We start from the raw sequence: 114795 nt of genomic DNA, 5'->3' as shown, positions 1-114795 counted from the left end.
CAACCTTTCCGCGAGTCGGGACGCCTGGGGCGCGGCGCTGGCCGGGGCCACCCCGACCGTCCTGTTCGATCCGGCCCGGTCCGGCGGCGACACGCCGATGGAGGAGTCGGAACTAACCCTGCCGGCGGAGCTGACCGACGCCCTCCTCTCCCGGCTGCGGGCGGAAGGGCTGACCCTGAACGCGCTGATGCAGGCGGTGTGGGGATTGGTTCTCGGCAATCTGGCGGGGCGCGACGACGTGCTGTTCGGCACGCCGGTCTCCGGACGCTCCGCCGCCGTTCCCGGCCTGGAGGAGCAGGTGGGCCTGTTCCTGAACACTGTGCCGGTGCGGGTGGCGCTGGACCCGGCGCGACCGCTGTGGGAGCAGCTTCCCGCCATCCAGGAGCGCCACATCGCCCTGATGGAGCATGACGGGCTGGGCCTGTCGGAGCTTCAGGCGATGGCCGGTGGCGCGGCTCTGTTCGACACGTTGCTGGTCGTGGAGAACTACCCGAACAGCGGTTGCGAGTCCCTCGACCTCGGCGGCGTCCGCGTCGCCGGCGTCCACAACCGCGGCTACAGCCACTACCCGCTGGCCCTTCTGGTCCTGCCGGGCCGGGAACTGACCCTGCTGGTGGAGAACCGCGGCGCGGTCCCCGACGCGAGGGCGCTGGCGGAGCGGGTCCGCGGCTTGCTGGCCACGCTGGTCCGCCATCCCGGCACGCTCGTGGCCGCCCTGCCGACCCTGACGGAGGGGGAGCGGCGGCACCTCGCCGTGGTGAACGCCACCACGCGGGCCGTGCCCCGGACCACGCTGCGCGACCTCCTCGTCGCGCAGGCGGTGCGCACGCCGGACGCCCTCGCCCTGGTCGACGAGCGGGAGAGCCTGACCTTCCGCGCGGTGCGGCGGCGGGTGACCGCCCTGGCCGGGCGGCTGCGCGCCCTGGGCGTGCGCCCCGGCGACGTGGTGGCGGTGGGCGTGCCGCGCTCGGCGTCCCTCAGCCTGTCGATCCTGGCGGTCATCGAGGCGGGAGCGGCCTATCTGCCGCTCGACCTCGGCTATCCCGTTGAGAGGCTGGCCTTCATGCTGTCCGACGCCAGCCCGCGGGTGCTGATGACCGACGCGGCCTCGCAGCCGCTGTTCGGTGACGCGGTGCCGGTGCTGTCCATCGATGAGAACGGCGGGGCGGGGGATGAAACGCCTGCTCTTGCGGACGCGCTGACGCCGGAACACCCGGCCTACGTCATCTACACCAGCGGCACCACCGGACGGCCCAAGGGCGTGGCGGTGTCGCACGGCGCCATCGTCAACCGCATCCTGTGGATGCAGAACGAGTATCCCCTGGGGCCGGACGACGCGATCCTGCAAAAGACGCCCTGCGGCTTCGACGTGTCGGTGTGGGAATTCTTCTGGTCCTTCCTGGTCGGGGCCCGGCTGGTCATGGCGCCGCCCGAGGCCCACCGCGACCCGGCGACCCTGGTCCAGCTGGTCGAGGATCACCGCATCACCACGATCCACTTCGTGCCGTCGATGCTCGCCCTCTTCACCGCCAGCGTGATCGAAAGCCATGGGCCCGAAGCCGCGGTCTGCACCAGCCTGACCCGCGTCTTCTGCAGCGGCGAGGCGCTGGGGCGGGGCCTGTCGCGGGCCTTCGCCGACCGCTTCGGCGCGGAGTTGCACAACCTTTACGGGCCGACCGAGGCGGCGGTGGACGTCACCTGCTGCCCGGCCTCGGGCGCCTGGATCGAGGGGGACGGCGGCGTTCCCATCGGCCGGCCGGTGTGGAACACGCAGCTCCGCATCCTCGACCACGCCCTGCGCCCGGTCCCGCCGGGCGCGGTGGGGGAGCTGTATCTGTGCGGCGACCAGCTCGCCATCGGCTATCTCGGACGGCCCGGCCTGACCGCGTCGCGCTTCGTCGCCGATCCCTTCGATCCGGGTCGACGCATGTACCGCACGGGCGACCTCGCCCGCTGGCTGCCGGATGGCGCGGTCGAGTATCTGGGGCGCACCGACCATCAGGTGAAGATCCGCGGCCAGCGCATCGAGCTGGGCGAGATCGAAAGCGCGCTGGCCGCCCTGCCCGGCGTGGCCCAGGCGGTGGTGACCGCTGCGGAGCTGGGCGGTGGCGCATCCGAACCCGGCATGGACCGGCGGCAACTCGTCGCCTATCTCGTCCCGGCGGTGGACCATGCGCTGGACGAGGCGGCCCTCCGCGCCGCCTTGCGGGACACGCTGCCGCCGCACATGCTGCCCGCCGCCTATGTGACGCTGGCCGCCCTGCCCCTGTCGCCGAACGGCAAGCTGGACCGCAAGGCCCTGCCCCTGCCCGTGGTGGGCGCCCAGGCGACCGCCCCGGGGGCCGCCGCGGGCCGTCCACCGGCGCCGGGGCTGGAAAGCCGTCTGGCCGCCATTTTCACCGAACTGCTGGACCTGGAGCGGATCGGCGCGGACGACGATTTCTTCGCCATCGGCGGCCATTCGCTGCTGGCGATGCGGCTGGCGGCGCGCATCCGCCGCGACCTGGGCCAGCCGGTGGCGGTCAGCCAGATCATGGTCGCCCCCACCGTCGCCCGTCTGGCCACCCTGTTGGCCGAAACGGGCGAGCGGGACGAGCCGGAGAATCTCGGTTTCGCGCCGGTGATCCGCCTGCGCGACGGGTCGGGGCCGCCGTTGATCTGCCTCTATCCCGGGTCCGGCCTGTCCTGGCAGTACAGCGTGCTGTCCCGTTACGTGAGCGGCGACCGGCCCATCGTCGGCCTGCAATCGCCCCGCCCCAACGGCCCGCTGGCGCTCAGTGCCGACCTCGACGAGCTGTGCGACCGCCAACTCGCCATCCTGCGCGAGGTGCAGCCGCAAGGGCCCTACCATCTCCTGGGTTATTCGCTGGGCGGCACGGTCGCCTACGGCTTGGCGGTGCGGCTGCGGCGGATGGGGGAGCGGGTGGAATTCCTCGGCCTGCTCGACACCTATCCTGCGGAGGCCCACGACTGGAGCGGGCTTGGCCGCACCGACGCCGATCAGGCGGCCGAGCGGGAGCAGGAACAGTTCCTCAACGACGCCCTGGCCGACGTGATGGACGAGGATCTGCGGCGGGAAAAGGTGGAGATGTTCGGCCACATCTTCGGCAACTACAAGGATGCCGTCCGGGTTCTCTCGAAGGCCCGCACCCCCTTATACGACGGCGAACTGACGCTGTTCGTGGCGGAGAAGTCGATCCCGCCGGAGATCGACCCCGAGGGAAGCTGGACCGGCCGCGTGGGGCGCCTGTCCGTCCACCGCCTGTCCCACTGCTCGCACGAGGACATCATCGCCCCGGCGTCCCTGCGGATCGTCGGCCCGCTGCTCGACCGGGTGATCGCGACGGCGATGGCTGACGCGGAACCGGTCCGTGCCGCGGTGGGTGGATGACGGTGCGGCCCTTCCCTCCCCTCTTCCCCTTGGGGCGTGGGGCGAACGGCGGAAAGGAAGGGCGATTGAGGCGCCTGATGCTCATAGGAATGGTGATGACGGCTCTGAACGCCTGCGCCGGCATGCCGGACGGTGCCCCCCTGCTCCTCGACGTTCCCGTGTCCGGCACGGAGCGCAATGCCGTCCATCCCTTTGACCTTGGCGACGGCGATTATGTGGAAGGCGTGCTCGATTCCGGAACGGACGCGGCGGAGCTGCGGCTGATCGACCGGGACGGACGCCCTGTCCGGCTGCTGCTGAACGGCACGGCGGGACGGGAGGTCTTCCGTTTCGTCGCCGGACCCGGCATGGCGGCGTTGCGGGTCACGCTGCGCGGGGCCGGTGGCTATCGGCTGGCGCTGACCCGCCGCATCGCCGTGGCCGATCAGCACCCCGTCCTTCAGGGGCATCTGAGCCCGACCATCGCCGCCTTGGCGGAAACGGTGAAAAACGGTGGCGGAACCGAGGCCTTCTGGCAGGACATCGCCCGCCGCGGCACGCCCTTGGTCGAGCCGTTGATGGGCGCGCCGGGAACGGACCGGGTCGTGATGACCTTCCTGGCGCGGGGCGCCCGCCGCAATGTGCGCCTGCTCGGCGGTCCGACCTCCAACCATGAAAATCTCGAACGGCTGGGCCGGAGCGACGTCTGGTACAAGAGCTTCGTCGTCCCCTCCTCCACCCGCCTGTCCTACCAGATCGCACCGGACGTGCCTGACTTCCCCGGAACCTGCCGCGAATGCCGGATGGCGATCCTGGCGCAGCTTCAGGCCGATCCGCTGAACCGTCATCCCTGGCCGGCGGACGCACCCGACCCCTACAATCAGGTTTCCCTGGTGGAACTGTCTGGCGCTCCGCTCCAGCCCGGACTGGAAGGCGTTTGGGCCGAACCGGCGGGACGGCTCATCACCGAACGGTTCGCCAGCCGCACCCTCGGGAACACGCGTGACGTCGCGGTCTACGCGCCGCCCGGCGTCGATCCGAAGGGGAAGGACACCGTGCTGCTGCTGCTGTTCGACGGGCCGGACTATCTCGACCGGCACGCACCGGTTCCGATGATGCTCGACCGGTTGACCGGCGATGGCCGTCTGCCGCCGACCGTCGCCGTCTTCATCGCCAACCCCACGGCCGAAGCGCGGGAACGCGAACTGCCGGCCAATCCCGCTTTCGCCGCGATGCTCGCCGATGAGCTTCTCCCCTGGTTGAGAGAGCGGATGGGCATCCATTCCCACCCCGACCGCACGGTTCTGGCCGGGTCCAGCTATGGTGGACTGGCGGCGGTGTCCGCGGCGCTGGCCCATCCGGAGCGGTTCGGAAACGCGCTCTCCATGTCCGGCTCCTTCTGGTGGCATCCGGCCGACGCGTTGGCGGACCGTCCGGAGCATATGGCCGGTCTGGTGGCATTGCGCGATCGCCGTCCGGTGCGCTTTTTCCTCAGCGCCGGCTTGTTTGAAACCGGAAGCGACGGTGAGATCGGCATCCTTGAAAGCTCCCGCCATCTGCGGGACGTGCTGGAGGCCAAAGGCTACAAGGTCGCCTACCGCGACTATGCCGCCGGTCACGATCGGTTTGCATGGCGCGGCGCCCTTGGCGACGGTTTGTTGGCATTGTTCGGGCGCTGAAGCAACGGTTCCGGCGCGGCCGATTTTGCGCGGCCCATACATTGCCTGAGCGGCGCTTGGGTCCCGGGCGCCTTCATGACGCTCTCGAAATGCTCCCTGGATGCCCATTGGCGTGGTTCACGACTCTCCGGCCGTCGAGGCGGTTGTGGATGGAGAGCGATAGGGGCGGCGTCATCGTTCCGGAGGACTCGCTGCCGATCAACACCACCGAGAACCGCTTCGGGATCGTCGGGCCAAGCTCGCTCCCTCGATCATGAGCAACAACACCAGCAATGTCGGGGCAGCGGCGGACGATGCCGTGCCAAGGAGCACTCCACCGTGATCAGCGCGGCGCTTGTCCAAACCGGCTAAAGCGAACTTGCGTTCGCTTTAGACTCATATCGCCTCATTCGCCGGCGGGCTCCGGTCGCATGTGCGATCGGGACCGCCGGCGCGGTCCAAAGCGGATTGCAATCCGCTTTAGGGCGAGCGCGACGGGCAGGCGCCGTGGGCGCTCGGCGTGGAGGATACCATCGGCACCCAGGTCGGAGGAGCGGCAAAGCACGCCGTCGTCGGCACCTGGATGCTCCAGCACACACGGGTGTTGTCGGTCACGAAGTCCCCGAAGCTCTGTCCACGATGACAATGCTCGGCTCCCAGCAGCAGGTTGCCGCTGCCTACCTGACCGAGTTGCGCGGCACTTCGCGTGATGGCCAGCCGGCAACCGAGCCGGCTGGAAGCATGTGCGCCGGCGGCGTCATGCACCAAGCGGTCGACACTCCACTTGCCAAGACGGAGAACTCTGCGGAGCGCATGCCTGACGGATCATGGGCGGCATGCCGACCAGCCTCCACCTGCGCTCGTTCCGGCGGGTGCAGGCCAACCACCGGCCACCCGACGCTGGGGTGACTGCCCGTGAGATGGAAGAGTGGGGTAGGCGACGGGGCATCGCCCGGACTCGTGACCTGGAGTTTCCAGCCGGTACGGCGGTGGAATGGCTGTTCGACCGCTCGGCCGGGGAGGGGAGGGCGCCGGAGGAGTGGCCACGGCATTCCGGCGGCGCCCGGCTGGTCGGCCATGCCGGCGGGATCGGCCCCGGCAATGTGGTCGAGGTGTTGAAGCCAATCGCCGCCACAGGGCCTGACCGGCTCGACATGGAAAGCGGGGGCCGCACCGATGACTGGCTGGACCTGGATAAGGTCGAGGCGGTGTGTCGGACGGTGTTTTGATAGTGCCGGCGGGAAGGGGAGGGCCGCAGCCTACTCGGCTGCCGCCTCCCCAAGCTCGGCGCGGAGGCGGGCTTCCTCATCCGCCAGAGCCTTCATCACCATGGCGTGGCGTGATTCTTCCCTCTTTCGCTCCGTTTGGAGACGCCGAAGCCGGGCACGGATGGCTGATTTCGTTGCCAGAACGCTCTGGATATTGCGGGGACGGATTGACGCTCGGAAGGCTTTAACGTCGGCCGTCCTTACCTCCCGGTGAACCAATCCCGCGCTCTCCGCCTGCTTGATTTCATCCGGCTTCAGAGATGACAAAAGGTAAGCAGCTTCGGCCTCCCTCGGCATCGCTTCCGATGGGATGAGGCGATCACGCACCGCCTGGGCCATGACCATGAGGCGGTTGGCCATCTGATAGCTGTTGATGCGAAGAGCGCCGGCCGAAATGCGCTCCTCGATCAGCGTCATGAACTGCCCATGGGGGGTTTGCTCTTTCCACTCCAGAAGGAGGTCGCCAACAAGGACGGCCCGCTCCCGGCTTTCTTCCATGAGGCGGTTGATGGCTTGCTCAAAATTCTCGTCGTCTAGAATTTTGACCGGCTCAGAAGCGCGGGGAGGCGTGATGTCACCGTGCAGCACCTGCTGACTCGGAACGCTCGCCACCAGCGGCGCGACTTGCTGCTTGATCGCCTCGACGTTGATCGGCGGCAGGCCGCGCTTGGCCGTGCTCTTGGGTTTCGGCTTCGCTTCCACAGGGTGATCCTTCCCTTGAGCCTTAGGCCCCATGGTTGCTCTCCACAAGCGCCATAACCTCCGCCGCGATGGCAGAGATGTCATCCAGGACAGAAGCATCCGCCAGCGGATCACCGGTATAGCTGGCCTGCTGATACGCTGTGCGGAGCGGAACGTCGGCATTCAGCACCGGCACGCCGAGAGCCTGGAGCTGGGCCCGGCTGTGCGCCGTGACTTGGGCGCGCCGATTGACCTGAACCAGAGTTGCCGCATAAGGGATTGCGCGACGGACCATCTTGCGTGCGGTTTCAATATGCTGCTGCGTACGCGCCGCTTCGGCCACGTCCTTGGCATCCGGTCGAACCGGGATGACCACCGCTCCTGCAACACTCACCGCGTAGACCAGAGCCTTGGCAAGCGCGCCGGCAACATCGATGATCACGACATCAGCACGTTCATCAGCAGCAGCAGCAGCGTCCACGACATCGTCTTCGGCAATTGCGGTGCAAGGCACCGGGCAGCCTGCGGTCGCGAGCCACGTGGTCAGATTGCGGTTGGGGTCCGTGTCCAGACATTCAACGTTGAGGCCAGAGCGAGCCCAATAGCGGGCAAGGCTCATGGCAAGCGTCGTCTTGCCTGGACCACCCTTGGTGGTCGCTATGGCGATGATGGGCATTTCCGATCCACCGGATTGCTGTGGTCGGCAGAAGGTGCGCGATAGGGGAGGGTGGCGTCAAGGAGCGATGGGTGAGGGGGTAGGCGACCGGTCGCATTACCCCTCACTTTGCGACGCCGATAGGCTCATGCCGACGTATCGCAGCCGATCCGTTCTGGTTTTCGGGAAAGGGTTCGCTTTGGTCGCGCATCAATCCAGAGGAGCATGAAACCACCGCTGGCCTTGGATGTTGGCGAAGGGAAGGCTGCCTCAGGTCCTGTCGGTTCACCAGAGCGACCTGGGGCATGCATGGCTCTCAACCGTCACAGATTCATCTGAAAGAGGCGAAACGTCATGGTCGATCAAAAGACAGCCCCCATTCGGACCGCCACGCAAGCCCGGCAGGGCAGTACCAAACACGTCGGTCGGTATGTTCTTGGGATAAGTCTACCGCTTGCGATTATCGCGATGATCGCCGTTTACATGCTCGTGTTCTGAGCAGAGCGGATAATCACTTCCCATATTCATACTACATTAGAGGATGCTTGTGAGCATTCAATGCCGTTGCCTCCTCATCCGTGAAGGAGAGGCATCCATCTGGAGCGAGAAAATGTTCCGCTTGCCACCGAGCCGGGGCGATGGCGTGCAGTTTGAGGAAAATGGAACGCCATTCACCTTCCAGGTCACGGAGATACTGCACACGCTATCTCTGGACGGCGTGGATTTTGCGCTGATCCTCACGGAGGTGCCTGGGTCACGCGGCAAGCCGTTCAGGGTGCTGTTCGAAGATCAAGCCCGGACCACCGGCACGTCGCCCAGCTCTGTCGTGTAGGAGGGTAACCGGCTGTCCTGGCGCATCCGCCACGCCCGGCCATGGTGGCCGCGGGCACCAGCGTGTCCCTGCCCATCCTGCTGTTGATCGCGTCCATCGCCGCCATGAGCCGGGCACCACGGGTCCGATCGGCGGCGATCCGCGCGAAGGTTTCGTCGGTCGCCGGTCACAGTTCGACCGTTGCGGCGTTGCTGTAGGCCGGACCCGACCGGAAGGGCGACGTGTGCATGAAGACCACGGTCGCTTAGGCGGCCAGCCCCTCGGCGTGCAGCTTCTCCCCGGCTCCAGTCTCATAGGCCGCCCCGGCTTCCCGCATCGGCTCCCACTCGGTGACCAACTGGCCGAAGCTGCGCGTGACCGCCGTCGTCTTGCGCGGGGGCAGCGAAACCGGGGAGCGCCTCTCCGATGGGGAAGTGCGGCACCTCCGCTTGGCGCCGCACTCCGTCTGCCCGATGTGGTACTACACCCTGTCGCAACGAACCGATTGGGATGACGAATGACCAGGCAGTTCCCTGCCTTGCCTTAGAGTGCGTAACAAAACCGGCGTGGAGCGGTTGGGAGGGGTATGGCAGCCCCTCTTGTTTGCGACGCCCTATGGGCGATCATCGAGCCTCTGATCCCGCCGGAGCCGCCCAAGCCGAAAGGCGGCAGGCCACGCCTGGACGACCGCGCGGCGCTGACCGGCATCCTGTTTGTGCTGCGCACAGGCATTCCTTGGGAACTGCTGCCGGTGGAGATGGGGTGCGGCTCGGGCATGACCTGCTGGCGGCGGCTGCACGAGTGGCATCAGGCCGGCGTCTGGGAGCGGTTGCACCGTGTGCTGCTCGACCGGCTTGGCTACGCCAACGCCATCAACTGGGATCGCGCGGCAGTGGACAGCGCCAGCGTCCCGGCAAAAAGGGGGGCGAGGAGACCGGCCCGAACCCGACGGATCGCGGCAAGCCGGGCTCCAAGCGCCACATCCTTGTCGATGCCAACGGCATCCCCCTCGCCCTGAGGATCTCGCCGGCCAACCGGCACGACAGCAAACTCTTGGAGGCGCTGGTCGATGCCGTGCCGGCGATCCGCCAATGTGCGGGCCGGCCACGGCGCCGCCCGGCCAAGCTACACGCCGACAAGGGCTACGACTTCGCCCACTGTCGGCAGGCGCTGCGCCGGCGGGCGATCATCCCGCGCATCGCCCGGCGTGGCATCGAGAGCAGTGAGCGCCTCGGCCGACACCGATGGGTGGTCGAGCGTACGCTCGCCTGGTTCGCTCGCTTCCGTCGCCTCGCCCTACGCTACGAACGGCGCGCCGACATCTTCACAGCCTTCCACAACATCGCCGCCAGCCTCATCTGCTGGCGCTTCGTCCAGAGATGGTTCTGTTAGGCACTCTTAGAAGGTGGGCGGAGAGTTGAGCCACAGGACCGCGGCCGGAACGGTCCCCGGATTGGCGTAGCCGTGAGGAATCTCGGACGCGAAGAACGCAGCATCCCCCGCGCTCATCCGGGTGGTTTCGTCGCCCAGGATCAGGTCAATCTCACCCGACAGCACATAGACGAACTCTTCGCCCGGATGGGTGATGCAGCCGTCGGAACGTCCCCCGACGGCCACATGATGGATGTTCACCTGGAAGGAACTGCCCGGGGCGAGCACGGACAGGGCTTCGAGCTGCACACCGTCCCGCCCGCGCAGCAAGCCGTCGGACAGGATGGGACGATCCCCATTCCGAACGATGATCGCCGGCTGGGCCCGCTCGGTCGGCAGCAGGTTCCCGATGTTGGTGTCGAGCGCCGTGGCGATCCTGTGCAGCGTGTTGAGCGATGGCCGGGCCTTGCCCTTCTCGATCTTCGACAGCAGTGCCACCGAGCAGTCGCAGCTTTTCGCCAAGCTCGACAGGGTCATCTTGCGCGCCACGCGAAGCTCATGGAGCCGTCTGCCAAAATTTTCGGACAGAAATTCGTCCTGCATCATCCCTGACTTTCACGCTCCGCGCTCTTTTTCCCGAAAACCGTGCCGAAACACACCGGCGCAATCTCCGAAGGCCGCCATCCTATCGTCCCGGACCAACCTCCGCCACAGCGATGCAGTGCCGGGAGGGTCCGTTCACAGGCTCTCCGCGCAGGTGAAAACGGCCTGAGCGAGCACATGGGCGCCCAGAACGATGTCGTCCGCCCGCGTGTCCTCCACCGGCGTGTGGCTCCGCCCACCGATGCTCGGCACGAACAGCATGGCGGTCGGGACGCTCCGCGCCAGCACCATCGCGTCGTGGATCGCCCCGCTCGGCAATGGCATCGACCCGGCGCCCCGGGCGTCGGCGGCGTCGGCAACCAACCCCTGAAGCGTGGCGTCCAGCGACACCGGCGCCAGACGCCCGGCCTCCTCCAGCGAAACCCGCACCCCTTCCTGGCCGTCGAACTCGTCGACCAGCATCGCCAGCGCGGCGCTCAAGCTGTCCAGCGCCACCGGGTCGAGGTCGCGGAATTCGAGCAGAAGCTCGCCCCGCTCGACGACGACGTTCACAGCGCCGGGCTGGAGTGACACCTTGCCCAGGTTCCACACGCTGTCCGTCGAGCCGGCTTGGCGGAAACGGTGGTGGCAGGCGTCGGCGAAGCGGTAAAGCAGGCGGGCAGCATCGCGGCGCAGCGCGATCGGCGTCGTGCCCGCATGGTCGGCGCGGCCGTCGAACCGCACGGCGTAGCGGCGCATGCCGAAGATTCCGGTGACCACGCCGATGGGGAGGCCAGCGGCCTCCAGCCGCGGCCCCTGCTCGATGTGGGCCTCGAAGAAGGCGCGGTGCCGTTGCGGGTCGAGACGGATCGGCGGGGCGCTGCCCAGACCGGTGGTGGCCGCGTCCTCGGCGAATCCGGCCGGCAGGCCGGGCAGGTCGCCGCAGAAGGAGCGGCTGCCCAGGCAGCTCAGGAACCGGCCCTCCTCGTCGGAGAAGTCGATCAGGTCGATGCCGACTGGCGCGCCGGGGTGGGCCTCCATCCAGGCGCGGGCGATCTCCAGCCCGTAGGCGAGGCCGAGCGTGCCGTCCAGCCAGCCGCCGGTCGGCACGCTGTCGGAATGGGAACCGATCAGCACCGACCGGTCGGCGCCGGGGGCCGCGCCATACAGGTTGCCCACCGCGTCGATGGTCGCCCTGAGACCGATCTTTTCCATTTCGCCGGCCAGCCAGCGGCGGGCCGCCAAGTCCGCCGGTGAGAGCGCGGGCCGGCAGACGCCGGACCCCACCGCTCCGAATCCCGCCAGGGTCCGCAGGGTCGTCAGAACGGCGTCGCCATTGACGTTGAGCATCGATCGGTATTCCCAGCGCCTCCGCCGCCGACGGACGGGACGCTTCGCAAGGTTCGTAGGAAGGGAAACGGAGGAGAAGGGGCGGGGAGCGCGCGGGCGCGGCTCCCCGCCGCCAAGCTCGTCAGGTCCCGGTCTGGCCGGCCTTGCGCATGGCGAGGCCCGCCAGGAAGTAGGTCACCGCGTAGACAATGACCCGGTACATGATCGCCGAACCGGGCGGGATGCACAGGAAGGACAGCCCGTCGCAGCCGCGCTTGCCGACCTCGTGCGCGATGCGGATCGCCTCGTAGTCGGTCATGCCGATGGGCTCGGCCAGTTCGCCCAGGATGTCGCCCTCGGTCGGGCCGGCGCCGCCCAGAACGTCCATGTCGAAATGGGCGTAGACGCCGGCGGTGCCGTCGTAGGCGTGGCGCAGGTTGTCGATCACACCCTGGATGCCCAGCTCCGTCCGGATCTTCCACATCGGCATGAAGCACGCGCCGTTGCGCAGGTAGTGGCGGACGATCTCCGGATTCTCCAACATGCCGCGCTCGCCGATCTCCACCAGATTGCGGATGGCGTAGCTGGGGCAGTCACGGAACAGCTTGTCCTTCCAGTTGGTCGACCCGGCGACGTGGTCGTTCATGGTGGCCCAGTCGTAGGGCCAGCAGTCCCAGTGGGTGTCGAGGCTGATCATGCCGACCGGCCCCTTCACATGCTCGGCCACCGGCCGGCCGATCGCGTAGGAGGCGCAGGGTGAGTTCTGGCCGATGACGATCGGCACGGCGCCGGCGGCCAGCGCCGCCTTCACCTTGCGCTCGACGCCCTCCTGGGCCTCCAGGATGCGTTCGACCGTGCCCTCGTAGCTGGCTTCGAGGGGGATGTCGACGTCGCCATAATCGACGACCTTCAGATGCTCGAAGATGTCGAGGTCGAAGTCCTGCACGTAGCCGCCGCGGTAGCGGATCGACTGCTGGCGGACGCGGACGGTGGCGGCCAGCCATTCGGCCTTGTCGACGCCGCTGTATTTGGTTCCCCAGCCGGCGGCGAAGGGTGCGCCGATGATGACGGCGTCGGCGCCGGCCAGATCCTCGTCCCGGATGGCGTAGGGGACGCCGAGGAAGGTCGGCATGTCCGCCTTGATGCGGGGAAAGTGGGTCGTGCGCCAGGTTTTGCCGGCCAGGGTATCCTGCCAGCTCGGGTAATGCGGCATGGACGCAGATGTCCTCTTCGGGGGGCTTCGGGCGGCCGCGGCGGGGGAGGGGCGGCCGCGACGGATGCGCGGGGGTGGAGGGCCGGACGGGCGGGGCCATCCGGCCGCGGGCGATCAGGGGGCCTGCTTGGGGAATTCACGCAGGGCGGGCTCGTTCACGTAGCGGCCGCCGGTGATGTACTTGGCGGCGATCACGTCCCACTGGCCGGAAGTCAGCAGGTTGTCGAGCCCGACGTTGAGGACCGACTGCAGCTCGCTGTTGCCCTTGCGGACGGTCCAGGCGATCGGCAGGAAGTTCACCGGCCGGTCGTTGAACAGCATCTTCACGCCCGGCTGCTGCTCGGTGAAGCGGGTGGCCGTGAACAGATCCTCGAAGCTGGCGTCGGCGCGGCCGGCCGCCACCTCCATGAAGCCCGCGGTCAGGTTGCCGCCGGCCAGCGAGGTCATCTTGGCGTTGGGGATGGTGCGGCGCACGAAGTCCTCGGCGGCCGTGCCCTGGACCACGGCGATCCGCACGTCCGGCTTGTTCATGTCGGCCAGCGAGGCGAAGCGCGCCTCGTCGTTCTTTACCACGGCGACGCTGCCGAGATAGAAGATCGGCTTGGTGAAGTCGACGACGGTGGCGCGCTTCACGGTGGCGAAGGTCGCGCCGATGGACATGTCGAACTGGCCGGCCTGCAGCCCGGCGACGAAGTTCGCCCAGGTCGTCTCGATGAAGACCGGGCGGACGCCCATCTGCTCGGCGATGGCGCGCGCCGCGTCCACGTAGAAACCGGTCAGTTCGCCCGTCTTGGGGTCCTTGGCGGTGCCGGGCGGGGAGGGGATGTAGCCGATCTTCAGCTCGCCCTGCCGGACGATCTTCTCGACCTCGCCGGCGGCCTGCGCCTTGACGGCGCCGAAGGTCACCAGGGCGCCAACCACCAGCGACGAGATCAGCGTGCGGAATGCGGACATGTTCAGCCTCTTCAATGCAGGACGCGGGCAAGGAACGCGCGGGTCCTCGCGTTGTCCGGGTTGGTGAAAATCTTGCCTGGTGGCCCCTCTTCGACGATTCGGCCGCCTTCCATGAAGACGACCCGGCTCGCGACGTCGCGCGCGAAGCTCATTTCGTGGGTGACGATCACCATGGTCATGCCTTCGGCGGCGAGTTCGCGCATGGCGGTCAGCACCTCGCCGACCAGTTCGGGGTCGAGCGCCGAGGTCGGCTCGTCGAACAGCATCAGGCGCGGGCGCATCGCCAGGGCGCGGGCGATCGCGGCGCGCTGCTGCTGCCCGCCCGACAGCTTGGTCGGGCGGACGTCGCGTTTGTCGGCCAGCCCGACCTTGGCGAGAAGCTGCTCGGCGTGGCGGACCGCCTCGTCGCGCGCGACGCCCTTGACCTGGATCGGCCCCTCGATGACGTTCTGGAGCGTCGTCATGTGGGGGAACAGGTTGAAGTTCTGGAAGACCATGCCCATTTCGGCGCGCAGCCGGTTGGTCTGGCGCTCGGTGGCCAGCCGCCGCTGGCCGTTGGCCTCGACGTAGCCGACCAGCTCGTCGCCGAAGCGGACCTCGCCTTCGTCGTAGCGTTCCAGAAAGTTGATGCACTTCAGAAGCGTGCTCTTGCCGGAGCCGCTGGGTCCGATGATCGCCACGACGTCGTGGGGCTGCACGTCGAGATCGATGCCGCTCAGGACGCGCGCGCTGCCGTAGCTCTTCCCGAGGTTGGTGATGCGCAGCATAGGGGAAACTCCACCGGAGGATCGTGCGAGGATCGGTCAGGCCCGCATCTTCAGGCGCCGTTCCAGGCGCTGCGACAACCAGATCCAGGGGTAGGTGATGATGAAGAAGAAGATCGCCAGGAAGGTGTAGACCTCAAGCGGACGATAGGTCGTGGCGATGAGGTTGTTCGATTCCTGAAGAAGTTCGTAGACCGCGATCATCGAGCCGAGCGTCGTCAGCTTCATCAGGTTGGCGAATTCGTTGATCAGCGGCGGGATCATCTTCTGTCCGGCTTGGGGCAGGATGATGCGGCGGAGCGCCGTGAAGTGATTCATGCCGATGGACTTGGCGGCGAGAAACTGGCCGGTGTCCACTGCGTTGATGCCGGCCCGCACGATCTCCGACACATAGGCTCCGGAATGGATGCCGAGGGCGATGATGATCGAGGTCATCGCGCTGAGCTGGTAGCCGAAGATGATCGGGAAGCAGTAGTAGAGCCAGACAATCTGCACGAGCGCCGGAGTCGCGCGAATCATCTCGACATAGACGGATGTAACGGATCTTAAGAAGACACCGGACGACTCTCGGCTCACACCGACCAAGAGGCCGATGAACAGACCAATGGCGGATGACAGTAACGTTATCTGAAGCGTCGTAATGGCGCCGCGTGCGAAAATCGGCCAATACTCAAGTATTATGGCAAACTGCCATTCGTACCCCATCGCCGATGCCCCTGTTCATGGTCTGGCTTTGTCGCCAGACCTAATTTTGAATGGCATTCAAAATGCTCGATTGATTTGGCACTGTCAATGGGGTTTCGCGATGCGCAGGGCATCGGTTTCTGTCTTTTGAATGTTCAATCAGGGGTGGTGGAGGAGGCCGAGGCTGCGGCGGTCACATCTGCCGTCATGCCAATCCCAACTCCGGGGTAGCAACGCTGGCTGGGCTATAGTTGGTGGTCCAGGAATAGGAGACGGGTTTCCCGGAGATGAAAGAAGACCTCGATGAACCGCCCCTGATACCGCCGAGCTGGGTCTGTTGAAAAAGCGGTGAGTGACTGATTCGATGGCGGTGTGAGGGAGAACACCGCCATGATGGGTCAGCGGGATCGGCGCCAGCCCGAGCTGTTCGTTGCCGGATCGCGCAGGGATCTGGTGCTGGAGGACCATGTGCTGGTCCGGGTTGACAAGGTGCTCGACCTGAGCTGGCTGGAGGCGGAGGTGGCCGGGCTCTACCACGCGGGCATCGGCCGCCCCGGCATTGCGCCCGAGGTGGCGGTGCGCCTGATGCTGGCCGGGATGCTGCTGGGGATCGTGCATGACCGGCGCCTGATGCGCGAGGCCCAGGTCAACTTGGCCATCTGTTGGTTCATCGGCTATGGGCTGCACGAGCCGCTGCCGGATCATTCCAGCCTCACCTGGATCCGGCAACGCTGGGGAGCCGAGCGCTTTGAACGGATCTTCCGGCGCACCGTCCAGGCCTGCGTTGCGGCGCGGATCGCCACCGGCGAGGTCGCCCACCTCGACAGCTCCTTGATCCGCGCCAACGTCAGTTGGGATGCCATCGCCCGGCGCCATGTCGCGGCGGTGGAGAGCGCCAACACCGAGGACGGGGAGAGCGGCGCACCTGACGGCGGAACATCCCGGCGACGCGCTGCGCTGCCATCCGCGTGCACCACCGATCCCGACGCCAGCTTGGCGACCAACCGCAAGGGGCGGCGCAGCGAGCCGTCGTACAAGCATCACACCGCCGTCGATGCCGGATGCGGCGTGGTTCTCGATGTGGCGGTGACGACCGGCGCCGTCCATGACACCCAGACGGTCGGCGGGCAACTGGACGCCATCTCGGCGACCACTGGTGCCGCCATCCGGACGGCGAGCATGGATGCCAGCTACGCCATCACCCGCGTGCTCGCCGAACTGGAGGCGCGCCGCATCGAGGCGATTATCCCGACCAAGGCCGAGCACCCACCAAAACGCGGCGTAATCCCGGTGCGCCGGTTCAAGCTCGACGCCAAGAACCGGGTGGTCTGGTGCCCGGCCAAGCGGCTGTTGCGGCTGCACGGCAAGCCCGACAGCGATGGCTTTCAGGCGTACCGGGGGCGGGTTCCGGTGTGCCAAGCTTGCCGCCTGCGTCCGAAGTGTTTTGGCGCGACGATGAAGCGGCGGGCCATTCGGGAGTGTCCGGAATTTCGTGCTCGGCGGGGTTATCCTGAAGCGAAAGGAGCCCCTGCATGGCACGACGCAAAGAGCCGGTCATCCCGGACGCAATCCTCGACCAGCTGTTGGCCGGTGCTGACGCCAAGACGGCGTTCGATCCGAACGGCCTGCTCGACCAATTGAAGAAGGCGCTGACGGAGCGGGCGCTGAAGGCGGAGTTGGATCATCACCTGGCCGGTGACGAGAGTGGCAACCGGCGCAACGGCTACGGCCGCAAGACGGTGCTGACCGAGCGTGGGTCGATGGACCTGTCCATTCCACGCGACCGGACGGGCACGTTCGACCCGGCGCTGATCGCCAAGTACCAACGGCGCTTCCCCGGCTTCGACGAGAAGATCATCTCGATGTACGCGCGAGGCATGTCGACGCGGGAGATCACCGGGCATCTGCGGGAACTCTATGGCATCGAGGTCTCGGCCGACCTGATCTCCACGGTGACGGACGCGGTGATCGAGGAGGTGACGACGTGGCAGAACCGGCCCCTGGAGGCGATCTACCCGCTGGTGTTCCTGGATGCCATCCGGGTCAAGATCCGGGACGAAGGCCTGGTGCGCAACAAGGCCATCCATGTGGCCATCGGCGTGCGCGCCGACGGCGCCAAGGAGGTGCTGGGCCTGTGGATCGAGCAGAACGAAGGCGCCAAGTTCTGGCTGCGCGTGCTGAACGAGCTGAGGAACCGGGGCGTCGAGGACATCCTGCTGGCCGTGGTCGACGGGCTGAAGGGCTTTCCCGAGGCGATCGCCGCCGCCTATCCCGAAACCATCGTCCAGACCTGCATCGTCCACCTGTTGCGCCACAGCATGGAGTTCGCGTCCTGGAAGGAGCGCAAGACCATCGCCGCCGCGCTGAAGACGGTCTACGACGCCGTCGACGACAAGGCCGCCGAGGCGGCCCTGACCGCCTTCGAGGACGGACCCTGGGGTGAAAAGTACGCGGCCATCGGCAAGGCGTGGCGACGGGCGTGGCAGGAGGTCATTCCCTTCTTCGCCTTCCCCCGCGAGGTCCGGCGCATCCTCTACACCACCAATGCCATCGAGGCTTTGAACTCGAAGCTGCGCCGGGCGGTGCGCGCCAGGGGCCACTTCCCCAATGACGAGGCGGCCCTGAAGCTCCTGTTTCTCGTCTTGAACCGCGCCGAGAAAGACTGGAAGATGCCGCCGCGCGAATGGACGGCCGCCAAGGCGCAGATGGCCGTCATCTTCGGCGAGCGGTTCGCAAAGGCGATGAACGCCTGATACTCAACCCGCCCCGCCGAGCACGAAATTCCGGACACTCCCGGCCATTCTGCTGCATCAGGATCACCCGGCCCTGCTGCGTGCTCGGCGCAAATACGCCCGCTGGCAGGAGCGCGAACGGGGCGTCTACCGCAGCCACCGCATCCGTGTCGAAGGCTATCATGGCGAGGCCAAGACGTGGCATGGCCTGGGTCGCGCCGTCCGGCGCGGCCTCGACAACATGCGCATCCAGGCCTACCTCGCCGCCGCGGCCGTCAACCTCAAGCGGCTGGCCGCAGTCCTTCGCCTGATCCTGGATTGCGCCCGACAGCGTTCAACTGGATTGCAGCAGAAAGCCGCATAACGGCGAGCCGCCTCACCCAACTTGCCGGCACCTCCGCCAAGCCGCCTTTTTCAACAGACCCAGCTCGGCGGTATCAGGTCAGCAGCAATACGGTTTTTCGGGGTGCCCATTTTTATACGAACTATAAGGTTCTCGAATTGCCGCACCAACAACTATGAGGCAAGGCCAAATAAGATATGTTAATATTTCCAAATTCTCCGCAAATGTATAGAATCCTATAATTAGAATAAGGCATAGAGCTACCCTGCATAACGACGATGTCTGAGATTTAACCAAGAACTCGACCAGAGAGAAAAGTAGTGGAATGGCGAGCGCAGCAAATCCAATTATGCCCTTGACGTAGAGAAGTCCGTACCAACTGTGATGAGAGCCAATTGGCATAAACTCAACCAAATGAGGGCCTCGCTCAACTATTCCATGGCCCCATATTGGCGCTTCTGTTTGCCATCGATTAACGGCAATCCGTCCAAGTGTAGCGCGAACCCGACTCGATTCCGGCCGTGCGGCAGTGAACGTTTCCAACGCAGCGAAGTAAGCGTCCATAAGGAAATTTGCAACCAAGCCAGCAAAGGCAATCGCACCTGCACCAGAAAAAGCAACAATAGGCCGACGCATATTCGAGAAGAATATAGTGAGGGGCCAGGAAAAAACTATGACAATCAGCGCCAAGCGCGATTTGCTGAGAATCGCAACCATAGTCCACCCGATGATCCCAATCCACCGCCAACGTCTGCTTTTTTCCTGTATTGCGAATATAAAATAAACATTAGCAATGAACCCTGCCGCAGGTGCCCAAGGTGTAAAAAATCTCCAGCGCGGCGCACCTGTAGTTGCATCGATGTTGTAGAGCGTTACCGAGAAAAATTCTGGCCCTGGCCCTCCTACGATTTGCAAAGGTGAAACATAGAGCTGCGATGGTAAATTGACGATATAAGAAAAAAATAAAATTGGCATTAGGAGAAGGGCATGAAGAGCAATTATGCAGGTTGCGCGATAAATAACAGATGGCCTGATTTGCAATCCAGCTCCAATTGCAGGGAAAACAGCAAGAAGTGCCCAACCCTTTGCCCAGCCAATGCTGGATTTAATCATTTGTGGAATCCCAAGTCCAAAATCAACATGGGCTACGATCAATGCCAACTCCATTGCCAGCATTCCAGCAATCCAAACCCATACACCAATCGGAATCAAAGCCTGCTGATGCTGTGGCCGATCAGGTGTCTGCATGTACATGCGTGCAATCATAAAGAAAAATAAGGACCACCCAACCACAGGCGCTAAAATGTATAATGCGCCAATAAAGTAGAACGGCCATGTCCAAATCAAGGAAAATCGAACCAGTTTTTCTTCTGGAGTAAAAATATAATCTTCCAAACAATCTTGATATTTTTCTTTCATCAGAGAATACTCATTAACTTCTGTAGCATCGGCATACGAATCCAAAGCAAAGCTAAAGCAAAAGCCAGCATCACTGAACCGCCGAAGGCCCCTGCCAAGGCAAGGAGTTTGGGCAGTCGATCCGCCTTTAATGGTTCTACCGGATCTACCAAAATTTGAACCAGAGGATACGAAACGTAAAGATCCGATTTCCCAACATCGAGCCGAGCCATAGCTGAACTGAACACCGCCTCCGTGACTTGGTGGCTGCGTGTCAATTCGTCGAGCTTGGAAATCTTTTGACCAGCTGCATCGAGGCGTCGTTCATAGTCTAGTATGGTGCGTTCAACCGCTTCCGCCTGGGCACGGATTCCCTTCTCTTCTGCGAGTGCCGAGAGCATCGACTGGAACAGAGTAGTCCGCGGATCCGAAGGAGCCAGTGAAATCAGGCGCAAGATTCCTTCATCGGTGACTCCCGCAACCTCCTTGGCACGAAGGTGAAGTTGCTTCCGGATATTTTTTTCCTGTTCAGCTATTGTCATTACATCGGGGTGCTTCCACCCCATCGTGGCTGTCAGCCGCGCCAATTCTGCCGCCACGTCAGCCCATTGTGTCCGTAATTTGGCAAACAGAGGATCGCTTTGCAGTACCATGGCCATGGCAGCGGCATTAGGAGACACACCAAGATCGCTTGCCAAATTTCCGGCAAACCCAGCCCGTCTTTCCTGTTCAGCGACCAACATGGAGCGCTGTTGGCGCAATCGTTCGACCGTGACGGCAAGTTCCTTGAACTGCTCCATCGTCAAGAAGCCATGCTCCATCTGATGCGACAACAGAGCTTGGCTGGCTGCGTCCAACTTGTCCTTGAAGGAGCGTAAGTTCTGGATCATACCCAGCTCACGGCGCTGGGCCTCGTCGTTGCGCAGGCGGCTAAGCTGGTCCTGAAATGCATCCAGAAAGGCCCGAGCTTTGGCAAGGGCCAATTGCGGATTATCGGCTTTCACGGCGAAATCAATGAGTGATGTCTGATCAGTCAGAGTAATTTTGGGAACGCCGAACTGGGCCGGCTCAATATTCAACCGCTCGGCCGCTGCGGTGATCACGCCATCACTCATGGCGATGGCCTTGTAATTGACGGTTGGGCTGAGCGACGATCCGCCATAAGGCGAGGGAGTGTTGGACGAGGCGTTGCCGATGCTTTCCAAGCTGACATTGGCCATGCCTCCGGCTCCTGGCAGGATGAGAGTCCATCGGCAGGTAAAACTGGGCGGCGCCAAGAGCACAAAGGCCAAGGCTGGTCCCCACAACAAAAACAATCCCACCAACGCCAGCCTGAGGTATCGAGGCCCGCGGTGTCCACCAAAGCCCTTAAAGACACCATCCCGCAGGCGGCGCTTGCCACTGCGGCGCCGATGGTTTTCTTGTGGGGTTGCCCCGTCCATCACATCATCGCTCATCGTCGTCACCAGCGCGTGATGGAACGGACGACCGGAATCGGTACGACCGTTTCGAGCAGGGAGCGCATCACGTCGCGACCGTTGGTCACAGCCGAATCATAACAAGCGATTCCATCGCCCGGCAGCAGATATGGGTTGATCGTATCCCGGTCTTTGCTTCGCACCAGTTCTTCCACAGAACGCTCAATCACTTCGGTTTGCCGGGTGACCGGGTTTGTTGTCGCCAACACAACGCTGCGAGACGCATTGGTCAAACGAATGCCGCCGACACAGTTTGCCGAAATGGCGCCATGCAGAAGACGGGTGCCGTAGGGCACATTGGTTGCCTGGGTGGAGATCGCCGATTGGGCATTGCTGGCAGCTGGTTGTGTCAGGTTCGAAAGGAATACCCGGATGCCTGGCGGAGTGATTTGGGACGGGCGTACCAAATCACTGTGGATGCAGCCGGAACTTGGTACAAAGACCTGATCGCCATGCATGATGGGCGGATCTTCCATCCCGCTGCCGGTGAAGATGCCTGTGAGGTCAAGCACCCTGGTCGCTCCCCCCCGCGTCAATTGAACCCTGCTGAGGTCGGCATCGGGGCGGACGCCGCCAGCTCCCTTGATCGCGTAGCTGAGGTACCGGCCGGGTGTGCTGTCTCCCAGATCCTGATCCACCGCGCCATCGGGCTTCCGGTCACCAACGAGGGCTCGGCCAGGCTGAAACACTGCGCCGGCGACGCTGACCTGAATCGTCGCCCAATGCTTCAGTTTTGTGCTCACCCGAACCGTGGAGGCGTGGTAAAGACCAGCGGATATCAGGGCCCGCGCTACCTTTGCTTCAACCTGTTCGGCAGTCAGTCCAACAACGCGAACATCCTTCAGAAATGGAATGGTCAGCGTACCGTCCATGTTAACCGAGAAGGTCCCGGAAAGCGCCGTGTCGTTGTGGATGCGGACGTCCAACTGATCTCCCGGCGACAGCGGCACTGGAAGCTCTTCGGACACCGGGTTGTAATGCAAAGGCACGGCACTGTCGGGAAGCAATTTCTCAGGACAAGCGTTGGACGTGGCCCAACTGGGTCGGTTCTGCGGCATGTACGCCTCCTCAAGCGCCTCCCCGGGATCGTCTCTTGGGCCCGTCGCGGTGCATGCCGAAAGAACCAACATGGTTGAAACCAGCGCAAGCCAACGCATGAACATTCCAATCTTTTGCCTATGCATCCAATCAGTCTTGAGCTGCAAGCAATCTTCCTGCCAACGCCTTTGGGGGACGGATACGCGACTCTATCCCTTAGAATTAGATTGATTATATCGATCTTCTCTCGTTTTGCGAATCTTTGAGAAATGAGAATCGCAAATAGCGACGACATGCCATCAAATGCGGAACGTGGTGATGGTCAATCGGTGACCTCGATCGCTTTAAGCTGCCAAATCCACCGCTCATTGTAGCTTTTCTGCATCAATTCAGAATGCTGGTCACGGGGGTAAACGATCCAAAGATATCCCTTGTCCCTGGGATTGAGGCGAACTCCATCCATTTCGAAGGCTGCAATCACGCCGAAGCGGCGGAAATCCTCGACCGGAATGCGAACACGATAATCATTGGCCGCTACCGCATTCACGAAGTTACCTTGAGCGCCGACAGCATCAAGAATTCGGTAAATCTCTACTCCGTGAAACTTTCGAACTCCGTCGGTCCATGGGGTGGAGGTCGCAATCTCCACCGATCCGAGGGCCTGCAATCCAGCCAGATCAAAACGAACAGACTGGTTACCTGCATTCGATGCCAGCACGCCGCTCACCGTCAATGACAGCGGGTCAGTTTTCTTGGTTTCTTCAGGTTCGGCGGCATTGGCAATACTGAACAGAAGCATGCTGATACCCAGAAATAATGTGAAAGAGCGCATGATCATAAACTCCTGGTGAATGATGGAATGGTGGAAAGCAATTGTCAGGCCAGTGGCGGGGTTATCGCCGCTTTTCACCATCCTGATCCAAAGCCCGGCCTGAATCCGGCATGAATCTTGTAGGTTGAGAACCCGCCCGCGACTTCCACGCACATGACGAAAGTTCCTTCCGATGAGCATAAGAGTGCGTAACAAAACCGGCCAGGAACGGTTGGTAGGGGCATGGCAGCCCCTCTTGTTTCCGACGCCTTGTGGGCGATCATCGAACCGCTGATCCCGCCGGAGCCGCCCAAGCCAAAAGGCGGACGGCCCCGGTTGGACGATCGTGCGGCGCTGACCGGCATCCTGTTCGTGCTGCGCACGGGCATCCCTTGGGAGCTTCTGCCGGTGGAGATGGGCTGCGGCTCGGGGATGACCTGCTGGCGGCGTCTGCACGAGTGGCATCGGGCCGGGGTATGGGAGCGACTGCATCGCGTGCTGCTCGACCGGCTCGGCTATGCCAACGCCATCAACTGGGATCGGGCGGCGGTGGACAGCGCCAGCGTTCCAGCAAAAAGGGGGGCGAGGAGACTGGCCCGAACCCGACGGATCGCGGCAAGCCGGGCTCCAAGCGTCACATCCTCGTCGATGCCAATGGCATCCCACTCGCCCTGAAGATTTCGCCGGCCAACCGGCACGATAGCAAGCTGCTGGAGACGCTGGTCGATGCCGTGCCGGCGATCCGCCAGTGTGCGGGCCGGCCACGGCGCCGCCCGGCCAAGTTGCACGCCGACAAGGGCTACGACTTTGCACACTGCCGGCGGGCGCTGCGCCAACGAGCGATCATTCCGCGGATCGCCCGGCGTGGCGTCGAGAGCAGCGAGCGTCTTGGCCGACACCGATGGGTGGTCGAGCGGACGCTCGCATGGTTCGCCCGCTTCCGCCGCATCGCCGTCCGATACGAACGGCGCGCCGACATCTTCACCGCCTTTCACCACATCGCCGCCAGCCTCATCTGCTGGCGCTTCGTCCAAAGATGGTTCTGTTAGGCGCTCTAAGTCCAACCGCAATCGCCAGACTGCAGGCCCTGTTTGGGGCATCACGATGGCAGGATAGGCGTTTGGCCAATTGGGGGTTGGTTGCGCTGGTGGTCGTGTTCTTCCTGGTTCTGACGGCCGGGTTGGCCATGATCGTGATTCAGCAGAACCAGCGTGATGTCCTGTGGGTGGAAGGTGGATACTGGGGAGCGGCGCAGTTGGAGATCGAGACGCTCCGCACCATAGACGCCCTGGACGCCGTATCCATCGGTGTCGGCGATGGAGACGATGCCCGCCAGCGTTTCGACATCCTATGGAGCCGCGTCACTTATTTTGATGGGGGCGAGGCGGCGCGCAGCGTGTCCGGCATTGCCGGTGCGGCAGCAATTCTCAACGCATTCCGCACTGAACTCGCAAAGCTGGATCCGGCCATCCTCTCCCTCGGATCGCGGCCTGAGGAGGCGTTTCGGGTGGCCCAGACGCTACGGCACCAAATCGTCTCTTTGCATGAATTTGGCGTGCTGGTCAGGGGACAGGAAACCAGGACGTTGTTGGCGCTGCTTGATGATGGAGGCACCATCGCGGCCGTCATGCTGTCCTTCGCAGCGGTTGTATACATCATAGGATCGCTGATCGTCGGCCTCCTTCTTCGCAGCATGACCCGTACCCAGTCCCTGCTGTCCCAAGTCGAAGCCGCGCGGCGCGATGCCGATCGAGCGCATTCGCGCCTAATGCAGGCCGTCGAAGCTTTGCCGCAAGCTTTTGTTCTGTTCGACGAGCAGGACCGCTTGAGCGTCTGCAACACGAGGTATCGAGAAACCTATGCCAACGTCGCAGATCTAATTGTGCCGGGCGTCCGCTTCGAAACCCTGTTGCGCGCCGGTATTTCCCGGTATCGAAAAGGTCTGAGTTCCGCCGATCAGCTGGAGCGTATCCGCCACCGTATGCGGTTGCATCGTTCCAACCCCGGGCCGATTGAGGTGTTGCTGGATGACGGGCGCTGGATCCTGGTCGAGGATCGTCTGACAAGTGATGGCTATGTCGTCGGCTTGCGCACCGACATCACGAATCTGCGACTTCGCGAGGAAGAGCTTCGCCGCAGTCGCCGCAGTCTGGCGGATGCTCAACGACTGGCTCGGATCGGAAGTTGGGAATGGTGTCCAGAAGACGGACACATTGACTGTTCCGACGAGACTGAGCGCCTGCTGGGCACGCACCCAAACGAGGATATCAAAAGCAACTGGATTGGCGAGGCTGTCCGGTCCTGTCAGGAGACCGACCATGACTATCGCAAGGAATGTTTGTTCCAGGCGCCTGATGGAGAGAACCGCCAGTTGGTTATTTCCGCGCATAGAGAATCCGGGACGGATGGCAATGCCTGTCGTATCATTGGGACGGTACAGGACGTTACGGTTCAACGCGCAGCCGAAGCCGCGCTGATAGTCGCCAAGCAGGCGGCGGAACGTGCAAGCTTGGCCAAATCCGAGTTCCTGGCAATGATGAGCCACGAAATCCGGACGCCTATCAATGGCGTCATCGGCACTCTCGGGTTGATTATGGATCATCAGATGGGCGCCGAACAGAAGCGCTTGGTCTCGATTGCTCGGCGAAGTGCAGAAGACTTGCTCGAAATCCTGAACGACATTCTCGATCTCAGCAAGATGGAGGCAGGGCGACTGGAGTTTGAGGATTCTGCGGTTCACCTCCATGATCTGGTCGAGAGCGTTGTCGATCTGATTACCCCTGCAGCTCAGGAAAAGGGGATTGACATCCATGTATCAGTCGATCCTGAGCTGCCGCAATATGTCCGCGGAGATGAAGGTCGCACCCGACAAATTTTGCTGAATCTGGCTGGAAATGCCGTGAAGTTCACGGAAAAGGGCCATATTCGCATCCATTTGGACGCTGCACGCACAGATGCAGCCGGGAAGCAGGTTCGCGTATCGGTACTCGACACGGGCATAGGCATTCCCTTCGACCGGCAGCATGAGGTTTTTGCCGAGTTCAATCAACTCGATCGGTCTTATGCCCGTCGATTTGGAGGAACCGGGCTTGGGCTTGCGATCTGCAAGCGGCTGGTATCGCTGATGGGAGGGACAATCGGCTTTTCCAGTGAGCCGGCGCAAGGTTCAACATTCTGGTTTACGTGGCCGTTGGCGGCTGCGGAACACCCTGCCGATTCTGTTTTGACACAATCGGGACCGGAACTGGACTGGGGGGAGGAGTTGTCGCGTCTCGGCCGCTGCCCCAGAGTGCTTGTCGCCGAAGACAACGCTACCAACCAGTTGATTATCCGCACACTGTTGGAACGAGTGGGCTGCCGGGTCGATACGGTTGCCAACGGTGTCGAAGCTGTTCAGGCGGCGCCGTTGGGATTCGATATCATTTTTATGGATCTTCAGATGCCGGAAATGGATGGCTTTGAAGCGACATTGCGAATCCGGTCGTCATCGTTCGATCGACGTTGTCCCATCGTGGCTTTGACCGCCAACGCTTTGGAAGACGCACGGCAACGCTGTGAGGAAGCCGGCATGGATGGGTTCCTGTTGAAGCCGGTCAAACCACAAGCGCTCCAACATGCGATCATGGCGGCGTTGCGCCTGGATATGGTAGCCACGCCGTCGCTCCTCATCCCCAATGCACGTATGGATCAGCCCAACATCGATTTGGATACACTTGATGCGCTGGCAAAGGAACTCGATGATGCATCGCTGGAATCAATTCTTGCCTTTTTCATAAGCGACTCACAGGTTCGGGCGGACCATCTCGTCAATGCGGTCGAATGCCGAAACTTGGACGGCGTGAAGCGGGAGGCCCATAGCCTCGCCGGCAGCGCACAGACGTTTGGGGCTATTCGTCTGGCATCCCTATGCCGACAGGCGGAAGAAGCTTGCATTCTCAACGACAGTGGAATGGCATTGGCCTTGGCCCAATCCATTGGTGGGGTACTGGACGGTGATTTGAACGAACTGGTTGTGACGGCACGGGCAAGATACTCCACCACAGCGTCTTCTGGCGGTTAACGTGCTTCAGTCAAACACCCTCCCTTTGCAGGAACCGGCGGTGAAGTGCATTCATCGCCGCCTGCGCCGTCTCCAGCAAAGGCTCCACAGCGGTCAACACGGCCTCGTCATCACCAGATTTCTGCAGACGTTCGAGGCGCGTAGCCTTCTCCGACAACTTCAACAGACCGAAGCTGGCACACGTGCTGGATAGGTCATGCATCTCCCGGGCAAGACGAGGGGCATCTCTCCGCCCAGCGAGGTCGGCGATGCGCTCCATGCGCTCTTGCATGTCGCTGTAAAAGCAACGCATCAGAAACAAGAAGTCGTTGACTGGAACCGAGGCCACCAGATCGACCAAGATCGGCTCGTGGATGCAGGAATCGTTATCGCTCCGTGCTTGGCCAGTCCGGTGGTCGTCGACAGCCAGCCGCAAGTGTTGTCCTGCTCCACGTCCCATATCCAGCCAGCGGTTGATCACACCAAGAAGGGCCGACCGTTCGAAGGGTTTGGTTACGACATCGTTCATGCCGGCCCGAAGGCACCGTTCACGGGTTTCGATCATGGCGTCCGCCGTCAAGGCAATAACCGGCACGGTTGCCCGAGGTCCCCTCAAAGCGCGAATGTGCTCGGTCGCCTCGAAGCCGGTCAGGTTGGGCATTTGGACATCCATCAGGACAAGGTCGTACGGTCGGAGCGACATGGCTTCCAGCGCCTGCACGCCGTCGTCGACAATGTCCACGGTGAATCCGGCGCGGCGCAGCAAGGTCGCGGCGATCAACTGATTGGTGGCGTTGTCTTCGGCGATCAGAATATGCGCTGAGCGTGCCGGGGGGCGGTTGATTTCACGTTCAGGCGGATGGTGCGACCGTGCCGGTGTGGCCAGCGGAGCATCCAAGCCATCGGAAAACAGGCGACCCAGGATGCTGGACAGGGCGGCCATGCGGATCGGCCGGGCCAGACAGGCAAAAGGCACAAGCTTGTCATTTCCGGTCGACGCCAGCGGTGCCCCATAGGAGCACACCAGTATGATCCTTGGCGCATAGTCGGAACGGTCCAAACCGAATTGCAGCAGCGTGTCCGAGACAGTGTCGAACAGGGATTGGCTGACAAAAACCACGTCGAAAGGATGGCCGCTCGTCACCGCTTTAGCCAATGCTGCGCGCGCGGTTTGGGCATCGGAAGCCTCCTGCACATCCAAGGTCAACGAACGCAATTGTGCGGTTAGGATGCGGCGATTGAACCCAGGCGGCTTGATCACCAGCGCGTGCCGCCCCGTGAAGCTCATCCACTCGGATTGCTGGGAGGACCCGTTCGCGATGCGTATGGGAACCTCGACGGTGAACTGACTGCCGGTGGCTTGATCGCTTTTGACGGTAATTCTGCCCTGCATGAGTTCGGTGAGCTGCTTGCAAATCGCAAGGCCTAACCCGGTCCCCCCATAGCGGCGAGCAATGGTGCGGTCGACTTGCTCGAAGCGGCTGAACAAACGGCTGATCGCCTCGGAGGGAATCCCGATGCCGGTGTCGATGACGTCGAAGCGCAGCGTATGAATTGTTTCGGAGTTGCCGTCGGTCTGCGTCTGAATACCAGTCTCAATGACGACATTGCCGGTCTCGGTGTATTTAACCGCGTTTCCAACCAGATTAACGAGTATTTGCCGCAGCCGGGTCGCATCGCCCAGAACGGTGTGGCGTGCCTCCGGGGACAGGAGGATTCCGAGATCGATCCCTTTCTCATGCGCTTTCGGCCAAAGCAATTCGACAACCCCTTCCAGCAGGTCGGCGGGATTGAAAGGAAGCGTCTCCAACTCCACCCGCCCTGCCTCCAGCTTGGACATGTCCAGGATGTCGTTGATGATGGTGAGAAGCGCGTTTGCGGAGGAGCGCACGGCTTGGGCAAACTGCAGTTGTTCGCCGATCAGGCCGGTTTCGAGCAGCAGGTCCGTCATCCCGATGACACCGTTCATAGGTGTGCGGATCTCGTGGCTCATCGCAGCCAGAAAGTCGGATTTTGCGTGGGTTGCCGCTTCCGCTTCGTCCCGGGCCAGCCGGAGAGCGTCGGTGACCTCTTCCAGCGCTTCCGTTCGCTCTCGCAACATCGCTTGAGTCTGTTCCAAATCCGCAATCTTGCGTTTCAGCTCCTCTTCGGTGCTTTTCAGGCGGCTGATGTCGGTCCGAATTCCAACCATGCCGCCATCGCTGGTCCGCCGATCGCTGATAAGCAACCAGGAGCCGTTCCCCAACGCTTGCTCGAATGGCTCCTTCCCATGGCTTTTCCGATAGCTCAAACGCTCCTGCACCCAATCGTCGACGCGGCCGATGGCCTCGGCGTACTGTCCCCTCTCGGCACCTTGACGGATGATGTTCTCGAAGCGGGCACCAGGGACAATCAGGTCGGCGCTGAGGGAATAGAGCTGCCGGTAAGTCTCGTTGCATATGACAAGACGATCGTCGGCATCGTAAAGGACGAACGCCTCGGAGATCGATTCGATCGCGTCGCGCAAGACCCGCTCGGTTTGGCGCAAAGCCCGCTCGACCCGATGCCGTTCGGTTATGTCGATGGCGAAGCCGATGAATCCCATCGCCTGCTCGTGATGGTCATATTGCGGGGTGATGAACGCTGTCACCCAAACCGGTGGGGCATTGTCACCGCCAAGCAAGTGGAACTCGGTCTGGAACGGCGTCAGCGCGCCCTGCGGAGTTGCCCAAGCGGTCAAGGCTTCGGCATGATCATCGGGATGGATCACGTTGGTCCAATGCATACTGAGAACCTTCTCGGCGCTCTCCTGGCTGAGACGCGACCACGCATTGTTGATGTAAGTGAGGCGGCCATCCAACGTCGTGCGAAAGATGATCACCGGCGACAGTTGCGCCAGTGCCTGGAAACTCCGCTCGCCTTCAAGCTTGGCCGCTTCCGCGATCAGCCGGTCGGTGATGTCGAGCATCATGCCGCGCAATCGGGTCAGTGTGCCGTACCCGTCACGGACAAACAGTCCCCTGACGTCGACGTGCCGAAGGTCACCGGCTTGGCCGACGATACGCGCCTCGACGGTGAAGGTTTCGCCATCATGGAAAGCGCGTTGCAGTTGCGTCAGCACCGCCAAGCGGTCCGACTCGTGAAAGCAATCGGCGAAGCCGGCCAATCCGGTATGCCGTGTCCGGATGACCGGCTGGGCGGCCATGGCCGCCCCTCCGCCGCTCCAGCTGAAGGCACCTGCGGTCGGATCGAAGGTCCAGTACCCAACATCCGTGCTGAGGGCGAGGAGCCGGTTGCGCTCCATCGCCTCGGCTTCCGATTGGCGGCAGTGTTCGATTTCCAGCCGTATGTCCATTTGATCAACGACCAGCTGTGCCATCCGTTGCAGGCTTACCCGTTGACTGGAGGACAGCGAGGCGCGTGGCTTGACGTCGATGAGGCACAGAGTTCCGAGCCGAAATCCATCCTTCGTGATGAGCGGGGCGCCGGCGTAGAAACGAATGCCAGGCGCCCCCGTCACCAGGGGGTTGCAGGAGAACCGCTTGTCCTGTGTGGCGTCGGGAACCACCAGCGGCTCGTCCTGAAGGATGGCGTGCGCGCAGAACGCCACGTCACGCGGCGTCTGGACAATGTCCAGCCCCTGACGGCTCTTGAACCATTGCCGGCCGGCGTCGACCAGCGAAACCAACACGATGGGCGTGTCGAAGACTCCGGCCGCCAGTTTGGTGATCGTGTCGAACTCGGGTTCCGGGTCGGTGTCGAGGATACGGTAGGCTTTGAGCACCTCGAGGCGCGCCAACTCCTCCCTCGGCAGCGGAGCCACGGATTGCGCAGGAGGTTCGATCATGCGGCTTGCCTTTCCACGTCGTCGCTCTTCAAGCCACAGGCATTTCCGTCTTCCAAATCTGGAGCTTGCGGTAGATGGTCGACGGGCTGATTTCAAGACGGGTGGCCGCCTTCGGCACGTCGTTGTCATAAAGCGCCAAGGCGCGCAGGATCAGATCCTTCTCCACTTGCCAGAGGGGACGCAGGCCATCGTCGCGATCCATCTCGGACACCGATTCCCGTAGCGCCGCGCCCTCGTTCCGCCTCGGCGGAAGGGGCGGGGGAGTGGGCGACGGTCGAACGCTGCTCAAAGGCGGCGGCAGCATGTCCGGCGTCATCGTCTCACCATCATGGAGAACCACGACGTTGCGCAGGACATTGATCAATTGGCGCACGTTGCCAGGCCAGTCATAAGACCGAAACACCGCTTCAACCTCCGGCGACAGGGTTGAAAAGCGTCGCCCCTCCTCCGCAGACAGGTCGGCCATGACACGCCGCGCGATGAGCAGGACATCATCGCCCCGTTCTCTCAAGGCCGGTAAATGGATGGGGACGACATACAGGCGGTAATACAGATCCTCGCGGAACCGACCGGCCTGGACTTCCACCAAGGGATCGCGGTTGGTGGCGGCGACGAAACGGACATCGATTTTTTCCGTGCGCGCCGAGCCAACAGGCTGGACCACTCCAGTCTGCAGGAAGCGAAGCAGCTTGGCTTGAAGATCATAAGGCATCTCGCCGATTTCATCGAGAAACAGGGTTCCGCCATTGGCCTGTTGTGCCGCCCCGGCCCGGTCTGAGGTGGCGCCGGTGAAAGCGCCCTTCACATGGCCGAAGATTTCGCTTTCCAGCAAATCCTTGGGGATTGCCGCGCAGTTCAGGGTCACAAAGGGCCCCGACCGTCTCGGGCCCGAGCGATGGATCGCTTCGGCCGCCAGTTCCTTGCCTGTACCGCTCTCGCCCGTGACGAACACGCTGGCTTTGCTGGACGCCACGGTTTCAATCACCCGGTAGACCGCCTGCATCTCGTCACAAGCGCCGACGAAGCCCTGAAAATGATCGCGACCAAGGTCACGGCGGTAGTTCCGGACGATCCGTCCCAGCACATTGCGTTCGGCTGCGTTGCGCAGGGTGACCGACAGACGGTCTGCACTGAACGGCTTGACCAGAAAATCGAAGGCTCCGGCACGCATGGCTTGGACAGCGGTGCCGACGGAACCATTCGCCGTGATGATAACCATGGCGATGGACGGATCATGATCGCGGAATGCTTTGAGAACCTCCAGCCCATCCATGTCGGGCAAGTTCAGATCCAGCAAAACCACATCGGGTGGATGGTCGTGCAGCGTCGCCGTGGCGGCAGCGCCGGTTTCGACATGCCGAACATCAAAAGGAAGCGCTGACATGTACTGCTCATAGAGGCGGGCGAGAGGAATTGTATCCTCGACCAGCAAAACTCGCTGACGCGACGCTGTGGTCAACGCTTCGGTCATGGTGCTTTTCCTGTCCCACCGAAAACCCGATCATGGCTCATTGGGCGAGATCGAGGTAGAAAAATAGTAAAACCTCCAAGCGACTCTACCCGGAAGGTGCTTCGCAGGGCGCATGGATGGCGGGATTCTCATGCCAGTTGTTCCAGATCGCTTCGATCTGTCCCGGAAGGGACAGTGGATTGATGGGTTTGCCGATCACGCCGCAGCCGCCGAGTCGGGTGAACCGCTCCTGATTCGCTTGATCGCACCTGCCAGAGAGGAAGACAATGGGGACGGCCCCCAACTGTGGTTCGCGCCGGAGCGCTGCGAACACTTCGGTGCCGTCAATGTCGGGCAGCATCACGTCCAACAGGATCAGCTGCGGCGCCTTCTCCAATGCTGATGCAACCGCTTGCCCCCCGGTCAGGCAGGCGTGCACGCTCCATCCACGCGCTTTCTGGAGACTGAGGCCGACCAACATCTGAAGCATAGGCTCGTCATCGATGTATAGGATGCGCTCAAGAGTAGGCGGGTTCTGCATTGTGCGCCTCCAATTCCCAGTCGGTTTTATGAACGGCAACCCAATTGGCGAGGGCGTGCTGCGTTGCCTCGCAGATTTCCAAAAACTCTGGCATGCGCTGCTGAAGACTACGAAGACCGTCCGGCTCATTTTCGAGTTCAACGCACAGGGCATGGAGACGTACGGTGCCAAAGGTGCCGACCAGCCCCGCCAACGCATGCAAAGCCCGGCGGGCATCGGCTTCGGACCCTGCTTCAAGCGCGGAGCGAATTGACACGAGGTAGGGGCGCATTGATGCCGGAAGATCCTTGACCATCGCCTGCGTCAAATCGAGACCGACGCCTTCGATCAAATTGTCCAGGTATGCGTCGTCAAAGACCGCCCTTTCCATGGTGCGCGACGCGACGATGACCGACCGCATCGGCACCGTCTCGTGGTGGCGTTCCGCATGGCGCCGGATTGCCGAGCCCAGGTCCGACCAATCCACCGGCTTTGTAAGCACCTCCTGGGCACCGGCCATCAAGTACCCGTCATGGTGATCGGGCACCGTGTCCGCGGTCAGGGCGATGATGGGAAGCGAACACAGTGGCGCAGAGGACGAGCGGATACGGCGGGTGGCTTCACAGCCGTCCATGACGGGCATCTGCATATCCATCACAACAACGTCGAAATCGTCGCTGGAAGCCGCTTCCACCGCCTCCTCGCCATTGGTGACGGAGGTGACGCGAAAGCCGAAGCGGGAACGCAGGACCGAGCCGATGACCATCCGGTTGAGGTCATTGTCGTCGGCCAGAAGCACCCGCAGGTTCCGTCGCTCCTCCGGAACGTGCGGACTGACGGCCCGCACCGTGCAGCCCCCGCTTCCCAACGGTTCCAGCAGAGGAATCCGGGCTTGGAAGGTCGATCCCGTCTCGTCTGAGCGCAGCAAAGCGATGCTTCCATGCATGGCTTCGACCAGCCGCTTGCAAATGGCAAGGCCAAGTCCGGTGCCACCGAAGCGACGCGTTGTCGATAAATCAACCTGATGGAAGGGAACGAACAAGTTGGCATGCTGGTCGGCGGGGATGCCGATCCCGCTGTCGCTCACCTCCAAAACCGCGACCCCGCCACCGTCGCGGCTCCGTTCGAGGTCGACGCTGACGGCGACAGCGCCCGATGTCGTGTACTTCACCGCATTGCCGATCAAATTCGACAGCACCTGCTGCAGCCGCGCCGCGTCGCCGCGCAAACGCTCCGGCGGTGAGGATGCGAAGGATACGCTGAGGCCAAGCCCCTTTTCCGCCGCCGCGGCTTTGTGAAGCCGCAGAGTGTCGAGCGTTGCATCGCGGAGGGAGAAGTCGTTGATTTCCAATGTCAGTTCGTTGGCGTCGATCCTCGCCAGATCGAAGACATTGTCGAGTTGATGCACCAACTCGACGGCCGAGCCTTTCAATGTTCTCAGCATCGCTCTCTGCTCGGCGCTCACACGGGAGTCCATCAAGAGATCCACCATGCCCATGACACCGGCCAAGGGCGTGCGCAGTTCGTGGCTCATGATGGCGAGGAACCGTGACTTTGCTGCGCTCGCCTCTTCCGCCCGGCGGCGCGCGGCCTCAGCCTCGGTGTGCGCGACGCCGATGTCGTCCACGAGGATGGACATGGCGTCCGCCTTGGCGCGCAGTTCCTGTTCCAGAGCAACCTGATCCGACACGTCGACATAGGTTCCCTGAATTGCCGGTTTCCCCTGCCAGTCGACCACACGGTGGATGACATCCACCCAAACCGGCGAACCGTCCTTGCGCCGCTTGCAGATGCGCTCGATAGCGGAACCGCTTGGCGCCTTCATCAGGGACCGATACCGCTCTATGGCGGGTTCGCGTTCATTCTCCCCGATCATGACCAGCGTGGAGCCGAGAGCGAGGATCTCGGCGCGCGAGGAGTAGCCGAACATCCGGGCAAAAGCGTCGTTGGCGAACAGCGGAGTGAAGCCGCTGTGAACGCACACACCTTGGATCGATCCCTCGATCAGATCGCGGAATCGGGCCTCGCTCTCATGGATGCACGCACTGGAGCGCGCGAGCTTGTCGTAGCTGCCAAGCAACGCCCGCTCCAGGTCGTGCCGACGGTTTTCAAGGATCAGCAGGCTGCCGATCAGCAGAATTCCGAAAAAATCGATCAGGAACAGCGGTAAAGCGGCGGATCGGTAGATGAAACCGAATGAATCGGTCGAAATCAGGAGGCCAGACAATGGCGTGACGATACCGGCCAGCAAACCATGAGCCACAAGATGGCGGAAGGACAGGTTCCGACCGGTCAGCCAAGTCGCCGCGACGCCGCAGGCGGCGGCCAGCCCGATTTGCACCACGCCGGCCGTGGCACCGATGCCGCCCACATGCCACCGGTACACGGCGGCGAACGCCGTGGTGACCGCACAGGCCCAGGCTCCGCCAAACGGTAGGGACAGCACGATCATGATGGCCCGACCGTCGATCAACACACCGTCCATGGGCCGGAGCGGTGTCAGCATGCCGATAATGGTGACCAGGCCGAACATGGCGCCAAGCAGGCATTCCGCCCATACCGGCATTGGGTGCGCAAAACGTTGACGTAGGGCGCAACAGCCGAGCACCGCCAGGGTGTAGACGCAGCCGTTCTGAATCAGATCGATGACCGCCCAATCGGAAAGAAAAGTCATGACGGCTCCTAGAAGGCGGACTCGTCGAGCGCGGATTTCTGCACGGCAGTTTCCACCCGATCCCGTCCCAGTGCCTTTGCGCGATACAGGGCTTCATCCGCTGCCAGGATCTGGCCATCACCGGGCATCGTGGCGTCGAACAGGGCGAGACCGCAGCTCAACGTCACATGGAACTCGCCGTCGTTGCCGTGGTGGCGTATGCGCTTGAACGTGCTGCGTATGTCGTCGAGCACCGCCCGCGCTTCGGTCAGGTCGGTGTCCGGCAACACGATCGCGAACTCTTCCCCGCCATAGCGCCCAACGATGTCGGTTCGGCGCAGGCGGCTGGACAGCAGGCGGGCAAGGGACCGGATCACCTGGTCTCCCGCCAGATGCCCCTGCCGGTCGTTGACTTGCTTGAAATGATCAAGATCCACCAGTGCGAAAGCCAACGGCGATGGGGTGCGCTCCACCCGGGACTGTTCAAACCACAAGCGATTCTTGATGTGGGCGTGGTTCAGCAGCCCAGTCAGGCTGTCGGTTTCCATGACTTGACGCAGATTGCGGGCTCGGACCGCTCGGGCTCGCACCGACTGGACCAGATGCTCCGGCCGGATGGGCTTCGTCAGAAAATCGTCGGCACCCGGCGAGAGTGCCGCAAACTGGCGCGACAGGTCGCTTTCCACCGAAAGGAAAACGATCGGCATTCCCAAATATTGACGGTTCTGGCGAACGATCCGTGCCATCTCGATGCCGGTGCAACCCGGCATGTACATATCCATAAGAACCAAATCCGGTGCGAAGTGGTCCAATGCCTGCAACAGCGCCGTCGGTTCGGCCAGAACTTCGACCTTCATGCCGGCGGCCCGCAAAATCGCGCCATGATGCTCGGCCACAAGTCGGTCGTCGTCCAGCACAAGGACCCGCAGATCGGGACCCGGCTTCAGTCCGGTCAGCTCATCGATCCAATTCACGACGTCGAGCGTTTCAATCGGCTTGGGGAGATAAGCCGTGCATCCACTGCGGGCGACCGCCAGACGGGCTGCAAAATCCGTCCGTTCGGACATGATGATCACGGGGATCGTACCCGCCAGCCGCGACGCCAGCTTCGTGCCATCGAGCAGGCCGGAGGGAAACTCCAGTTCGGTAACAATCGCGCAGGGCAGAGCCTCGGAAACCGCCAAGAGAGCCTCCTCGACGGTATGAAACAACCGGGTCTCATATCCGAAAGGAGCAATTTGCGATGCAGTTTGCAACGCCCGCTCGCAATGGGGGTCGACGATAAACAGCGGTTTCCGTGCGCTCGCCGTCAAGGTTCCGGAATGGCCTTGGCTGGGAAGGATTGCATCCGCATGGTCGTGAGCGGTTTGCGGCGCCTCAAGCAAGGCGATGATCAAACCGGCCAGTTCAGCTTTCCCCGCATCGCTGTGCCCTGGACCCTCGATCATTGGCCGCAACTGACGCTCCAAGCGCAATGCGGCGTCCGAGACCAGTTCGAAGCCGAAACTGCCAGCGGAGCCCGCGATTCGATGAGCTAAATGTGTAAGTGCGTCAAGGTGCGGGGTGGCCTCGTGGGCAGTTGCGCTGTTCTCGAAACGCTTCCAGTGGTTGGCGACGTCGTCAAGCAGCTCGCCCAGCATGACACGATATTCCGTCACCAGATCCGAGAGGTCATTCAACGCGCTGATCATCGTCGAATTCATTCCATCCTCCGTGGATGCTGCTTCTGGAAGAGTGGCTCGACCCTGAGCAACCGTATATGGAGTTTTCATGAGCAAGACTCGTGCCAGCGCTCTCCGAATCGCCGCCATGTCTCTCCAGGTTGCATTGCCGTCATCGATGACGGAGCGCCGCATGCTTGAAGGTCCAAACAACGAAGAGGGGCGATGCGATGAGATGGATGGCCAGGACAGCCCAGGCCGCACCGATCAATCCCCACCGAGCCCCGAGGACCATCGCAATGGCCAGGGATGCGGTGAGCACGGCGTTCCAGACAAGATCCGCGCCAGGGCGACCGAGAGCGCGCTGAATTTGTGAACAGACATCGGCGAACGGACGCGGAATCGCAGACAGGCAGAGCACCAGAACCACCGGCACCGCGGGCGTCCACGCCTCGCCGAAGATCAATGGCACATAAAGGGGACACAACAGGGCTTGCGTCAGGATCAGGGGCGGAACGATCAAACCGACCGACCGTAGGGTGGCCTTGGCGTGCGCGTGAAATTGCCCGCCATTGTCGCGGCCGTCGCGCAAATGCGGGAGCAACACCGTCGACAACGCGGAAAGCAACGATTGAGAGATCCCCAACCCGGCGCTGAATGCAAAGTAGTACATTCCAAGGACGTCCATGCCAAACAGCGCGCCGATCAACGGCTTGTCCAGCGTCACGCGAAGGGTTTTGAGAACCTCGGTTCCCAGAACTTGCCCGCCATGAGCGAGCACCCGTCGCCAGCCGTGCCAACCACAATCGGGCGAGGGCCGCCAGGGCCGGGCCCGCCGATGCAACACCACCCAGGTGATGGTCGAGACGAAGCGCGGCCACACCACCGACCAGATTCCAAAACCGCCCAGGGCCAGGGCCGCGGTCAGCAGGTTTTCCGTCAGCAGGGTCAATCCGCCGATCAAGCCGGTCACTTTCATGCGGTTTTCCCGCTGGACCAGGAAGACGGCCACCATCGACCATGGGAAGATCAGATGGACGACGGCGAGGGCAGCGATCATCAAAGCCAGACGGGGTTCTCCCGCGATAAGCGAGATCGGGAACGCAAGAAGGCTTTGCATCACGAAGAGTGCGGTGGCGGCCAGCCAGTTCAGGCGGTTGGCGACGGTGCACACCTCAGTCAGCTCGTCGGGTCGGGCCTGGATGATCATGACACCCAGTCCCATCGATCCGAACACCCGGATCAGTTCATGCATGGTCAGCGCGCTGGCGACGATGCCGAAATCCTCCGGAGAAAAAATTCGTGCCAAGGCGACCGCCGTGACGAGACGCGAGGCACGGCCCATGATCTCGGAAAGCCCGATCCAGCCCATGTTGCGAAACAGACGCAGTGTGGGGCCGCTGAAGAGGCGGGTGACGGGCACGGCGGCTGCGCTCATGACGGTGGATATCCCTGATCGCTAGGCGTGACGGACGATTGGAACGCTGGCCGTTCAGGCCGCCATGTCCAGTTCGGGAGCTTTAAGCGTCAATTGACCGCTTCCCTCGAGGCGAAAGAAGCTGCGCACCTGGACCAGATCGAAAAAGGCGATCACCGCGGGCGATGCGTCGAGAAGGCACAACGACACCCCCGCGCCGGCGCAGGCGCGCCGGGCGTCCAGCAATGCCGACAACTGCCGGGCGCTTATCGTGGAAAGTTCCGAAAGATCGACAAGAATATTGCAACCCGCCGCGGCGATCAGGTTGCTGAGCGCCCATGAGCCATGAAACAGGGCTGTCACGGGAACGATGCGCCACGCGGAACCGACATTGATATGGGGCTGGTTCATGGCTGACCTCGTGAGTGGAAGAGCAATGCCAGAGGACGACGCAACCTCCGTGCCAGCTCTCGGCGAGGCTGAGGCTCAAGTAGGATTTGTGATGTCGAGTGGATCGCGATCAGGAGAAAGCGGGGGGCCAGGAGCGGATTTGAGCCCACAGAGACGACAAAGTCCGGCCATATCGGAGCATCCCGTGCAGAAGCCGAGGGACGCCGCGATTTGCAATTGACGCCGGTCCCCACCCGCAAACTGCGTCCAAGAAACGGGCGACGCTCGCAAAGCTTGGCGCGGCGCTCCCACTCCATGGCCTCGCGGCCGAACCAAGGCATGGCACGCGCTTTGCGAAAGGGCGCGGGTCCAACGAGGACCGCCCCATCCGGGCTCATGGTCCGGAATCATGCAAAGGGATAAGGCCATGACAACGCGCATCCTCATTTCGGATCAGGCCGTGCGATCAGCCACCGCCATGGGACGCTCGGCGCGTCTGCGTGCGTTCGATCTCACTCTGGCGGTGCTGTTGCTGGTGGCCTTGTCGCCGGTGCTGTTGCTGCGGGGCCTCGTCGCATTGATCGCCCATGGGCGCTTGTTCACCCTGCTCCCCCGCCTCGGTCGCGGCCACCGGCTGTACCGGCAGATTGGCTTCGCCGGAACCGGCGTCGGAAGCGGGCTGCCGGTACTCTTCAACGTCATCGCCGGTGATCTGGGTTTCGTCGGTCCACGGGCCCGTCTGCCCGAAGAGATGGATGGCCGAACGCCGCAAGGGGCCAATGTGGTTCCGCGTCCCGGTCTGGTGTCGACACATGCGGTTCGCCGTCAGGCTGGAATTGCTTTTGAGGACGAACGTTTCCACGATCGTCTTGATATCTATCGCCTGTCGGTATCGCACAGTGTGGCGTTGCTGGTCCGCTTCGCGTTGGTTCGCCTGATCGGCGGCGCCTCCGCAGTTGGGGAAATGGCTGCCACGGTTTCGCTGTTCGGGGTCCCGGTCGCCAACGCGTCCATGGAGGAAACCGTCGGCTGGCTGCTGGCCCGCCTGCGCTCGCGTCATGCGACCAATTGCTTTTTTGTCAACGCCGACTGCTTCAACATTGCGGCGCGTGACACCGCCTACCGGGCTTGCCTGCTCGAGGCCGATCGTGTGCTTCCCGATGGCCTGGGCGTCGCCATTGCGGGGCGGATGCTGGGCACCCCCTTCGCCGAGAACGTCAACGGGACCGACCTGTTGCCGCATCTGTGTCGCGCCTTGGCGGCGTCTGGTGATGGCCTGTTCCTGCTCGGTGCGCGCCCCGGAGTGGCCGAGGATGCGGCGCGGACCCTCGCCGTTCTAGCGCCTGGGCTCCGAATTGCCGGAACGTGCAACGGCTACTTCACCGCCGCGGACGAAGAAGACGTCGTCGCGCACATCAACGGTTCCGGTGCGAAGGTCCTGGTGGTGGCGATGGGCGCTCCGAGGCAAGAGGTGTGGCTGCAGCGCAACCGTCACCGGTTGATCCCTCCGGTGTGCCTCGGTGTCGGGGGGTGTCTCGACTTCCACGCTCATCGGGTGTCACGGGCGCCGCAATGGCTGCGCGAGATGCGGATGGAGTGGGTGTGGCGGTTGCTGCAGGAGCCGGGGCGCATGTGGCGGCGCTATCTGATCGGCAACGGCGTGTTTCTGATGCGGCTTGCCGTCCATGTTCGCTCGGTCCGCCGCGCGCGCAAGGGCGATGCGGCATGAACGGGGCTTTGGGCTTCCATTCTCTGGCCGGCAACCGGGTCGTGCTGGTGGTGTGGCCGATCGCGATTCTTTGCGTCGCTGCGCTGGCTTTGCAGCCCGCCGGAGGACCGCCGGAGGCCTTCGGCATCGACAAGGGCGCTCACGCCGTCGTTTTTCTGGCTGTCGCGTCGCTGCCGGCGATCGGCTTCCGCCGATCGCGGGTCGGCATTGCTGCCGCCCTCGCGATGATCCCGCACGGCATCTTTATCGACGTCACGCAGTCCTTCGTTCCCGACCGAACGGCGCCCGCCGCCGACGCAATGGCCGACGTGATGGGCGTGATCTTGGGGCTGGCGGTGGGATTGGCGGCAAGGTGGTTGGCAATTCCCCATGCCTGCGTGCCCCGATGGGTCACGCCACTCTTCGCACGGTGAGCTGTCGCATGAGAGCGCAGCGGATCGGCCGTCGTGCCGTGCTGTCGGGCTTGGGCGCCGGGCTGGTCCTGGCCAGCCCGGGCAATGGGACGACCGCCGGGTCCAAGCCGATCGGACTGCGTGCCATCGCGGCATCGCGCGGATTGGCCTACGGCGCCGCGTTAGGGCTTCGGTCCGTGGACGAGGATCAGGCCTTGGCCGATGCCTACACGCGCGAATGCGCCGTTTTGGTCCCGGAAGGCGACGCGAAATGGGCGGGCTTGCGTCCGGCCGCCGGCGTCTTTCGTTTCGACGGCCTCGATCGCCTGCTTGGGATCGCGGACCGTCATGGACAGAGCGTGCGCGGACACACGCTGCTGTGGCACGAGGCTCTGCCGGCCTGGGTCCCGGAAGCGCTTCGGGCGGGACAAGGCTACGACATTTTATCCGACCATATCTTCACGGTGGTGGGCAGATACCGGGGGCGCATTCCGGTTTGGGACGTGGTGAACGAAGCGGTCGCACCAGACGAGGGGCGCGAGGATGGGCTTCGCCCGACCCCCTGGCTGCGCGCGCTGGGACCGCGTTGCCTCGATCTGGCGTTCAAGGCGGCGCGGGCGGCGGATCCGGGCGCCGTGTTGATGCTCAACGACCATGATCTGGAGTATGCGTCACCCTTGCAGGATCGGCGCCGGAGGGCCGTCCTGCGGCTTCTTGAGACGCTGTTGGCGCGCGGTGTGCCGGTCGATGGGCTGGGGCTTCAATCGCATCTTCGGATAGGCCGCCCCTTCGACCCTCGCATCCTGCATCGCTTCATCGGAGAGGTTGGCGGGCTGGGGCTGATGGTGATGATCACTGAATTGGACGTCGGCGATGCCGCCGTGACCGGCGACATCCCGACGCGGGACCAAGCCGTCGCGGACCATGCCAGCGCCTTTCTCGACACCGTGTTGGACCATGCCTGCGTCAAGGCCGTGACCTGCTGGGGCCTGTCCGACCGCCAAAGCTGGCTTCACCACCACCCGGCGGGTTGGCGGCCCGATGGGCAGCCCATGCGCCCGCTGCCGCTGGATGTGGAATTGCGGCCCAAGCCGCTCTGGCAAGCGTTGGGGGACGCCTTCCGCAACGCTCCGAAACGGTCGTCGGCGGCATGGATGCCCGGCTGATCAACAGGCATGGTTCTTGCGGCTAGCGGCTGAACCACCTCCAGCTGACGGACACCGAACCATGACCGACACGTTCCTTGCCGGCTATTACGGCATGCGCAATTCCGGCGATGACGCATTGCTCGCGGTTACCATCTGGGGTGCCCGCCATTTCCTGGGGGCCGAAAAGCTCGTCGCGTCCGGCGCTCGCCTGCCGGTACTCCCAGGATTGGACGGCGTGCGTGGCCTGTACCGCTGCGGTGACGAAACCCGTGACCACGGCCGCTTGGTGCGAATGGAGCGGCGGCTGCGCAGCTTTCTCGGAGGCTTGGCGTCCCGCCGTGTCATTTTTGGAGGCGGATCGGTGTTCCACACGCACGGTGACTTGCGCGACAAGATCATGCTGATGCGGGGCGCCGGCGCCCAGGGGCATCTCGCCCTTGGCGTGGGGATCGGACCGTTCCGCGATTCACGTGCCGAGAAAACCTGCGGGGAACTGCTCAAGCGCCTGAGCTTCGTCGGAGTTCGCGACGAGGAAAGTCTGCGGATCGCCCGTTCCATCGCCCCCGAGGCCAATGTCAAAAAGACATTTGATCTCGCTCCGCTGCTGGGGAGTGCTCTGGACATCGCCCCGCCAGATCCCGCTTCGGAGCGGCGGGGCATCGGAATTGCGCTGTGCAAGGACGAATTGGGATCCGACCGTGACCAGCGCATCGTCGAGCGTGTGGCTCAAGCGATCCTGCGCCTGCCGGACGGGATCACGGATGAGGTGGTTTTGATCGACTTCAATGGCCATGGCTTGCATGGCGACGCGCCGCTGCATTCTCGGCTCGCAGAACGCCTCCAGAATTTGGTGCCGATCCGTCATCTGCCCTATGATCCGAACCCGTCCAACGTCATGCGCACGATCGGCGGCTTGAAAGCGATCGTTGCCATGCGGCTGCATGCGGCGGTCTTCGGCTTTCTCGCCGACACCCCGACCACATTGCTGTCCTACCATCCCAAATGCGACGGCTGGGCGCGCGACATCGGGCTGCCCGCAAAAATGGTCCATGATTGCGAGGATCTGGCCCCCGCGTCCTTGGCCTTGTCCATCGAAGGCGCCGTCCAGGGCGGAGCCCGTCCCCGTCTGTCCCGCGAGATGGCGCGGGATGCGGCCATGCTGAACTGGCACCACGCCACATGCTCCGCGGGCTGAGCGTAGGGAATCCAAGGATTTTTAGCGAACTGACGCCTTCCACCAAATCTGGCACACGGCTTGCTTCGCTCTGAGCAAATCCACAAACGGCGCCAGATGCGCCAACCAGAGAGGAAACGCCCGATGTTGAGCCTCAATGACCGTGTCACGCCTGGTTCGGCCGCCGCCTCCGCCACGATCGAGAACCGCTTCAGCGTGTCGGCTCTGGGGCTCCAGGAGCTTCGCTCCCGCGCTGTCCGGCGTTCTTGGCGCTGGAGCGGTGCCTTGGGCGACACCCTCAAGCGCGCGCTCGACATCGTCGTGTCGGCCAGCCTGCTCACCGTCGCGGCGCCGATGTTTGGTATCGTCGCACTGGCAATCAAGCTCGACTCCCCCGGGGCCGTCCTCTTCCCGCAGACTCGTGTTGGCCGCCATGGCCATCATTTTTCGATGTGGAAGTTTCGCTCGATGCATGTGGACGCCGAACGTCACAAGGCGGGGCTGCTGGCTCAGAACCGCTTTGACGGAAACGTCCTGTTCAAGATGCGCCACGATCCCCGCATCACCACCGTGGGCCGCTTCCTTCGTCGCGCCTCGATCGACGAGCTGCCGCAGCTGTGGAACGTTCTGAAGGGCGACATGTCGCTGGTTGGCCCGCGCCCGCCACTGCCGGCCGAAGTCGCACGCTACAGCCACCACGATATGCATCGGTTGGACGCTGCGCCGGGAATCACCTGCCTCTGGCAGATTTCCGGCCGTTCGGAACTGCCGTTCCCCGAGCAGATCCGCCTCGACCTCGAGTACATCCACACCCGCTCGCTGGCCAAGGATCTCTCAATCCTCGCCCGGACCATCCCCGCCGTCGTCAGCGCGAAGGGTGCCTATTGACATCGCCACGCCAATCCGCGGGAGCCGCCATCATGAAAGCCATCATCTACTGGGATCGCCGTGGTCATTCTTTGGCACCCCTGACGGATCGCCTGCCTCCTTGCCTGATGCCGGTCGCCGGACGCCCGCTGATCGAGCGCACGCTGGACCTGTTGGTCGACGCAGGCGTCCGTCAGGTGGCGTTGGTGTCCTGGACCGATCACGATTGTCTGATCGACGCCCTGGGGACTGGGTCGCGTTGGGGACTGACGCTTGACCATCTGTGGTTGCATCAAGAGAGCGGGGCCGTCGACGATTGGCTGGATGACGCCGACGAAGCGCTGGTGTTGCGGGGCGATGCGCTGATTTCGCCGGTGATCGGTGCCTTTCTGACGATAGCGGCGCCAGTCCCCGGCAGCCTTGTGCATGGCACCCTGCAGGGACGCCCGGCTCTCGCCCTGGCCCGTCGTCGTGCCGACGGCCAATGGCGTTTTCCCGAGGAACCCTTCGGTGGCCGTGGGCGCCCAACTCCGATGGGGCGCAGCGTCGGCCTGGAATGGGGGGCGGTGTCGCTGGTCGAAACCCTTGCCGATTACCATGCCGTCAACCTCAGCGTCGTCCGTGGAGAATTTCCGGGTCTCGTACCCTTCGGGCGTGCGATCGGTTTAAATCTGGTGGCTGGCGCCGGATCACGCGTTGCCTCCAGCGTCAACGCCGCCGGACAAGCCCATATGGGCGCAAACAGCATGTTGCATCGCGGCGTGACGTTGGCCGGGACGGTGTCCGTTGGTGAGCGAGTGATCATCGACCGCGACACCCGAGTGACCGACAGCGTCATCCTTCCCGACACTTACATCGGCCCGTCGCTGTCCGTCGATAACGCCATCATTTGGGGTCAGACGATAATCCGGATCGACACTCAAGCGGTCCTGCGGGTTATCGACGGCTTCATCCTCGCCGATCTCGGGCTACACGCCTAGCACCCCGCTCCGTCCTCCGCACGCTGCACGCGCCGGCCCACCAGGCGCGAACGCCACCCTCTTGCTCGTGAGAAGCCGCCATGCCAGCCATTTCCGTGGTGATGCCCGTTTTCAACGTCGAATCTTATCTCGCCCAAGCCATCCGCTCGGTGCTTGAACAGAGCTTCACCGACTTCGAGCTTCTTATCGTCGATGACGGATCGACCGACGCCAGCCTGTCCATTGCCAAGGGGTTTAACGATCCCCGCATCAAGCTCATCCATCAAAACAACCGTGGTTTGGCGGGCGCGCGCAATACGGGGATTCGCAACGCACGTGGCAGATTGATCGCCTTCATCGATTCCGATGATCAGTGGGCCGTCGACAAGCTCGCCCGGCACGTCGCGCATCTCGACGCCAACCCCGAAGTCGGCGTCAGCTATTGCCAATCGGGGTTCATCGACGAGGCCGGACGTCCGCTGGGACTTGTCCAGCGCCCGAAGTTGGCCGGCGTCGATCCGGCGGACATTCTAACCCGCAACCCGATCGGCAACGGATCGGCGCCGGTGGTCCGTCGCGCCGTTCTGGACGAAATTGCTTTCCCCTCGCCGCGCCCAGGCGTCACCGAAGATTGCTTCTTCGACGAGAACTTTCGCCAATCCGAAGACATCGAATGCTGGCTGCGCATCGCGTTGCTAACCTCCTGGCGTTTCGCGGGTATCGCTCGCGTTCTGACCCTCTATCGGGTGAACTCCGGTGGCCTCTCAGCCAACCTTGAAACCCAATTTGAGAGTTGGGTCCGTGTCATCGACAAGGCTCGTGTGTACGCTCCTGAGTTCATCGCCGAATTCGGACGCCTGGCACTTGCTTACCAATTGCGTTACCTCGCGCGCCGTGCGGTGCGCATGCGTGACGGCGAGAAGGCGTTGTCGCTGGTCGGCAAGGCGTTGAAAGCCGACGCATCGATCCTGTGGAGGGAGCCGCGTCGGACCCTGGTAACGATGGCCGCCGCATTTCTGCTTGCCGGCCTACCGAGGTGCACCTTCGACCGGCTCGAGTCCCAGGCCATGCGAGGCTTCCGGTTTCGGCCAATCACCGTGCGCGCAACCAACACCAAGGCGGGAGCGCTCTGATCATGCCGGTCCAATTGCGCAACAATCCACGCCGACGCGACAATCGCGTGGTGTTTCCCGTTCTGAACCTGTCGATCGGCGGCAATCGTTTGACCACGTTGAATTGGTCTTACACTGGGGTTCTTCTGTGTTGGCCAGGTGCTCAACCTATATGCGGTGAGCGGATCGCTGGATTTTTCAACCCGCCACCAGGAGCGGGCGATGACGAAACCGGTGCTTTCGACGCCATTGTGGTCCGTACCGATCCTCCCCGCAACCAAGTGGCATTGTCCATGCACAGGGGATCGGATCAGGCTTACAGAATCCTCGAAATGACGCTGCGCCGCGCCCTGCGTGCCAATTGGTGAGAACCGTCACATGCCAATATCTTCCGATACCCTCGTGTTTTCCGTCGCGCTCAATCACTATGATAGGATTTATGACCGGAACATCGCGAGTCATCGGCTCTACGCGGCGCGGCATGGCTATGATTATGTCTGTGTGAGCCGCCCGGCCTGGACGACCGTCACCGAAGCCGTGTGGCTGAAGATCGAATTGTTGCGTTCCTCCCTTGCAAAAGGCTACCGCTGGATCCTGTTTGTGGATGCGGATTGCGAATTGCGGGCGGCGGCTCCCAAGGTGGAGAGTGTGTCAAAACCGGATAAAGCTGTTTACCTGGCGGTCGGCTTTTCCGGGAACGTGAATTCCGGAGTAATAATCGCTCGCAACGATCCGGCGGCCGTGGAGTTTTTTGACGCGGTTCTCGAAGTTTCTTCGCGTGCCGTTCCCGAAATGGATTGGGGCGAAAACGGCCACGTCATTCATGTCGCCCGGCGATCTGAGACGGTTGACCATCTCGACCGTCGATGGAACAACAACGCGGACCCGACGCTCGAGGATTTCGTCCGGCACTATAGCGCCGGCGGCCCGATGCGGCCGCTGTACTGCATGGGGTTGACCGCACGAGCGGTGCAGCTCGCGGTGCGCGTACGCCTCAAATTGCTTAAAGTGGCAGGCCAGCACCAAGTCGCGCGTGCCGCCTTGCCAAACCGTTTGTCTGCTCTTGGTGATCGCTGTCGTCGGTTGTATCCTCAGCTTTAGGGAAGTGATGATGGGCAGTGAACCACAAATCTCGGTGATCATCCCCTGCTACAACGCCGAGCGCACCATTGGCGAGACGCTCTCCTCCGCGGCGATGCAGACTTTGGCGGCGATCGAAATCATTGTGATCGATGACGGATCAAGCGACCGTTCCGCGGAGATCGTCGCTGATTTCGCGAGAGCAGATCAACGGGTTGTGCTGCACAGGCAGGTCAATTGCGGCGTCTCCGTCGCTCGAAACCGTGGAATTGCTCAGGCGCGCGCACCGATCATCGCATTTCTGGATTCCGATGATCTTTGGCTGCCTGACGCCTTGGCCACCCACCTTGATCATTTTCAGGAAAACCCTGAGCTTGGGGTGAGTTTTGCGCGCGTCCGTTTCATGGATAGCAATGGAAATGATACTTTAGCCAGTTCGACCGCGAGGGTTCAAGGCTTGGCTCCCCAACATCTGCTTTACGAGAATCCCACATCAACCACTTCGACGTGGGTCGTGAGGCGTGCGGTCTTCAGTGCCGTGGGGGGATTCGACGAAACGCTTAGCCACGCGGAGGATCAGGAGTTTCTGTTTCGTATGATGGTGCTCTCGTCCTGGAAATTAGCCGGGCTCGATCGAGTCCTGGTGCGCTACCGCGCTAGTGTTGATGGATTGTCGTCCGATTTCTCTCATATGGAGCGCGGCTGGCGGTGTCTCATGGATTGCGCACGTTGTTACGCTCCCGATTTGGTGGCCGCACATGAAGCGCGGGCGACCGCGATGATGATGCGATATCTGGCGCGTCGCGCTTTGCGGCTCCAGACTGGTTTCGGTCAAGCGGTTCATTACATGGGACGTTGCTTCCATGCTGATTGGCGCTTGGCTTTTGCCGAACCGCGGCGAACCTTTTTGACGTTAGCGGGTGTATGTGTCTATCCAATGATAAAAGCTTTGACCCTTATAAAATAGTGCCTTTTTGCGCTCAGGTCCTGCTCGTGGATGTGACGTGAGAACAACATGACTTTAGTGCGTAACTCGACGTTCAATCAGATTCTACCATGATGCATTGGAAATAAAGCGATATACCGGAAGATTGGCATTTTGACGCGCGTCGCAACGTTGATAATTTTCTGCCGCGGGTGGCTCCGATCTTTTATGAATGTAGAATTCAAGCATCCCGATCGCGTCTAAGCGGCAGAATGTTTTGAAATAATCGCATATAAATCCATGCATGTTATGCGGTTTCTTGCGCAATTCGGAATCATTTCAACAAATATCAAGCATCGATTCATGCTTGTTTTCGTAATTCGGAAAATCTCTATTCGCATTCAAAATTATAAAATACTTGCTTATTTTGGTAAATTTGAATATGCCTGAAATAGACGGCCATGAGCTTGATCTGTTAAACGCTATACGGTTCTGTTTCATATCAATATATAAGTTTGATCGATCCGCTTATGACTTTATTAAAATCGGTGCATTCTTTTCCAGTTATGGGTGAGGCATCGCATGAGGAAATCGACTGGGGGTTCGGCAATGCTTATTACAAATAATGAAATATATAAGACATATATAACGGAGCTATTTAGGATATGGGGGTATGACATTTGCATATTTGACAAAATTGATGAGGCATTGCATTTCGCTTCATCAGAAAAATTTGATTTAAAAGTTCTGATAGTTCCGCCGAAGCACAACGGGTTGACAGGGGAAAATATAGTGGCGGTAATTTGTGGGGCTCTTGGGAAGGCGGTGCCGTGGATATGTTTAGAAATTGGACCAACATCATGCGAGATGGGCAATATACATCAGAAAGCGGTTTCGATTATTGAGGATATGTTCTCGCCAGAAGAGCTTTATTCTGAGGTGTCGCGTTTATTTGAGAAAAACATCTCAGATGAGTAGGTGAGAAAATCCAAGAGCCCGTTTGGGAATGAGGATTTTCCTGTTTTCCGTGTGGAAACGGGAGGCCGGCGATGTGGACGAAGGTTCATCGAGCGAAGCGGGCGGGGCCGGACTGGCGGCCACAGCGGTATCCGACGGACTTGATGGACACGGAGTGGAACCTGATCGAACTGTGGCGATCGCTCCCGGCCAAGCGGGGCCGGCGGCGCAGCGTCGATCTGCGGGGGTCCTGAACGCCATCCCTTACTTGGTGCGCACAGGCTGCGGCTGGCGCATGCCGCCCAAGGACTTTCTGCCCTGGCAGACGGTCTATTGGCGGTTCCGCCGTCTGGTGCGGCGCCTGCTGTTCCGCAAGATCCACGATCTCGCTCTCATGCTCGACCGCGAAATCGAAGGTTGGGCCGTCAGTCCGACCACCGCTTTCCTGGACTCCACGCCGCTGACCGGCTTAGCTGCTGACTGCGATTTAAAGGAAAATGACGAATTTTCAATGATTGTTACGGAAATGCATATCCAGAAGGGATGAAGCTGATAACATAATTTTAGTAACTTTCATGCAATAAGTTCCAAGTGCTTTCAATTGCCTTAAAGGCAGCCCCCGTCATGCACAAGCTCTTCAAGCTCACCGCGGGCCTCACGATCGCCGGGGTGGCCGGCTACATCGTCCTTGCGGAAGGTGTTGCGGTCGTCAGTGCCGATGCGGTCGTTAATGCGCGGGTCGCCGTGGTGCGTGCACCTATCGATGGTCAGCTTTCGCTGCAACCGCGGGCTATCGGTGAACGGGTCCAACGCGGACAGACGCTCGGCAATCTGACGGACGTTCGCGCCGACGATGCCCGTCTGTTCGATCTGGAACGCGTGGCCGGCGCGCTCGACACCGACATCGGGCGCATCCAGGCACAAATTTCCAGCATGGCGACGAGCGCGGCCACGCTGCGCGAACGCACCGAAGCGTACCGCGACGGGCGCATCCGTCAGCTGAAGGCCCGGATCGACGAACAGCAGGCTCTGCTGTCCAGCGCCAAGGCGCAGTCGACCGAATCCACCGCCGCCCTGAAGCGCGCGGAGGAGTTGAGGGTTAACGGGGTCCAGTCGGTGGCGATGCTGGACAAGGCGCAGGCGGCGCATGAGGTGAACAGCCTGAACATCCGCGCGGCCACGGCCCGCCTGGATGTTCTGCGCACCGAACTGGAGGCGGCTTCCAACGGCACGTTCCTCGGCGACTCCTACAACGACACGCCCTATTCCAGCCAGCGGTCCCAGGAATTGGAACTGCGTCTTGGCGAACTGTCCGCCGAACTTCAGGAGCGCACCCAGCGCCTGACGAAGATCCGCGAGCAGATCGCGCTCGAACGCCAGCGGGTGGCGAAGCTCCGCGACGCCTTCCTGACCTCTCCGGTGGACGGGCTGGTGTGGGAGGCGCCTCTGGGCAACGACGAGTACGCGCGCAAGGGACAGGACCTGCTGCGTCTGCTCGATTGCTCCACGGTCATCGTCACCGCCAGCGTCGCGGAGAGCGACTACAACCGTCTGAAGGTGGGCGATCCGGCACAGTTCCGGCTGTCCGGCACCAACCGGGTCTTCAATGGGCAGGTGCTGCGTCTGGCCGGCTCCGGCGCCGCGACGGTTTACAACAACCTCGCCATCGCGCCGGGCGCGGACCATCTGAAGCGCTTCGACGTGGCCTTGGCGATCCCGGATCTGCTGAAGGATGCGGAGGCCGGCTGCGCCGTTGGCCGGACGGGCAAGGTCGTCTTCTCCGGCACGCCGCGCGACCTTTTGCGCACCGTCGGTTCCTGGCTGGGGCTCGCCTGATGGTTCTTTCGCCCTTCGAGGCGAGCTTCGCGCCGGCCCTTCTGGTCTGCGGCGCGGCGCTTGCGATCCTGCCCTTCTGCCGGCCGGCCGACAGCCGGGTGAGGGTCGTGCTTTTCACCCTCTGCATCCTGCTGGGGTGGCGCTACATAGCTTGGCGTTTCGCCGAATCGATCCCGCCCCTGGCGTTCACTGCCGAGGCGATCGGCGCCTGGTCCTTCGCCCTGCTGGAAGCGGCGACCACGGTCAGCTCGACCTTGGCCTTCGCGCTGATGTCCCGGGTCAGGAACCGCAGCGGCGAGGCCGACCGGCACGCCGGCTGGTGGCGGCCGGAAGACCCGCCGCAGGTGGACGTGCTGATCACCACCTACAACGAGGAAGAGGCGATCCTGGCCCGCACCATCGGCGGTGCGCTGGGCATCGAGCATCCAAGCCTGCGGGTGTGGGTGCTGGACGACGGCAAACGGGACTGGCTGCGGGATCTCTGCGCGCGCAAGGGCTGCCATTATCTGCAGCGGCCGGACAACAGCCACGCCAAGGCGGGCAACATCAACCACGCGCTGAAGCATCTGGCGACGCTGCCCCGGCAACCGGACTTCGTCGTCGTTCTCGACGCCGACTTCGTGCCGCACTCCAACTTCGTCAGCCGTGCCTTGGCGCTGTTCCATGACCCGTCGGTCGGTCTGGTGCAGACCCCGCAGCATTTCTTCAACCCCGATCCGATCCAGTCGAACCTGCGGATCGGACGCGCCTACCCGGACGAGCAGCGCTTCTTCTTCGACCATCTGCTGGCCTCCCGCGACGCCTGGGGCATCGCCTTCTGCTGCGGCACCTCGTCCATGATGCGCTGGGAAGGGCTGCAGGCCATCGGCGGCTTCCCGACCGACAGCGTGACGGAGGACTTCCTCGTCACCATCCGCCTGAAAGAGCGCGGCTGGCGCACCGTGTATCTCAACGAGCGGCTGAGCGACGGGCTGGCACCGGAAGGGTTGAAGGAGTACGTCACCCAGCGCGGGCGCTGGTGCCTGGGCATGATCCAGATCATCCGAGGCCCGTCCGGTCCATTCTCGAAGAATCCGCTCAGCCTGATCGACCGGGTGGGCCTGATCGACTCCTTCCTCTACTGGGGGGTCACCTTTCCGTTCCGCTTCGCCTGCTTCTTCGCGCCGATCCTGTACTGGTGGTTCGGCATCAGCATCGTGAACGCCACCGCGCCGGGCGTCATCACGTATTTCGTGCCCTACTTCCTGGCCGCGATGATTGCCCTCAACTGGACCACCCGCGGCCAGATCATTCCGCTGCTGCATGACGTCAGCCAGATGCTGACGATGTTCGAGATCGTCCAGGCGGTGGCGGTGGGTCTCGTCAAGCCGAAGGGGCACAAGTTCAAGGTCACGGCCAAGGGCGGGCAGCGCGACCGGGTGACCGTCCAATGGGGCATGATGCGCCGGTTCGGGCTTCTGGCCGCAGCGACCGTGGGCGGCATGATCTATGCCGGTCTGGCCGACTACGCCCCCCAGGGCGGCGCCGGCGACGGCAAGGTCATCGTCCTGTTCTGGAGCTTCTACAATCTGGCGGCCCTGGCCCTGGCGATGGCGGTCTGCATCGAGTTGCCCCGCTACCGGCAGGACGAGCGTTTCTGGACGGACGAGCAGGCCGACATCGAACTGGTCGGCCGGGAGTCCACCGGCCGGACGCGCCGCATGCGGGTGCTGGACATTTCGCTCGGCGGGTTGCGGATGTGGGGGGTGGTCGATGCGGTGCCGGGGGCGCCGGTTCTCGTTCACATCGAAGGGGTCGGCCCGGTGCAGGCCGTCCTGGTGGGGCAGGCGGACGGCGCTTTCACCCTGCGCTTCATCGAGGATGCACACGTCCGCGACCGCCTGATCCGCAAGCTCTATTCCGGACGCTACAGCGGCGGCGCCTGGTCGATCAGCCTGGAGAAAATCCTCACGGGGCTGCGGGCTCGCGCGACGCGCTGACCGGTTCCGCACTTGCGGGGGCGGCCGGCGTGTCCGGCCGCCGGGCGGCGAGGATCAAATCGAGCGCCATGGAAAGCTGGACGAGGCTGGTGGACAGGCTCGTCGCCTCCGCAAAGGCCCGCGTGGGTGGGACCGGCGTCCCGAGGTCGCCGTGGCTGAGGCGCCGGGCGGCCTCGGCCAGCACCTCCAGCGGGCGTGACAGGCGCCCGGCCCACACCCAGCCGGCCACGAGAGCGAGGACAGCCATGACAAGGCTCGCAAGCAGGATGCGGTGCTGGAGCGCGGAGACGTCGGCGAGCGCGGCGTCCGCGTCATGGCGGACCAGAACCACCCAGCCGAGGCCGCGGTACTCGCCTTCACCGCGGGTCGGAGCCACGGCGGTAAAGTAGTTTTTTCCGTCGGGCCAGACTTCCTCGACGGTCTTCGTGACCCCTTGCACGCCGGCCCGCGCGCTCGCAAGGTCGAGCTTCTGGCCTTGCAGGTCTTTTGGTCCCATCAGGACGACGCCCTCGCGGCTCAGCACGAAGGCATCCACATTCGGCTTGCCATCGCCGCCCCGTTGCAGAACGGATTCGGCGATCTCGTTGGCCCAGGCCCAACTCAGATGGGCGCCCAGAACGCCGAGCGGAACGCCATCCTTGCGTGTCAGCGGCATGGCGATATCGACGAAACGCAAGGGCTCGCCATTGGGAGCCGGCGGCAGCTTCTGGGCCAGCAGAAGCGCTTCGTGCAGATCGCCCGCGAAGGGCGCCTGCGTGCCGGCGCGGAACCAGGGCCGGGCCGACACGTCGACGCCCTCGAGCAGCCGTTGCGAGCTCACCACCACCTGCCCACCGGTTTCCGCAACGCCAATCCAGGCATAGATGGGAACGTTCCGTTTCAGCGTGTCGAGCTGGTCGCGCAGATCATCTGTCCGCTCCAGCGAGCCCTGTGCATTGATCATCGACGCCACCAGCGTCATGTCGCGCCAACGTTCGTGCATGCCCAGATCGAGCATGCCGGCGATTCGGGTGCCGACATCCAGCAGATGCCTATCCGCTTCCGTACGGACACGCTCTCCGACAGCGCCGCTCGCGTAGAGACCGACAACGACGCTGGGAACGATGCACAGTCCAACAAGCCCAAAACGGAGAATGCCACCAAGGGATTTCGGCTGCTTCGTCATACTTGGACCTCTTACCGGCATGAGCTTCCCTGGGAGATCATTGCCAAACTATATCTAGATACCGTTAATTCCAAATCGCCTTGGCGGTGCTCCAAGTCCTAGGGCGAAGCATAGGCATGTTGAACACCAGCACCGCGTCCAGCGGCGGCCGGAAAACCTCGAAGTTCACCACCGTCAACAGACGCTCCAGCGGATCGCCGCTGTTGCTCAGGCCCGCGTAGCGGTCCTGAAGATCGAACAGCCCAGGTTGCACGACCATCTTCCGTCCTTCCCCAGCCTTCAAACCAAGGCAATCACTGGAGCGTTTGCAACGCCACAGTTTTTCGAGGTGTCCAGCAGACCGCTGCCGTCCGCCGTGCCTTCACTTCGCCCGGTTGTCGACAAGTTGACGATGCCGCTCGAGGAGTTCCGCCCCACGCCGGACTGGGACCGTCTGCAGGCCTGCTTCGCGCTGGCGGACGATCCGCAGGACCCCTACCACTCGGTTCAAGGCTTCCTGGACTTGATTGAGGCGGTGAAGCGGATCGGGCCGGCCTGACAACACCCTCAGCCCTGCTCCTCGAGGAAAAGTTGCGTCTCACGAAACAGTTGCATGCGGTTCCGCTCCAGAAGGACGGTGTGGGTGGCGTCGCCGATGACCACCATGCGGCGTCGGGAGGCCGCTCCCAACTCCCGGAACACCTGTTCGGCCATCGCGACCGGGGTGTCGGCGTCCCAGGCGCCGACCACCACCAGGGTGGGGGAGCGGATGCGCCCGGGGTCGTAGAGCGGACGCCCGGAGCACCAATAGGTCATGGAGTCCGCGATGTTTCCGTTCGGAGCCCGGATGACCGGCGGTTCCTGCGTCGCGCCCACGGCGTCGGAGGCGAAGGTCGCGCTGGCCCAGGCGTCGAACCACGCCGGCGGCACCAGCGCGTCCCGCCGGTCCTCCGGCACGCCGGACAGCCAGCGTTGCCGGGCGTCCCCCACCGTGATGGTGCGGTAGGCGCCCAGGGGCGTGCAGCCGCCCGCCGGATGCGGGGTGTCGCGCAGCCATTGCGGGGCGTAGAGCACGAGCCGCGCCACGCGCTCGCCGTGTTCGGCCGTGTAGGCTCCGACCAGGGTGGCGCCCCACGACCAGCCGATCAGGCAGAGCCGGTCGATGGAGCGGCTTGCCAGGATGTGCTCGACGGCGGCGGCGACGTCGCGCAGGGCCGTGCTGGTGTCGACGACCGGCTCCGCCGCCGCGGCCGCGCGGTCCATCTCCGGGGGGCGCGTGGAGCGGCCGAAGCCGCGGAGGTCCAGGCAGTGGACGTCGAAGCCGCGCCCGGCCATGTAATCCATCCACGACATGCCGTCGAGCGGCAGGTCGAACGCGGTGTGGGCGGGATAGCTGGAGCCGTGCACCAGCAGCACCGTGCGCTCCGCCCCGAACGCGGTGACACCGGCCGGGCGCTTGTTGCGCAGGTAGAGCTGGATGCCGGCGTCCTTGGCCGGAATGTAGCGCTCTTCGGTGACGACGGTGTGCGGGTCGTCATGGTTGCCCCGATGCATGGTCATGCCGCCTCCGCTTCGCCGGCCGGGAACAGATGGCATTCGACGAACCCGCCTTGACGGGCATCGGCGACGCGCGAGGGCGGAACGGTCCGGCACAGGTCGGTCGCCAGAGGGCAACGCGGGTGGAAGGCGCAGCCGGCCGGCCGGTCGACCGGGTTGGGGATCGCGGTGCCGGGAAGCGGATCGGGGATGCCGTGACCCGGAACCGTCGTCAGCACCGACTGGAGAAGGGCCCGCGTGTAGGGATGCCGCGGCCGCTCGAAGATCGCGCGGGTCGGCCCGGATTCGACGATGCGGCCGAGGTACATGACGGCGATCCAGGTCGCCATGTGCTCGATGACCGCAAGGTTGTGGCTGATCATCAGCATGCCGAGATTCAACTCGCGGCGCAGTTCGGTCAGCAGGTTGAGGATCTGCGCCTGCACCGAGACGTCGAGGGCCGACGTCGGCTCGTCGCAGACCACGACCTCGGGGCGCATGATCAGGGCGCGGGCGATGGCGACGCGCTGCCGCTGGCCGCCGGACAGCTGCTTGGGATAGGTGTCCAGGACGCGCCGCGGCAGGCCGACGCAATCGAGCATGGCGGTGACCGCCTGGCGCCGGCCCGCGCGGTCGCCGATGCCGTGCACGGCCAGCGGCAGGCCGATGATCTGGGCGATGGTCTTGCGCGGGTTCAGCGAGGAGTAGGGGTCCTGGAACACCGGCTGGACCCGGCGGGCGAACGCCGCCTGCCCGGCTCCGGACACCGCGGCGCCGTCGATCAGCACCGCGCCGGAGCTGGGCGGGAGCAGGCCCAGCAGGATCTTCGACAGCGTGCTCTTGCCGCAGCCGGATTCTCCGACGAGGCCCAGCACCTCGCCGCGGTGGACGCACAGCGACACGTCGTCCACCGCACGCAGCGGCACGCTCTTGCGGAACGGCGAGCGGCGGACCTGATAGGTGTGGCTGACCCCACGCAGTTCGAGAACGGCGTCGGTGGACACGGCCCGCTCGGGGCCGGGAATGGTGACGGGGATCATGCCGAGCCCTCCAGGATGCAGCGGAAGCTGTGGCTGTGGCCGGCGCCGGCAGACCGCAGGGGTGGTTGACGGGTCAGGCAGGCGTCCGCGGCGAAGCTGCAGCGGGCGGCGAAGGGGCAGCCCGGAATGGCGCCGATCAGGCTCGGCACGACGCCGGGGATCGAGCCCAGAAGCGATCCCGGCGGCGTGCGCCCGGGAACCGGAACGCAATCCAGCAGACCGCGCGTGTAGGGATGGGCCGTCCGTCCGAAGACCTCGTCCACCGGTCCCTCCTCGACCACCGAGCCGGCGTACATGACGACGACCCGGTCGGCGAGCTGGGCGACGACGCCGAGGTCGTGGGTGATGAGGACGATCGACAGCCCGGTGCGGTCGCGCAGGTCCTCCAGCAGGTGAAGGATCTGCGCCTGGATGGTGACGTCCAGCGCCGTCGTCGGTTCGTCGGCGATGAGGAGGTCGGGCGAGCCCATCAGCGCCATGGCGATCATCACCCGCTGGCGCAGGCCGCCGGAGAGCTGGTGCGGGTACTGGTTCAACCGGTCCCGGCCCGCGGGCACGCCGACCAGGGTCAGCAGCTCGGCCGCCCGCTCGCGCGCTTCGGCGGTGCTGGCGCGGGTGTGGCAGCGCAGCGCCTCGGCCATCTGGTTGCCGATGGTGAAGGCCGGATTGAGCGAGGTCATCGGCTCCTGGAAGATCATCGCCATCCGGTTGCCGCGCAGGTTCCGCATCGCCTTCTGCGACAGGGTGCCCAGGTCGGTGCCGGCGAAGGACAACCGTCGGGCTTCGCGCCGGGCGCGCCCCGGCAGCAGATCCATGAGCGCCAGCGAGGTCAGCGACTTGCCGCATCCGGACTCGCCGACGATGCAGAGGATTTCGCCTTTGCCGACCCGGAAGGAGACGTCGCGCACGGCGTGCAGGGTTCCGGCCGGCGTCGGGATGTCGACGCACAGCCCTTCGACTTCGAGGATGGGGGTCATGACGGGGACCTCACGTGCGGCCGTCCGGGGCGGTGACGTCGCGGACGCCGTCGCCGACCAGATTGATGGCCAGCACCAGCAGGAATAGGGCGACGCCCGGAATGGCGATGAGCCAGGGTTCGAAGAACAGGTTGGAGCGCCCCTCGGCGACCATCAGGCCCCAGGACGGCAGCGGCGGCTGCACGCCCAGCCCGAGGAACGACAGCGCCGCCTCCAGCAGGATGGCGTGCGCCATCTCCAGCGTGGCGACGATGATGAGGTTGTTGAGCACGTTCGGCAGGATCTCGCCGAAGATGATGCGCGGCACCGAACAGCCCACCGCCTGCGCCGCCAGGACGTAGTCCTGGCTGGTGGCCTGGATGGTGGAGGTGCGCATGACGATGGCGAAGCGGTCCCACAGCAGCGCGCTCAGCACCAGGATGACCACCTCCAGCGAACCGCCGAACAGCGCCACCACCGCCAGCGCCACCAGCACCACCGGCGTGGACAGCCGCACGGTCACCAGGAAGGTCACCACCATGTCGACGCGCCCGCGAAAATAGCCGGCGCAGACGCCGAGCGTCGTGCCGATCACCCCGGAGCCGAGCGCCGCGGCGAAGCCGATGAGCAGCGACACGCGGGCGCCGTACAGCAGACGGCTGAGATAGTCGCGGCCGAGATGGTCGGTGCCGAGCGGGTGGGTCCAGCTTCCCTCGGCGTTCCACACCGGCGGCACCAGCCGCTCCATGAGATCCTGCCGGTAGGGGTCGTCGGGCGCGACGAAGGGGGCCAGCACGGCGAGCAGGAGGATCAGGCCGAGCACGGCGAGCCCACCCATGAGGCTCCAATGGCCGAGGATGCGGCGGCGCAGGATCTGGCCGGGGGTCGGCGGCGGCGCGGCGGCGGCGGACGCGGCCGGTGCCCGGAGGGTTTCGGACATGGTCATTCAAGCCACCCGGATGCGCGGGTCGAGCCACGCGTTGAGAAGGTCGGCGATCAGGCTGAGGACGACGTAGAAGCTGGACAGCACCAGCACGATGGCCTGCACGGTGGGCAGGTCGGAGCGGCTGATCGATTCCCAGGCGAGCTGGCCGGTGCCGTGCAGGGCGAACACCGTCTCCACCACCACCGAGCCGCCCAGCATGAAGCCGAACTGCACCGCCGACAGGCTGACCACCGGGATCACGGCGTTGCGCAGGGCGTGCTTGAGCAGCACCACGGCCGGATGCAGCCCCTTGGCCCGCGCGGTGCGGATGTAGTCGGAGGCCAGCACTTCAAGCATGCCCGCCCGCGTCAGCCGCATGATCGCCGGCGTGGCGTAATAGCCGAGCACCACGGTCGGCATGACGAAGTGCTTCCAGGTTCCCGAACCGGACGGCGGCAGCAGCGGAAAGGTGATGCTGAACAGCACGACCAGCACCAGGGCGAACCAGAAGGTCGGCATGGCCTGCCCGGTGACGGAGACCAGCAGCGCCGCGCGGTCGATCCAGCTGTTCGGCCGGATCGCTGCGATGATGCCGAGCGGCAGCCCGACGCACAGCGCGAAGGCCAGCGCCAGCCCGCCGAGCGTCATGGTGGTCGGCAGCTTGTCGGCCAGCATGCGGCTGACCGGCATGCGGAAATACAGGCTTTCCCCGAAGTCGCCCTGCAGCGCCTTGACCAGCCAGTCGGCGTACTGGACGGGCAGGGGGCGGTTGAAGCCGTAGGTCTCGCGGATGAACTCGATGTCGGACGCCGTGGCGGAGTGGCCGGCCATGGCCACCGCCGGGTCTCCAGCCGCCCGCAGCAGGGCGAAGGAGCCGACGGAGACCGTGACGGCGACCAGCACGGCCAGAAGCAGACGCTTCAAGCTGTAGGCCAGCATGGCGGACTCCACGGAAGGGAGGAGTGGTGAAGGGATGGCGGGGCGGCGGCCGGCGGACGGCTCATTTCCAGGTCACCGCGTAGAAGCGCGGGATCTCGTCCGCCGTCGGGGTGAAGGCGATGTCCTTGCTGTGGACGTAATTGACGTTGTAGGTGAACAGCGGCTGCCAGTAGGCCTGTTCGGCGATGCGCCGCAACGCCTTGCCGTAGAGATCCTTGCGCGTCGCCGGATCGATCGCCGAATCGGCGCCCTCCAGCCAGCCGATCACCTGCGGATCGCGGGCGTAATCGTCCTTCGACCCTTTGAAGAACTGGCTGACGCTGGCCGCCGCGTCGTTGATCGAGTAGGAGCCCCAGGACATGAAGGTGAAGTCGGTTTCGCCGTTGTAGACCTTGTCCCGCAGCGCCTCGTACTGCAGGTAGGTGAGCTTGGCGTTGATCCCGACGGCCTTCATGTAGCCGATCATCGCCTCGGCCACCGGACGGTCGCGGTAGGCGTGGAACTCGATGTCGAGGCCGTTGGGATAGCCGGCCTCGGCGAGAAGCGCCTTCGCCTTGACCGGATCGTAGTCGTAGGTCGCCACGTCCTGGACGCAACCGAACTGGGTCGGGAAGCAGACCGCGTCGATGACCTCGGAGGCGCCGCGGACCAGCCGCTTGACGATGGTCTTGCGGTCGATGGAATGGGCGATGGCCTGCCGGACCCGGACGTCGTTGACCGGCGAGGCGTGGCCGGTGCGGTTGGAGGCGTCGAACGCCAGATAGCCGAAGCGCATCGTCTGCGCGTTCTGCACCACGACGTTGGGCATGGACGCGAGCTTGGCCGCCTGATCGTTGGGCACGTTCCAGATCCAGTCGACGCCGCCGCTGAGCAGCTCGGCGATCTGGGTGTTCTGGTCGGGAATGGTGCGCTGGACGATGCGGCCGATGGTCGGCCGGCCCTTGGGGCTGCCGTCGAAATAGGCGCGGTTGGCTTCGAAGACGATGCGCTTGCCGGGATCGAACGCGGTCACCTTGTAGGGGCCGGTGCCGACCGGACGCAACCCCATGCCCTGGCTGCCGACCTTGGAATAATAGTCGCGCGGATAGATCAGCAGCGGTCCCGACAGGTACTCCAGGGCCAGCGGTGTCGGCGCCTTCATGGTCAGGCGCACCATGTGCGTGTCGATCTTCTCGACCTTCTCGATCCAATCCACGTTCTGCCGGCTGAGAACCCGGGTCGCCGGATCGGCCATCAGGTTCAGCGTGTAGACCACGTCGTCGGCGTCGAACGGCTCGCCATCGTGGAACCGCACGTCACGGCGCAGTTCGAATTCGATCGTTCGGTTGTCGACGAAGCGGTAAGAGGACGCGAGCAGCGGCTTGTAGTCGAAGGTCTGCGGATCGACGGTCAGCAGCGAGTCGAAGACCATGCGCGCGACCAGCTCGCCTTCGCGCAGGACGTTGAAGTAGCGGTCGAGCGTCGGCAGTTCGCCAGCCCAGGCGATGTTCAGCGTGTCGTCGGCCTTGCCGGCAGACGCCGGCGCCGGGGCGGCAAAAGACAAAAGGATGGCGGTGGCGGCCGCGGCGACCGCCCTCAGGGCATGGCTCATTTCTTTTCCTCCTGGGATGCGCGCCTTCTTCGGTGCGCGTCGGATGTGGTCAGAGGGCCGGGGGCATGGGTGTCATGAACGGCTTCATGGACGGCCGTCGGCGGTGTTCCAGACACGTTGGCCCCAGACGCGCTGGACATGATGGGCGATGATTTCGGCGACACGCTCCTGCCGGTCTTCCGGCAGACGGTCGGGAATGGCGGCGACGCTGACGGCGGCGACGATCCGGCCGTCGGCACCAAGGACGGGCACCCCGACCGCCGCGACGTTCGGGCGGAGGATGCCGTTGTTGAGCGCGTAGCCGAGTTCGCGGGCTTCGAAGACGAAGCGCCGGATGTCCTCCACCGTGAAGTCGGCATAGCTGGAGTAGCGCTGGGCGTTGGCCGCCAGCACGGCTTCGAGCTGGGCGTCGGGCAGGAAGGCGAGCAGGGCCAGACCGCCGCCACCGATGCCGAGCGGACGACGCGCACCGATGTCGAGCGTCAGGGTGCGGATCGGATAGCTGCCCTCCACCCGGTCGATGCACACCGCGTCGTTGCCCGACCGGATCAGCAGGAAAATGGTGTCCTCGACCTCCAGGGCGATCTGCTCCAGCGCCGGGCGCAGGCGGTCACGGATGGAGAATTCCTGGGCCGCCGCGCCGAGCACGGAAAGCTCCATCCCGAGATGATAGAGCTTGGAATAGGGATCGTGGGTCAGCAGCCCTTCCTGCGCCAACACCCCGAGGATGCGATGGGTGGTGGCGACCGACAACCCCGTCTCCGCCGCCAGTGCGTTGGCGCGGGCGCCACGGTCGTTGGTTCGCGCAACGGCGCGCAGAAGCGTGATCGCCCGCAAGATCGCCTGCGCTCCACTCGGGCCTGCGGTGCCGGCCTCGCGTTCGGGCGAAGGAGCTGGGTTTGATGACGGTGCTTTTGACACGGGAACGATCAATTCTGCGGTGTGTGGCTGGCGTTCGGATGATTGGCCAACCCAAACGTCGCGTCAACAAATCTTCTCGCAATATGAAAGTGGTTTCTCATAATATGAGAATACACGCGCAGTGTACCTCCCGAGTGTCAGGCCGGCGCCCATGGAATGGCGGCACGGTGACGCCTGGGCTGAGCTTGGCCACGCCGAACGGCTTGCGGTTTGCGCAGGGACAAAGAGGCTCGGGCGTCGTCACGGCAGATCGACGGCCTTGTTCCGCACGGTCAAAAGGAGGAGACCGCTCGGCCCAGCGCCGTCGATGCCGCGCTCACGCCGGTGCAGGACGCCGCTCGCGCGGGCTTACGGCCTTGGGAAGGAGGCGCTTGGTGGTGTGTCCGCGCCGCGATGCCCGGCACGCTCCGTGGGCGATGTGGACACCGGCCTGCTCCGCTCAAGGCGCTGGCCGACGGCGGCGGCGAGCGCGACACCGCTGACCCGCGCCCGCCAAACGCCCCGGACCAGATCGGCGATCCGCGCGACGGCCTGCTCCGGGGCCAGCCCGTCCAGCCGGATGTTGGAGATGCAGTTGCGAGCCGGGTCCGGGGCCCCGACCGCCGGCGCCCAGCACGCCATCCCGGTGGTGCTGGCCAGCGTGAAGGCCGCCGCGCAGGGGCTGGGGCTGATTCCACGGCCATCGCCGAAATGCTCTACGAGCGGGGCATCGGCGTGGTGTCGTCGGATGTCTTCATGATCAGCAAGACCAAGCCGGGCAACGGCATCCGCATCCACAAAGGCTCGGCCCGCAGCGACACCGAGTGGGACATCGCCCTCCCGTTGATCGCGACGCTGGTGCGCAAACCGGAGTGACGGGACGCCGTCGCGCAAGGGGCTCCGGCGACGTCGTTTCAGGGCGGCCCCGCCACGGAACCGCAAGGTTCCGCAGCGGGCGGGGCTGCCGGACGGGCCGGAACCGTCCTCAACGGGTCACGTCGACGACGACGCGGCCGCGGATCTTCCCGGCGAGAATCCTCGTCGCCAGTTCGGGCAGCGCGTCGAAGGGCTGCACCTCGTACATCGTCTTCAGCGCGTTCCGGTCCAGGTCGCGGGCCAGCCGTGCCCAGGCGGCGTCGCGGCGGTCCTGCGGAGCCATGACGGAATCGACGCCCAGCAGCGCGACGTTGCGCAGGATGTGCGGCAGGACCGACCCCGGAAGATCGGACGAGCCGGCTAAACCGCAGGCGGCGATGGCACCGCCCCAGACCGTCTGCGACAGGGCGTTGACCAGCGTCTGTCCGCCCACCGAGTCGACGCCGCCGGCCCAGCGCTCCTTCTGCAAGGGGGCGCCCTTGTCCAGAAGGGCGGCGCGGTCGATGAAGCCGCTGGCACCGAGACTGCGCAGGTAATCATGGGTTTCGGGCCGGCCGGTGGAGGCGACCACCGGGTAACCGCGCTTGGCGAGCAGCGCCACCGCGACCGAACCGACACCGCCGGCCGCCCCGGTGACCAGAACCTCCTTGCCGCCCGGCTGGACCGCGCCCCACCGCTCCAGCGCGTCCACGCACAGCGCGGCGGTGTAGCCGGCGGTGCCGATGCCCATGGCCTCTTCGAACGAGAAGGCGTCCGGCAGACGGGTCAGCCACTCCGCCTTTAGGCGCTGAAAGCGGGTGTAGCCGCCCCACTGGGTTTCCGACAGGCCCCAGCCGTTGGCGACCACCTTGTCGCCGGGCTTCCAGGCGGGAGAGCGGGATTCGACCACGGTGCCGGCGAGGTCGATGCCGGCGACCATCGGCAGCTTGCGGGCGATCCGGCCCTTGCCGGAAACGGCAAGTCCGTCCTTGTAATTGAGGGTGGAGCAGGCGACCTCGACCAGCACATCGTTGTCCGGCAGGTCGGCCAGCGTCAGCGTCGTGAAGCCACCCTTCGGCTTGCCGTCGACGTCCTCGATGACAAAGGCTGTGAAGTTCTCGGCCATGGTGGTTCTTTCTCTTCGTTGAAGACGATGTCGGATGGGCACCGTCACGCGCCGCCACGGAACACAGGGGCGCGCTTTTCCAGGAAGGCGCTGACGCCTTCGCGGGCGTCCGCCGCTTTTTCCAGCCGGCGGGCGACCGTCGCCTCATAGGCGCCGGCGGCGTCGATCCCCTCGCGCTCCCCCAGGATCACTCCGGCCTTGATCGCGGCCACCACCGAGGGCGCGTTCTTGGCGATGGCACGCGCCAGGACGAGCGCTTCCTGCAACGCCTCGCCCTGTCCGGCCAGACGGTTGACGAAGCCGGTTCGGTAGGCCTCGTCCGCGGGCAGGGGATTGGCCGTCAGCATCAGTTCCAAGGCGCGTGCGGACGACATCAGGCGTGGCAACCGGCCGATCTGCCCACCCTCCGGGAGCATGCCCAGGCGGGCGCCCGGCGACCCGAACGTCGCGTTGACGCTCGCGACACGCAGGTCGCAGGACAAAGCGAGGATGAGCGCGGCCGCGTAGCAGTGCCCGTTGACGGCCGCGATGACCGGCTTCGTCATGTCCCGCGGGCGCAGGAACGGGGCCTCTCCCAGATTCGTCGCCGCGTGGGCGCCGGAGGCGATTTCGTTCAGATCGTGTCCGCTTGAGAAGGCGATGTCGCCGGCGCCCGTCACCACGACCACCCGCACGGCGGCGTCGCCGTCCGCGTCGTTCAGGTGGCCTAGGAAATCCGCGGCCATCGTGCCTTCGAACGCGTTGCGCTTGGGTTCGTTGGAAATGGTCAGGATGCGGATCGCGCCCTCGGTCTGGGCGGTAATCTCGGGCATGTCAGAAGTCCTCTTCGAGGCCGGTTGGCTTTTTTCACAGGAAGACGGGGTGCAGGCGTCAGCGCCAGATCTTGTCCTGCCAGTCGTAGGCGCCGACGCGGAGGTCGGGCTTCTCCGCCAGCAGATGCTTCTTCTGCACACGCTGCGAATCCGTGAGGGGGAAGGAGTCGCGATACTCGTAGTAGCGGGGCACCTTGAAGGCCGCGAGATGCCGCCCGCAGTGATCGGCGATGCGCGCCGGCGTGCAGGTCGAGGGATCGACCCCCGGCGCCAGCTGGATGTAGGCCTTGATCTCCTCGCCGCGATAATCGTCGGGAACCGGAACGATCGCGGCGTCCTGGATTCCGTCGAGCGTGCGCAGCACCACCTCGACCTCGCGGGCCGAAATGTTCTCGCCGCTGCGGCGGACCATGTCCTTGGTCCGGCCCAGGATGTAGTGGTACCCGGAGGAGTCCACGCGGGCCAGATCGCCGGTGCGGAACCAGCCCTTGCGGAACGCCTGCGCCGTCGCCTCCTCGTTTCCGAAATAGCTCTTCAGCAGGCCGCGGCCACGCACGCAAAGCTCCCCGGTCGCGCCCGTCGGCACGGGGTTGCCGTCCTCGTCCGCGATCATCGCGTCCCGGAAGGGGGCGACCACCCCGCAACTGGCCGAGCCGGTCATCTCGGCGATCCGGTGCGCCGGCATGTAGGTGCCGCCGCCGATCTCGGTCATGCCGTAGAACTCCTGCCCGTACACGTCGAAGCGGCGCTGGAAGTCGGCGTGGCTTTCCGGACCAAACGCGAAGATGGTGGCCAGCTTGAGCGCGTTGTGCGCATCCGACGGCCGGGCCGGCTGCTTGTAGACCATTTCGAAGAGCGCGCAGTAGTCGCACTCCAGCTGCGCGACATCGAGCATGAAGCGCTTGGCGCCGGGCTTGCGCGGGAAGAAGGCGCAGCCGCCGCTCACCATCGCGTTCAGCAGGATCCTCTGCCCGACCATGTAGAAGAAGCTCGATCCCACGTAGAAGCGCCGCAGGTCCGTGGCGAAGAACTCGGTGGAGCTGCAGCCCAGGCAAAGCCAGTAGTCGTTGGTCAGCATGCAGGCTTTCGAGAAGCCGGTGGTGCCCGACGTGTACTGGAGATTGAGGACCGCGTCGGCGGAGCGGGGCGTGGACGGTGCGCGGCGGCCCTGCGCCTCGTCCATCAGCGTCTGCCAGCGGCGATGCCCGCCCAGCGCCCCATCGCCGATGACGATGACGCTGGACGGGGGAAGCGACACCGTCTCAAGCGCGTCGAGATGCGGCAGGAACTCCGCCTCCAGGATGAGGAAGGCGGCGAGCGAGGTCTTGAGCACATACTCGACCTCGCGGGAGGTGTAGGTGGCGTTCACCGGCACCATCACCGCCTGCAGGCGGGACAACGCCAGCCACGCGATGGGAAACTCCTCGCGGTTCCAGGCCATGACCGCGACATGCACGCCGGGGCCGATGCCGAGCGCGGCGAAAGCCGCGGCGGCGGTTTCGACCTTGGCCAGCACCTCGCCCCAGCTCCGCTCGACACCGTCGTCGATGAACCGCCACGCCGGGGCGTCCGGGTGCCGGGCGGCGGTTTGCGCCAGGAGGTCGAACACCGAATCCGGAAGCGTTGCCGTTTCCAGACGGCGGGCGAGAGCGTCGGGCTCTTCCGTGCGAAAATCTGCGAACATCACTCTTCCCATAGATGAGGGGTGGCCCGTAGATGAGGGGTATGTCGCGACCGGTTATCCCGCGCGCCGTGCGGCGCGGCGCTGGATGCGGTCGCTCAGGAAAACCGCGGCAAAGGTGGCCAGGATGAGCAGCGACGCGACCGCCGCGACAACCGGCGTCAGGTCGTGGCGCATGTCGGCCCAGATCCGCATCGGCAGGGTTTCGTTGCGGCCCATGACGAACAGGGCGATGACCAGTTCGTCGAAGGAGATGAAGAAGGCGAAGACGCCCGCCGAGATGACCGCCGGCCGGATGGTCGGCAGCGTGACGTGCCAGAAGGCCTCGTGCGGCCGGGCACCCAGAACCCGGGCGGCCCTGGCGAGCGTGTCGCCGGTCTGGCGCAGCGCTCCCGACACCGTCGTCGTGACGAAGGGCAGCGCGAGGACGGCGTGCACCAGCACGATGCCGCCCATGGAGCCGTACAGGCCGAAGCGGCTGAAGACGAGGAGCGTGCCGAGGGCGAGAATGATGACCGGCACGACCTGCGGACCCAGGAAGATCGGTCCCGCGATCCGCACCGCTCGGCCGTCGCGGCTCAGGACGAGCGCCGCCGCCGTGCCGACGACGGTCGCGAGCAGCGCGCTGGCGGCTGCGATGACCAGGCTGCGCCACGTCGCCTCGATCCAGCCGGGCGTGGCGAAGAAGTCCTCGTACCAGTGCAGCGTGAATCCGGTCGGCGGGAACTTGAGATAGCGGGTCTCGCTGACCGACATCGGCACCACCAGCAACAGCGGCAGCAGCAGATAGAGGAGGACGCCGACGAAATAGACGGGCAGGAGGTAGCGTCCGGACTGTTCCCACAGCGTTCGTTTCATCGCGTCCCTCCATGGCCGCTCAGCCGGGTGACGCGCCGGAAGAGCAGGGCGACGGCGCCCACCATCAGGAAGCCGGCGACCAGCAGCACCATCCCGAGAGCCGAACCCAGCCCCCAGTCGAGGGTCACCGTGATCTGCGTCGCGATGATGTTCGCGATCATGTTTTCCTTCGGCCCGCCGACCAGGGCCGGGGTGATGAAGAAGCCAAGGGCCAGGACGAAGGTGAGCATCCACGCGTTGACCGCGCCGCCGGCGCTCAGCGGCAGGAAGACGTGGAGGAAGCCACGCCACGGGGTGGCGCCGAGGATGCGCGACGCCAGCAGCAGGGAGCGGTTGATGGTCGTCATGCTGGAGAACATGACCAGGATGGCGACCGGCAGAAGCACCTGCACCATCGCGATGTACACGGCCCCTCGGCTGTAGAGCATCTGGAGGGGCGCATCGATGAGTCCCGCACCGATCAGCATGGAGTTCACCAATCCCTCGCGGCCCAGGACGACGATCCAGCCGAAGGTCCGCACCAGCACGCTGACCCAAAGCGGCGTCAGAATGAGCAGGAGGAGCATCGTGCGGCGCCGCGGCGGGCAGGACGCCAGACAATAGGCGGCGGGATAGCCGGCCAGGACGCAGGCGAAGGCCACGCCGGCGGCGAGCTGGAGCGTTCCGAACAGGATGGTGCGGTAGGGGCCCTCGGCAAGCGCTTCCCGGTAATGCTCCGCCGTCAGTCCGGCGTCGCCCTGCAGGCTCCACAGGGCGACCTCGCCCACCGGGACGAGGAAGGCCAGGAGGAACAGCAGGGCCGCCGGGGCGAGCAGCCAGAGGGACGAGAGGGGCGCGCGCCGTCGGCGCGCTGCCACCATCCCATCACGCGGCATGGAAACGCCGTCGCTCATTGCAGACGCCAAGTTTCCCACCGCTTCTGAATGCGCGGCAGGTTTTCGGCCCAGAACTCGGCGTTCAGCGCGAACTGCACATCCATGTTTTCCGGGCTGGTCGGCAGTTGTCTGGCCTCCTCCGCCGACAGGATCTTGTAGAGGTCGGGGTTGAAGCTGGAGTAGGGCATGGCGCGGGCGATCTCGGCCAGACGCTGCGGCTCGTTCCAGCAGTACTTCATGAACTGCATGGCCGCGGCGGCGTTGTTGGCGCCCTTGACGATCGAATAGTAGCTGACGTCGAGCGAGCCGCCGTTCCAGATCAGCGCGACCGGGAGCTTGTCCTTCTGCAACTGCTGGATCCGGCCGTTGAAGGCGGTCGCGTAGAACACTTCGCCGCTGGCCAGAAGCTGGACCGGCTGCTGCCCGCTGGTCCACCATACGGTGATCGCCGGCTTGATCTCGTCGAGCTTCTTGAAGGCGCGATCCACGCCTTCCGGCGAACGGAGCACGTCATAGACCTCGGACGGCTTCACGCCGTCGGCGATCAGCGCGAATTCCAGGTTCTCCGCCGGGGAGTTGCGCAGCGTGCGGGGGCCGGGGAACTGCTTGACGTCCCAGAAGTCCTTCCAGCCGGTGAAGGTCTTGCCTTCCGGCAGCTTGTCCGTGCGCACGCCGATGGTGGTGGAGTAGGCCACCGATCCGATCGCGTGGGTCTTGCGGGCGATCGGCGGCAGCTTGTTTTCGGGATCGACCACCGACCAGTCGATGGGCTCCAGCCAACCGTTCTTCTGCGACACCGGCAGACCGGAACGCTCGGTGGGCGCGATGTCCCACAGAATGTTCCTGGTGGTCTGCTGGGCGCGGATCTGGGCGAGGGAATCCTCCGTCGCGGCCTGCGTGACGGTGATCCCCGTCTCCTTGGTGAAGGGCTGGATGCAGATGCGGTTGAGCGTCTCCGCCCAGGCGCCGCCGTAATTCGCGATCACGACCGTCTTGTCGCGGGATTGAGCCATCGCCGCACCACCAGCGGCGCCGACGAGCGCCGCTCCGAGAGAGAGGCTCCACAGCAGCTTGTTCATAGAACGCTCCTCTTTCAGCTTTTCATCGACCGGTTCTGGGGAGGTCCGGAACGAGGACGACGTCGGACGGGCGGAGAACGAGGTTCGCTGTCTCTCCGCGTTCCGGGATCCGATCCCTGTCGCGTCTCTGTTCCCGGAAGTGGATGAGCGCACCATGGTCGGTGCGGGCGCTGTACTCGATCACGTCGCCCAGGAACACGGCCTCCTGGATGGTGACCGACACGGCGATGTCCGGCCCTTCGGCCGGGCGGCGTTGCAGCTTTTCGGGGCGAATGCTCGCGTACCAGGAGCCTGGACGGGCCGTGAATGCGTTTTCCCGATAGGTGACGCCGAGTTCGGGTATGGCCACCGATCCGGGTTGCGCCACGTCGGCGGCAAGCAGGTTGGTCTGCCCGATGAAATCGGCGACGAAGCGGCTTTGCGGCGCGTCGTACATTTCGGACGGCGTGCCGACCTGCTCGATCCGCCCGTCGCGCAACACGACGATGCGCGACGACATGGCCAGGGCCTCGCGCTGGTCGTGGGTCACATAGACCACGGTGCAGCCGAGCTGGTGCTGGATTTCCTTGATCTCGAACTGAAGCGCCTCGCGCAGTTTGAGATCGAGGGCGCCCAGCGGTTCGTCCATGAGCAGGACCGGAGGCTCGAACACGATGGCCCGGGCGAAGGCGACGCGCTGCTGTTGCCCGCCGGACAGGTCGCGCGGCATGCGACCGGCCAACGGGCCGAGCCGCACGATCTCCAGCACCCGCTCCACCCGCTCCTTGATGTCCCGGCGCGGCATACGGCGCATGCGCAGCGGGAAGGCGATGTTGTCGAACACCGACATGTGAGGGAACAGGGAGTAGTTCTGGAACACCATCCCCAGGTTTCGCCGCTCCGGCGGCTCGTCGATCACTGAACGCCCGTCGATGCGGATATCGCCCGAGTCGGCCGTGGAGAAGCCCGCAAGTGCATTGAGCGCGGTGGTTTTGCCGGACCCGCTCGATCCAAGGATCGTCAGGAACTCTCCGGGACGAATCGTCAAAGAGAAATCATGAAGCGCCTTTACCGATCCATAGGCCTTCCTGACGGATTGGAACTCGATCGTCGCGCCGGTGGACCTCGTTTGCAGGTTCGCCTCCCTGGTCAAGGTGCCACTTGAAGGTTTATTCACGTCCACCATCGTAGGTACCATCGGCCTGTCCAGTGATGACGCATTGTATAAAAATGACAGTATGTATAAAAACATACCGCGTCAAGAGGGTACAGTGCGATTGTCCAACATTCATGGTCAGGACCGATTCGGTCGAAGGGTGAGGGCGCAAGGATGCGGGAGGGTGTGGATGAACCGGGAAGCGAGCCCGCGTGCGGCGAAGGCTCCGCTCCGCTGTTCTTTGAAGACGTGCTCGCGATGTGGAGCCGGGAACGGACGCGCCCGAAACGGGAGCGGACGCGCTACATGCTGCTCTCGATCGTCGCCCGCCACCTTCGCACGTTTTCGGGAAAACTGATGACCGTCGAGGCGCTGCTCGACGAAGCTGGGTTGTCCCGGGGCACGTTCTATAACCACTTCAAGGATATGGACGAGTGCGCGGCCGTCCTCGTCACCCTGTTCTTCGAGCATGTGACGTATCGGCGCTCCGCAACCCGGGGGCCGAGGAGCAGTTACGACGCGATCCTGGACGCCAACACGGTCTATTGCCGCGCTTACGAGGCGAACGCGGGCGTCTACAGCCTGTTCTCCGAACTCGCCACGCGTGACCCGGAGGTGCTGCGCATGCGCGAACGCATGAATTCCGAGTGGGTCGAGCGCATCATAGCGGTGGTCGCCCGCCGTCGCGGCCATCCCTTCACCGAGGGCGAGCGCGGCAAATTCGAAGGCGTGCTGAGATTGATGATCGCGATGACGATCGAAAGCCTTCGCGAGCGGTTCGTCCATGGCGACGCGCTGCTGTGCCGGTCGTTCCCCACCGCCGACAGCTTGGCAAAAGCTCTGTCGGACCAGTGGCACAAGGCGATGGCGGAGTTCGACGGTCCAGCCACCGACGCCACGTGAGACCCTGCCCAAGCCGGGCGCCGGTTTCCCTCTCCGGACGGACTCTCAGTCCGGTGTCGCCGGCCGTACGGTCCCGCTCGCCCAGCGGCCTGACCTCCGCCCATGAAGCAGCGCGAACGTCAGGAAGGCGGCGATCCACAAGGCACCCGCCAGCGGAATCAGCAGCATCGTGCGCTGCGGGTCGAGCGCGGCGGCGATCCGCGCGCAGGCCGCTGCCGCCACGGCGAGGTGGATGCCGGTCGTCAGCCGGGAGGCCATGGGCGCAGGCCCACTGTGGCCGACGGCGGTCCGCGCCAGCACCGTCAGGGCTATGCCGCCAATGGCGCCCATGGTCCAGGCGTGGAGCGCCGCGGCGTTGAAGGCCGTACCGCCGCCCAGCGAGGCCCAGGCCGCCAGCAGGAACCCGGCCGGGATGAAGGCGCAGGAAGCACGGAGGACGGCCACGGATCGCCCGGACGGCGCGTGACGCGGTCGCCACCGCGCGAGTCGCGCCGCCTGCGTTAATCCGGCGGCCAGCAGCAGGGCGCCGGACAGGTGTTCGTTCAAAACGCCCTCGTCCTGAACGATCCAGATCCCGAGGGCAAGCAGCCCGAGCCCCTTCGCCGCCCCGTCGACGCGGGAGGAGGGAACTTGCGGAGGGGAGGGGCCGCACGCCTTCCGCCGTCCTCCGGCGATGCCCGGCATGATCCCGGCCTCCAGCACGGTCCAGGCCAGAAGCGCCGCCACCGCGAGGCGCGTGCCGTAGGCGCTTTGCCCGAAGCGCCACTGCTCCCAATGGAACAGGCCCTGCGCGCCGACCAGGACGGAAAGGACGGTGAGGATCGTCAGGTTGCGGCCGTTTCTCGTCAGAAGGAATTCCCGTCCGGCCACAGCGAGGAGGGCGACCGGGAACAGCAGGGCAAGCAGCCCGACGGTCAGCGGCTCCAGCGCCGCCGATCCGGCCAAGCCCAGCCGTCCGACGATCCAGACGGCCAGCAGCATGGTCAGAGGCCAGCCGGCCGGAGGCGGATGACCGGTTCGGTTCGGCGCCGCCGTCAGCAGAACGCCACCGATGATGGCCGGCACGACGCCGAACAGAAATTCATGCGCGTGCCAGGAGGAGGGTGAGAGCGCCATCTCCGGACTGATGAGGCCGAGGAACCACGGCACCCAGACGGCGGCCAGCGCTGCGGCGTGGAGCGCTCCGAAGAGGAGGAAGGGGCCACCGCCGGCTTTGGAGGAGGAGGGGGGATTCATGGGGGTTCGCCTGTCTCGCCGCGGGATCAGCACACGGCGGCCTCCTCCACGCGGGGGCGCGACAGGAAGGGCCAATAGACCTTGAGCCAGGATAGGAAGGCTGCCGCCCAGAGCAGGGCCGCCAGCGCGTGGGGCGGTCCGGGCGGCGCCGGCAGGACGCCCAGCTCCGGCAGGACCCGCAGGGCCACGGCCCCGATCAGCAGCGCAACGGCCAGACGCGCCGCCGCTGGAAGGGGAAAGGTCCGGCCGGTGTGGAACAGCCCGGCGATGGCGAAGACCGCCAGCACGCCGAGGCCCAGCCCGCCTATCAGCGCCAGATGCAGCGCCGGCGTCTCGGCGAACCCGGCCCCCAGCCGGGAAGCGCCGACCAGCAGCAGCCCGGCGCCCGCCATCAGGCTCGACCCGGCCAGGGCCAGGATCTCCGCGCGGAAGACGGCGCGTCCGATGAAGGATTCCGCGACCCGGTCGAGAAAGGCGGCCCCGGCGGCGATGAAGAGATAAGCGCTCACCGCGGGCGACAGCCCGGCGACCTCCCCGGCCAGGGCGATGGCGACCAGACCGGGCGCCAGATTGAGGCGTCCCGGATGGGGCCGGTAGGGCGAACTGCTCTGACCGGGGTCGAGCACGAGATTCGTGACGGGCACCGAAATGCGCGTCAGAACGAGACCGAGCAACCCGAGCAGCACCAGACCGGCGGCGTGCAGCCCGGCCTGCGCCCGTTCCACGTCACCGATGACGAACGCGGCGTGAACCACGGCACCGGACACCGCGAGCGCGCTCAGCCAGAGGAGAACGCCGACCAGCCGGACCGTGCGCTTGCGCCAGGACACCGCCGCGACGTAGACGGGCAGGGCGGCGAGCCACGCCGTGTCGGCCACCGCGACGACGACGGCCGCCGCGTCGGCGCCGGCCAGACCGGCGACCCGTCCGATTCCCCACAGCGCCGCCAGCGCGAAGAGGGCGCGGCCCTGAAGCCGCCGGCTGTCGGTCCATTCCGGGATGGCCGTGGTGATGAAGCCGAGCACCGCGGCGCCGAAGGAGCCGAACAGCATCTCGTGCGCGTGCCACAGTCCCGGCGGGATCGCGCCGTCGAAGGGCAGGGCGAAGCCGTTGACCACCGCCCACAGCAGCGGCCACAGAGCGGCGTGCAGGGCCGACAGCGGGAAGAACAGACGCAGCCCCTCGTCGCCGAGGATGTCGGCGAGGGTCGGCGCGCGGGCGGTTTGGATCGCGTCCGTCATGGCGTCCGCCTTTCGTCGATGTCGTGGATGTGGCGGAACAGCGGGTCGTCGGTCAGGAATTCGGCGACCAGCCGGTAGACAGTGCCGTCGTCGCGCCCGCCCGGTTCGCCGGGAACGGCGCGCGTCCCGGCGATGCCGCGCCCCTGCGCGTCCATGACCACGACGCGGTGGGCGATGCGCACCGCCTCCATCAGGTCGTGGGTGATGAACAGGGCGCCGAAGCGCGCCCCGCGCGCCGCCTCGATCACCAGATCCTGCATGCGGCGCTTCAGGGCGACGTCGAGCGCGGTGAAGGGCTCGTCGAAGTAGACGAAGTCGGGGTCGATCGCCAGCGCCCGCGCGATGGCGGCGCGTTGGCGCATGCCGCCCGACAGCTCGACGGGGTATTTGTCGAGGTCGGCGCGGTCGAGCGCCACCCGACACGCGGCCTCCTCCGCCCGTTCCCGCCGTTCGCGGCGGGGCAGGCCGAGCAGGCGCAGCGGGTAGGCGATGTTGGCCCGTGCCGTCGCCCAGGGCAGCAGGCGCGGGTCCTGGAACACCATGCCGTGGCGGCGGTAGCGCCGCGCGACGCGGCCCCGCGACGGCTCGACCACCCCGGCGGCGATGTGCGCCAGCGTGCTCTTGCCGCAGCCCGAGGGACCGACGAGCGCCGCCACCTCGCCCGCCGCCAGCGATAGGTCCACGGCGTCGAGCACCGTGCGGCCGAGATAGGCGTGGCCGATGCCGGACAGCGTCAGGGAGGGGGTGGCGCCCGTCGTTTCCAGGGTCATGGCAGGGTGCCTTTCCGATTTTTAGAAGCTGACCTTCAGGCCGGCGTAGAAGGCCCGACCGTCGCCCGGCAGATAGACCGCCTGGGTGGGCGACGCCTGATCGACGATCAGGGTCGAGGAGGCGTAAGTCGCGTCGAAGATGTTGCGCACCTCGCCATAGACGCTGACACGCTCGTTGATGGCGTAGGTGCTGCGCAGGTCGACGGTGGCGTAACCGTCCGTGTAGACGCTGTTCATGTTGTCCACGGGGGTCCTGCCGGGATACCAGTCCACCTCCGCCCCCACCGACCACGCACCGGTGATGTCGTAGCGCGCGGAGGCGTTGATGACGTGGCGCGGCGCGCCGGCCAGCCGGTTGTCGCCGCGCACCGGATCGTCCTGGAAGCGGAAATCCTGGAAAGTGTAGGCGATCCGTCCGCTCAGCCGCTCGGTGAGGAAGGCCGACAGCCCGAGATCGACGCCGAAATGCCGCGTCCGGTCGGCGTTCACCGCGCCGAGCGAGGCCCCGCTGGCGTCGCGCAGGCTCAACAGCTCGTTCTTGACCCAGGAGTAATAGGTCCCGGCATCGACCGCGACGACCCCGAAACGGCCGCGCCAACCCGCCTCGACGGTGGTCGCCGTCTGCGCCTTGAGGTCCGGCGTGCGGTAGGCGGTGGAGACGAGGCCGGGCTGGGCTGGGTTCGGGCGGCCGGCGCTGCTGTTCGGCGTGCCGTTGACGGTGGCGATCAGGTCGTCGTGGGTGGGCGGCTCGAAACTGCGGCTGACCGCGGCGTAGAGGGTGTGGTCCTCCAGCGGCTTCCAGGTCAGGCCGAGGCTGGGGCTGAACCCGGTGTAGCTGCGGTCGTAGCTGGTGTCGCCGGCGGGGATCGAACCGGCGGGCAGCGTCACCCGCGGGTTGGCCGGGTTGAAGGCGATGGTCGGCCGCCGCGCCGCGCCGAAGGTGTCGTCGTTCTCGCGCGTGGCGTGGGTGACGGTGACCGCCGGGGACAGGGTGACCGCGTTGCCCAGCGGCAGGTTCAGGCCGCCGTGGAGCGCCAGGGTGGAGGCGTCCATCGTGCTGCGCCCGAACAGGGCGCCCTGGCTGCCGGCGTTGTTCAGGTAATCCTCGCGGTCCGCCGAGCCGACGACGTAGCGCAGGGTCGTCTCGAACAGCGGCAGGGGCTGGCTGGCGTCAGGGCTGTAGGCGTAGCGCGCGACGGCGGTGACGTCGCCACCCTCCGTCTTGCGGATGCCCGAGGAGATCGGGAAGCGGAACGTGTCGTCGGTGTGGGTGTAGCCCAGCGCCACGTCCAGCAGGTGCGCCCCGAAGGTCGCCGTCGTCCGGTTGCCGATGCGGAACTGCTTGGCCTCACGCTCGGGCCGGTCGCGGACGACGTTCGGTCCCGGATTGGTGGCGACACCGTTGACCACGCGAGGGCCGGTGTAGACCGCCTTGGGGTTCGATTCCAGAAGCTGGCGGGTCAGCGGACCGGCGACGTCGAAGGACAGGTCGGTATAGCCGGCGAAGAAGCGGGTGGTGACGGTGTCGGACAGCACGGCGCCCACATTGGCGTCGAAGCCGGTGCGCTCGGAACTGTTGTAATCGCGGTAGCCGTCGCGCTGGCTGCGCTGGACCTGGACCAGCCCGTCGAGATGTCCGGCGCTGCCGCCGGCCTGCAAGGCGGTGTTGAACTGGCCGAAGCTGCCGCCCTCGACTCCCAGCCGGTAGCCCGGCGCGGAGGAGCCGGTGGGGGAGATGACGTTGATCGCCCCGCCCAGCATGCTGGCGCCCAGCCGGTTGGCGGTGTAGCCGCGGTAGATCTCGGTGAACTCCGCCTGCCGCGGGTTGGCCAGCCCGACGATGTAGGAACCGTCGGCCCGGTTCAGCGGCAGGCCGTTCTGCAGGGCCAGGATGCCGCGCTCCACCGGATTCTGTTGGAGCCCGGAGCCACGGATCTGAATGCGCGGCTGGTCATTGCCGCCGAAGAAGTTCTGAACCACCACGCCGGGCACCCCGGACAGCGCGTCGGACACCGTGACGTTCGCCTTGCCGGCCAGATCTTCCTCCGCCACCAGGGCGGTGCCGCCGGGGATCGCCTCCAGACGGCGGCGGGCGGTCGCCTCGGCGCTGTCGGCCTGTCCCTCGACCATGACCGGGGAGAGCACGACGGCGGCCCCCGGTGCCGCCGACTGCGCGTGGGCCGGCGGCGAGGCCGCGGCGCCCAGGGAGGCCAGGGCCAATCCGGCCAGAAGGATGGGGGCGCGGGTGGCGGTGTCCGCTCGCGCGGTTCGGAACGCCGCTTGGCCGGCCTGTCCCCGTGTCGTCATGGTGCTCGTTTCCCCGAAAAAGCCGATGCCTCGGACTTAAATGCAAATGATTGTCGTTCGCATTTTATCGGCCTTTCGGACGGGCTGTTTGTCCGCGGTCAAGTTCGAGGCGGAAAAGCAGCGTGCACGATCGATTTTCTCCCCGCTGGCGCCGGCCTTGGCGGTCAGCGCTTGACGCCCCAGGGGCGCGCGGCGTTGCGCCAGCGCTCGAACTCGGACCGGATGGGGTGGACGAGCGTGTATTCGACCACGATCAGCCCGGTCACCGCGATCAGCACCCAGGCCAGCGCCTCGGCCACGTCGAGGTTGGCGCGGGCGGCGGCCAGCGCGCCGCCGATGCCGCCGGTGTTGGCGAGAAGCTCGGCCATCACCGCCACCTTGAAGGCCGAGCCGAGCGCCACGGTCAGCGCCGGGAACAGGAAGGCGGCGACGTGGCGCAGCCCGAGCGTGGTCAACCGGGCGAGCGGGCCGGCACCGAAGGCACGGGCCATGTCGTCCAGCCCGCGGTCACGGGTGACGGCGCCCTCGGCCACGCCGACGAAGACCACCGGGGTCGCGGCGACGAGAACCGTCGTGATGATCGTTCCGTCGGTGGAGCCGAACCAGATCATCGCCAGCACGATCCAGGCGATGGGCGGGACCCCCAGCAGGACGGTCAGGATGGGGCGGGCCAGCCGCATCGTCGCGGGGGAATAGCCGGCGGCCAACCCGCCCGCCGCACCGGCCAGGGCGGCCAGCGCGAAGCCCTCGACCGCGCGCAGCGTGGTCTGTCCGGCCAGCTCCCAGGCGGTGGGATCGGCGGCGATGGTTAGGCCGGCGGCCAGCGTCGCCAGCGGGGCCGGCAGGATGAAGTCGCCGTAGCGCTCATGCCCCGCCTGCCAAAGGGCGGCGAACAGGGCCAGCCCGGCCAGCCCGGCCCAGCCCGACCACAGGAATTGCCCGACCCGGCCCAGCCGGTCGAGAACCGCGTCGGCGCGCGCCGTCGTCATGCCGCACCTCACAGATAGAAGTCCGCCGCCGGCAGCGCGCCGCCGATGATCTTGGGGTCGAACTCCGCCAGGGCGCGGAAGACGGCCTCCATCGGTTCGCGGACGGCGCTGGCGCGCTGGGCGACCAGATTGGAATGGGGGATCGCCTGCTCGATGACCGGCCAGGGCAGGCCGAGCGGCGCCGCGGCGTCGCTGGCGGCCCGCGCCGGGTCGGCGTTGACCGAGGCGGTCGCCGTGGCCAGCGCGTCGTGCAGCGCCTCGACGGCGGCGGGGTGCTCCGCCAGGAAGGCGGCGGAGACGCCGAGGCCGGCCTGCGGCAGCACGGTCGCCAACCCGGTGGCGGCGCCCCAGGCCTGCTGGATGTCGAGAACCCGCGTCACCGTCTTGCCGGCCATCCCGGCGCGCAGGATGGCGGCGGAGGCCGCCGGCTCGGGCAGCAGGGCGGCGTCGGCCCGTCCGGTGACGAGAAGCTGGATCGCCTCCATCGGCGTGCCGGTGAATTGAAGGGCGACATCACCGTCGGCGGTCAGCCGCTCCGCCGCCAGGAGGCGCCGGAACACGTATTCCGGCGTGTCGTTGCGGAAGGGGATCGCGACGCTCCGGCCTTTCAGCGCGGCCACCGAAGTCAGCGACGGATCGGCGGACAGCAGATAGAGCAGCCCGTTGGTCATCACGTTGACCAGCCGGACGCCGAGCCCCTTGTTGAACAGGTTGGCGGCGGACTGGGTCGGCAGCACGAAGGTCTGCATGGTGCCGGAGGTCAGGCCGGCGCGCAGTTCGTCGGGGGTGCGCCACGCCTTGAACACCACCTTGTCGGCGACCGGGCGGAGCAGGCCGGAGGCGATGGCGTGAACCAGCGTGATCGACGGACCCGCCGGCGGTCCCCACAGGGTCAATAGCGGCAAGGGGGCCGTGGCGGCCGCCGCGGTGCGGCGGAGGGCGGGAGCGGCCAGCAGGGCGGCGAGCCCTGCCAGCGCGGTGCGGCGGTTCGGGCGGATCATTGGAAAGGCCTTTCACGGAGTGCCGTCTTGGCGGTGTGGCCTGCGTTGTCGTGCCGGCCCGGCTTTACGCGGACGATGTCCCGCTTCAGCGCGGTGACGGCTTTCCGAGGCTCTTGGATGAAGGCTTGCGGATTTTTGCGCATGATGGTGTCTCCAACCGGGGCCGCATGCTCATGAGCGGTGTCGGACGCGACAGTGCCGGCCGGCCGGTCGGGGATCGTTGCGCAAGAACAAGTTGGATTGCCGGGGGCGTTGAATTCCGTGGCTAAACTGGCTGGCCTGCTCCCCAAGCTTCCTTCGCTCCGGGTGGGAGTCCTCTCATGTGATGCCCTGACCGGGCGTTGATGGCAACCGGGGCATGCCCCGGCGCCGCTTTCAGAGGCATCCGCGTGGCGACCTCGACCGGCGTGGCGCCGCCGAGGCCGGTATGCGGTCGGACGTTGTTGTAATCGCTGTGCCACACTGCCAGGAGGGCATGGGCATGGGCATGGGCATGGGCATGGGCGAGGTGAACAGCGTCTCGTTGAGGCACCCGTCGCGCACCTCCGCCGTTGGCCTGCCGGCTTCCTGCTCGCGCAGGCTTCCAATGAGTTGATCCTCGCTGAACCGGCTCTTCTTCATGTCCGTCTCCTTGCTCGACGGACTCCAACTTGGGGGGAGTTTCAGAGAGCTGGTCGCGTAAGCACCGTCAACTCTCAACAAGAGCTTGCCAGCTTGAACGCAGATGCGATAATGACTGACGGTCAGTCATATTTAAGGCGCATGTCATGCCACGCACGAGCAAGCCTGCCGATGTTCGATCGGCCGAAATCCTGAACGCAGCCGCCAAATTGTTCCGCCAGCATGGCGTCGGCGCGGTGTCGATCGACCAGATCGCTCGTGAGGCCGGTATCGCAAAGGGCACCTTCTATCTTCACTTCCAGTCCATGCGAGACCTGCTGGCGCGCATGGCGGAGGCGACGGTGACGGCCATGGCCGAGAATGTGGAGCGGGTCATCGCAACGTCCGAAAGCTCGCCGTACGAAACGCTCGTCCTCGCATTGACAGCGCTGAAATCGGTGGAAGCGGATAATGCGCCGCTGATGCAGGCGCTCGATCACCCGGACAATGTCGAGTTGCAGGAGCGGGCCAACATCGCGTTGGTCGTCAAGGTCGGCCCCCTGATCGCCAATGTAATCGATCGCGGTTGCGAAACCGGGGATTTCGCCGTCGAGGACCCGCTGTCGACCATTCAGTTCATCCTCGCCGGACAGGCCTTTCTGCTCGGTAACCCGCGCTTCGGCTGGTCGCAGGACGAGCATGGCATGCGGCTGATGGCGACGCTGCGCCTGACCGAACGCGCGCTCGGCGCGCGCCCGGACAGTCTCGTCTCGGCATTTCTGGCCGTTTTGGCCGGAGCGGGAAGGGTGCAATCATGACCGAAGATCAGATCATTCAACGCTACAACCACCCTTGGACTTTTTATGCCCTCGCCACGTTGGGCTCATGGACGGCCTGGGGTGGCGCGGTGTGGCTGAGCCATCTGGACGGAATCGGCCCTGCCGGCCTGACGACGGTGGCAGTGCTTTTGTTGCTCGGTCTGCTCTTTCCGTTCCTCACCGCCTGGCGGTTGACGCGAGGTGACCCGGTTCTGCGCAACGACTTGGGTCGCCGTCTGGTCCGGCCCGACTGGCGGCAGCTGCGCCTTGCGACGCTGGGCGCGGGCATCATGCTCGGAAGCATCCTGCTTGCGCAGGCTCTTTCCCTTCTGCTCGGCTACAGCACCGAACAATTCCGTTTTGCGGCCCATGCGTCCTTTTCCGCTGGCATCCTGCCGGGCTGGTTCCCGTTGGTTCTGGCGCCGATCATCGAGGAGTTGAGCTGGCATTCCTACGGGACCGACTGCCTTAGGCGCAGCATGACGCTGTTCTGGACCTCGATCGTTTTCGCCTTCTATTGGACGGTCTGGCATGCACCACTCGGCATGGTCGCTCATTATTATCAGGCGCAGATCGCCGAAAGCGGCTGGATTCACACGCTGAACTTCGCGTTGAGCCTGTTCCCGTTCGTGTTGATCATGAATTGGCTCTATTACCGTGCGAACCGCAGCATCCTTGTCGCCATCGTATTCCACCTGAGCGCAGGTCTGTTCAACGAGCTGTTCCAAACTCACCCGGACACCAAGATAATCCAGACGGGACTTCTCTTCGCGTTGACTGTGGCTATCGTCATCGCCGATCCACGATTCTTTTTTGGCAAGACGGTTCATGACATGCCCCCGGTCAGCCCGTTTCGACAGTTTGGCTGACAGGGGATGGGTCTGGGGCGGCGGCTGGGGTCCTGGCATGAAAGTGCGCAAACTGTCCGGGATGTGAGAGGGCAGGGTGAACGTGAGCTCCGCCGCGCCCCAGCGCTCCTTTCTGCGCCCTCTCACGATGGCTCCAGGGTTGGCGTGACCGCCCATCATCCCGATTCCGGGGGTTCTTTTGTGCAGTGACCCTTTCGCGGATCGGCAACATCGCTGGCATTCGCTCCTCTCCGCCGTGAAAGGGAAATCGAATCACGGTTCGTTCTCCTCCGCGAGCCGGCGTTTCAGCTGGTGGGTTGAATCCGATACCTGTATCGGCGCGGCCATGGAATCAGCCGGCGTGAGGACCGGGGCGAGAGCCGATGTGATGGATGGCCTTCGCCACATCAGCTCACGCGACGAGGATCGCCAGGGTCGGGCTGTTGCATGGATGGGACCGCTGTCGTAGGCAGCGGCCCCACCTCCGTTTGGGTTTCTGGCGGTGTGCCATGAAGCGAACGCCGCTCGCAGCCACCACACGCGGCCGAACGGTGACGCTGCCGTTCCGTCTCGGCGCTTGCCCTACCTCGTATTCAGCACTGTCCGGAACCCCAGATGGCTTGCTCCGACGCCGACCTCCTGCGGATGGCGTGACGCCGGCCGGTACCGCTGGCAGAAGTTCTGCGCGCAGAGGAAGGAGCCTCCTTTGATCACCCGGCTGGGAACCCCCGGCTGCCGGGGATCGTAACTGTCCTCCTGCCGGGGACCGGTCGGGTTGACGTCGCCCAGACCGTCATGCCGCGGCCGATACCAATCCGACGTCCATTCCCAGACATTGCCGATCATATCCCGCAGCCCGTAACCGTTCGCCGTGAAGCAGCCCACCGGGGCGGTCGCCGGATAGCCGTCACCCCGCGTGTTCTGGATCGGGAAAAACCCCTGCCACGTGTTGGCCATCGCCACGCCCTGAGGGGTGAACTCGCCGCCCCAGGCGTAGGGCGCACCATCCAGCCCGCCCCGGGCCGCGTGCTCCCACTGCGCCTCGGTGGGAAGTTCCCGGCCGAGCCATCGCGCATACGCGACGGCATCGTTGTACGTGACATGCACCACGGGGTGGTTCTCGCGGCCCCCGATGTCGCTGCCGGAACCCTCCGGATGGCGCCAGTTCGCTTCAGGAAGCAAGCGCCACCACGTGTCGCTCCTCCCGGCCTGGGAGGTCGGATCGACGAAGACCACGGAACCGGAGGGCCGGCGCGCATCGGCGCCGGTTCCGTCGACGACGCGTTCCGCCTCGGTGACATACCCCGTCGCTTCGACAAACCGGCGGAACTGGGCGTTCGTGACTTCGGTCCGGTCCATCCAGAAGCCATCGACGCTCACCCGCGTCACCGGCCCTTCCTCGCGGTAATGCTGGTCGGAGCCAATCCGGGTATCGCCCCCCGGAATCCACACCATGCCGGGAGGCGCCTCCTTCGTGCCGGGGGCCGCGGCGGAACCGTCGCACAGCGTGTCCTCCGCGACGTTCGGCATGGCTGGAGCCTGGGCAGGCCAGGCGAACATCGCCAGCCCCGCGGCGGCACCAACCCCGGCCGTCACGAGTGCCGTGAAGAAGACCGTGCTTTTGTTGGCCATGAGTCTGTCTTTCCTCGCGATCGGCCGCGTCCCGGTCGTGGCCGGCGGCCGTGTCATGCCCGGCCGCCGCTGTCGCATCGCTTACCACTCAAGCTCCTGGTAGTAGCGCGTGCCATTGCTGTACTGAAGCTGGCCGGCGATCTTCTCATCGAAGATCACACCGTTCTTCTCCCGGTACTCATCCCAGGAGGCCATCATTTCCTTGACCTTTTCCGGTTGGGCATCGACGAGATTGCGGGTCTCGCCGGGATCATCGGCAAGATTAAAGAGCTCCCACCCGCCGGTTCCCCAGGGCTGGTTCACCCACACCAGCTTCCAGTCGCCCTTCTTGATGGAGGCACGCCCGAACAGCTCCATCCCCAACGCGTAATCCGTCGGGTGGGCGCGATCGGACCGGCCGTTCAGATAGGGCCAGAGGGAGGTTCCCTGCATGGGATGGACGGTGCGCCCCTTGTGGCTGTGTCCAGGGTGCTTGACCCCGGCCGCCTCAAGAAAGGTCGGCGCCAGATCCATCACCGAGGCGATCTGGCCGTCGATCTTTCCGCGATGCGCCAGCTTGGGGTACGAGATGATGGTCGGCGAACGCACGCCGCCCTCGGTCGGGAACGCCTTGAAAAGGCGGAAGGGGGCGGCGCTCACATGGCCCCACCCCGGCCCATAGCCGACGTAGGAGCCCGGACGCCCGATGTTGTCCAGGCTGTTGTCGAAGGTTTCCTCGACCCACGCGGCAGGGACAAGGTCGAGAATGTCGTTCCCCTCGGCGCCGTTGTCGGACAGGAAGACGATGATGGTGTTGTCGAACTCGCCGATCTCCTTCAGGTAGGACACCAATCGGCCGACGTTCTGGTCCAGGGCATCGACCATGGCCGCGTAAACCGCCATCCGGCGCGCTTCGACATCCTTCTGCTGCTGGGAAAGCTGCTCCCATTTCGGCCAGAGCGCGGGCGGCTCGGACGGCGTCATGTTTGCCGGGATCAGCCCCGCGGCCTGCATGCGCTTGAAGCGCTCGTTCCGAATGGCCTCGTATCCCGCCTTGTAGGTGTCCTTGTACTTCTCGATGAGGTGGTCGGGCGCCTGCAGGGGGAAGTGCGGGGCCGTGTAGGCCGCATAGGCAAAGAAGGGCTTCCCATCGGCCTTGTTGCTGCCGATGTATTCGATGATCTTGTCGGTGTAGAAATTCGTCGTGTAGTCGATCTTCGGCAGTTCGACCGGCTTGCCGTTCTCGCGGTAGCGCGCCTTGGTCGTGCCCTTGCCGTCAGGTGGCGGCGCATTGCCGGTCTGGTCGAAGAACCCCGCCCCGCCCTGGAGCATGGCGTAGGATTGATCGAAGCCGCGCGCCGGAGGGCTGAGTTCCTCCGTCATGCCCAGATGCCACTTGCCGGCCATGTAGGTGTGATAGCCCGCATCGCGCAGCAGTTCCGGGAACGGGACGACGTTGGTGCCGAGGGTGCCCTCGTAGCCCGCTTTTCCTTTCTGCTCCGGCGTCGGCAGTTCCGCCATCGTCCCCAGTCCGGCCACGTGATTGTCGGTGCCGGCCATCAGCATGGCCCGCGTCGGCGAACAGGCTGGCGACACATGGAAGTTGGTCAGTTGGAGACCGGAGCGCGCCAAGGCGTCGAGACTGGGCGTCTGGATCTCGCCTCCGAACGCACCGATGTCCGAATAGCCCAAATCGTCGGCAAGAATCAGCAGGATGTTGGGACGGTTGCCGCCCCCCGACGGGCCGGCGCCCGTCCGGACGTCCGCCGCCATGGATGGGCACGCCAGAACGGCGCCGGCGGTCGCCGCCACGATGGCTCCCAGCGCCAGCCTCGTCCGGAATGATCCGTGTCTGCGCATTGCCTTTTTCCCCCCTTCTTTCTGCTTATAAAGTTCGCCCTCGCAGGCCGGCCCAAGCCAGCCGCAAGGCCGTCACGCGGCATCACCATGCCGCGTCGATGTGGATGCGCGTTCGGGAGCCTGCGCGCGGGCCAGTGTGCGTCGCATGGCGAGCACGATCGGGCGTTCGACCATTTTCCCGTCGACTTGGATGACGCCGTCCGGAGCGTTCTTCCAGGCCGTGACGATCCGCTCGGCGTCGGCGACCTCGTCCGGTGTCGGTGTGTAGGCGTCGTTGATGGTGGGAACCTGGCCCGGATGGATGGCCATCTTCGCCGTGAAGCCCAGAGCCAGGGCGCGCTGCGCCTCGGCGCGGCACCCGTCGGCGTCGCGCACCGCGACGAAGGGCATGTCGATGGCCGGAATGCCGGCCCGCGCGGCGGCGTGGACGACCCGCGATCGACCGTACAGAAGCCCATCCCAGGACGCCGGGACGCCGAGTTCAGCCGCCAGATCCAAGCCTCCAAACATGACGGCGCTCACCCGGCGGGACGCGGCCGTGATGGCGGCTGCCTGATCGACCCCACGCAGCGTCTCGATCTGAGCCACCAAGCGAAGATCGAGTCCCGCTTCGGTCAGCAACTGGTCGAGCCAGCAGACCTCCTCGGGCGAGTCGATCTTGGGGACGACTACGGTGCCACCCGAGGGGCGCGCCTCGATGAGGGCGAGCGCATCGCGCATCCCCGCCACGCTGCGCAACGTGTTGATGCGTATCACGCGGTCGGGACCGCCACCGCCACCGCCACCGCCACCGCCACCGCCACTGCCACCGTTGCTGCCATCCGCCACGAAGCGCATGGCCGCGGCACGGGCATCCTGCTTGTGAGCCGGCGCCACGGCGTCCTCCAGATCCACGCAGACCGCATCGGCGCCGGCGGCAAGCGCCTTGTCGAAGCGGTCGGGCCGCGATGCCGGGACAAACAGCACGCTGCGCCAGCCGAGATCGTCCATCGCGCGTCCCCCTCCTATTCATGGCCTGTGCGATGACCCAGCCGTTGCGAGCGTCCGTGCTCCCGGCGAGAAGGCGGAGCCTCCGCCGGGAGCGATGCGCCGGGAACGGCCGGGTCCGGATTGGTTTCAGACACGCTCGCGTGGGGCGGGGGCTTCCGGCGCCTTGTGGAAGACACCGTCCTTCATGATCGCCAGGAGGCGCTTGCGGTCCTGCAGGATGGTGACGTCCGCGAGAGGATCGCCGTCGACCAGCAGGAGGTCGGCCAGACAGCCCTCCCGGATCACGCCCAGCTCGTCGCCCATGCCCATGATCTGCCCGGCGGACCGGGTCGCGGACACCAGAGCCTCCATCGGCGTGAAGCCGAGCAGGTTCACGAAAATCTCGAGGTCGCGGGCGTTCGTGCCGTGCGGCTGCCAGGCGAACCCATAGTCGCCGCCGGGGAGAACCCGGATGCCGCGCTTGTGCATCTTCCTCATGCTGTCGACGGCGATCTCCAACTCGCGTTCGTACTGCTGCGACAGCGGCGACCCGGGGGCGATGCCATACGCGCCCGCTTCCCGGGCGGTGGTGAGCAGCCACGCCAGACCGGGCGCCACGAAGTGCCGGTCCTTCACCGCTTCCAGCATGTCGAGGGCTTCCTCGTCCGCGTAGGAGGCGTGGAAGATGCCTTCGATGCCGAACTCGACGCACAGCTTGACCGACTTGGAGGAGCGTGCGTGCGCGCACAGGGTCTTCCCATGCATCTTGGCTTCGCTCACCGCCACGGCGATCTCTTCGCGCGCCATCGGCGTCACCTCGGCCCCGACCCCGGTGATCTCCTCGCCCGACAGGTTCAGCTTGATGTTGTCGACGCCGTATTTGATGAACTTGCGGACGGCGCGGCGGACCTCCTCCGGCCCGGACACGATCATGCCGAAATTCAGACCCTCGTGCTCGATGTGCGGCGGCGACGTGTCGCCAAGCCCGCCGGGCGTGGCGATCTCCTGGCCCGCCGCGCGGTACCGCGGCCCGGGGATCTGGCCCGCGTTGATGGCGTTGCGGATCACCACGTCCAGGCGGGGCTTGGCGGCGGCGGCGCCGAAGCCCGCCGTGAAGCCGGCGTCCAGCACCAGCTTGGCCATGTCGGCGGCGAAGAGGACATGCTCTTCCGGCGGCATCTGCTGAATGGCCGCGAGCGTGGGCTGGTTGTTCCACGACAGGTGCAGGTGCGAGTCGATGAGGCCCGGCATCAGCGTGGCGCCGCCGCCGTTCACGTGGCGGTGCGCGTCGCGGGAGATCGTCCCTTCCTGCCTGGAAATCTCGGCGATGCGGTTGCCTTGGACCAGCACTTCGCCGGCAAAGGGCTGCTCGCCGGTGCTGTCGAGGACGCGCACGTTGGTGAAGAGAGTCGTTTGCATCGTTTCCTCCTGGTCGATCGGGGATGCCGGTTTGCCGGCTTATTGTTTCGTTCGTGCTGCGGATGGCTTTGCCGGGACCGTGGCTCCGCCATCCGAACGACACCGCCTTCTTGATGGGCCATTCCTTTGATGGGCCGCGTCCGCCATGGGGACGCGTCACGGCGGTGCGCTTTTCCGCAAGGTGCTCAGGCGACGGAGAACAGGAAGTTGACCAGCGCTTCGTTGACCGCCGCCGGACGCTCGAACGTCGTCCAATGGCCGCAGCGATCGAGAATGCGCAGGTTCGATCCCGGGATCTTCGACGCCAGGGCCCGTACGGCCGGGGGTGGCGCCGTGCCGTCCTCGTCGCCCGTGATGAGCAGCGTCGGGCAGGCGATCCGCGCCACGTCGGCGGGCTCGGCGGCGGCCAAGGCCTCGCAGGTGCGGGCATAGCCTTCCGGGTCCTGACGCATCAGGATCTCGCGCACGAACGCCGCCACCTCCGGCCGGTTGGCCTTGGTGTCGGCCGAGGTGCCGCCCTGGACGACCGCATCGGCGATGCCCACCATACCGTCGGCGCGCGCCTTGGCGGCACGGTCGCGGAGCGCCGGCCGGGCGGCCTCGGGCGGCGCGTGAAGCGGCCCGATCAACGACAGGCTGCGCACCCGCTCCGGCTGGCGGATGGCGAGATGCTGGCACACGACGGTGCCGAGCGAATGGCCGACTACATGGGCGCGCTCGATGCCGCGGCTGTCGAGGACCGCCACGACCGCATCGACGAAGCCGGAAATCGAGACGTCGTCGGTGATGGCGCTTCGCCCGGAACCGGGAAGGTCGAAGCGCACGCATTGGAAGAACCGCGACAACGCGCCGACCTGCGGGGTGAACACGTTGGAGGTGCCGCCCAGGCCATGGATCAGGATCACCGGGTCGCCCGCGCCATGAACCTCGACAGCCAGATGCTGTGCCATAAGGTGTTTCCCTTGTTGCCGTTGCAGAATGGCCGCCCGTGCTCAGTCGAGCACGTTGCTGAGCCGGCCGAGCCCGTCGATCTCGATCGTCACGCGGTCGCCCGGCTTCAGGAACTTCGGCGGGTTGAAGCCGATGCCGACCCCGGCCGGCGTGCCGGTGGCGATGATGTCGCCGGGGTACAGCGTGATTCCGGCCGACAGGGTCTCGATCATGGTCGGAATGTCGAAGATCAGATCGCGTGTGTTGGCGTTCTGGCGGAGTTCGTCGTTCACCCAGCAGCGTAGCGCCAGATTGGCCGCGTCGACCTCGTCGGTCGTCGCCAGCCATGGGCCCATCGGGCAGAAGGTGTCGAAGCTCTTGCCCAGGAACCACTGCTTATGGCGCGACTGCCAGTCACGCGCCGTCATGTCGTTGATGATGACGTAACCGAAGACATGGTCGTAGGCTTCGGCTTTGGTGATCCCGCGGCCCCCCTTGCCGATGACCACACCCAGCTCGGCCTCATAGTCGAGGCTGTCGCTGACTCCGTGCGGGTAACGGATTGGATCACCATTGGCGATCACCGTCTCCGGCGGCTTCGTGAAGAAGATCGGCGCTTCCGGGATTGCGTCGGTCGCCACCTTCGACCCGGCGTCGAAACCGCTGCGGGTAAACTCGTGGGCATGGTCGTGGTAGTTCTTGCCGACGCAGAAAATGTTGCGGTCGGGGCGCGGGATCGGCGCGTCGACACGGACGTCGGTCAGCGGAATCCCCACGGAACCAAGCGTCATCTCGCCCTTGGCCGCGTCGTAACGGCGGATGAGATCGAGCATGTCACGGACCGGTTCGCCGAGAACGGATTCGATCGGCCAAACCCGCTGCGTGTCCGGATCGATCACCCCGAGCTTGCGGCGTCCATCATGTTGGAAGGTGACGAATCTCATGCGCTGCCTCCTTTGATCCAATTATGAGCCATTATCAGGACCAATACGACGCTATCAGCGCCATCAGTGATCCAATATGACGATCACGGCTCATGATTGGTCAAGAAGAAAATGCGTCTGGTCCATTTTTTCTGAACCGGTTGTCAGGATCCGTAAGCCGGAACCCTAAAATTGAGATTGCGCGGCGGCTGATGACGCGCCATATTGGATGAAGAATGGAGCAAAAATGTTGGTGGAACGGGTTATGGACGCGCTGAATCTCAGGGATCGGGCTGCTTCCGGAGCGAGCGCGGTTGTTGCGTTGATCGAACAATGCATTGCCGACGGAACCTGGGGGCCGGGCACCAAGCTGCCGACCGAGCGTGAATTGGAGAAGCGCTTCAACGTTTCCCGCAACACGTTGCGCAAGAGCCTTCGCGTGCTTGAGGAGCAGGGCAAGATCGTCCGTCATGTGGGCCGCGGCTCGTTCGTCACGTCGGAGGCAACGGTGAGGGCCACGGGCGAGGACCAAAGCCTGACCAGCCGCATCATCGGCGCCAGTCCGGCGGAGATCATGGAACTGCGGCTGATGGTCGAGCCGCAGGCGGCGGAACTGGCTGCCGGACGGGCCACCGCGGCGGATCTCCACCGGATGGAGGAATGCCTGGCCCATGCCGAGCGCGCCCAGGACGTTCCGGAGTTCGAACACTGGGACGGCATGCTGCACGTGGCGATCATCGGCGCGGCCAAGAACGGCCTGCTGGCGGATGTTTACGACGCGATCAACGCCATCCGAAACCAGCCGGAATGGGCTCGCCTAAAGGTGCGCAGCCTCACGCCGGCGCGGCGCGCCGTTTATGAGGAGCAGCACCGGCGCATCGTCAGCGCGCTCAAGGACCGTGACGGGGATCAGGCCCGTGCCGCCCTTCAGGAGCATCTGCTGCAAGTCCGCACCAACCTTCTGGGAAGCTGATCCTGAGCCACCGTCATGCCGGTGGGGGAGGGGAGCGAACAGGACCCCGAGCGTGGCTTGGCCAGGGCATTGCCCCGTCCAAACGCTCCATGTTTGGGCAGGGCGGAGGACCCGGTGCTTTCCCGGTTCGGTTGGGCCAGCCAAGCCGGCGCAGGCGGCGTGTTGCGCTGTTGCCCACGCAGCCATGTCGTCCATCCCAGGCTGATTTGTTGCCAGCCGCTGGCGGTCCGGCACCGCCGGCTCAAGCCCGAGCGCGCGTCAGCTGCTGCCGCGGCGGGTCAGAGTCAGCTCGACGGCGCGGGTCGGTTCCGAAGGCATCTCGCCGCGCATCCGTTGCAGGATCATTGATCCGGCTTGGCGGCCGAGGTCGCGGCTGTCGATCCCGATGGTGGTCAGGCCGGGCGGCAGCTCTTCGGCGACGTCGTTGTGGCCGAAGCCGAGGATGGCGATGTCGTCGGGCAGGCGCATGCCCAGCCGGCGCGCTTCCAGCAACGCGCCGGTCGCCAGCAGGTCGTTGGCGCAGAACACCGCCTCGACCGCCGCGTTGCGCGACAGGAGGTCGCCAAGCGCGCGGCGGCCGTCGACCATGCTGCTCACCCCGTCGACCGACAGTTCGGCGACGATGTCGAGACCGGCGGCGCGGGCGCCCTCGCGGAAGCCGGTGAGGCGAAGGGCGCCGCGGCCGCTGCGGCGGCCGATGAAGCCGATGCGACGATAGCCGCGCTCGGCGAAATGCTCGGCCGCCAGGCGGCCGCTGTCGATGTTCGAGAAGCCGACCAGCATGTCGATCGGGTCGCGGGGATAGGCCCAGGTCTCCATGATCGGGATTCCCAGCGCCCGCAAAGCCCGCCGGTTCTCCTCGATCTCGATGACGCCGGTGAACATGACCGCCGCCGGACGCATCTCGCGCAGCGACTGGATCATCGTCGTCTCCTTGGCGTAGGAGTAGGAGGTCTGCCCGATCATCAGCTGGTAGCCCTGAGGCTCCAGGACCTCGCCGCAGCCCTGCACGGCGAGGCAGAACTGCTGGCTCTGCAGGTTCGAGACGAAGGCGGCGACGATGTTCGACTGGCCGGACCTCAGCGCGCGGGCATGGGGGTTGGTGGCGTAGCCGGTGCGCTCCACGATCTCCAGGATTTTGCGGCGCTTGGTCTCGGCCACCTTCTCCGGATGGCGCAGGGCGCGTGAGACGGTGATCGGCGAGACACCGGCAAGCCGGGCGATCTCGACGATGCGCGGCGGAGCCGCCCCCTCGCGGCCCACCCCTTCGACCGGGTCCCCGTCGCGTGAGGAAAGCGGTTCCGCTGCCCGCAGGCGGAGGACGTCGTCAATGGTCGGCGGACGCTTTGCCGCACCGGTGTCACTCATGCCGCCCGTCTCCCGTCTGTTGGTCCGCGGTTGTCAATCCGCGGTCAGGCCGCGCGCGCCAGGATGCCCGCCTCCTCGACCGGACGCGCCACCTGGATCAGGCAGTCGCCGGCCTCGCTGTCGCTGTGCAGGCGCCGCGAGATGACGATGCCCGCCTCCTGGAAGCGCAACTCCTCCTCCGGCTGGTCGAGCCGGGTCAGGTCGTGGAACCAGCCGGCGAGGTCACCGGCGGCGACCCGCGCCCCGATGTCGACCGCCGGTTCGAACCAGCCGCGCCGCAGCGCGTAAATCGCCTGCCGGTGGCTGTCAAGCTGAAGCAGTTGCATAGGCAATTGCATGGGGGCAGGGGCGGCCCCGGCGACCGAGAGCACCGGCGCGTCGGTCAACCCGACGGCGATCAGCAGGTTGTCGATCGCGCGGGCGGTATAGGCCATGGTCTCCGGCGTCACCGTGCCGCCGCCGCCGAACTCTCCGCTGATGCCGATGACGCCGGCCCGCGCCGCCGCCGCCATCGAGGTCGGCGCCGTCGCGCCGTTCTCCGCCACGAAGCCATAGGGCATGCCCAGCGCCTGCATCAGCTCCAGGGCGCGGCCCAGCCGGTCGGGCGTGCCCTGCCGCTCGATCAGGGCGCAAGGCAGGTGGGCCATGGAGGTGCCGCCGGAATGGAGGTCGAACACCACGTCATGGCGCGGAAACAGCTCGTGTTCGAGGAAATGCGCCAGCCGGAAGGTCGGAGATCCGGCGGGGTCGCCGGGAAAGGCGCGGTTGAGGTTGCCCTCGTCCAGCGGCGAGCGGCGCCGCGCCGCCATCACGGCCGGCGCGTTGGTGGCCGGCAGGATCGTCACCTCGCCGCGGATGCGCGCGGGGTCGAGCCGGCGGAACAGGCGGCCCAGCAGCAATTCGCCTTCATACTCGTCGCCATGGTTGCCCGCCATCAGCAGCACGCGCGGACCAGCCCCGTTGCGCACGCGGCAGACCGGGACCTTCACCTGATAATAGGGGGAGCGGTCCACCGAGAACGGGATGCTGAGGAAATCCAGCGACTTGCCGTCGGCGGCGAAATCGAGCGCGTGGTAGAGGCCAGTGTGCATTCCAAAAACCTTGTGGCGGAGGGGCGCCTTAACAGCGTTTGCCAGGGCAGCGGCTGCCCGGCGCCCCCTCCGGTTCGCCTAAGAGGCCCTTCAGAGGGCGGCCAGCGCCGTCATCTCGACGCGCAGGTCCGGGTCGGCCAGCCGCGCCTCGGTGCAGGCGCGGGCCGGCGGGTTGGCGGGGTTGATCCAGGCGTCGTAGACCTCGTTCATGGCGTCGAAGTCAGTGATGTGCGGCAGGAAGACGTTGACGGCGACCAGCTTGGACTTGTCGGTGCCGGCCTCCTCCAGCAGGGCGTCGATCTTCGCCAGCACGTCCCGGGTCTGCTCCCCGATCGACCCCTTGCGGTTGTTGGCGACCTGGCCCGCGATGTGGACCATGCCCTGGCAGACGACGGCCTGGCTCATGCGCGAGCCGACCTGGAACCTCGTGATCATCGAATGAAACCTCTCTTGCGATGCCGAACGGCGGATTACATCTGCGGAAGCGTCTGCTTTTCCTTGAACCACTTCATCTGAAGGGCGCTCAGCTTGCCGTTCAGGCGGTTGTAGAACAGGAAGGTGTTGATCCAGTTGACCATGTCCTGTTCGCCGTGGCGGACGGCCACATGGGCCGGCGACTGGCGGATCAGGAACTTAAGCTCGACATCCTTGCCGGGATTGTCCTCCGAGACCTTCAGCGCGATGGCGCTGTTCTCGGCGAAGGCCTCGACCTGGCCGGCCAGATAGGCGGCGATGGCGCCGGGGGTGTCCTCGAAACGGACCAGCTTGGCGCCGGGGGCGTTGTCGGTCAGCCAGATGTCGAGCGTCGAGCCCTTGGCGACGCCGATGCTGTGGCCCTTCAGCTCGGCCGGATCGGTGGCGGTGGCCATCCCCTTCAGCCCGTAGACGCCGAGATTGACCGCGGCATAGGGCTGGGAGAAGGTCACCTGCTGGGCGCGCTCCGGCGTCGCGCCGGCGGCGGCGATCAGCACGTCCACCTTGTTGGCGAGCAGGCTGGGGATGCGGTTGGCGCCGGTCACCTGGACCAGATCCAGCTTCACGCCCATGTCGGCGGCCATCAGCTTGGCAAGGTCGATGTCGAGGCCGGCGGCCTCGCCCTTGGCGTCCTTGAAGCCCCAGGGGGCGGCGTCCATCAGCACGCCGACGCGCAGCTTGCCGGCCGACAGCACGTTCTGCAGGGCATCCGCCTTCGCGGCGGACGGCAGGGCGGCGGCGGACAGGGCGACGGTGGCGCAGACCGCCACGGCGGCGGCGAGGGTCCGGAAGAGTCTCACGACATTGCTCCTCTGTTCTGGTGGTTGTCCGGCCCTCAAGGGGTCGGTGAAAGTGCTCGGTGAAGGGAGACCGGTGGTGGCTCAGCGCGCGGAGGCGATGAAGCTTCGCAGCTCGGGGGTGCGGGGATTGGCGAAGAGTTCCGCCGGCGGCCCCTCCTCCCAGACGCGGCCCTGGTGCATGAAGACGATCTTGGAGGCGACGTTGCGGGCGAAGCCCATCTCGTGGGTGACCAGGACCATCGTCATGCCCTGCCGCGCCATGTCCTCCATCACCTTCAAAACCTCGCCGACCAGTTCCGGGTCGAGGGCCGAGGTCACCTCGTCGAACAGCATCAGGTGCGGCCCCATGGCGAGGCAGCGGGCGATGGCGACGCGCTGCTGCTGCCCGCCCGAGAGCTGGGCCGGATAGGCGTCGATCTTGTCGGCCAGCCCGACGCGGGCCAGCACGTCGAGCGCCAGCGCCCGGCCCTCCGCCTTGGCGATCCGCTTGTTGAGGATCGGGGCCAGCGTGATGTTGCGTTCCACCGTCAGGTGCGGGAACAGGTTGAAGGCCTGGAAGACGATGCCGACGCGCTGGCGGAAGCCGCGCAGGTTCGGCATGTCGGTGCGCACCGACTGGCCCTCCACCGTGATCGCGCCGCCGTCGATGCGCTCCAGCGCGTTGATGCAGCGCAGCAGGGTCGATTTGCCGGAGCCCGACTTGCCGATGATGGTGACGATCTCGCCCTCGTCGATGCTGAGCGAAACCCCCTTGAGCACCTCGATGGAACCGTAGCTCTTGGTAACGTTCTTGATGTCAACGAGCGCCATTGAGACGGGCCTCCAGGGAACGCGCCCACAGGGTGAGCGGCAGGCAGGCGGCGAAGTAGATCGCCGCGACGATCGAGTAGACCAGCAGGGGCTGGAAGGTGGCGGCGCTGACCAGCTGGCCGGCGCGGGCGAGTTCGACGAAGCCGACGATGGAGGCCAGCGACGTGCCCTTGATCAGCTGGACCAGGAAGCCGACGGTCGGCGGCAGCGCCATGCGGAAGGCCTGCGGCGCGATGACGTAGCGGAACTGGTGCCAGGTCGACAGGCCGAGGCAGGCGGCGGCCTCCCACTGCTCGTGCTTCACCGCCTCGATGCCGCCGCGCCAGATCTCGCCGAGGAAGGAGGCGGTGTAGACGGTCATGGCGATGCCGACGGCGACCAGCGGCGGCATCTCCACCCCGAGGAAGACCGGCATGCCGAAGTAGAAGAACATCAGCAGGCCGAGCAGCGGGACGCCCTGGACGAGCTGGAGGAAGGCGGTGGCGGTCCAGCGAAGCGCGCGGCGGGCGCTGGTCCGCATCAGGGCCAGCCCCAGCGCCAGCGGGGCGCCGAAGGCGAGCGCGATGAGGACGAGGACACCCGTCCATTGCAGCGCGCTGAGCAGCGACAGGAAGTCGGCGAGGGAAAAGGAACGCATGGCCGGTGTCTCCGTCAGCGCCGCACCGGCCAGCGGAAGGCGAGGTGCCCCACCGCGGCGAACAGCAGTTTGAAGCTCATCACCAGGGCGAAGTAGATGCCGCAGATGACGGCATAGACCTCGAAGCTGCGGTAGGTGCGCGTCTCGATGAAGCCGCCGGTGTGGAACAGCTCCTCCGCCGAGATCTGCGAGGCCAGCGAGGTGCCGAGCAGCAGCAGGACGAACTGGCTGGTGAAGGCGGGGTAGACGCTGCGCAGGGCGGGCGGCAGCACGATGTGACGGAACACCTGCCAGCGGGTGAGCCCCAGGCACTGGCCGGCCTCGACCTGGCTGCCGGGAATGGCGTCGAGCCCGGCGCGGACGATCTCGGTGCAGTAGGCGCCGAAATAGAGGCCGAGCGCGATCGCCGCCGCCTCGAAGGCTCCCATCCGCAAGCCGAAGCCCGGCAGCACGAAGAAGACCACGAACAGCTGGATCAGCGACGGCGTGTTGCGGATCAGCTCGACATAGCCGCGGATCGCCCAGCGCACCGGGCGTGGCCCGCTGCGCACCGCCGCCGCCCCGGCGACGCCGATGGCGGTGCCGATCACCGCTGCGACCAGGGTCAGCAGCAGCGTGTGCAGCGTGCCGTCGATCAGCTGGTCCTGGTAGCGCAGGAGCTGCTGGAAATTCAATGTCTGCATGGCGTGTCTGGCCGCCTTGGATCAGCCGAAGAAGGTGCGGTAGGCGCTGCGGACCCGTCCGTCGGCGCCGAGGCCGAACAGCACCCGCCAGCGGTCGATGCAGGTGCAGGGGTGCGAGATCCCGAGCTCGACGATGTCGCCGACGGCGAGGTCATGGCCGGCCGGCACGGCGACGAAGGCGTGCTGGTCGTTCAGCCGGGTCACCCGCAAGCCCTCCGCGGAGAGCGCGGTGCCGTCGCGGTGAACCCGCAGGGGGCGGGGCAGGCCCTGGTCGAAGGAGGCGTCGCGCATGCCGAAGCCGCAGATGGCCAGTTCCGGTTCCGGCCGGGTCAGAACCTCCGCCCACAGGCGCAGGGCCGGGCGGAAATCGGCCGCCGTGGCGCCGCCGCAGGCGAAGCCTTGCCGGGCGTCGAGCGCGCCGAGCGCGCGTTCGTAGACACCGTGGTCGTGGAAGAAGATGGCGCCGCTGCGCAGCACCAGCGTGGCGTTGCCGTCCGTCGCGGCGACCGGCGCCAGACCGGCCACCACCATGTCGAAGAAGGCGGAACCGCCCGCGGTGAGCAGCAACGGCCGCTCCGGGGCCAGCGCGCGCACCAGCGCGAAGGCTTCCGCCGTGCGCCGCATCAGGGCGGCGATGTTGGCGGCAGTCTCGGCCGGATCGGCGGTGGCGACCGCCCCTTCGTAGGTGGCGATGCCGTCGAGGACCAGCAGGCCGGGGTGGCGGACGACCGCAGCGAGGATCGCGTCCACCGCTGCCCGGTCGCGGGCGCCGGCGCGGCCGGCGCCGACCTCGACCAGGACGGGCAGCGGGCGTTCGGGGGGGCGGCCGGCGGCACGCGCCGCGGCGGCGAGCGTCTCGACCGCAGCGGGGGAGTCGGCGAAGGCGCGCAGGTCGGCGTCGGGATGGGAGGCGAGCAGCGCGCCCAGCCGCTCGCCGCTGGCCCGGCCACCGATCTCGTTGGCGAGGATCAGCCGGGTCACGCCGGCGCGCAGCAGAACGGCGGCCTGCTGCAGGTTGGCGACGGTCGCGCCCCAGGCGCCGGCCTCCACCAGGGCGGAGGCGATCTGCGGGGCCATCGGCGTCTTGGCGTGCGGCGCCAGAGCCACGCCGTGACGGCGCGCGTAGGCGAAGATCAGATCGCGGTTGGCGGCGAAGGCATCCTCGTCGAGCGTCAGCACCGGAAGCGCCATGTCGCCTGCGGCCGGTCGCCAACCCCGGGCGCCGACATCACGCAGCCGCAGCGGCGCCGTCCCAGGCGGCACCCCCCGGATGCTGTCGTCCAAACTGCTGTCGAGCAGGGCATCGAGAAACACGCTCATGAGGGGGCAATCCTGATCGGCCGGATGAGGGCGAGGCGATAACGCCCGATGACAACGTTATCATAGCGCTGTCAGGCGCAAATGACAACGTTGTCATCAAGGTTCGTGGATTTCTTTTTCCTTGCCGGCTCCCTCGGCGGCGAGGCGCAGCGGGGGCCTTCATCATCGAACCCTGCCGTCGTCGTGCCGAAAGAAAAAACGCCGGGCAAAGCCCGGCGACCTGATGCGCCCCGAATGACGACGGTTCAGCGTGAGCCGCCGGCATCCGGAGCGAAGACCGTCATGACCGATGGAGCGCCGTCGTTTCCTTGACGACGCCCCCGCCTCATCCTGGCGTGACGCCGTTGAGCAGGTGATAGCTGCGGATCACCTGGCTGTCGTCCATCGCGCCCTCGCCGCGCCCGGAGGCCGAGAGGAACATCTGGTGGGCGACGGCGGCCAGCGGCAAGGCGGCCTTGGCGCCGCGACCGGCCTCCAGGACGATGCCGAGATCCTTGACGAAAATGTCCACGGCGCTGGTGATGCCCGGTTCGGCCTCCAGCATGCGCGGGCCGCGGTCCTTCAGCATCCAGCTCGACGCGGCGGAGCCGCTCATGATCTCCAGCAGGACCGCCAGATCGACGCCGGCCTTGGCGGCCAGCGAGAAGGCTTCCGCCACCACGGCGATGTGGACGCCGCACAGCAGCTGGTTGACCGTCTTCACCGTGGCGCCTTGCCCCGGCGCCTCGCCGACGTGGAAGACCTTGTCGCCCATCGCCGCCAGGACCGGGCGCACCCGCTCCACCGTCGCCGCCGGGGCCGCCGCCATGATGGAGAGCGTTCCGGCCACCGCCCCGACCGTGCCGCCCGACACCGGAGCGTCCACGAAGCGCCGCCCCGCCGCCTCGACCCGCGCGGCGAGCACGGCGACGGCGTCCGGCGGGCAGGTCGCCATCAGGATCACCGTGGCGCCCTCCGGCAGGCGGTCCAGCGCGCCCTGGGCGAACAGGACGGACTCGGCCTGGGCGGCGTTGACCACCATCAGGACCAGGGCGTCGGCCCCTTCGGCGGCGGCGGCGGCGCTGTCCGCCCCCCGCCCGCCGCGGGCCTCCAGAACGGCGACGCTCTCGCGCCGCACGTCGAAGCCGCGCAGCGCGAAACCGCGGGCCAGCAGGTTGCACGCCATCGGCATGCCCATGGAACCGAGGCCGATAAAGCCCACCGTCGTCATGGCCGTATCACTTTCCTGAACGGAAGAAGGAGAGGAAGGCCCGATCCACTCGTCGGGGAATCGGGGGACCGGGCCGGAAGGCGGATCACAGGAAACCGATGGAGATCCAGGGCACCGCCGCGACGACGATCAGGCCGATGGTCAGCGCCACGAGGTAGCCGATGATCGGCTTCATGCCTTCGTCGGGGTTGATCCGGCTGATGGCGCAGGCCGCGTAGTAGCCGACGCCGAAGGGCGGGGCGAACAGGCCGATGCCCATGGCCAGGATCACGATCATCGCGTAGTGCACCTCATGCACCCCCAGTTGGCGGGCGATGGGGAACAGCAGCGGTCCGAACAGCACAATGGCGGGGATGCCCTCCAGCACGCTGCCCAGGATGATGAAGGCGATGATCGACACCACGATGAAGACCGGCACCCCGCCCGGCAGGGCCCGCATCGCCTCGGCCAGCGAGCTGGAGAAGCCGGACTGGGTCAGCGCCCAGGCCATGCCGGTGGCCGCCCCGATGATCAGCAGGATGGCCCCGGACAGCGACGCCGTCTCGACCAGCATCGGGTAGATGCGGCGCCAGTCGAACTGGCGGTAGATCAGCAGGCCGGCGACCACCGCGTAGACGATGCCGATGGTCGAGACCTCGGTCGCGGTCGCCACACCCTCGATCACCGCGGCGCGGATGATGAAGGGCAGCGCGATAGCCGGCAGCGCGATCAGGAAGGCCCTGCCGATCTCCGCCTTGCTGGCGCGGCGGACATGGGACAGGTCCTCGTGGCGGTAGCGCCACCAGACCAGCGCCGCCAGTGCCGCGCCCAGGACGACGGCCGGCAGCAGGCCGCCGGTGAACAAGGCGGCGATGGACACGCCGGTGACCGAACCGATGGTGATGAGGACCAGCGACGGCGGGATGGTCTCGGTCTGGGCGCCGGTGGCCGACAGCAGGGCGACGAGGTCGCCGGGCTTGGCGCCGCGCGCCTTCATCTCGGGGAACAGCACCGGGGCGACCGCCGCCATGTCCGCCGCCTTCGACCCGGAAATGCCCGAGACGAGGTACATGGCGCCGATCAGCACATAGGACAGGCCGCCGCGGACATGGCCGAGCAGGCTGGCCAGGAAGCCGACCATGGCGCGGGCCATGCCGGTCATTTCGATCAGCTGGCCGAGGAAGACGAACAGCGGCACCGACAGCAGGATCAGGTGGCTCATCCCCTCGTCCATGCGGCCCACCATGACGATGGCCGGGGTCGAGGTGGCGAGCGCCAGATAGCCGAAGGTCGCCAGACCGAAGGCGAAGGCGATGGGCAGGCCGAGGAACACCATCGCGCCGACGCCCACCACGAAGAAGAGCAGCAGGTTGTAGTTGCCGAGCCCCGCGAACAGCGGCGCCGCCAGCGCCATGACGCCGACCACCGCCGTGACCGCCACCACCGCCCGCAGCACGTCGGACGGACGGCCCAGCCGCGCCAGCCGGAGCAGCGCCACCGCGATCATCAGGACGAAGCCCACCGGCAGCGCGCTCGCCCGCCAGGAGTTGGGAATGTCCAGCGCCGGGGTGGTGACCCACACCTCCTCCACCGCGAACTCGTAGGCCGGCTCGGCCATCAGCAGCAGGAAGGCCAGCGCCGCGGTGATCGCCACCACGTCGAGGAACGCCTGGGTGCGGGGCTGGAGCATGCCGACGATCGCGGTCATCCGCATGTGCTCGCCCCGGCGCAGCGCCACGACCGAGCCGAACATGGCGAGCCAGAGGAACAGGATGGAGGCCAGCTCGTCCGACCAGATGATCGGGCTGTGCAGGAGGTAGCGCCAGATGACGCCGACCAGCAGGACGCCGACCTCGGCGAGCACCAGCAGCGCCGCCGGCGTCTCGACCAGCAGCCCGATGCCGCGGTCCAGCCGGTCGAGCCAGCCGGTGCCGGCGCCCGATGGCCGCCCGGCGCCGTGAACGGCGGCGTCCGCCGTGTTGACGGGAGTGTTCATGGTAACCAGCCCTTCGCATGGACGATCGGTGATGGGGAAGCGGCGGTCGCATTTGATTTTCCCTCTCCCCTCTGGGGAGAGGGTTAGGGTGAGGGGGTTGCGCTTGTGCCGGACGTTCCGTCACGCGCATCCCCCTCACCGGCCCTTCGGGCCACCCTCTCCCCTGAGGGGAGAGGGCTACGAAGGCCAAACGCCATCCCTCCGCTGTCGGCGGACCGCGTCAGCCCAGCTTGCCGGTCACCTTCTCAAGCAGGTCCCAGGCGGTGGCCCCGTACTTCTCCTTCCACTCCGCGTAGAAGTTCGTCCCGGCGAGGACCTTGCGGAACGGTTCGCGGTCGATGGTGTGGAAGGTCAGCCCCTTGGCGGACAGGTCCTTCTGCAGCGATTCGGTGAGCGCCGCGATGTCGGCCCGCTGGTCGTCCGCCGAACGGTCCAGTTCGCGGGTGACGATGGCCTGGATGTCGGCGGGCAGGCGGGCGAAGGCGCGCTTGTTGCCGAGCACCCAGTAGCCGTCCCAGACATGGCCGGTCAGGCTGCAGGACTTCTGCACCTCGTACAGGCGGGCGGTGGCGATGATCGCCAGCGGGTTCTCCTGCCCCTCCACCACGGTGGTCTGAAGGGCGGAGTAGAGTTCGTTGAAGTTGATCGGCGCCGGGGCGGCGTCGATGGCCTTGAACAGCGAGGTCAGGGCCGGCGCCGGCGGCACCCGCATCTTGAAGCCCTTGATGTCCTCCGGCGTCTTGATGACGCGGGTGGAGGAGGTGACGTGGCGGAAGCCGTTGTCCCAGATCTTGCTGAGCGTCATGATCGGGGTCTTGGCGATCTCCGCCCGGACATGCTTGCCCAAGTCGCCGTCCATCGCCTGCCAGACCGCGTCGTAGTCCTTGAAGGCGAAGCCCATGCTGGTGATGCCGGACAGCGGGACGAAGGTGGCGAGGATCAGCGAGGAGAGGTTGAAGATCTCCACGCCGCCGTTGCGCACCTGCCCCAGCAGGTCGGTGTCGCTGCCGAGCTGGTTGGCCGGGAACAGCTTGATGTCGAGCCGGCCGGACGTCGCCTCGCGGATGCGGTCGATGGCCTCCTGCGCGCGGATGTTGACCGGGTGGGTCGGGTCCTGGCCGGTGGCGTACTTGAACTGGAACTCGGCGGCGTTGGCCGGGCGCTTCAGGATGGTCACCAGCGGCACGGCGGCGGCGGCGGCCAGAACGGCGCGGCGGCTCGGGCGAAGAAGGCCCAGGGTCGATTGAGCGGGGGTTTGGGGCGGCTTCTTGTCCATTGTTTCCTCTCCTGTGGTCTTTTGTCGTTCAGCGTATCGGGAACGGGCGCGGCGCGGTTCTTCGGTGTCCTCGCTTCTGCGACAGCCGGGGTGGGGTGAGCGACGGGGGTTGGGGGCGGCTTACAGCCACCCCTTGATGCTGGTTACCATGGCGTCGGTGGAAATGCCGTAGAGGTCGTGCAGCGTCGGCAGGGCGCCGGCCTTCAGGAACTCGTCGGGCAGGCCGATCTGGCGGAAGGCGCTGGGAACGACCCCGGCGCGCAGCAGCGTGCCGGCCACCGCCTCGCCCAGACCGCCGATGACGGTGTGGTTCTCGGCGACGACGACCATGCGACCGCTGCGCCCGGCCTCGGCCAGGATGGTCTCGGTGTCGAGCGGCTTGATGGTCGGGACGTGCAGCACGGCGACGTCGACCTTGTCGGCCTCCAGGGCCTTCGCCACCTCCAGCGCCCGCATCGTCATGATGCCGGAGGAGATGACCAGCACGTCGGCGCCGTCGCGCAGCCGCTTCGCCTTGCCGAGTTCGAATTTGTAGTCGTATTCGTCGAGCACCAGCGGGACGTTGCCGCGCAGCAGGCGCATGTAGACCGGCCCCTGGTGGGCGGCCATGGCGGGCACCGCCTGCTCGATCTCAAGGGCGTCGCAGGGATCGATGACCACCATGTTCGGCATGGCGCGCATCAGCGCCAGATCCTCCGCCGCCTGATGGCTGGGGCCGTAGCCCGAGGTCAGGCCCGGCAGGGCGCAGGCGATCTTGACGTTGCGGTTCTCCTCCGCGATCGTCTGGTGCACGAAGTCGTAGGCCCGGCGCGAGGCGAAGACCGCGTAGGTGGTGACGAAGGGCATGAAGCCCTCGTGCGCCAGACCGGAGGCCGCGCCCATCAGCAGTTGCTCGGCCATGCCCATCTGGTAGAAGCGGTCCAGGTTGGCCTGGGCGAAGATGTGCAGGTCGGTGTATTTCGCCAGATCGGCGGTGAGGCCGACGATCTCCGGACGCGCCTTGGCCAGCTCGACCAGCGCGTGGCCGAAGGGGGCGGGCTTGGTGCGCTGCCCTTCGCCAGCGATCGAGGCGATCATGGCGGAGGTCTTCAGGCGCGGCTTGGCGGCAGCAGTGGTGGCGGCGGTGCTCATGCGGTCCTCCCGGCGTCCAGCGCGTCGAGGGCCAGCTTCCACTCGTGCGCGTCCACGCGGATGAAGTGATTCTTTTCGCGGGCTTCGAGGAAGGGCACGCCCTTGCCCATCTTGGTGTCGCAGACGATCATGCGGGGCTTGGGCTCCGGATGGTCGCGGGCGGCGTCGAAGGCGGCGACCACGGCGTCCATGTCGTTGCCGTCCACCCGCTGGACGAACCAGCCGAAGGCTTCCAGCTTGTCGACCAGCGGCTCGAAGGCCATCACCTGGGTGGAGGGGCCGTCGGCCTGCTGATTGTTGACGTCGATGATGCCGATCAGGTTGTCGAGCTTGTAATGGGCCGCCGACATGATGGCCTCCCAGACCGAGCCCTCGTCCAGCTCGCCGTCGGAGAAGAGCGTGTAGACGCGGTTGTCCGACGCCTTGCGCTTCAGGCCGAGAGCGATGCCGACCGCGATGCTGAGGCCGAGGCCGAGCGAGCCGCCCGACATCTCCATGCCCGGCGTGTAGGCGGCCATGCCCGACATCGGCAGGCGGCTGTCGTCGCTGCCGTAGGTCTCCAGCTCCTCGGCCGGGACGATGCCGGCCTCGATCAGGGCGGCGTAGAGCGCGATGGCGTAGTGGCCGTTGGACAGCAGGAAGCGGTCGCGGCCTTCCCAATGCGGGTCCTCCGGCCGGTAGCGCATGGCGTGGAAATAGGACACGGCCAGCACGTCGGCGATGTCGAGGGCCTGCCCGATGTAGCCCTGGCCCTGCACCTCGCCCATCAGCACGGCGTTGCGGCGGATGCGGTAGGCGCGTTCGGTCAGGGGAACGTTGTGGCCCAGTTGGGTGGTGTCCACGGGAGTCGTCTCCAGCGTTTCAGGGTCAGTGGATCAGCATGCCGCCGTTGACGTCGAGCGTGGCGCCCGTGACGTAGGACGACAGCTCCGACGCCAGGAAGAGGCAGGAGCGCGCCACGTCCTCGGCGTCGCCCAGGCGGTTCAGCGGGATGCCCTTGAGGATGTCCGCCCGCAGCTCGGGCGTCAGCTTGCCGCCGGTGATGTCGGTCTGGATCAGGCCGGGGGTGACGGAATTGACGCGGACGTTGTCCGGACCCAGCTCCCGCGCCATCGCCTTGGCGAGGCCGAGAACGCCGGCCTTGGCGGCGCTGTAGTGCGGGCCGCCGAAGATGCCGCCGCCGCGCTGCGCCGACACCGAGGAGATGCAGACGATGGAGCCGGACTTCTGGGCGCGCATGTGCGGGACGACCGCCTGGCTCATGTAGAGCGTGCCGCGCAGGCTGACGTCGGTCACCGCCTCGTAGTTCTTCGGCTCGATGTCCATGAACTTCAGCGGCTGGGTGATGCCGGCGTTGTTGACCAGCACGTCGATGCGGCCGAACTCCTCGACCACGCGAGCGGCGGCATTGACGCAGGCGGCCTTGTCGGTCACGTCGCAGGCAATGCCGCGGTGCGCCTCGCCCAGCTCGGCGGCGGCTTCGGCGGCCTGACCGCCGTCGAGGTCCAGAATGATCGCCCGCCCGCCATGCAGCGCGAACAGCCGCGCCGTGGCCCGGCCGATGCCGCGCTGGGACGCCGCTCCGGTGATCACGCACACCTTGTTGGACAGCAACATGCTCGCTCCCTTTGTTCGAAGCTGGCTCCGCCATGGCGGCCGTGGGCGTGGCGGCCCTGGAGATGCCGCGGCGGAGCGTCGTTATCGCTCGGTTTTGGTGGTTTTTCGGTACGGAGGGCGGATGGTTCGTGCCTCCGATCGTTGCAACAATCCTATGGTCTTGAGATGAATTCGACAAACGAATAAGATTGCCGAATGCTGAAATGAATTCATGAATATGGTGCAATGCGGAAACGGATTTCCATCAAGGCTTTGCAAGCCTTTGAGGCGGCGGCGCGGCTCGGTTCCTTCGCAACGGCGGCGGAGGATCTCGGCCTGACGCCCTCGGCGATCAGCCATCAGGTGAAGATTCTGGAAGAGCAGCTCGGCCTGCGGCTGTTCCACCGCGTGCACCGGTCGGTCGCCCTGACCGACGACGGGCGGGCCTACGCCGCGGAAATCATCGCCGCCTTCGCCCGCATCGACACGGCGACCCGCAACGTCACGACGACGGGTAGCGGCACGACGACCCTGACCGTGCGCTCGATGCCCAGCTTCGCCGCGCAGTGGTTGATGCCGCGGCTGGGGCGGGTGAAGGAGATCCATCCCGCCATCGACATCCGCCTGCGGGCGTCGGTTTCACCCATCGACCTGACGACGGGGGCGGTGGATGTGGACATCCGCTACAACCCCGGCCCGCCGCCGGCCGGCTGCGTGCTGGAGCTGTTTCCCGACGACGTCATCGTGCCGATGTGCTCCCCGGCGCTGGCGAACGGGCTGAACCCGATCCGTAAGCCGTCGGACATCAGCCGGCACATCCTGATCCATTCGGAAATCAACATCGTCGGCTGGCGCGACTGGGCGAACCGGCACCGCGGCGTCGAGTTGGACATGGAGCGCGGCCTGCGCTTCGACCGCTCCTTCATGGCGATCAACGCCGCGGCGAACGGCATGGGCGTGTGCCTGGACAGCCTGCTGCTGGCCCGGCAGGAATTGCTGTCGGGCCGGCTCATCATCCCTTTCCCGACCCGCGGCCTGCGGGCGCAGGGGCATGGCTTCGTGACGCTGAAATCGACCGCCAACCTTCCCAAGATCCGGCTGTTCCGCGAATGGCTGTTCAGCGAGCTGGAGGCGGGGCGGCAGTGGGAGGACGAGTTCCTGTCGTCACTGAACAAGAGCGCGTAGGGCCGCCCGCCCCGCGGCCGTTGCGGTGCGGTCTTTACGACGGCGCACCCGGTTCCTTGGTCAGAAGGCCCTTGGAGAGCAGTTGCAGGTACATCTGAACGGCCTCTTCCGGCAGATTGACGACGCCTTCCTCGTCGGTGTAGCGCAAGGCGAGATAGCCCCGCGTGGCGATCAGCATGTAGACCAGCGGCTCCAGCGCCTCGTCGCTGAGGTTGGCGATCTCGCCGTTCTTGCGGGCGCTGTGCAGGAAGCGCATGTAGCCGCCGGTGACGTTGTGGAAGTGCTGGCGGTGGGCCTTGGGCGCGAAAATCTCCGCCTCGTTCAGGATGCGCAGGAAATAGGGCATGCGCTTGAGGAAGGAGAAGAAGGCCCGGAACGACTGTTCCTCCTTCTCCAGAAAGGTCCTGGCACCGCTGGCCTGCTGGCGGATGTGGGCCAGCATCTTGGCGCCCAGCACCGGAAGCAGCTCGTCGAAGATTTCCTGTCGCGAGGAGAAGTAGTTGTAGAAGGTGCCCTGGGCCAGGTTCGCCCGCTGGGTGATGCGGGTGATCGAGGCGTCGATATAGCCGTATTCCCCCACCACCTCGGCGGCGGCCTGGAACAGGGCGTCGCGGACCTCTTCCGATCGCTGCACGCGCGTCTTCTTTCCCGCCGTCCGCCCCATCGCCACCATCGCCTGCAATCTCCCTCTCCGTCCCGGATTTAGCCGTTCCCCACGCCTTTGACGAGAGAAACCGACGCCTGATGCGGGTGATCGGGAAGCCGCCCGAACGCCTCCAGCACGTCGTTGATCTCCGCGTCGGGCAGGGCGCGGGCGAAACGCTCGATCCGGTCGTAGGCGTCGGAGGGCACCCCGGTTTCGTCGCCGATGCGGCGGACCAGCGCGCTCACCTCTTCCCAGGGCAGGGAGAAGTCGTCGGTCGTCATATCCTGGCGGCGGGTCAGCGCCGTGCCGTCCTCCAACACCACCTCGATGGCGCAGCACAGCCGCCGCACGCCCTCGTCGGGGACGAGGGCGACCCGCTCGACCAGGGCGTTGACCGCGCCGTCGTCGTAGCGGGTCATCGTCTCCATGGTCGGCACGCCGCGCAGCAGCGTCAGCGCGATGCAGAAGGGAATGCTCATCAGCGTGCCGGAGATGCTGGCGAAGGGTCCCTTCGAATCCATGCCGGCATAGCCGGTTTCGAACGGGTTCATGCGCACGGTCACCGACCGGACGGCCCGCCCCGCCACTTCGTCGCGCAGGGCGAGCGCCGCGGTGACCGGGGTTTGGTTGAAGGCGCAGACCGGGTAGGGCTTGAAGGTGACGCGGTGGATCGACCAGTCTCGGCCCAGCCGCACCGCCAGCTCCACGGGATCGCAGCCGGTACGGGCAAAGGCGCGGACGAAGCCGGTCCGTCCTTCGAAGGCGTGGGGGGCGGAGACCGAGCCCGCCGCCGCCAGCCGCGCCGCCGTCAACCCGTTTACCGCGGCGACGCCGACCTGATAGCGCCACTCGTCGGTGCCGTCGTCGAAGGATTGCAGGATGCCGCCGGTGAAGGAGGCGGCGTTGGCGAGCGCCGCCGCGATACGGTCCTCCGGCAGGCCGAGCAGGTACGCCGCGCCGGCGGCGGCGGCCACTGTGCCGTAGAGCGGCGAGGCGCGCAGGCCGGCGGGCGTGGTCAGTGGCGAGAAGGCGTTCTCCAGCAGCCCTCCCGCCTCGTAGCCGGCGACCAGGGCCGGCAGCAGCCGTTCGACCGGGCCGTCGCCGGCCTCGACCAGCGCGGTCAACAGCGGGATCAGCACGGCGCCGATGTGGGCGGCGCCGCAGGTGTCCTCCTGCGCCCGGCCATGGAACAGCGCGGAACCGGCGAGTGCAGCGCCGGGGACGCTGGTCCGCCGGCTCCTGCCAGATGTGTTGTCGCCCAGCATGGTGGCGCCGTCGGATCGTTCGCCGTGCAGGGCCAGCGCCGCCGCCCGCGCCACCGGGGCGTAGGGGGTGTCGTGGCCGCCGAGCGCGATTCCGTAACCGTTCAGCAGGCAGACCCGCGCCTTTTCCACCACGTCGGGCGGCAGGCTGTCCAGGGTCAGGCCGGCGACGAAGCGGGCGATGGCCGTCGCCAGGGTGTCGGGAGCGGTCATGGGGTGTCCTCCGGTTGGGCGGGGGCCAGTTCATCGCGCAGCACGCGCTTCAGCACCTTGCCGGACGGGTTGCGCGGCAGCGCCTCGCGCAGCAGCAGGCGCTTGGGGATCTTGAAACCGGCAAGGTGCCGGCGGCAGTGCTGCTCCAGCGTCTCGGCGTCGAGGCTCTCGCCCTCCTTCAGCACCACGACCGCCGCCGGCACTTCGCCCCAGCGCTCGTCGGGGACGGCGATGACGGCGACCTCGACGACCTGGGGCAGCAGGAAGACGACCCGTTCGATCTCCGAGGAGGCGATGTTCTCGCCGCCGCTGATGATCATGTCCTTCTTGCGGTCAGTCAGGAACAGGAAGCCGTCGGCGTCGAGATAGCCGACGTCGCCGGTTCGGAACCAGTCGCCGTAGAAGCTGCGCGCCGTCTTCTCCGGGTCCTTCCAGTAGCCCTTGGTGACCTTCGGTCCGCGCAGGCAGATCTCCCCGATGTCCCCGGCGGGCAGGGAGGTGCCGGCATCGTCGCGGATGTCGATCTCCACATGGGCGAGCGCTCGTCCCGTCGAGCCGATCTTCTCGATCTCGCGCCCGGCCTCCATCAGCGTGTCGCCCGAACAGCTCTCCGTCAGGCCGTAACCGTCGATGTAGCGGGCGTTGGCGAACAGGCCGGTGAAGTCGCGGATGCGCTGCTCCGGCGTGCGCTCGCCGCCGCCGATCGCCCATTTCAGGCTGGAGACGTCGTAGCGCCCGCGCTCCGGGTGGGACAGGATGCGCCCGACCATCACCGGGGCGAACCAGGCGCCGGTCAGTTGCTCGCGCTCGATGGCGGCGAGGGCGGTGTCGGGGTCGAAGTCGCGCAGCAGGCAGATCGTTCCGCCCAGCCACAGCACCGCGAGGCCGGGCAGGTCGAAGGCGCCGACATGGTACAGCGGCCCGACCGCCAGCAGCCGGTCCTCCGCCGTCAGCCCCAGCGCGGTCACATGGTCCATGCATTTCCAATAGAAGTTCTCGTAGGAATGCATGACCCCCTTGGGGTGGTCGGTGGTGCCCGACGTGTACATCAGCCGGAACAGATCCTGCGAGCCGCGCACCCGCATCGGCGGCACCGGTCCCTCCGTGCCGGCCAGCGCCCGCCCGTCCGCCTGCGCCGCAGCGTCGACCAGGACGGCGCGTGGGTCGTCCGTCACCGCCGCCGCCAGCTCGGTGTCGGCGAAGACCAGCACCGCCCCGGCGTTGCCGGTGATGAAGGCGACCTCGGGGGCGGCCAGCCGGTAGTTGATCGGCAGGAACACCGCGCCGAGGTGGCTGGCGGCGAAGGCGATCTCCAGGAAGGCGGCGCTGTTCTTCATCACCACCGCCACCACGTCGCTCTCGCGCACGCCGCGCCGGTGGAGGAAGGCGGCCATGCGCCCGATGCGGTCGAGGAAGTCGGCGTAGCTGATGCGCTGGTCGCCATAGACCAGCGCCAGCCGTTCCGGCGTGCGCAGCGCGTGGAACCGGATGAAGGCGCTCAGATTGACCACGGGTGTCCCCTCCCTCGGGATGTGCGGCCGGCTTATCCGCCGGCTTCGCTCAGTAGGATTTCGGCATGCCGAGATCGTGCATGGCGATGAAGTTCAACACCATCTCTTCCGACACCGGGGCGAAGCGGAACAGCCTTGCGTCGCGCCACAGCCGCTCGACATGGTATTCCTTGGCGTAGCCCATCCCGCCCATCGCCTGCATCGACCGTTCGATGGCGTGGGACGCCGCCTGCGCCGCGATCAGCTTGGCGATGTTGGCCTCGCTGCCGTAGGGCAGGCCCGTGTCGCACAGGGACGCCGCCTTCAGGTTCATCAGCCGGGCGCATTGCAGCTCGGCGTGCGCCTGGGCGAGCGGGAACTGGACCCCCTGGTAGGCGGCCACCGGCTTGTCGCCGAACACCTTGCGGTCCTTGGCGTAATCCACCGCCAGCCGGATGGCGAGGCTGCCGGCGCCGACCAGACCGGCGGTGGTGACGATGCGCTCGGTGTTCAGCACGTCGAGAAGCTGGTGCCAGCCGCCGTCGAGCGTGCCGATCAGCTCGTCCGGCTCGATCCGCACGTCGTCGAAATAGACGGTGCTGGAGGCCAGTGTGTTGGTGCCGACCTTCTCGATCGGCTGGTGGCTGAGGCCCTCGCGGTCGACGTCGATCAGGAACAGGCTGATGCCGGCGGTGCGGCGGCCCGCCTCCTCCAGCCGGGTGGTGCGGGCGACCACCAGCATCTTCTGCGCGTCGGGCACCCCGGTGATCCAGATTTTCTGGCCCTTCAGCCGCCAGCCCTGGCCGTCGGCGTGGGCGAAGGTGCGGATCTCCAGGCTGTTGGAGCCGGCGTTCGGCTCGGTCAGCGCCATGCAGAAGTTCAGCTTGCCCTGGATCAGGGCGGGCAGCATGGCGTCCTTCTGGGCCTTGCTGCCGAACTTCGCCAGCGCCACGCCGCCGAAGATCGGGTTGATCATGAAGAGCTGAGCCAGCGTCGCGCCGCCGCCGGCCGCCGACAGCGCCTCGACCACCAGCGCCATGTCGAGCATGCCGAGGCCGGAACCGCCATACTCCTCGGGCAGGGAGACGCCGCCGAGGCCGGATTCGCAGATGCCGGCCCAGGCTTCGGTCGGGAAGGTCTTCTTCGCGTCCTGCTCGCGCCAATAGTCGGGACCGAACTCGGCGCCGACGCGCGACGCCGTCTCGATCATCAGGCGCTGTTCTTCGGAAAGCTGAAAGTCCATGGGGGGTCTCTTTTTCAGGTCAGGCGGCGCGAAGCAGGCGCAAAGGCCGCTCCAGCCCGGCGATGATGCGGTTGAGGAAGGCCAGGGCGGTCACGCCGTCGAACAGCCGGTGGTCCGCCGACAGGACGAGGCCGAGTTCGCGCTTCAGCACCGGGGCTCCCGCCTCGTCGGGACGGAAGACGGAGCGGACGCTGCCGACGCCGAGGATGCTCGACTGGCCGGGATTGATGATCGAGGTCATGTAGGTGACGTTGTGCATGCCGGCGTTCGACACGGTGACGGCGCCGCCCTGGAAGTCCTCCTCCGTCAGGCGGCCGTCGCGGGCGCGGCGGGTCAGCGACGCGGCCTCCGCCGCCAGTCGGTCGAGCGGCAGGGTCGCCGCCCCGCGCAGCACCGGGGCGACCAGCCCGCGCGGCGTGTCCACCGCCATGCCGATGTCGCCCTGCCCGAGGCTGAGGATCGCGCCGCCGGAAGGCTCGTCGTCCCACACCCGGTCCATTTCCGGCATGGCGGCGAGCGCCCGCCCGACCGCGGCCAGCACCAGATGGGTCATCGAAATCCGCGGAAGTCCGGACTCGGTGTCGGCGTTCAACCGGTCGCGCAGCGCCGCCAGCTCCGTCACCTCGGCCTCGGCGGCGAGGTAGAAGTGCGGGACGTCGCGCTTGGCGGCGGTCAGGCGACGGGCGATGGTCGCTTGCAAGGTGGTGGGCTTCGACCGTTCCCCGGCGGAAGCCTCGACCTTTGGCACCTGGGGTGCAGGCTGAGGCGCTGGCCGCGTTTGAGCCGCCGCCTCGACATCGGCCACCTTGATGCGGCCACGCGGGCCGCTGCCGGTCACCGTCCCGAGATCGACGCCCAGCCCCTCGGCGCGGCGGCGGGCGAGGGGAGTCGACAGGATGCGCTCCCCGTTGGCGCGGACCGGGGCGGGCAGGGGGCGGGCGTTGGTGGCGACGGGTGTCGGGGCGGGGTTCGCGGCGGGCGTCTCCGCCGGCTCCGGAGCGGGGGCGGCGCCCGCGCCATTGGCGGACCAGCGGGCGATCGGGGTGCCGACGGCCACCGTCTCGCCGGCCGGGATGGTCGTCTCGATCAGCACGCCGTCGCTGTCGGCCTCGACCTCCGAGGCGATCTTGTCGGTTTCGACGACGAGCAGCACGTCGCCGCTGCGGAAGGGCTGGCCGGGCGATACCCGCCATTCGGCGAGCACCCCCTCGGTCATCGTCAGCCCCAGCTTGGGCATCACCAGTTCGCGGACCATGGTCATTGCCCCGTGAAGGCGGCCTTGCGCTTCTCCAGGAAGGCGCGGCAGCCCTCGTGCGCGTCTTGGCTGTCCAGCACCAGCCCGATCATCGCCTGCTCGTAGGCCAGCGAGGCGCCGAGCGGCATTTCCGCGCCATGGCGCAGCGTGCGCTTGGTCAGTTTCAGGATCAGCGGTGACTTGGCGGCGATCTTCTGGGCGGTGGCCATCGCCTCGGCCATCAGATCGGCCTTGGGGACGGCGCGGTTGACCAATCCCCAGGCGACGGCCTCGGCGGCGGTGAACTGGTCGCCGGTGAAGACCAGCTCGCGCGCCCGGCAAGGTGGGATCTGGCGCAGGATGCGCTGGGTGCCGCCGGCGCCGGGGAACAGGCCGAGATTGATCTCCGGCAGGCCGAACTTCGCGGTGTCGGCGGCGATGCGGATGTCGAGCGACAGCACCAGCTCGGTCCCGCCGCCGAGCGCCCAGCCGTTGACGGCGGCGATGGTCGGCTTGTCGCAGGTCTCGAACCGGCGGAACACCCGGTGGACGACCTCGGCGAAGTCGAGATAGTGGGCGAGGCCCTGGCGGCTGTCGAGGTCGGCGATGTCGCCGCCGGCCACGAAGGCGCGCTCGCCGGCCCCGGTGACGACGATGACGTGCACGCCGTCGTCGCTCTCAAGCTCGCCCAGCGCCCGTTCCAGCTCCAGCAGGGTCGGCACGTCGAGCGCGTTGAGGGTCGTCGGGCGGTTGATGGTGATCAGGCCCACGGCGCCGTCGCGGCTGGTCAGGATGGGGCGTTCGTCCGTCATGATGCTGGTCCTCCCGTGGGGCGTTCAGGCGAGCGTGCTCTTGACCGCCGCGACGATCCGGTCGGCGTCGGGCAGATAGGCCGCTTCGAGGGTCTTGGCAAAGGCGATGGGCATGAAGGGCGCGCCGACCCGCAGCACCGGGGCGTCGAGGTCGTCGAAGGCGTCCGCGGCGATGCGCGCGGCGATCTCCGCCCCGACGCCGAAGGCCTGCACCGCCTCGTGGGCGATGACCACCCTGTGGGTCTTGGCGACGGAGGCGAAGACGGCCTCCTCGTCCCAGGGCTGGATCCAGCGCAGATCGACGATTTCCGCCTCGATGCCCTCGGTGGCCAGCCGGTCGGCGGCGGCGCGGGCGGCGTAGAGGGTGGCGCCGTAGGTGACGATGGTGGCGTCGCGGCCCGCCCGGTCGATGCGCGCCTTGCCGACCTCGCGCGGGGCGTTCACGTCGATGTCGCCCTGAAGCGCGTAGAGCGCCTTGTTCTCGACGACGACGACGGGGTCCGGCGCCTCGATGGCGGCACGCAGCAGGCTGTAGGCGTCAGCGACGGTGGCCGGGCAGACGACGCGCAGGCCGGGGATGTGGGCGAACCACGCCTCCAGGCACTGCGAATGCTGCGGCCCGGCGTTCAGCCCGCCGCCGTGCGGCGTGCGCAGCACCATCGGCACGCTGCACTGCCCGCCGAACATGAAGCGGGCCTTGGCGGCTTGGTTGACCACGGCGTCCATGGCGAGCGTCACGAAATCCATGAACATGATCTCGACCACCGGCTTCATGCCGGTCAGCGCGGCCCCGACGGCGGCGCCGACCAGGGAGGCCTCGGAGATCGGCGTGTCGCGCACCCGCTCCGGCCCGTGGGCGTCGAGCAGGCCGCGGGTCGCCTTGAACGGCCCGCCGGCGGCGGCCACGTCCTCGCCCATCAGCATCACGGCGGGGTCGGCGGCCATCGCGTCGTTGAGGGCCTGGGCGACGGCGTTCACATAGCGCAAAGGCTTCGGCATCGGAAATCAGGCCCCGGCGGTGAGGGTGGTCGGCGTGTAGACGTCGCGGAAGGCGGCGTCCACGTCGGGCAGGGCGTCGGCGCGGGCGGCCTCCAGGGCGTCGCGGATTTCGGCGTCCACCGAGTCGACCAGGGCGGCGAGCGCCGATTCCTCGATCCCGGCGGCGAGCAGCGCCTCGGCGGAGCGGCGCAACGGGTCGTTCTGCGACAGGCCGGCGACTTCGTCGGCGTTGCGGTAGCGCTGCGGATCGCCCTCGAAATGGCCGTGCCAGCGCGTGGTCAGGCATTCCAGGATGCGTGGCCCGCCGCTGCGGGCGGCCTCCACCACCTCCGCGGCGGTTTCGGCCACCGCGGCGACGTCGTTGCCGTCCACCCGGCGGTGCGGCACGCCGAAGGCGGCGCCCAGCTTGTCGAGAGTCGCGGCGAACTGGGTGGAGGTCGGCGAGAATTCCGACCAGCCGTTGTTTTCGCAGACGAAGACCATCGGCAGCTTCCACAGCGCCGCCATGTTCAGGCACTCGTGCAGGGCGCCCTCGGCCATGGCGCCGTCGCCGAAGAAGGCGACCGCCACGCCGCCGGTGCGCCGCGTCTGGTGGGCGAGCGCGCTCCCGGTGGCGAGCGGCAGCCCGGCCCCGACGATGCCATTGGCCCCCAGCACGCCGAGCGACAGGTCGGCGACGTGCATGGAGCCGCCGCGCCCGCCGCAGATGCCGCCGGCGCGTCCCATGATCTCCTTGAAGAAGAGGTCGAGCCTCACGCCGCGGGCCAGCACATGGCCGTGGCCACGGTGGGTGGTGGCGAAGCTGTCCCGCGGCCCCAGCGCGCCGACAACCCCGGCGGCGACCGCCTCCTGCCCGACGCTGAGATGGATGAAGCCGGGGATCTCGCCGTCAGCGAACAGCCGGGACAGGGTGGTTTCGGTCGCTCGGATCGTCTGCATGGTGCGGTGGAGCGCCAGCCGCCGGTCGGTTGGGATTGGGTTGGCCGGAATCGGATCTGCCTGAGCGGCGGATGACGGCATGGATGCCTCCCTTCGCGTTTCTTCCGCGCCCCGCCGGTGTGTGTGGGAAAGCGCGGTGCGGAGTCGATGCTCCGTTGGTCGACCAAACAATGAATGATGATTCATGTTTCAGTCAAGCAGTCTGTTTGCCCCCACCCCGACCCTCCCCCGCTGGGCGGGGGAGGGGGAATGACGCTCTGGCGGATCATGCAGAGATTTCCTCCCCCGCCCAGCGGG

99 protein-coding genes and 5 pseudogenes (1 of these 104 only partly in view) are annotated in these 114795 nt (G+C 65.9%); 31 read left to right on the top strand and 73 right to left on the bottom strand.

From position 1 onward, the window contains the following. Positions 1-3391, top strand: partial view of an amino acid adenylation domain-containing protein gene (locus Sp245p_RS25095; RefSeq protein ID WP_109138997.1) — the 3' end only. 3800 nt of this gene lie to the left of the window's left edge; 3391 of the gene's 7191 nt are visible here — the last part of the coding sequence; its start codon lies beyond the left edge, outside the window; its stop codon occupies positions 3389-3391. A 95-nt stretch (positions 3392-3486) separates the two neighbouring features. Then, complete coding sequence (locus tag Sp245p_RS25090) at positions 3487-5049, top strand: alpha/beta hydrolase-fold protein (RefSeq protein ID WP_158310462.1); 1563 nt, start codon at positions 3487-3489, stop codon at positions 5047-5049. Positions 5050-5508: 459 nt separating this feature from the next. Here Sp245p_RS25090 and Sp245p_RS35500 read toward each other — a convergent pair whose 3' ends face one another. Then, the gene (locus Sp245p_RS35500; RefSeq protein WP_420867253.1) at positions 5509-5793 is read right to left on the bottom strand and encodes a hypothetical protein; all 285 of its coding nucleotides are present in this window, start codon (positions 5791-5793) and stop codon (positions 5509-5511) included. A gap of 71 nt (positions 5794-5864) precedes the next feature. On the opposite strand from Sp245p_RS35500, the gene Sp245p_RS25080 reads away from it, so the two are divergent. Beyond that, positions 5865-6257, top strand: a complete 393-nt coding sequence (locus Sp245p_RS25080) for a hypothetical protein (RefSeq protein WP_129557229.1) — start codon at positions 5865-5867, stop codon at positions 6255-6257. A gap of 30 nt (positions 6258-6287) precedes the next feature. Here Sp245p_RS25080 and Sp245p_RS25075 read toward each other — a convergent pair whose 3' ends face one another. Continuing rightward, positions 6288-6998, bottom strand: coding sequence for a hypothetical protein (locus Sp245p_RS25075; protein WP_129557228.1), 711 nt, complete (start codon positions 6996-6998; stop codon positions 6288-6290). Positions 6999-7020: 22 nt separating this feature from the next. Then, positions 7021-7653 carry a ParA family protein gene (locus Sp245p_RS25070; RefSeq protein ID WP_041813932.1) on the bottom strand — a complete coding sequence of 211 codons (633 nt, stop codon included), beginning with the start codon at positions 7651-7653 and terminating at the stop codon, positions 7021-7023. A gap of 589 nt (positions 7654-8242) precedes the next feature. Here Sp245p_RS25070 and Sp245p_RS35125 point away from each other — a divergent pair. After that, the gene (locus Sp245p_RS35125; RefSeq protein WP_014199579.1) at positions 8243-8464 is read left to right on the top strand and encodes a hypothetical protein; all 222 of its coding nucleotides are present in this window, start codon (positions 8243-8245) and stop codon (positions 8462-8464) included. Between the two features lie 67 nt (positions 8465-8531). Here the strand turns inward: Sp245p_RS35125 and Sp245p_RS36665 are convergent. Then, a pseudogene (locus Sp245p_RS36665) lies at positions 8532-8603 on the bottom strand (DUF4113 domain-containing protein); the annotation flags it as partial. A 426-nt stretch (positions 8604-9029) separates the two neighbouring features. On the opposite strand from Sp245p_RS36665, the gene Sp245p_RS25060 reads away from it, so the two are divergent. Then, positions 9030-9835, top strand: a protein-coding gene (locus Sp245p_RS25060; protein ID WP_088123918.1) for an IS5 family transposase whose coding sequence is annotated in 2 segments (ribosomal slippage) — positions 9030-9357 and positions 9357-9835 — 807 coding nt in all. Because the reading frame shifts where the segments join, the coding sequence is not laid out codon by codon here. A gap of 6 nt (positions 9836-9841) precedes the next feature. Here Sp245p_RS25060 and Sp245p_RS25055 read toward each other — a convergent pair. From Sp245p_RS25055 to Sp245p_RS25030, 6 genes are all read right to left on the bottom strand, one after another. Further along, the gene (locus tag Sp245p_RS25055; RefSeq protein ID WP_256380038.1) at positions 9842-10417 is read right to left on the bottom strand and encodes a helix-turn-helix domain-containing protein; all 576 of its coding nucleotides are present in this window, start codon (positions 10415-10417) and stop codon (positions 9842-9844) included. A 135-nt stretch (positions 10418-10552) separates the two neighbouring features. After that, positions 10553-11746 carry a hydantoinase/carbamoylase family amidase gene (locus Sp245p_RS25050; protein ID WP_014199590.1) on the bottom strand — a complete coding sequence of 398 codons (1194 nt, stop codon included), beginning with the start codon at positions 11744-11746 and terminating at the stop codon, positions 10553-10555. Between the two features lie 121 nt (positions 11747-11867). Continuing rightward, positions 11868-12938: an arginase family protein gene (locus tag Sp245p_RS25045; RefSeq protein ID WP_014199589.1), complete on the bottom strand. Its 1071-nt coding sequence runs from the start codon at positions 12936-12938 to the stop codon at positions 11868-11870. Positions 12939-13052: 114 nt separating this feature from the next. Beyond that, positions 13053-13892: a substrate-binding periplasmic protein gene (locus tag Sp245p_RS25040; RefSeq protein ID WP_014199588.1), complete on the bottom strand. Its 840-nt coding sequence runs from the start codon at positions 13890-13892 to the stop codon at positions 13053-13055. Between the two features lie 11 nt (positions 13893-13903). Next, positions 13904-14659, bottom strand: a complete 756-nt coding sequence (locus Sp245p_RS25035; protein WP_014199587.1) for an amino acid ABC transporter ATP-binding protein — start codon at positions 14657-14659, stop codon at positions 13904-13906. 36 nt (positions 14660-14695) lie between these two features. Beyond that, entirely contained in the window at positions 14696-15361 is a 666-nt protein-coding gene (locus tag Sp245p_RS25030; RefSeq protein ID WP_041813935.1) for an amino acid ABC transporter permease, read from the bottom strand. Between the two features lie 369 nt (positions 15362-15730). Here Sp245p_RS25030 and Sp245p_RS25025 point away from each other — a divergent pair. From Sp245p_RS25025 to Sp245p_RS25015, 3 genes and pseudogenes are all read left to right on the top strand, one after another. Next, a pseudogene (locus tag Sp245p_RS25025) lies at positions 15731-16813 on the top strand (transposase); the annotation flags it as partial. A gap of 59 nt (positions 16814-16872) precedes the next feature. Beyond that, entirely contained in the window at positions 16873-18093 is a 1221-nt protein-coding gene (locus tag Sp245p_RS25020; protein ID WP_109138360.1) for an IS256 family transposase, read from the top strand. Positions 18094-18136: 43 nt separating this feature from the next. Next, positions 18137-18436, top strand: a pseudogene (locus tag Sp245p_RS25015) (transposase); the annotation flags it as partial. 78 nt (positions 18437-18514) lie between these two features. Here Sp245p_RS25015 and Sp245p_RS25010 read toward each other — a convergent pair. The 4 genes from Sp245p_RS25010 to Sp245p_RS24995 form a co-directional block, all read right to left on the bottom strand. Then, a complete protein-coding gene (locus tag Sp245p_RS25010; RefSeq protein ID WP_109138993.1) occupies positions 18515-19834 on the bottom strand; it encodes a capsular biosynthesis protein in 1320 nt (439 codons plus the stop codon). After that, positions 19834-21270, bottom strand: coding sequence for a GumC family protein (locus Sp245p_RS25005; RefSeq protein ID WP_129557227.1), 1437 nt, complete (start codon positions 21268-21270; stop codon positions 19834-19836). The genes Sp245p_RS25010 and Sp245p_RS25005 overlap by 1 nt, the downstream gene beginning before the upstream one ends. A gap of 5 nt (positions 21271-21275) precedes the next feature. Further along, positions 21276-22496, bottom strand: coding sequence for a polysaccharide biosynthesis/export family protein (locus tag Sp245p_RS25000; RefSeq protein ID WP_052584461.1), 1221 nt, complete (start codon positions 22494-22496; stop codon positions 21276-21278). Between the two features lie 155 nt (positions 22497-22651). Beyond that, entirely contained in the window at positions 22652-23242 is a 591-nt protein-coding gene (locus Sp245p_RS24995; RefSeq protein WP_052584460.1) for a putative pterin-binding protein, read from the bottom strand. Between the two features lie 141 nt (positions 23243-23383). On the opposite strand from Sp245p_RS24995, the pseudogene Sp245p_RS24990 reads away from it, so the two are divergent. Further along, a pseudogene (locus Sp245p_RS24990) lies at positions 23384-24189 on the top strand (IS5 family transposase). Between the two features lie 71 nt (positions 24190-24260). After that, complete coding sequence (locus Sp245p_RS24985) at positions 24261-27200, top strand: hybrid sensor histidine kinase/response regulator (RefSeq protein WP_014198783.1); 2940 nt, start codon at positions 24261-24263, stop codon at positions 27198-27200. A gap of 10 nt (positions 27201-27210) precedes the next feature. Here the strand turns inward: Sp245p_RS24985 and Sp245p_RS24980 are convergent, their stop codons facing one another. The 7 genes from Sp245p_RS24980 to Sp245p_RS24950 all read right to left on the bottom strand — a co-directional run bounded on the left by Sp245p_RS24980 (position 27211) and on the right by Sp245p_RS24950 (position 39117). Next, positions 27211-31005 (bottom strand): response regulator, encoded by a 3795-nt coding sequence (locus Sp245p_RS24980; RefSeq protein ID WP_014198785.1) that lies wholly within the window; start codon positions 31003-31005, stop codon positions 27211-27213. Positions 31006-31033: 28 nt separating this feature from the next. Next, complete coding sequence (locus Sp245p_RS24975) at positions 31034-32476, bottom strand: sigma-54-dependent transcriptional regulator (RefSeq protein ID WP_014198786.1); 1443 nt, start codon at positions 32474-32476, stop codon at positions 31034-31036. Between the two features lie 85 nt (positions 32477-32561). Next, positions 32562-32996 carry a response regulator gene (locus Sp245p_RS24970; protein ID WP_014198787.1) on the bottom strand — a complete coding sequence of 145 codons (435 nt, stop codon included), beginning with the start codon at positions 32994-32996 and terminating at the stop codon, positions 32562-32564. Next, positions 32974-35649, bottom strand: coding sequence for an ATP-binding protein (locus tag Sp245p_RS24965; protein ID WP_014198788.1), 2676 nt, complete (start codon positions 35647-35649; stop codon positions 32974-32976). The genes Sp245p_RS24970 and Sp245p_RS24965 overlap by 23 nt, the downstream gene beginning before the upstream one ends. Before the next feature lie 8 nt (positions 35650-35657). After that, the gene (locus Sp245p_RS24960; RefSeq protein ID WP_014198789.1) at positions 35658-37331 is read right to left on the bottom strand and encodes a diguanylate cyclase; all 1674 of its coding nucleotides are present in this window, start codon (positions 37329-37331) and stop codon (positions 35658-35660) included. A gap of 130 nt (positions 37332-37461) precedes the next feature. Beyond that, a complete protein-coding gene (locus tag Sp245p_RS24955; RefSeq protein ID WP_014198790.1) occupies positions 37462-38727 on the bottom strand; it encodes an oligosaccharide flippase family protein in 1266 nt (421 codons plus the stop codon). A gap of 54 nt (positions 38728-38781) precedes the next feature. Beyond that, complete coding sequence (locus tag Sp245p_RS24950; RefSeq protein WP_014198791.1) at positions 38782-39117, bottom strand: STAS domain-containing protein; 336 nt, start codon at positions 39115-39117, stop codon at positions 38782-38784. A gap of 406 nt (positions 39118-39523) precedes the next feature. On the opposite strand from Sp245p_RS24950, the gene Sp245p_RS24945 reads away from it, so the two are divergent. From Sp245p_RS24945 to Sp245p_RS24885, 14 genes are all read left to right on the top strand, one after another. Beyond that, positions 39524-40825, top strand: coding sequence for a WecB/TagA/CpsF family glycosyltransferase (locus Sp245p_RS24945; protein ID WP_014198793.1), 1302 nt, complete (start codon positions 39524-39526; stop codon positions 40823-40825). Beyond that, positions 40822-41238 carry a VanZ family protein gene (locus Sp245p_RS35120; RefSeq protein ID WP_014198795.1) on the top strand — a complete coding sequence of 139 codons (417 nt, stop codon included), beginning with the start codon at positions 40822-40824 and terminating at the stop codon, positions 41236-41238. The genes Sp245p_RS24945 and Sp245p_RS35120 overlap by 4 nt, the downstream gene beginning before the upstream one ends. Positions 41239-41246: 8 nt before the next feature. Continuing rightward, positions 41247-42383: an endo-1,4-beta-xylanase gene (locus Sp245p_RS24940; protein WP_014198796.1), complete on the top strand. Its 1137-nt coding sequence runs from the start codon at positions 41247-41249 to the stop codon at positions 42381-42383. A gap of 61 nt (positions 42384-42444) precedes the next feature. After that, positions 42445-43560, top strand: coding sequence for a polysaccharide pyruvyl transferase family protein (locus Sp245p_RS24935; protein WP_014198797.1), 1116 nt, complete (start codon positions 42445-42447; stop codon positions 43558-43560). A 123-nt stretch (positions 43561-43683) separates the two neighbouring features. Then, positions 43684-44427, top strand: coding sequence for a sugar transferase (locus Sp245p_RS24930; protein ID WP_014198799.1), 744 nt, complete (start codon positions 43684-43686; stop codon positions 44425-44427). A gap of 32 nt (positions 44428-44459) precedes the next feature. After that, positions 44460-45386, top strand: a complete 927-nt coding sequence (locus Sp245p_RS24925) for a sugar phosphate nucleotidyltransferase (protein WP_014198800.1) — start codon at positions 44460-44462, stop codon at positions 45384-45386. An 80-nt stretch (positions 45387-45466) separates the two neighbouring features. Then, positions 45467-46498 (top strand): glycosyltransferase family 2 protein, encoded by a 1032-nt coding sequence (locus Sp245p_RS24920; RefSeq protein ID WP_014198801.1) that lies wholly within the window; start codon positions 45467-45469, stop codon positions 46496-46498. Between the two features lie 2 nt (positions 46499-46500). Next, on the top strand, positions 46501-46845 hold the full coding sequence (locus tag Sp245p_RS24915; RefSeq protein ID WP_129557225.1) for a hypothetical protein: 345 nt from the start codon (positions 46501-46503) through the stop codon (positions 46843-46845). Between the two features lie 10 nt (positions 46846-46855). Then, complete coding sequence (locus Sp245p_RS24910) at positions 46856-47578, top strand: hypothetical protein (RefSeq protein WP_129557224.1); 723 nt, start codon at positions 46856-46858, stop codon at positions 47576-47578. Positions 47579-47585: 7 nt separating this feature from the next. Then, positions 47586-48524 carry a glycosyltransferase family 2 protein gene (locus Sp245p_RS24905; RefSeq protein ID WP_041813731.1) on the top strand — a complete coding sequence of 313 codons (939 nt, stop codon included), beginning with the start codon at positions 47586-47588 and terminating at the stop codon, positions 48522-48524. A 540-nt stretch (positions 48525-49064) separates the two neighbouring features. After that, positions 49065-49460: a hypothetical protein gene (locus Sp245p_RS24900; RefSeq protein ID WP_129557223.1), complete on the top strand. Its 396-nt coding sequence runs from the start codon at positions 49065-49067 to the stop codon at positions 49458-49460. A gap of 28 nt (positions 49461-49488) precedes the next feature. Continuing rightward, on the top strand, positions 49489-49986 hold the full coding sequence (locus Sp245p_RS24895) for a transposase (RefSeq protein WP_082188287.1): 498 nt from the start codon (positions 49489-49491) through the stop codon (positions 49984-49986). Between the two features lie 77 nt (positions 49987-50063). Beyond that, entirely contained in the window at positions 50064-51275 is a 1212-nt protein-coding gene (locus Sp245p_RS24890; protein ID WP_014198810.1) for an HlyD family secretion protein, read from the top strand. Further along, a complete protein-coding gene (locus Sp245p_RS24885) occupies positions 51275-53254 on the top strand; it encodes a glycosyltransferase (protein ID WP_014198811.1) in 1980 nt (659 codons plus the stop codon). The genes Sp245p_RS24890 and Sp245p_RS24885 overlap by 1 nt, the downstream gene beginning before the upstream one ends. Here Sp245p_RS24885 and Sp245p_RS24880 read toward each other — a convergent pair. Beyond that, positions 53223-54419 carry a cache domain-containing protein gene (locus tag Sp245p_RS24880; protein ID WP_165359998.1) on the bottom strand — a complete coding sequence of 399 codons (1197 nt, stop codon included), beginning with the start codon at positions 54417-54419 and terminating at the stop codon, positions 53223-53225. The two genes, Sp245p_RS24885 and Sp245p_RS24880, sit on opposite strands and share 32 nt — an antisense overlap. Positions 54420-54546: 127 nt before the next feature. Further along, a pseudogene (locus Sp245p_RS24875) lies at positions 54547-54678 on the bottom strand (IS5/IS1182 family transposase); the annotation flags it as partial. 126 nt (positions 54679-54804) lie between these two features. Between Sp245p_RS24875 and Sp245p_RS35115 the strand changes: the two are divergent. Then, complete coding sequence (locus Sp245p_RS35115) at positions 54805-54957, top strand: hypothetical protein (RefSeq protein ID WP_158310435.1); 153 nt, start codon at positions 54805-54807, stop codon at positions 54955-54957. 8 nt (positions 54958-54965) lie between these two features. Here the strand turns inward: Sp245p_RS35115 and Sp245p_RS24870 are convergent, their stop codons facing one another. The 8 genes from Sp245p_RS24870 to Sp245p_RS24835 all read right to left on the bottom strand — a co-directional run bounded on the left by Sp245p_RS24870 (position 54966) and on the right by Sp245p_RS24835 (position 62927). Continuing rightward, the gene (locus Sp245p_RS24870; protein ID WP_211101777.1) at positions 54966-55958 is read right to left on the bottom strand and encodes an alpha/beta hydrolase; all 993 of its coding nucleotides are present in this window, start codon (positions 55956-55958) and stop codon (positions 54966-54968) included. After that, the gene (locus Sp245p_RS24865) at positions 55955-56974 is read right to left on the bottom strand and encodes an ABC transporter ATP-binding protein (RefSeq protein ID WP_014198818.1); all 1020 of its coding nucleotides are present in this window, start codon (positions 56972-56974) and stop codon (positions 55955-55957) included. The genes Sp245p_RS24870 and Sp245p_RS24865 overlap by 4 nt, the downstream gene beginning before the upstream one ends. Then, entirely contained in the window at positions 56971-57951 is a 981-nt protein-coding gene (locus Sp245p_RS24860) for an ABC transporter ATP-binding protein (protein WP_014198819.1), read from the bottom strand. The genes Sp245p_RS24865 and Sp245p_RS24860 overlap by 4 nt, the downstream gene beginning before the upstream one ends. Before the next feature lie 10 nt (positions 57952-57961). Next, positions 57962-58876: an ABC transporter permease gene (locus Sp245p_RS24855; RefSeq protein ID WP_014198820.1), complete on the bottom strand. Its 915-nt coding sequence runs from the start codon at positions 58874-58876 to the stop codon at positions 57962-57964. Next, positions 58877-59794, bottom strand: coding sequence for an ABC transporter permease (locus Sp245p_RS24850; protein WP_014198821.1), 918 nt, complete (start codon positions 59792-59794; stop codon positions 58877-58879). It abuts the gene before it with no gap. A 61-nt stretch (positions 59795-59855) separates the two neighbouring features. Continuing rightward, the gene (locus Sp245p_RS24845; protein ID WP_014198822.1) at positions 59856-61385 is read right to left on the bottom strand and encodes an ABC transporter substrate-binding protein; all 1530 of its coding nucleotides are present in this window, start codon (positions 61383-61385) and stop codon (positions 59856-59858) included. Positions 61386-61469: 84 nt separating this feature from the next. Then, complete coding sequence (locus tag Sp245p_RS24840) at positions 61470-62222, bottom strand: IclR family transcriptional regulator (RefSeq protein WP_014198823.1); 753 nt, start codon at positions 62220-62222, stop codon at positions 61470-61472. 432 nt (positions 62223-62654) lie between these two features. Beyond that, on the bottom strand, positions 62655-62927 hold the full coding sequence (locus tag Sp245p_RS24835) for an ethanolamine ammonia-lyase light chain EutC (RefSeq protein ID WP_109138984.1): 273 nt from the start codon (positions 62925-62927) through the stop codon (positions 62655-62657). 69 nt (positions 62928-62996) lie between these two features. Between Sp245p_RS24835 and Sp245p_RS35110 the strand changes: the two genes are divergently transcribed. Then, positions 62997-63161, top strand: a complete 165-nt coding sequence (locus tag Sp245p_RS35110; protein ID WP_165359997.1) for a hypothetical protein — start codon at positions 62997-62999, stop codon at positions 63159-63161. A 109-nt stretch (positions 63162-63270) separates the two neighbouring features. Here Sp245p_RS35110 and Sp245p_RS24830 read toward each other — a convergent pair whose 3' ends face one another. The 7 genes from Sp245p_RS24830 to Sp245p_RS24800 are packed head-to-tail and all read right to left on the bottom strand — an operon-like array spanning position 63271 to position 70736. Then, positions 63271-64266 (bottom strand): MDR family oxidoreductase, encoded by a 996-nt coding sequence (locus tag Sp245p_RS24830; RefSeq protein WP_014198826.1) that lies wholly within the window; start codon positions 64264-64266, stop codon positions 63271-63273. 44 nt (positions 64267-64310) lie between these two features. Next, a complete protein-coding gene (locus Sp245p_RS24825) occupies positions 64311-65078 on the bottom strand; it encodes an enoyl-CoA hydratase/isomerase family protein (RefSeq protein ID WP_014198827.1) in 768 nt (255 codons plus the stop codon). A 58-nt stretch (positions 65079-65136) separates the two neighbouring features. Beyond that, a complete protein-coding gene (locus tag Sp245p_RS24820) occupies positions 65137-66762 on the bottom strand; it encodes a class I adenylate-forming enzyme family protein (RefSeq protein WP_014198828.1) in 1626 nt (541 codons plus the stop codon). A 54-nt stretch (positions 66763-66816) separates the two neighbouring features. Further along, positions 66817-67617: an ABC transporter permease gene (locus Sp245p_RS24815; protein WP_014198829.1), complete on the bottom strand. Its 801-nt coding sequence runs from the start codon at positions 67615-67617 to the stop codon at positions 66817-66819. Next, a complete protein-coding gene (locus tag Sp245p_RS24810) occupies positions 67614-68492 on the bottom strand; it encodes an ABC transporter permease (RefSeq protein ID WP_129557222.1) in 879 nt (292 codons plus the stop codon). The genes Sp245p_RS24815 and Sp245p_RS24810 overlap by 4 nt, the downstream gene beginning before the upstream one ends. A 14-nt stretch (positions 68493-68506) precedes the next feature. After that, complete coding sequence (locus tag Sp245p_RS24805) at positions 68507-69571, bottom strand: ABC transporter substrate-binding protein (protein WP_014198832.1); 1065 nt, start codon at positions 69569-69571, stop codon at positions 68507-68509. 22 nt (positions 69572-69593) lie between these two features. Next, positions 69594-70736 carry an ABC transporter ATP-binding protein gene (locus Sp245p_RS24800; protein WP_109139037.1) on the bottom strand — a complete coding sequence of 381 codons (1143 nt, stop codon included), beginning with the start codon at positions 70734-70736 and terminating at the stop codon, positions 69594-69596. A 156-nt stretch (positions 70737-70892) separates the two neighbouring features. Between Sp245p_RS24800 and Sp245p_RS24795 the strand changes: the two genes are divergently transcribed. Next, complete coding sequence (locus Sp245p_RS24795; RefSeq protein WP_158310437.1) at positions 70893-71609, top strand: TetR/AcrR family transcriptional regulator; 717 nt, start codon at positions 70893-70895, stop codon at positions 71607-71609. Positions 71610-71654: 45 nt separating this feature from the next. Here Sp245p_RS24795 and Sp245p_RS24790 read toward each other — a convergent pair whose 3' ends face one another. From Sp245p_RS24790 to Sp245p_RS36570, 7 genes are all read right to left on the bottom strand, one after another. Further along, a complete protein-coding gene (locus tag Sp245p_RS24790; protein ID WP_014198836.1) occupies positions 71655-72845 on the bottom strand; it encodes an NnrS family protein in 1191 nt (396 codons plus the stop codon). Between the two features lie 26 nt (positions 72846-72871). Continuing rightward, complete coding sequence (locus tag Sp245p_RS24785) at positions 72872-74086, bottom strand: NnrS family protein (RefSeq protein ID WP_014198837.1); 1215 nt, start codon at positions 74084-74086, stop codon at positions 72872-72874. Continuing rightward, a complete protein-coding gene (locus Sp245p_RS24780) occupies positions 74083-74856 on the bottom strand; it encodes an ABC transporter ATP-binding protein (protein WP_014198838.1) in 774 nt (257 codons plus the stop codon). Before Sp245p_RS24780 ends, Sp245p_RS24785 begins: the two co-directional genes overlap by 4 nt. 21 nt (positions 74857-74877) lie before the next feature. Then, positions 74878-77163 (bottom strand): TonB-dependent receptor family protein, encoded by a 2286-nt coding sequence (locus tag Sp245p_RS24775; protein WP_109138981.1) that lies wholly within the window; start codon positions 77161-77163, stop codon positions 74878-74880. 164 nt (positions 77164-77327) lie between these two features. Further along, the gene (locus tag Sp245p_RS24770; RefSeq protein ID WP_014198840.1) at positions 77328-78152 is read right to left on the bottom strand and encodes an ABC transporter permease; all 825 of its coding nucleotides are present in this window, start codon (positions 78150-78152) and stop codon (positions 77328-77330) included. Between the two features lie 8 nt (positions 78153-78160). Then, the gene (locus tag Sp245p_RS24765) at positions 78161-79153 is read right to left on the bottom strand and encodes an ABC transporter substrate-binding protein (RefSeq protein ID WP_014198841.1); all 993 of its coding nucleotides are present in this window, start codon (positions 79151-79153) and stop codon (positions 78161-78163) included. Between the two features lie 265 nt (positions 79154-79418). Then, complete coding sequence (locus Sp245p_RS36570) at positions 79419-79685, bottom strand: integrase core domain-containing protein (protein ID WP_158310438.1); 267 nt, start codon at positions 79683-79685, stop codon at positions 79419-79421. A 235-nt stretch (positions 79686-79920) separates the two neighbouring features. Here Sp245p_RS36570 and Sp245p_RS24755 point away from each other — a divergent pair, with 235 nt between their 5' ends. Both Sp245p_RS24755 and Sp245p_RS24750 read left to right on the top strand, forming a co-directional pair. Beyond that, the gene (locus Sp245p_RS24755) at positions 79921-80571 is read left to right on the top strand and encodes a TetR/AcrR family transcriptional regulator (protein ID WP_014198845.1); all 651 of its coding nucleotides are present in this window, start codon (positions 79921-79923) and stop codon (positions 80569-80571) included. Then, on the top strand, positions 80568-81440 hold the full coding sequence (locus Sp245p_RS24750; protein ID WP_014198846.1) for a CPBP family intramembrane glutamic endopeptidase: 873 nt from the start codon (positions 80568-80570) through the stop codon (positions 81438-81440). The genes Sp245p_RS24755 and Sp245p_RS24750 overlap by 4 nt, the downstream gene beginning before the upstream one ends. 561 nt (positions 81441-82001) lie before the next feature. Here Sp245p_RS24750 and Sp245p_RS24745 read toward each other — a convergent pair. From Sp245p_RS24745 to Sp245p_RS24720, 6 genes are all read right to left on the bottom strand, one after another. Beyond that, positions 82002-83051 (bottom strand): formylglycine-generating enzyme family protein, encoded by a 1050-nt coding sequence (locus Sp245p_RS24745; protein WP_014198847.1) that lies wholly within the window; start codon positions 83049-83051, stop codon positions 82002-82004. A gap of 81 nt (positions 83052-83132) precedes the next feature. Next, complete coding sequence (locus Sp245p_RS24740; protein WP_158310439.1) at positions 83133-84842, bottom strand: arylsulfatase; 1710 nt, start codon at positions 84840-84842, stop codon at positions 83133-83135. A gap of 120 nt (positions 84843-84962) precedes the next feature. Continuing rightward, on the bottom strand, positions 84963-85880 hold the full coding sequence (locus tag Sp245p_RS24735; protein WP_014198849.1) for an HpcH/HpaI aldolase/citrate lyase family protein: 918 nt from the start codon (positions 85878-85880) through the stop codon (positions 84963-84965). 126 nt (positions 85881-86006) lie between these two features. Continuing rightward, positions 86007-87278: a metal-dependent hydrolase family protein gene (locus Sp245p_RS24730; RefSeq protein ID WP_014198850.1), complete on the bottom strand. Its 1272-nt coding sequence runs from the start codon at positions 87276-87278 to the stop codon at positions 86007-86009. Between the two features lie 185 nt (positions 87279-87463). After that, positions 87464-88228 carry an alpha/beta fold hydrolase gene (locus Sp245p_RS24725; protein WP_014198851.1) on the bottom strand — a complete coding sequence of 255 codons (765 nt, stop codon included), beginning with the start codon at positions 88226-88228 and terminating at the stop codon, positions 87464-87466. Between the two features lie 42 nt (positions 88229-88270). Next, a complete protein-coding gene (locus tag Sp245p_RS24720; protein WP_014198852.1) occupies positions 88271-89152 on the bottom strand; it encodes a fumarylacetoacetate hydrolase family protein in 882 nt (293 codons plus the stop codon). A gap of 244 nt (positions 89153-89396) precedes the next feature. Between Sp245p_RS24720 and Sp245p_RS24715 the strand changes: the two genes are divergently transcribed. Then, on the top strand, positions 89397-90104 hold the full coding sequence (locus Sp245p_RS24715) for a FadR/GntR family transcriptional regulator (protein ID WP_041813737.1): 708 nt from the start codon (positions 89397-89399) through the stop codon (positions 90102-90104). A 258-nt stretch (positions 90105-90362) separates the two neighbouring features. On the opposite strand, the gene Sp245p_RS24710 is transcribed toward Sp245p_RS24715, so the two are convergent. The 14 genes from Sp245p_RS24710 to Sp245p_RS24645 all read right to left on the bottom strand — a co-directional run bounded on the left by Sp245p_RS24710 (position 90363) and on the right by Sp245p_RS24645 (position 104496). Then, positions 90363-91472, bottom strand: coding sequence for a LacI family DNA-binding transcriptional regulator (locus Sp245p_RS24710; RefSeq protein WP_014198854.1), 1110 nt, complete (start codon positions 91470-91472; stop codon positions 90363-90365). A 44-nt stretch (positions 91473-91516) separates the two neighbouring features. After that, on the bottom strand, positions 91517-92563 hold the full coding sequence (locus Sp245p_RS24705) for a M14 family metallopeptidase (RefSeq protein ID WP_014198855.1): 1047 nt from the start codon (positions 92561-92563) through the stop codon (positions 91517-91519). A gap of 90 nt (positions 92564-92653) precedes the next feature. Further along, a complete protein-coding gene (locus tag Sp245p_RS24700; RefSeq protein ID WP_014198856.1) occupies positions 92654-92998 on the bottom strand; it encodes a RidA family protein in 345 nt (114 codons plus the stop codon). A 35-nt stretch (positions 92999-93033) separates the two neighbouring features. Beyond that, positions 93034-93837: a transporter substrate-binding domain-containing protein gene (locus Sp245p_RS24695; RefSeq protein WP_014198857.1), complete on the bottom strand. Its 804-nt coding sequence runs from the start codon at positions 93835-93837 to the stop codon at positions 93034-93036. A gap of 81 nt (positions 93838-93918) precedes the next feature. Next, positions 93919-94647, bottom strand: coding sequence for an amino acid ABC transporter ATP-binding protein (locus Sp245p_RS24690; protein ID WP_014198858.1), 729 nt, complete (start codon positions 94645-94647; stop codon positions 93919-93921). After that, entirely contained in the window at positions 94634-95284 is a 651-nt protein-coding gene (locus tag Sp245p_RS24685; RefSeq protein WP_014198859.1) for an amino acid ABC transporter permease, read from the bottom strand. The genes Sp245p_RS24690 and Sp245p_RS24685 overlap by 14 nt, the downstream gene beginning before the upstream one ends. Before the next feature lie 14 nt (positions 95285-95298). After that, complete coding sequence (locus Sp245p_RS24680; protein WP_014198860.1) at positions 95299-95967, bottom strand: amino acid ABC transporter permease; 669 nt, start codon at positions 95965-95967, stop codon at positions 95299-95301. 21 nt (positions 95968-95988) lie between these two features. Beyond that, complete coding sequence (locus Sp245p_RS24675; RefSeq protein ID WP_014198861.1) at positions 95989-97287, bottom strand: alanine racemase; 1299 nt, start codon at positions 97285-97287, stop codon at positions 95989-95991. 325 nt (positions 97288-97612) lie between these two features. Next, on the bottom strand, positions 97613-98497 hold the full coding sequence (locus Sp245p_RS24670; RefSeq protein ID WP_109138979.1) for an NAD(P)-dependent oxidoreductase: 885 nt from the start codon (positions 98495-98497) through the stop codon (positions 97613-97615). Between the two features lie 85 nt (positions 98498-98582). Next, on the bottom strand, positions 98583-100472 hold the full coding sequence (locus Sp245p_RS24665; protein WP_014198864.1) for a TRAP transporter large permease: 1890 nt from the start codon (positions 100470-100472) through the stop codon (positions 98583-98585). A 220-nt stretch (positions 100473-100692) separates the two neighbouring features. Then, positions 100693-101748: a TRAP transporter substrate-binding protein gene (locus tag Sp245p_RS24660; RefSeq protein ID WP_014198865.1), complete on the bottom strand. Its 1056-nt coding sequence runs from the start codon at positions 101746-101748 to the stop codon at positions 100693-100695. A gap of 120 nt (positions 101749-101868) precedes the next feature. Next, positions 101869-102879, bottom strand: coding sequence for a transketolase family protein (locus Sp245p_RS24655; RefSeq protein WP_041813740.1), 1011 nt, complete (start codon positions 102877-102879; stop codon positions 101869-101871). Next, the gene (locus Sp245p_RS24650; RefSeq protein ID WP_109138978.1) at positions 102876-103721 is read right to left on the bottom strand and encodes a transketolase; all 846 of its coding nucleotides are present in this window, start codon (positions 103719-103721) and stop codon (positions 102876-102878) included. The genes Sp245p_RS24655 and Sp245p_RS24650 overlap by 4 nt, the downstream gene beginning before the upstream one ends. A gap of 25 nt (positions 103722-103746) precedes the next feature. Beyond that, the gene (locus Sp245p_RS24645) at positions 103747-104496 is read right to left on the bottom strand and encodes an SDR family NAD(P)-dependent oxidoreductase (protein WP_014198868.1); all 750 of its coding nucleotides are present in this window, start codon (positions 104494-104496) and stop codon (positions 103747-103749) included. Between the two features lie 225 nt (positions 104497-104721). Between Sp245p_RS24645 and gcvA the strand changes: the two genes are divergently transcribed. Then, positions 104722-105660 (top strand): transcriptional regulator GcvA, encoded by a 939-nt coding sequence (gene gcvA, locus Sp245p_RS24640; RefSeq protein WP_014198869.1) that lies wholly within the window; start codon positions 104722-104724, stop codon positions 105658-105660. Positions 105661-105694: 34 nt separating this feature from the next. On the opposite strand, the gene Sp245p_RS24635 is transcribed toward gcvA, so the two are convergent. The 8 genes from Sp245p_RS24635 to Sp245p_RS24600 form a co-directional block, all read right to left on the bottom strand. Next, the gene (locus Sp245p_RS24635) at positions 105695-106294 is read right to left on the bottom strand and encodes a TetR/AcrR family transcriptional regulator (RefSeq protein ID WP_158310440.1); all 600 of its coding nucleotides are present in this window, start codon (positions 106292-106294) and stop codon (positions 105695-105697) included. 68 nt (positions 106295-106362) lie between these two features. Beyond that, positions 106363-107781: an MmgE/PrpD family protein gene (locus Sp245p_RS24630; protein WP_014198871.1), complete on the bottom strand. Its 1419-nt coding sequence runs from the start codon at positions 107779-107781 to the stop codon at positions 106363-106365. Next, on the bottom strand, positions 107778-109292 hold the full coding sequence (locus Sp245p_RS24625; protein ID WP_014198872.1) for an AMP-binding protein: 1515 nt from the start codon (positions 109290-109292) through the stop codon (positions 107778-107780). Before Sp245p_RS24625 ends, Sp245p_RS24630 begins: the two co-directional genes overlap by 4 nt. A gap of 49 nt (positions 109293-109341) precedes the next feature. Next, positions 109342-110514: an acyl-CoA dehydrogenase family protein gene (locus Sp245p_RS24620; protein WP_014198873.1), complete on the bottom strand. Its 1173-nt coding sequence runs from the start codon at positions 110512-110514 to the stop codon at positions 109342-109344. Positions 110515-110533: 19 nt separating this feature from the next. Beyond that, positions 110534-111769 carry a dihydrolipoamide acetyltransferase family protein gene (locus tag Sp245p_RS24615; protein ID WP_211101778.1) on the bottom strand — a complete coding sequence of 412 codons (1236 nt, stop codon included), beginning with the start codon at positions 111767-111769 and terminating at the stop codon, positions 110534-110536. Positions 111770-111771: 2 nt separating this feature from the next. Further along, positions 111772-112560 carry an enoyl-CoA hydratase/isomerase family protein gene (locus tag Sp245p_RS24610; RefSeq protein WP_014198875.1) on the bottom strand — a complete coding sequence of 263 codons (789 nt, stop codon included), beginning with the start codon at positions 112558-112560 and terminating at the stop codon, positions 111772-111774. A gap of 24 nt (positions 112561-112584) precedes the next feature. After that, the gene (locus Sp245p_RS24605) at positions 112585-113559 is read right to left on the bottom strand and encodes an alpha-ketoacid dehydrogenase subunit beta (protein WP_041813742.1); all 975 of its coding nucleotides are present in this window, start codon (positions 113557-113559) and stop codon (positions 112585-112587) included. A gap of 6 nt (positions 113560-113565) precedes the next feature. Continuing rightward, positions 113566-114579 (bottom strand): thiamine pyrophosphate-dependent dehydrogenase E1 component subunit alpha, encoded by a 1014-nt coding sequence (locus tag Sp245p_RS24600; protein ID WP_109138976.1) that lies wholly within the window; start codon positions 114577-114579, stop codon positions 113566-113568. Between the last annotated feature and the right edge of the window lie 216 nt (positions 114580-114795).

The sequence above is a fragment of the Azospirillum baldaniorum genome (genome assembly GCF_003119195.2).
GTDB lineage: Bacteria > Pseudomonadota > Alphaproteobacteria > Azospirillales > Azospirillaceae > Azospirillum > Azospirillum baldaniorum.
This window is presented reverse-complemented; position numbering and strand designations above follow the sequence as displayed.

Excerpts from the sequence above, each read along its gene's own strand:
- Sp245p_RS24820 (WP_014198828.1), bottom strand. The coding sequence starts at position 66,762 with ATGTTCGCAGATTTTCGCACGGAAGAGCCCGACGCTCTCGCCCGCCGT.
- Sp245p_RS24920 (WP_014198801.1), top strand. The coding sequence starts at position 45,467 with ATGCCAGCCATTTCCGTGGTGATGCCCGTTTTCAACGTCGAATCTTAT.
- Sp245p_RS24880 (WP_165359998.1), bottom strand. The coding sequence starts at position 54,419 with ATGACGAAGCAGCCGAAATCCCTTGGTGGCATTCTCCGTTTTGGGCTT.
- Sp245p_RS35110 (WP_165359997.1), top strand. The coding sequence starts at position 62,997 with ATGCTCTACGAGCGGGGCATCGGCGTGGTGTCGTCGGATGTCTTCATG.
- Sp245p_RS24895 (WP_082188287.1), top strand. The coding sequence starts at position 49,489 with ATGAGGATTTTCCTGTTTTCCGTGTGGAAACGGGAGGCCGGCGATGTG.
- Sp245p_RS24910 (WP_129557224.1), top strand. The coding sequence starts at position 46,856 with ATGCCAATATCTTCCGATACCCTCGTGTTTTCCGTCGCGCTCAATCAC.
- Sp245p_RS24700 (WP_014198856.1), bottom strand. The coding sequence starts at position 92,998 with ATGATCACGAGGTTCCAGGTCGGCTCGCGCATGAGCCAGGCCGTCGTC.
- Sp245p_RS24800 (WP_109139037.1), bottom strand. The coding sequence starts at position 70,736 with ATGGTGGACGTGAATAAACCTTCAAGTGGCACCTTGACCAGGGAGGCG.
- Sp245p_RS25080 (WP_129557229.1), top strand. The coding sequence starts at position 5,865 with ATGCCGACCAGCCTCCACCTGCGCTCGTTCCGGCGGGTGCAGGCCAAC.
- Sp245p_RS24730 (WP_014198850.1), bottom strand. The coding sequence starts at position 87,278 with ATGCAAACGACTCTCTTCACCAACGTGCGCGTCCTCGACAGCACCGGC.
- Sp245p_RS24770 (WP_014198840.1), bottom strand. The coding sequence starts at position 78,152 with ATGACGACGGCGCGCGCCGACGCGGTTCTCGACCGGCTGGGCCGGGTC.
- Sp245p_RS24980 (WP_014198785.1), bottom strand. The coding sequence starts at position 31,005 with ATGATCGAACCTCCTGCGCAATCCGTGGCTCCGCTGCCGAGGGAGGAG.
- Sp245p_RS24865 (WP_014198818.1), bottom strand. The coding sequence starts at position 56,974 with ATGATCCCCGTCACCATTCCCGGCCCCGAGCGGGCCGTGTCCACCGAC.
- Sp245p_RS24935 (WP_014198797.1), top strand. The coding sequence starts at position 42,445 with ATGACCGACACGTTCCTTGCCGGCTATTACGGCATGCGCAATTCCGGC.
- Sp245p_RS24860 (WP_014198819.1), bottom strand. The coding sequence starts at position 57,951 with ATGACCCCCATCCTCGAAGTCGAAGGGCTGTGCGTCGACATCCCGACG.
- Sp245p_RS24965 (WP_014198788.1), bottom strand. The coding sequence starts at position 35,649 with ATGACTTTTCTTTCCGATTGGGCGGTCATCGATCTGATTCAGAACGGC.
- Sp245p_RS25045 (WP_014199589.1), bottom strand. The coding sequence starts at position 12,938 with ATGCCGCATTACCCGAGCTGGCAGGATACCCTGGCCGGCAAAACCTGG.
- Sp245p_RS24745 (WP_014198847.1), bottom strand. The coding sequence starts at position 83,051 with ATGGCCAACAAAAGCACGGTCTTCTTCACGGCACTCGTGACGGCCGGG.
- Sp245p_RS25010 (WP_109138993.1), bottom strand. The coding sequence starts at position 19,834 with ATGAAAGAAAAATATCAAGATTGTTTGGAAGATTATATTTTTACTCCA.
- Sp245p_RS24645 (WP_014198868.1), bottom strand. The coding sequence starts at position 104,496 with ATGTTGCTGTCCAACAAGGTGTGCGTGATCACCGGAGCGGCGTCCCAG.
- Sp245p_RS25030 (WP_041813935.1), bottom strand. The coding sequence starts at position 15,361 with ATGGGGTACGAATGGCAGTTTGCCATAATACTTGAGTATTGGCCGATT.
- Sp245p_RS24790 (WP_014198836.1), bottom strand. The coding sequence starts at position 72,845 with ATGAATCCCCCCTCCTCCTCCAAAGCCGGCGGTGGCCCCTTCCTCCTC.
- Sp245p_RS24670 (WP_109138979.1), bottom strand. The coding sequence starts at position 98,497 with ATGACGACGGTGGGCTTTATCGGCCTCGGTTCCATGGGCATGCCGATG.
- Sp245p_RS24765 (WP_014198841.1), bottom strand. The coding sequence starts at position 79,153 with ATGATCCGCCCGAACCGCCGCACCGCGCTGGCAGGGCTCGCCGCCCTG.
- Sp245p_RS24855 (WP_014198820.1), bottom strand. The coding sequence starts at position 58,876 with ATGACCATGTCCGAAACCCTCCGGGCACCGGCCGCGTCCGCCGCCGCC.
- Sp245p_RS24850 (WP_014198821.1), bottom strand. The coding sequence starts at position 59,794 with ATGCTGGCCTACAGCTTGAAGCGTCTGCTTCTGGCCGTGCTGGTCGCC.
- Sp245p_RS35120 (WP_014198795.1), top strand. The coding sequence starts at position 40,822 with ATGAACGGGGCTTTGGGCTTCCATTCTCTGGCCGGCAACCGGGTCGTG.
- Sp245p_RS35125 (WP_014199579.1), top strand. The coding sequence starts at position 8,243 with ATGTTCCGCTTGCCACCGAGCCGGGGCGATGGCGTGCAGTTTGAGGAA.
- gcvA (WP_014198869.1), top strand. The coding sequence starts at position 104,722 with ATGCGGAAACGGATTTCCATCAAGGCTTTGCAAGCCTTTGAGGCGGCG.
- Sp245p_RS24735 (WP_014198849.1), bottom strand. The coding sequence starts at position 85,880 with ATGGACGATCTCGGCTGGCGCAGCGTGCTGTTTGTCCCGGCATCGCGG.
- Sp245p_RS24785 (WP_014198837.1), bottom strand. The coding sequence starts at position 74,086 with ATGACGGACGCGATCCAAACCGCCCGCGCGCCGACCCTCGCCGACATC.
- Sp245p_RS24890 (WP_014198810.1), top strand. The coding sequence starts at position 50,064 with ATGCACAAGCTCTTCAAGCTCACCGCGGGCCTCACGATCGCCGGGGTG.
- Sp245p_RS24610 (WP_014198875.1), bottom strand. The coding sequence starts at position 112,560 with ATGACGGACGAACGCCCCATCCTGACCAGCCGCGACGGCGCCGTGGGC.
- Sp245p_RS24655 (WP_041813740.1), bottom strand. The coding sequence starts at position 102,879 with ATGAGCACCGCCGCCACCACTGCTGCCGCCAAGCCGCGCCTGAAGACC.
- Sp245p_RS24845 (WP_014198822.1), bottom strand. The coding sequence starts at position 61,385 with ATGAGCCATGCCCTGAGGGCGGTCGCCGCGGCCGCCACCGCCATCCTT.
- Sp245p_RS24715 (WP_041813737.1), top strand. The coding sequence starts at position 89,397 with ATGGACGCGCTGAATCTCAGGGATCGGGCTGCTTCCGGAGCGAGCGCG.
- Sp245p_RS24805 (WP_014198832.1), bottom strand. The coding sequence starts at position 69,571 with ATGAACAAGCTGCTGTGGAGCCTCTCTCTCGGAGCGGCGCTCGTCGGC.
- Sp245p_RS25055 (WP_256380038.1), bottom strand. The coding sequence starts at position 10,417 with ATGCAGGACGAATTTCTGTCCGAAAATTTTGGCAGACGGCTCCATGAG.
- Sp245p_RS24960 (WP_014198789.1), bottom strand. The coding sequence starts at position 37,331 with ATGAATTCGACGATGATCAGCGCGTTGAATGACCTCTCGGATCTGGTG.
- Sp245p_RS25035 (WP_014199587.1), bottom strand. The coding sequence starts at position 14,659 with ATGCTGCGCATCACCAACCTCGGGAAGAGCTACGGCAGCGCGCGCGTC.
- Sp245p_RS24600 (WP_109138976.1), bottom strand. The coding sequence starts at position 114,579 with ATGCCGTCATCCGCCGCTCAGGCAGATCCGATTCCGGCCAACCCAATC.
- Sp245p_RS24675 (WP_014198861.1), bottom strand. The coding sequence starts at position 97,287 with ATGAGCGTGTTTCTCGATGCCCTGCTCGACAGCAGTTTGGACGACAGC.
- Sp245p_RS24945 (WP_014198793.1), top strand. The coding sequence starts at position 39,524 with ATGACAACGCGCATCCTCATTTCGGATCAGGCCGTGCGATCAGCCACC.
- Sp245p_RS24915 (WP_129557225.1), top strand. The coding sequence starts at position 46,501 with ATGCCGGTCCAATTGCGCAACAATCCACGCCGACGCGACAATCGCGTG.
- Sp245p_RS24955 (WP_014198790.1), bottom strand. The coding sequence starts at position 38,727 with ATGAGCGCAGCCGCCGTGCCCGTCACCCGCCTCTTCAGCGGCCCCACA.
- Sp245p_RS25020 (WP_109138360.1), top strand. The coding sequence starts at position 16,873 with ATGGCACGACGCAAAGAGCCGGTCATCCCGGACGCAATCCTCGACCAG.
- Sp245p_RS24900 (WP_129557223.1), top strand. The coding sequence starts at position 49,065 with ATGAGGAAATCGACTGGGGGTTCGGCAATGCTTATTACAAATAATGAA.
- Sp245p_RS24870 (WP_211101777.1), bottom strand. The coding sequence starts at position 55,958 with ATGACCATGCATCGGGGCAACCATGACGACCCGCACACCGTCGTCACC.
- Sp245p_RS24810 (WP_129557222.1), bottom strand. The coding sequence starts at position 68,492 with ATGCCGCGTGATGGGATGGTGGCAGCGCGCCGACGGCGCGCGCCCCTC.
- Sp245p_RS24660 (WP_014198865.1), bottom strand. The coding sequence starts at position 101,748 with ATGGACAAGAAGCCGCCCCAAACCCCCGCTCAATCGACCCTGGGCCTT.
- Sp245p_RS24885 (WP_014198811.1), top strand. The coding sequence starts at position 51,275 with ATGGTTCTTTCGCCCTTCGAGGCGAGCTTCGCGCCGGCCCTTCTGGTC.
- Sp245p_RS24710 (WP_014198854.1), bottom strand. The coding sequence starts at position 91,472 with ATGAGTGACACCGGTGCGGCAAAGCGTCCGCCGACCATTGACGACGTC.
- Sp245p_RS24830 (WP_014198826.1), bottom strand. The coding sequence starts at position 64,266 with ATGGCCGAGAACTTCACAGCCTTTGTCATCGAGGACGTCGACGGCAAG.
- Sp245p_RS24690 (WP_014198858.1), bottom strand. The coding sequence starts at position 94,647 with ATGGCGCTCGTTGACATCAAGAACGTTACCAAGAGCTACGGTTCCATC.
- Sp245p_RS24705 (WP_014198855.1), bottom strand. The coding sequence starts at position 92,563 with ATGCACACTGGCCTCTACCACGCGCTCGATTTCGCCGCCGACGGCAAG.
- Sp245p_RS24720 (WP_014198852.1), bottom strand. The coding sequence starts at position 89,152 with ATGAGATTCGTCACCTTCCAACATGATGGACGCCGCAAGCTCGGGGTG.
- Sp245p_RS24825 (WP_014198827.1), bottom strand. The coding sequence starts at position 65,078 with ATGCCCGAGATTACCGCCCAGACCGAGGGCGCGATCCGCATCCTGACC.
- Sp245p_RS24750 (WP_014198846.1), top strand. The coding sequence starts at position 80,568 with ATGACCGAAGATCAGATCATTCAACGCTACAACCACCCTTGGACTTTT.
- Sp245p_RS25050 (WP_014199590.1), bottom strand. The coding sequence starts at position 11,746 with ATGCTCAACGTCAATGGCGACGCCGTTCTGACGACCCTGCGGACCCTG.
- Sp245p_RS24995 (WP_052584460.1), bottom strand. The coding sequence starts at position 23,242 with ATGGTGAAAAGCGGCGATAACCCCGCCACTGGCCTGACAATTGCTTTC.
- Sp245p_RS24665 (WP_014198864.1), bottom strand. The coding sequence starts at position 100,472 with ATGAACACTCCCGTCAACACGGCGGACGCCGCCGTTCACGGCGCCGGG.
- Sp245p_RS24620 (WP_014198873.1), bottom strand. The coding sequence starts at position 110,514 with ATGGACTTTCAGCTTTCCGAAGAACAGCGCCTGATGATCGAGACGGCG.
- Sp245p_RS24930 (WP_014198799.1), top strand. The coding sequence starts at position 43,684 with ATGTTGAGCCTCAATGACCGTGTCACGCCTGGTTCGGCCGCCGCCTCC.
- Sp245p_RS24615 (WP_211101778.1), bottom strand. The coding sequence starts at position 111,769 with ATGGTCCGCGAACTGGTGATGCCCAAGCTGGGGCTGACGATGACCGAG.
- Sp245p_RS24815 (WP_014198829.1), bottom strand. The coding sequence starts at position 67,617 with ATGAAACGAACGCTGTGGGAACAGTCCGGACGCTACCTCCTGCCCGTC.
- Sp245p_RS24975 (WP_014198786.1), bottom strand. The coding sequence starts at position 32,476 with ATGACCGAAGCGTTGACCACAGCGTCGCGTCAGCGAGTTTTGCTGGTC.
- Sp245p_RS24970 (WP_014198787.1), bottom strand. The coding sequence starts at position 32,996 with ATGCAGAACCCGCCTACTCTTGAGCGCATCCTATACATCGATGACGAG.
- Sp245p_RS24905 (WP_041813731.1), top strand. The coding sequence starts at position 47,586 with ATGATGGGCAGTGAACCACAAATCTCGGTGATCATCCCCTGCTACAAC.
- Sp245p_RS24680 (WP_014198860.1), bottom strand. The coding sequence starts at position 95,967 with ATGCAGACATTGAATTTCCAGCAGCTCCTGCGCTACCAGGACCAGCTG.
- Sp245p_RS25070 (WP_041813932.1), bottom strand. The coding sequence starts at position 7,653 with ATGCCCATCATCGCCATAGCGACCACCAAGGGTGGTCCAGGCAAGACG.
- Sp245p_RS24755 (WP_014198845.1), top strand. The coding sequence starts at position 79,921 with ATGCCACGCACGAGCAAGCCTGCCGATGTTCGATCGGCCGAAATCCTG.
- Sp245p_RS24780 (WP_014198838.1), bottom strand. The coding sequence starts at position 74,856 with ATGACCCTGGAAACGACGGGCGCCACCCCCTCCCTGACGCTGTCCGGC.
- Sp245p_RS24940 (WP_014198796.1), top strand. The coding sequence starts at position 41,247 with ATGAGAGCGCAGCGGATCGGCCGTCGTGCCGTGCTGTCGGGCTTGGGC.
- Sp245p_RS25090 (WP_158310462.1), top strand. The coding sequence starts at position 3,487 with ATGACGGCTCTGAACGCCTGCGCCGGCATGCCGGACGGTGCCCCCCTG.
- Sp245p_RS24685 (WP_014198859.1), bottom strand. The coding sequence starts at position 95,284 with ATGCGTTCCTTTTCCCTCGCCGACTTCCTGTCGCTGCTCAGCGCGCTG.
- Sp245p_RS25005 (WP_129557227.1), bottom strand. The coding sequence starts at position 21,270 with ATGAGCGATGATGTGATGGACGGGGCAACCCCACAAGAAAACCATCGG.
- Sp245p_RS24725 (WP_014198851.1), bottom strand. The coding sequence starts at position 88,228 with ATGGCACAGCATCTGGCTGTCGAGGTTCATGGCGCGGGCGACCCGGTG.
- Sp245p_RS24605 (WP_041813742.1), bottom strand. The coding sequence starts at position 113,559 with ATGCCGAAGCCTTTGCGCTATGTGAACGCCGTCGCCCAGGCCCTCAAC.
- Sp245p_RS24950 (WP_014198791.1), bottom strand. The coding sequence starts at position 39,117 with ATGAACCAGCCCCATATCAATGTCGGTTCCGCGTGGCGCATCGTTCCC.
- Sp245p_RS24775 (WP_109138981.1), bottom strand. The coding sequence starts at position 77,163 with ATGACGACACGGGGACAGGCCGGCCAAGCGGCGTTCCGAACCGCGCGA.
- Sp245p_RS24925 (WP_014198800.1), top strand. The coding sequence starts at position 44,460 with ATGAAAGCCATCATCTACTGGGATCGCCGTGGTCATTCTTTGGCACCC.
- Sp245p_RS24630 (WP_014198871.1), bottom strand. The coding sequence starts at position 107,781 with ATGACCGCTCCCGACACCCTGGCGACGGCCATCGCCCGCTTCGTCGCC.
- Sp245p_RS25040 (WP_014199588.1), bottom strand. The coding sequence starts at position 13,892 with ATGTCCGCATTCCGCACGCTGATCTCGTCGCTGGTGGTTGGCGCCCTG.
- Sp245p_RS24835 (WP_109138984.1), bottom strand. The coding sequence starts at position 62,927 with ATGGCGTGCTGGGCGCCGGCGGTCGGGGCCCCGGACCCGGCTCGCAAC.